The sequence below is a fragment of the Blochmannia endosymbiont of Camponotus sp. genome (assembly GCF_023586365.1).
Taxonomy (GTDB): Bacteria; Pseudomonadota; Gammaproteobacteria; order Enterobacterales; family Enterobacteriaceae; genus Blochmanniella.
The window spans coordinates 288,357-403,699 of record NZ_CP097759.1; the positions used below are offsets into that span (position 1 = coordinate 288,357).

Sequence of the window (115,343 nt, forward strand, 5' to 3'; positions counted from 1 at the left end):
TTGAAAATATAGATCTGAGTAATCTATTTGGAATTTTTCTGTCATATCTAATAAATATAAAAGATCATTACGTTGTAAATTATTAGGTGTGAGTAGTCCTTCAATAACAAAATCTAAGCTCATATAACCTCTATTTAAAATATGATATTGGTATGTACCCCGCCAATTTGGCAAGAATTTTGAAAATATGTACTTTTAATAATTTTATCTGTTTTCATTTAGGTTTTGTTTAATATTGGTTAATGCTATAACATACTCGTTCTATTTTAGTTTGAAGTACTTTAATATTATTAAAAACATACTGATTTTTTCAGTATACTTATTATTAAATTAAATAGTTTAGCAATCTTATTATTTTTTTTATGCACGCACACGCACATGTATGCATATTTTTTAATTAAATAATCTTAGTAAGATAGCGCTTATAATTTGTTAAATCAATTAAAGAGTTATATTTATTTAATTATAGTGATTCTCTTTTTATAGCAAAAATATGATGTTTAATTTCTATTTAATATTTTTATGGCATTACTTAAATAGTGTTGTTGATAGTAATTTTAGTTTTTTATAAGTTTATTTATATTTATTCAACTAAAATAATTATTCGATATTAATTATTACTATTAGTATTTTAAAAATCATCAATTATTGATTAGTTTCGATGCATTTTATGCATTAAAAGAACCAAAAATGGCCATGATCCACCATCTAATAGACAGTTCCAAAATATTTCCGGTGTACATAAAACTTTGGTTATCAAAAATTTTACTAAAAATATAATACTTTGATTAATGAACGACAGAAATATAATAACAAAAGACTGTTGCCAAATAGGCATGTATCTAAAAAAATAAATGTTTCGGTTTACTAAATAAGCAAGTATACTTAACGATAAAGAATGTGTACCTAAAGTAGAATCTACTATAATATCGATTATTAATCCTAAAGTAAATCCAGTACCGATGTTTACCTGATTTGGAAGTATCGTAATCCAACGAATTAACAATATCATTATCCAGGATGGATGCACATTCCATGTTCGAGGACAGAATGGAATAATTTGTAAAAAAATTGCAATTATAAAGGAACTGTATACTACCCACAATTTATAATTGTTGAATTTATTGTGCATTTTTTCAAATTATTTATATTGCAAATATAATTATATTAATAGATAAATATTTGAATATTAATTTTAGAATTATTCCCAAATTAATACTGCATAACATAGGGATTGCAATCCAACTGTTGGATGTGCTTGAATAATAGTAGAATCTTGTTCTGAATCTACTATTATATTAGACACTATTGCTACCGGATATCCTTCCGGGAAACGACCATCTAATCCAGATGTTATCAACATATCCCCAACACATACATCTAGATATCCTGGATATTCTGCGCGCAAATCTGCGCCATATCCGCAGCCCATCAAAATAAAACGCATACTATTTCGCTTTATTTGTACCGGTAAAGCATGTTCAGGATCACAAATTAACATGACACGGCTACTAAGTGTATTAGTAGAAATAACTTGTCCTATTATTCCTGAATCAGTAATAACTGGTTGACCAATGTAGATATTATTATTCTTTCCTTGATTTATTATAACTTTATTACCGTATGAATCTGCGTTAACGAAAAGAATTCTAGTAATTATTTTTCGTTTGTCGTAACACAAAGGAGAATTAAGTAATTCATGTAACTTGCAATTTTCACGTTTATACTGATCTATTAATAATAATTCACTGTTTTTTAAAAATAACTCTTGACGCAATGTATTATTTTCCAATATTAATTTATTATACCCTTCTAATATTTTTGAAGTATAATCGTATATATTATGCGACTTATCGCATAAATAATAAATCGAATAAACAGAATGTTCTATGTAACTTCTTAATTTCAGAAACATATTTAATTTTCCATCGGCAATCATAATAATAACAGACATTATTATTGCTAAAAACAAACGTAATTCTAAATAAGGAAATTTATTACTTACAGCACTATACATAGAAAGATACCTTGAGTTTAATAATATTAATTAATATATATTACAAAAGGAATTCATTTTAATTTATGTGATTTTATCAACTTAAAATTGTACAAAATTATTTTATAGCGCTTTGAAATTATTCTTCACTAAATAAATCTCGACCGTGTACATCAATCATATCCAGCGCTTTACCGCCGCCTCGAGCAACACAAGTCAGCGGGTCCTCTGCGATTACTACAGGAATGCTAGTTTCTTTTATTAATAAACGATCGATATTTTTTAATAATGCTCCTCCCCCAGTTAATACCATTCCATATTCAGAAATATCAGATGCTAATTCTGGTGGACATTGCTCTAGCGCCGCCATAACTGCGCTGACGATACCAGTTAACGGTTCCTGTAATGCTTCTAAAATTTCATTATTGTTTAATACGAAACTCCTTGGTATTCCTTCTGCTAAATTTCGTCCGCGCACTTTTATTTCACGAAGTTCATCATCTAAATATGCAGAACCTATGGTATGTTTTATTCTCTCTGAAGTTACCTCTCCAATCAAGGAACCATAATGACGTCTTACATAACTAATAATAGCTTCGTCAAAACGGTCTCCCCCAATCCTAACGGATGATGAATACACTACTCCATTAAGTGAAATTACTGCGACTTCGGTGGTACCACCTCCAATATCTACTACCATTGAACCAGTAGCTTCTGATACTGGTAAACCCGCTCCAATTGCTGCTGCCATAGGTTCTTCTATTAAAAAAACTTCACGCGCGCCTGCTCCTTGCGCAGATTCACGTATAGCTCTACGTTCAACTTGTGTAGCGCCTACCGGAACACACACTAACACTCTAGGACTTGGTTTCATGAAACTATTACTGTGAACTTGTTTGATAAAATGTTGCAACATTTTTTCAGTAATAAAAAAGTCAGCGATTACTCCGTCTTTCATGGGACGAATAGCTGCAATGTTTCCGGGAGTACGCCCTAGCATCTGTTTTGCTGCATATCCTACAGCAGCCACGCTTTTGGGCATGCCTCCTCGATCCTGTCTAATGGCTACAACAGAAGGTTCATTTAACACAATACCTTGTCCTTTTAAATAAATCAAAGTATTGGCAGTACCGAGATCAATAGACAGATCACTAGAAAATATACCACGGAATTTTTTAAACATAATGATCTAAAATAGTATTATAAATTTTTTTTAAATTATTCATTTTTTATTAATTCCTCTCGAAAAACAATAAAATAAAATGATTACACAATATCACTGATATGTATTTCAAGTCATTGTATTTAAAACATTACATATTATTTAATATTTTGTATTTATTAAATATATAAATTAAGAAATTAACTACATAAAAATATTTATATTATTATAATACATAATATAAACGTATTGCGTGATGAACATAATTACATATGTGTATGCAAATTTGCACTTGTATACTATATAAACAATACCATATAATATTATTTTCGATACTTTCTATAATTATAGTAAGATTACAACTACCTGTTTTATTGAAAAAATTACAGTTCAATATTATAATAATGATCTTAAAAAAGAAATTGTTTATCGCATTAATACTGCTCATAACAGTTATTTTTATTAATAAACAGTTAAAATTTACAATACAGTAATATATTGTTAGTGTCATTAGTCTTTAACTATAAAACAGTAAATATATACATTATGTAATTAATGTGATTGTTTTATGAAATATATTATGAATAAGAAAAAATTCTTATTCATAATATATAGAGAACATTTATTAAATATAATGATATGCATGAGTTACAATTGTATATTGTATATCGAATTGATGAGGATATTTGAATATCATGGTAAATACATTTCGTATTTTATTGATAAATGGACCTAATTTAAATTTATTAGGTAAACGTGAACCACATATATATGGATGTGAAGCTTTATCTAATGTTGTAGCAAATTTGTATAAAACCTCTGAGTCTTTAGGTATGCATATGGATCACTTCCAATCTAATGCAGAACATGAATTGATTGAATGTATACATAAAAGTTACAAAAATGTGGATTTCATCATAATTAACCCTGCAGCTTTTACTCATACTAGCATAGCGTTGCGAGATGCATTTTTATCTGTGAACATTGCTTTTATCGAAATTCATCTTTCTAATATATATATCAGAGAAAAATTTCGATATCGTTCGTATTTGTCTGATATTGCACTTGGTGTTATTTGTGGATTTGGAGTATACGGATATCATTGTGCTTTGCATATGGCGTATAAATATTTATCCAAAAAAATTAATGAGTAATAGATACATATAGGTTTTGTTATGGATATTCGTAAAATAAAAAAATTAATTACATTGATCGAAGAATCAAATGTATCTAAGTTAGAAATTTCTGAAGGAAATAAAACAGTACGTATTACTCGTTCTATGTCTAAAACATCGTCTGAATCAACACGGTTGCCTACTCCCAAAGAGTCGGGAATACCGGTCTGTATTTCATCGAATACAGAAACACGTTATGAAAATGTTAAATTAGTAGATAATGGACATGTTATACGTTCTCCAATGGTAGGCATTTTTTACATTGCTCCTAGTTCAGATTCTAATCCATTTGTATCAATAGGTCAAACAATTGAAGTTGGCGACACTTTATGTATTGTTGAGGCTATGAAAGTGATGAATCAAATTCAATCAGATAAATCAGGTGTAGTCAAAGCAATTTTGGTTGATAATGGTCAACCAGTTGAATTTAACGAGCCATTACTTATCATCGAATAACGAGAACAGAATGTTAGAAAAAATTGTCATTGCAAATAGAGGAGAAATAGCGTTGCGCATTTTGCGTGCGTGTAAAGAGTTAGGGATAAAAACAGTAGCTGTGCATTCAACCATAGATCGTGATTTGAAACACGTGTTGTTAGCAGATGAAACTGTTTGTATAGGACCTCCATCTGCAATACATAGTTATTTAAATATTCCAGCTATTATTTCAGCTGCAGAAATTACTGGATCATCAGGAATTCATCCTGGCTATGGATTTTTATCAGAAAATGCTGATTTTGCAGAACAAGTTGAACGCTCCGGTTTTGTTTTTATTGGGCCACGCTCAGAAACTATTCGTTTAATGGGAAATAAAATATCTGCTATAGCTATTATGAAAGAATCAGGAATAATGACTATTCCAGGTTGGGATTACGAACTGAACAAAAATATAAATAACAAAATTTGTAATTTTTCATATCAAAATTTACACATTAATTATCCAATTATCATAAAATCTGCTCACGGAGGAGGAGGGCGTGGCATGTGTGTAGTTACAAAAGAATCAGATTTACAAGATGCTATACGCATGATACGAGCAGAAGCAAAAAATACGTGCAATAATGATACTATTTATGCAGAACAATACTTGGCGCATCCTAGGCATATAGAAATACAAGTTTTATCTGATGGAAAAGGCAATATAATTTATTTGACAGAACGTGATTGTTCAGTACAAAGGAGACATCAAAAGATAGTAGAGGAGAGTCCTGCGTTAGGTATTAGCTCTGCAATGCGGAAATGTATAGGAGAGAGTTGTGTCAAGGTTTGTTACAAAATTGGATATCGTGGAGTAGGTACATTTGAATTTTTATATGAGAATAATGAATTCTTTTTCATTGAAATGAATACTCGTATTCAAGTGGAACATCCGATTACAGAAATGATTACCGGAATAGATCTCATTAGAGAACAACTAAGAATTGCTTCTGGATATACGTTAGATATTACACAAGATTCAGTTAAATCTGAAGGACATGCTATAGAATGCCGTATTAATGCTGAAGATCCTCATAACTTTATGCCTAGTTCAGGATGTATTACTAGGTTCCACGCACCTGGAGGATTAGGTGTGCGTTGGGAATCTCATATTTATTCTGGCTACTCGGTGCCTCCTTATTATGATGCAATGATAGGAAAATTAATTTGCTTTGGGGAAACACGTGATATAGCTATTGCTCGTATGAAAAATGCGTTATCAGAGTTAATTATTGATGGAATCAATACCAATATTGAGTTACAACTAAAAATTGTAACCGATGAGATCTTTCAAAAAGGCAACGAAATTAATATTCGTTATTTAGAAAATAAACTTAATATCTAAATGATTAAAAACAAAAACTATATATTTTCATATGAAGGTGATTGTTGATTTTTTTGATTAAGAGAGTAATGTATATTCTTAAATCTCAAAATTATAATATGTAATTCATACCATCAATTTAATAAAATAAACATTAAAAATATAAAAAATTAAAAACGTTTATATATTTTTGTATAGCCACGTGTTCTTATCATATTTGGTAAAAATGCTAAACTTTTTATGATCCAATCTGCTGTTTTTTTAGTTTTTTTTGTTATTTTTTTACCGCTACATACTAGCACTTTAGTTCCAATGCCTGCTAATTGACCTGCCAACATATCATTTTCGGTATCTCCTACCATATAAGAAGTAGTCATGTTAATGTTAAAACGTTTTTTTGCATCTAATAGCATTCCCGGGTTCGGCTTGCGACATGAACAAGCTCGTTGAAATTTTTTCACTATTCCTTGTGTATGATGTGGACAAAAATAAATGGCATCTATATACACATGATAGTATACCCTCAAATAAGAAATCATCCATTTTGTTAGCAACAAGAAGTCATCTTGAGTAAACAAACCTCGTGCTATTCCAGATTGATTGGTAACGATGATCAAAAAAAACTTCATTTCTTTCAAAGTTACCATTGCATCTATGACATTATCAATGAAAAGAAAACTATCAATATTATGCACATAGTTTTTATCAATGTTAATAGTGCCATCTCGATCTATAAATATAGCATTATTCACGATTAGCCTTATATTTATTGTTATAGTTGTAAGTATTTATTTTGTTAAATAATGTTAACAACGAAAATCAATATTATATATAATAGCGCATAATCATTAATTTTATTTCAAATTTAAAACAACGTTATTGTAAAATATATTATTGTTATCAAAATATCGATATCTTCTATAAAGTAAGAAAATTTGTTGAATAATATTCTATTTATATATAAGACTATATTAAAGTATATAACTATATTGTTTTATAAAAAAATACTAAATGTGTACTTATAATAATGTGATATTAAATCAACAAAAATTTAATTCTTTAATTATAAATATACTTAAACAGCGATTATTATTACTAATAATCTTTTTCATATCAGGCAAAAATAATGCGTACCAGTCAATATTTATTAGCTACTCTTAAAGAGGCGCCTAAGAATTGCAAAACAATTAGCCATCAACTAATGTTACGAGCCGGGTTAATTCGTCAAGTATCATCTGGTCTTTATACTTGGTTACCCACTGGATTACGTGTATTACGGAAAATAGAAAATATTATTCGAGAAGAAATGAGTAAAATTGGTGCCATTGAAATAGTTATGCCGATAGTTCAACCTGCGAGATTATGGAAAAAAAGTGGGCGTTGGACAGAATATGGCACAGAATTGTTGCGTTTTAAAAATCGTAATCATCAGGAATTTGTATTAGGACCAACTCATGAAGAAATGGTGTCAGAAATTATTTGTAAAGAAACAATGCTTTATAAACAGTTTCCATTAATTGTGTATCAAATTCATACTAAATATCGTGATGAAGCCCGTCCTCGATCTGGAGTGATGCGTGCTAGAGAATTCATTATGAAAGATGGATATTCTTTTCATATCGATCAGAAATCTCTTCAAAGTACATATAATGATATGTATCAAACATATCACACTATTTTTAATCGCATTGGATTAAATTTTTGTGTTGTTCAGGCTGAACCTGGTAGAATTGGGGGAGTGTTGTCTCATGAGTTTCAAGCATATTCTGAAAACGGTGAAGATAATATCGCATCTCCTATGATACCTGATAATAATTTAATTGACTTCCAGTTATCGAATGATGTGATTCCCATTAAAATACAACCAAAAATGGCTGTAGAAACAATGCGATTAATAGCAGCTCCTCATATTAGATCTGTAGAAGAATTAATTAATCAATTCAATTTGTCCATACATCAAGTTGTAAAAACGATAATTGTACGCGCTAAAAATAAACATATCAATAATGCTTATTCCTTGTTAGGATTAGTCATTCGGGCTGATCATCAAATTAGTTTGAAAAAAATTGCGATGATTCCACAAATACATATCCCTTTATCTTGTATCGAACCAGAAGAAATTCAAATGATTACTGGAGCGCAACCCAATTTGTTGGGTCCCATTAATTTATCTATACCATTGATTGTAGATTATAATGTAGCAAAAATGAATGATTTTATCGCCGGGTCTAATATGAGCGGCAAATATTTTTTTGGGGTTAATTGGACTCGCGATATATCATTTTTAAAAATAGCGGATTTACATGAAGTGTTGAATAATAATTCATATACTAATAAGAAAAATATCTTATCCATTCATAACTGTATTGAAATAGGACACATATTTCAATTAGGACAAAAATACTCAAACTTGGATACTAATCACCCACAAAAAAATAATGAGCGTAAACATAATTTTTCAATGGAAATGGGTTGTTATGGCATAGGAATTACTCGTATTATTGCTGTGATTATTGAACAAAATTATGATAAAAATGGCATTTTATGGCCGGATGTAATCGCACCATTTAAATTAGCGATCATACCGATTGATATGTATCGCTCTGTTAATGTAAGAAGTATTGCAGAAAAAATTTACAAACAACTGTTGCCTGTTATAGGAATAGATATATTAATTGATGATCGCAAAGAATATCCAGGTACAATGTTTGCTGATATAGATTTGATTGGAATACCACATATTCTGATTATTAGTGATCGTAGTTTAGCTAATCAAGAGGTAGAATATAAATATCGTAAAAAAAATGAAATAAAAAAAATTAAACTTGAAATATTAATACGATATTTGATTGAAAAAATTGTTTCTTCATGATAAAAGTGGTCACTTTTGACTGATAAAGTGGTGTTGATATTAAGATCAAAAAATTTTAATGATATTTAAAGGAATATATATGCGATAATTATGTTGATTGAAGTTATATCAAATAACTCTTTTTATTAAAAAAATCATTTTTTAAATCTTATAGTTTAAGACTAATTATTTTATTTAATTAGTTAACAGATGTAAAAAATCATTCTAAATGATGACGAACGCTATTTTTAAAAATTTTATAAGATAAAATATCTTGTAACCAAGATATTTGCCATGAAGTGTTCTCTGTATTTGCAATCTTGCCATTGTGAGTAATGAATACTCCTATAGCAGTAATTAGTGTTTTATTATAAAAAAGTAAAGGAATACGGCTTCTTAGCCATGGAGGCACGCCTAATTCCTGCCAAATTTTTTTTAAATGTCGACCATGATTTCTTCCTAGAATATATAATAACCCATTTATATTCCCAAAAATAATTGATATTTTTTCATCAGATTTTGGGGCTCGAACAAAACAATGTGTCAAAACTTTTTTAGATTTTTCAAAAACATCATGAGATATATTAAATGGAAAATTTATGTTTAAATTCAGATTAAATGCATTTTTAGGTACATGTTCGTTGATACTTAATGGTTGGTATATTAATGTACCTAAATTATATGGCAGTATAAATACATTATGTATGATGTTCCATGATAATTTAATTCTGTTTAAAGAACATCTCATATTTTCAGGTAAAATATACAATTTTTCTCGGAAACGACGACATAAACATTTATCTAATTGTAGTATTGGGGTTGCATCTCTCCGGCTTAATACTACTTCTTTCCAAATACGATTTATAAGTTGATAAGAAGGCATCTTCATAGAAAAATGCGATAACCAACGACGCAGCAAAGCTTGTCTTTTTGGTATGCTGCATTGGAATAACGGGATAAACAGAAAAGAACCATCTGATTTATCAATTAATTTTTGAAAAGATTCTGATAACAATTCATTTAATAAATTCTCTTGATCTTTGCATAGTTGCGCGGTACGCGCAACTACTTGATTAAAATAAGGCCAACGTCGATATATTGATGGCAAAATTTTTATACGCAAAAAATTACGATCAAAACGTGTATCTGTATTCGTATCGTCTTCTATCCAGGCGAGTTTTTTTTTATAAGCATACGTTTCTAATTGCTTACGAGAACAATCCAATAAAGGTCTTAATAACCTGTATTTATTAGCATATAATGCATTTTTACTCATTCCAGATAGTCCAGATGGACCACTGCCTCTCTTTAATGCAAGCAATAAACTTTCTACTTGATCATTCATGTGATGCGCAGTCAAAAGTACTTCTTTTGAATCTAAATGATTGTATAATTTTTTATAACGAAGATTTCGTGCTAATGCTTCCATATTACGTCGTTTATTTTCTACGTGGTAGCAATTAATATAAATTACTGAAAAAGGTATACCCCGTATTTTACATTGATTAGAGCAATGACTAGCCCATTTATCTGCATAATTACTGATACCATGATGTACATAAACTGCACGTAAAATAAGTGGAGATGATGTGAGATGATCAGAACTATCTCTATCTCTTAATCTTGTTAAGATATCTAGAAGTACTGTGGAATCCAGTCCTCCACTATAAGACAATAGTAATCTTGTATGCCCAACAAGACAATGTGTTATTTTAAGATATAAATCCCAATTTTTTGACGATGTATTGGTTGTGATCATGTTTTTACTAATGTAGATAATATAAAGTCATGATGATTCATAACATTAATGATAATGATTAGATATAATATTTAATATATTATTAATGAATTTACATTATTTATATATTAAATCAATTATTAAAAAAATATATATTAATTCAAGATTAACAATATCCATAATGCATTAATCTGTGATATCGTCGATTTAACAATTCTTTTTTATCAAAAGAATCTAATTCGGCTAAATCTAATAATAATTGAGTTTTTAATGAAATAGATGTAGTTAATATATCTCTATGCGCTCCACCTAATGGTTCAGAAATCACATTATCAATTAGATTTAGTTCTTTCAATCGATAAGCGGTAATACCCATTGCTTCGGCAGCTATAGGAGCTTTTTTAACGTTTTTCCATAAAATTGATGCACATCCTTCTGGAGAAATTACAGAATATGTGCTATATTCCAACATATTAACTTTATCGCCAATGCTGATAGCTAAAGCCCCTCCGGAACCCCCTTCTCCGATTACAGTACATATAATCGGTATTTTTAATATTGACATTGTACGTAAATTTTTAGCGATGGCTGCAGATTGTCCGCGTTTTTCTGCGCCCACTCCAGGATAAGCGCCTGGAGTATCTATAAAAGTAATCAGTGGTATTTTAAATCGTTCTGCCATTTCCATCAGACGTAATGCTTTTCGGTACCCTTCTGGCGCGGGCATACCAAAATTTCGTTTAATTTTTTCTTTAGTGTCACGACCTTTCTGATGCCCAATGATCATGACTGGTCGGGAATTGAGTCTTGCTATGCCGCCTACAATAGCTTTGTCATCAGCGTATACTCGATCACCAGATAATTCATCGAAATCATTAAATATACGCTCTACATAATCTAAAGTATATGGACGTTTAGGATGTCGTGCTAATTGAGCAATTTGCCAGGCATTTAAATTAGAAAATATTTTTTGGGTAAGCTCAACGCTTTTAGAACGAAGACGATTAATTTCTGCATCAACATTTTTTTTTGATTTTTTATCTAAGTGTACCATCGATGTTAAAGAATTAATTTTTTCTTCTAAATCTAGGATAGGTTTTTCAAAGTCAAGAACATTTAAACCCATAAAATTCCTGTTATTAAATTAATGTAATTCTAATTTGATTTGATCATCCCCAACAAGACTACGTAGATTCGTCAATAACTGATCAGTTAAGGTAATATGCCATTTTTTTCCGCAATATAATTTAATCTGAATGCCATGTTTTTGATAAAAAAAATATACCGGTAAAGTTCCAAGTTTATTTTTTTCTAAAAAAAAATGAATATTGGTTAACAATTGATTGTCAACTTGTTTATTCTTTAATGTGATAGATAAACTACGTGCATGTTTTTTATGAATGTCATTGATATCTTCTAATTTCCGTGCAATCATTTTATAATGACCATGTATCTTATCAATATTGATCACGCCTGTAACAAGTAATAAATTATTTTCTTTTAAACAATATTGATATTTATGAATCAGCGTTTCAAATATTATTATTTCTAATCGACCAGAATAATCTTCTAAAATAAAAAATACAACACGGTTTCCTCTCTTACTTAATTTTGTTCGAATTGATACAATTAAACCAAAAATATGCACTATTTTATTATCTGTTTCTAGTATAACATCTTTTATATTAACGGCATTAGGTGTACAATGTTTTATTGTTTTTATATATTGAACAGTAGGATGACTGGTTAAATATAATCCAAGAACTTCTTTTTCCTTTTCTAATAATAATTGATTAGAGCATGGCGCGTTGTCATTACGATCAGATATCCCAATAGTATTAGGTTCATCTAAACGTATTTCAAATATATCTGTTTGTTTACTATGTTTATTTTTAATATGTTGATTTGCACGGTTTAGTACATCATTAAGTGATGCTATTAATTTTGAACGATGTATTCCAAACGAATCGCAGGATCCGGAAAAAATTAATTTTTCAATCATACGATGATTTATTTTTGTACTATCGACTCGAATACAGAAGTCAAATAATTCTTTAAAATTACCACCTTTATTACGAGATTTTATTATAGATTCTATAGAGGCTTTTCCTATTCCTTTTATAGCTCCAAATCCATAAACAATTTCTTTATTTGCATTAACATAAAAATGATATTGACTAGTGTTAATATTTGGGGGTGAAATTATAAGTTTCATTTTTTGACATTCATTTATTAGGTATGCTACTTTATTTAAATTATCCATATCAGAACTTAATGCTGCCGCCATAAATTCAGAAGGATAATGTGTTTTTAACCATAATGTTTGATAAGATATTAATGCATATGCTGCAGAATGAGATTTATTGAAACCATAACCGGCGAATTTTTCTACAAGATCAAAAATTTTCATTGATAGTGTAGTATCGATACCATTTTTTGCAGAACCTAAATTAAAAAAAGAGCGTTGTTTAGCCATATCTTCTGGTTTTTTTTTACCGATAGCACGTCTTAATATATCGGCTTGTCCAAGTGTATAACCTGCAAGTACTTGTGCTATTTGCATAACTTGTTCTTGATACAAAATAATTCCGTAAGTCGATTCCAATACTGGACGTAAAGATTCATGTTGCCATTTAGCATCAGGATAAGAAATAGTTTCATAACCGTGCTTTCTGTTGATGAAGTTATCTACCATACCTGATTGTAGCGGTCCTGGACGAAATAACGCAATCAATGCTATCAAATCTTCAAAACAATCTGGTTTTAAACGTTTAATTAATTCTTTTATACCACGTGATTCTAATTGAAATATTGCAGTAGTTTTTGAAGATTGAAGTATATGAAAGCTTTTTTGATCATGTAACGATATGGAATGTATATCAATAATAGTAAGACCATGTTGAAGACGCGTATTATTAATCATTTTTAATGCATGATTAATAATAGTCAATGTACGCAAACCAAGAAAATCAAATTTTATTAAACCAATACGTTCAATGTCATCTTTATCAAATTGAGTCATTGGATGAATACTGTCGTTATCGTAATACAAGGGAGAAAAATCAGTAATTTTTATAGGCGCAATTACTACCCCTCCTGCATGTTTGCTTACATTTCTCACAATACCTTCTAGTTGAAAGGCCATATCGATGAGCACTGTAATATCTTCGTCATTTTCATAAAGCAATTTAAGTTGAGGTTCGATAGAGACAGCTTTTTTTAATGTTATTCCCGATTCTGATGGAATTAATTTAGCGATACGATTAATCAATGCATAAGGATGCCCTAGTGCACGACCTACATCTCGAATCACTGCTTTAGCTGCCATAGTCCCAAACGTAATAATTTGAGATACAGCGTCTGATCCGTAAGTTTTAGAGACATGTTCAATTACTAAATCACGATGATCCATGCAAAAATCAATATCTAGATCAGGCATAGATATACGTTCTGGATTAAGAAAACGTTCAAACAGCAAATCGAATTGTAATGGATCAAGTTCTGTAATTTTTAAAACATAAGCTACTAGTGAACTAGCACCGGAACCTCTTCCAGGCCCAACTGGAATATCGTTATTTTTAGCCCATTTGATAAATTCCATAACGATTAAAAAATAACTAGGAAAATTCATATTATTAATTACTTGTAATTCATGTTCCAATCGTAAATCATACGGTTTTCGCTTAATAAGACGTTCTTTAGTCTTTGGAAATAATAAAATTAAACGCTCTTCCAATCCTGTTTTTGCGTGTGTAGTAAGAAAATCTTTAGCAGACCTACACCCAGTAGGAAATTTTGGCAAAAAATACCCGTCTAAATCAATAGTGAGATTACATCTGTAAGCAATTTCTACACTATTTACTAAAGATTCTGGTATATCAGAAAATAATTCACACATTTCTTGTTCACTTTTCATAAATTGTTGTGAACTATATTTGTGTAATTGTTGAACATTATTTAATGTAGTACCAGCATATATCGCTACGCGGACTTCATGCGCTAAAAAATCTTTTTCATTAATGAAGCGTACATCGTTGGTGGCTACCACCGGTAGTCCCTTGACTATTGATAATTCTATTGCTAATTGCAAATAAGATTCTTCATGTTGACGGCCAGTACGTATTAATTCTAGATAATATCTATTTGGAAAATACTTGGAATAAAAATATAAACATTCTTCTATCTTTGATTTTTCATTTCTTAATAAATATCTACCGATATCTCCGTTACGCCCTCCAGAAAGTAGAATTAAACCTTTGTTATATTCTGTGAGCCAATGACGTTGAATCATAAGAACAATATTACTACATTTATTTTTATATGCTTTTGAAATCAACATAATTAAATGATGATAACCCTGTTTATCAGTAACCAAGCATGTTAATTCGCTGGGTTTGCTACCAACGATGAGGTCTTGTACTAAAAAATCTGCTCCAATAATTGGTTTGATTCCTGATTTATAAGCAACATCATAGAACTTAATAAATCCAAATAAATTGTTAAAATCAGTAAGAGCTAGCGCAGGCATTTTAAGATATGCCGCTTTTTTTATTAATTTATTTACTGTAGCTAACCCATCGATCATGGAGTAATCGCTATGTACGTGCAAGTGAATAAAACGTGGTTTTATCATAATTTAAAAAGATCATAAGTAATAATGTATATCTCATTATATTAAATATAGAATTGCCTATTAATATCAAAAATTACCTGTTTTACAGGAGCAAAGCTTTTTCGGTGATGCAATATAGGGCCGTATAGTGCTAGTTGTTGTAAGTGAAAAAAAGTAGGGTATCCTTTGTTTTGAGCAAATCCATATTTTGGATATTGTGCATCTAATATAATCATATCTTGATCACGAGTAACTTTAGCTATAATGGAAGCTGCGCTTATAACCGCTATTCGAGCATCTCCTTTGCTAAAACATTGATAAGGTATTTCCGTAAATCCTGGAGCACGATTTCCATCTATTAAAATCAAATCTGGTTTAACAGATAAATTGTGCACTGCTCGTTTCATTGCTAATAAACGAGCTTCCAAAATATTAAAACGATCAATTTCTGTAACATCAGCATATCCGATACTCCAGGATAATGCGTTTTTAATAATATTTTTATATAAATGAAGTCTTTTATTTTTGTTTAATGTCTTGGAATCAGCTAATCCAAGAATTGGTTGTATTGGATGCAATATCACTGCAGCTGCTATTACTGATCCAACTAATGATCCACATCCTGATTCATCTACTCCTGCAATTAGTTTAAATTTTTTGACAGATAATGTTTTTGATATTTTATTATTTTTTACTTGCGTAGTAGATAACATTGTTGTCATTTGATTAATCTCAAAACTGCATGAGCTGCTTGTTCATCTGCTTTACATCTAATTCTGTAATGTAATTGTCTAAATTTTTTTTTCAATACTGTATGTCGATTATTATTATCATTTAATAAATTAATTAATGTTTGTGCTAAATTTTCAGGACGACAGTTGTTTTGAATAAATTCTTTTACCAATTCATGACCTGCTAATAAATTAGGTAGTGATATCCAGGGAACGTTTATAAAATGCTTGACCAACATGAATGTTAGGGGATGCATGCGATAAGCTACAACCATGGGGCATTTGGCCAACATACATTCTAAAGTTGCTGTTCCAGCGGTTACTAATGAAACATCTGCTGCCATCATTATTTCCCATGCTGATTGGTTGTTTAGAATACGATATTTAACCGATTTTGATGCAACACTAATAAATTTTTTTATAGATGTTTGATTAGTTAATGGCACTAAAATTTCAAGATCAGGAAAATTATTTTTTAATAATTTAGCGCATACTAAAAAATCATGAGCTAACATTTTAATTTCCCTAATTCTGCTGCCTGGTAATACCGCTAAACAGTATACATCATGAGGAATACCTAATTTTTGACGAGCAGAGACTTTATTTGGATTAAGTGGTATTTGATCTGCTAATGAATGCCCAATAAATTGACATGGTATATTGAAGTGATCGTATATTTTTTTTTCAAAAGGCAGAACAAGCAAAATATTATCGGTAGCTTTTTTAAGTGCAAAAATACGTTTTTTCCTCCATGCCCATACTGATGGGCTAACATAATGAATTGTACGAATTCCACGTTTTTTCAAGTGATTTTCTAACGAAATATTAAAATCTGGAGAATCGATACCAATGAAAACATCGGGTTTTAAGTGAATAAATCTACGAGCTAAATTTCTACGAATATATAATAGTCGTGGCAACTTCATAATGATTTCAGCAAAACCCATAACTGATAACTCTTCTATATTATACCAGGATTTCATATCTTCAGATTGCATACAAGGGCCACCAATCCCAAAAAAACATACTTTTTTTAAGTATTTTTTTAATGCACGGATTAATCCTGCGCCTAAAATATCTCCAGAAGCTTCTCCTGCTACTATACCTATAATAATAGTACGATCACACATAGACGGTAGATGACATTGTTAACGAATAATTCCTCTTTGAGAGCGTATTAAAAAATCTACAAATTCATTGATAATTGGATGTTCTGCTGCTAATGCTTTTAAAGCTGATTTAGCTGATTCAACAGTTTTATTGCTACGATATAAAATTTTATAAGCATCTCGAATAGCGTGTACAGAGGAACGACTAAAACCTCGTCGTTTTAAACCTTCAATGTTTAATCCAAAAGGTGTTGCGTGATTTCCTTGGGCTATTATGAATGGTGGAATATCTTGAACTACACCAGAACACCCTCCAATCATAACATGCGTTCCAACAATACAAAATTGATGGATCGCGGTCATCCCTCCAATAATAGTATGATTATCCACTCTTACGTGCCCGCCCAAGGTAACGTTGTTGGCCATGACACAATGATCTCCTATTATGCAATCATGAGCAATATGTACGTTAATCATAAACAAATTGCTATTTCCTATTTTGGTAACTTTTTTACCTTGTATAGTACCGCGATGAATAGTGACGCTTTCTCTAATCTGATTATAATGACCAATCTCTATGCGCGTAGATTCTTTTGCGTATTTTAAATCTTGGTTCACTTCCCCAAGAGAAGCAAATTGATAAATTTGATTATCTTCGCCAATTTGAGTAATGCCATTAATTACAATATGAGATTTCAGCAAAGTTCGCGCCCCTATTTCAACTTGCGCCCCAATAAAACAAAATGGCCCGATATGGACGTTCTTGTGTATTATAGCTCCTTCTTCTATTATAGAACTAGGATGTATAATGGCAGATTGATGAATCATCAGATTAAATTTCCTTTCTACGAGCGCACATCATTGATGCTTCACAAGCCATTTCTTCGTTTACTGTAGCGATTCCTTTAAAGCGTGCAATACCACGTCTTTCTTTAATAAATTCTACATCAAGTATCATTTGATCACCAGGTTGTACTGGACGCTTGAATCGAGCTGCATCAATTGCAGCAAAATAATATAATTCTCCTGGAGCTAATTTACCTGTACTTTTAAAGGCTAAGATGCCTGTCGCTTGAGCCATAGCTTCTAAAATTAGTACCCCAGGAAAGATGGGTTTTCCTGGGAAATGACCTTGAAAAAATGGTTCATTAAAGGAAACATTCTTTACCGCCCTTAAAAATTTTCCTTTTTCAAAATTTAGTACACGATCAACTAACAAAAATGGAAATCGATGTGGCAAAAGCTCTAAAACTTCCTCAATGTGCAAAATACAAGTATCATTAATCAAGGTTTTCTATTCCTGTCTAAGATAATAAATCGTATTAACAATATTTATCCCGTTCATCCTAACAGGATAAAGAATAAACTGTCCTAATTATCGTAAAATTTATAGGAACAGTAGTTTTTTTAATTTTTCTTCTATAGTTTTTATACGTTTATTCATATTACTAATCCGCATAATTAACGCGGCAGTTTTCCACCATACTGTATTTGGTTGTACAGGAATACCTGATGAGTAAATACCAGGTTGTGTTATTGTTTTACTTACCATACCCATTCCGGTTATCGTAACTTTATCACAAATATTTATGTGCCCATTAATCACGCTAGCTCCACCTATCATGCAATATCGTCCGATTGTTAAACTTCCGGCCATAATGACACCGCCTGCTATTGCAGTGTGCGCACCTATTATGACATTATGAGCAATTTGGCACTGATTATCAATAATTACTCCGTTTTCAATTGTAGTATCATCTAATGTTCCTCGATCAATAGTAGTACAAGCACCTATTTCTACATTATTTCCAATTTTTACTGTTCCTAAATGAGGAATTTTAATCCACACACCATGGTCATTAATATACCCAAATCCATCAGAACCAATTATAGCTCCAGATTGTATTAAACAGAATTCACCAATTTCTACTTCATGATATATAGTAACGTTGGCCCATAAACGTGTACCTGTTCCTATTTTTGATTTTTTTCCTATGAAACTTCCAGGACCAATGATTACATCATCCCCTAAAATTACTTCAGATTCTATAACTGCATTAGCACCAATCCCTACTCTTTGGCCTAACATTGCATCTGGAGCTATAATTGCTTCAGATGCAATGTTTTTCGATGGCTTAGGGGTAGTATCCATTAATCGCGCTATTTTAACATACGCAATATAAGGATCTTCTACTACTAATGCAGCAACCTTACAAAAAATTAAGTTATTCTTAGACAATATCACTGCTGAGGCGCGACAGGAGCTTAGTTGACTGAGAAATCGCTGATCTTTTAAAAAAGTAATATGCCCTACTCGTGCGTTATTTATAGACGCAACACCAGTAATAATAATATTTTCATCTCCATGTAATTTAGCATTTAACTGTTGTGCTAGGTCATATAATCGCATCCCGATCATAATTTATCCAACTTGTTTCATTACAGAATTGGTAATATCTGTAATATGAATACTGTGATACACTACAGCATTAGTGTCGATTACTATGTCGTAATTTTCTTTTTTAGCAACATTCGTCACTACATTATGAATCATATTCAGAATTTTATCTCTTTCTTCTGTCTGACGTGAATGATTGTCTTGTTGAAATTCTTTAGCTTTGTTAGAGAAAATTTCACGTTGATTTATTAACGATTTTTCTAATTCACTACGTTCGATTGCTTTCATGGTAGCGCCATCTCGTTGTAATGTTTGTATTTTCATTTGTAGATCGTGCTCCATCTTTTCTAATTCGGTAGCACGATCTCTAAATTCATACTCAAGTTGTTTAATGATTTTCGCGCGTTGTGAAGATTGTTGGAAAATATTAGAAATATTAACTATCGCAATTTTGTCCGTAGCCCCAACAGGGTTAATTTGTGTTATCCAAATCACTATACTTAATATATATGTCCACTTTTTCACTGTAAACCTCTTAATTTAATAAAATATAAAATTTATACTTTGATAAGATATTTGTTATTTCTATACCGCACCTAAATTTTACCATGTTTTTCCGATACTAAATTGAAATGGTTCTTCTATATCTCCAAGATATTTTTTTATTAATTTTGAATAAGAAAAAATCACTGGTCCAACTGGAGATACCCACTTCAAGGCTATACCACTGGATATACGAATATTACTTGGAATGCTATAATCTACAATACCAGCTTTTTGTGTTGCTTCAGTGTTTTTCCAAAAAGTATCCCATACAGTACCTGTGTCTAAGAATAGAGAAATACGTACAATATCAGAATGTTGTATATTAAAATATGTAATAGGAATGATTAGCTCAGTTTTAAAAAGAGTTATTGCATTTCCGCCAACAGTATCTTGAGAGTTTTTTATTGCACATGTAGTATAGTTTTGGCTTGAATCGTTGCAATGATAATAGGCAGCTTTTGGTCCTATACTATTTAGTCTAAATCCGCGTATTGTTCCAATGCCTCCAGCGTAAAAGTTATCATAAAAAGGATTTTCTTTTTTATGTATACTTCCACAATAACCAGCATATATAGAATTCATTATTATCCAATTATAATATTGGTCGAAAGGCATATAGCTATTGCAATTAATTAGTATTTTATAATATTGATTATTAGACCCAGGTAGCGTTAATGTACTTGATACATTAGCGCGTACGCCGTATGTAGGAAAATAAGCATGATTCAAGTTATCAAAAGTCCATCCTGAAACCAATAAAAAATCATTTGTATGAAAATTAATAGTATCATCTAAAAATTTATTGTTAATCGACATTTTTGGATGAATTTTTGTAGATTTTAGATAACGCCATATTGCTACTTGAGGAGCTACTTTACTTAAATAATTAGATATATAATTTAATCCTATATTAAACGTATTGTATTCAATAATCGGATATGAGCAATTAATATTAATGCCACAATTTTTCAAATTATAATCTGATAAACCCGTTTTGTTAGTATTTAAGTCATTAAAAAATATTTTCCCACCTACGCTAATATTATTAACGCCACAGTAAGGTTGTACAGATGATATTTCAGCATAAGTTTGATAATGGTTTTTAGTGCTAGCAACAGCTATAGAATTGCCTGAACCTAATACATTTTCTTGATACATTCCGAATTGTAAATTTATACCACTTTCTGTTCCGAATCCGACGCTCAAATTTAAATTACCAGTATTACGTTCTTCAACTTTGTAAATAATGTCGATTTGGTTTAAAGCATCCGATACATATGCAATACGAGTATTTACAGTTTTAAAGTAACAAAGACGTCTAAGTCGGTCTTGGGCTTGAACAATACGAGTATAATCTAATTGCATTTGTTCTGTTTGATGTATTTCTCTACGAATTACTTCATCTTTAGTAATATTATTACCTTCAAAACGTACTTCACGCACATAAAAATGACGCCCTATATCGACATATACATATAATTTTATTGCTTTATTGTTGTCATTTATGTCAGGTTCTATTGATATGATAGGTTGAATGTAACCATGTTTGCTTAACACGTATCGTATGTTACGTTCTATTTCTTGAATTTTATTTTTACTATACAATTCTCCAGGAAAAATTCTCATGTATTCCTCAATATTAGGAAAATAATCTAATATATTTCCATGTAATTTTACAGAATCAAATGTATATTGCATGCCTTCATTAATATATAAAGAAAGGTAAATGTATTTTTTATTTGGTGTTAAATCGATTTGTGTTTCATCAATATGAAATTTAGCGTAACCATGGTTTAAGTAAAAATTACGTAATTCCTCTAAGTCATGAAATAATTTTTGTTGTTGATATTGTTTATTGGATAATATGGGTCTCCATTTAATTTTTCTATATAATTTAAATTGTGATAATAATTTTTTTGTATGGAATGCATGATTACCAAAAATATTGATTTGTTGTACTTTGGCGGTTTTACCTTCAGTAAATATTATTTTCAAATTAACACGATTTCTTGATAGAGGAATAACTGTTATTTTAGTTGTAGCTGTAAATTTACCAAAGTTATGGTATAAATTATCCAATTCTCGTTTTAATTCAAAAATAGAACATTCATTAAATGGCTCACCTGATTGTATTTTTTTTGCATTTAATGTTTTTTTTATTACATCTTCTGTAATTATTTTATTCCCATGAAAATTAACATTATCAATTACTGGACGTTCTTTCACTTGGATTATAATAATTCCTTTTTCATTATTAGATATTGTGATTTCTTCAAAATATCCTGTAGAAAATAACACTTTAATACTATTAGCAATATCTTCATCATTAATAATAGCTCCAATTTTTAAAGGCAAATTGAACAATACTGTATCTAAAGCAATTCTTTTTAATCCGTTAAAAAGAATTTTGCTTATGGTTGTATCAGCGCTGTGTGCTACATTACTAATTATCAATAAGAATGCTATAAATATTCTTTTCATCTATTGTCATTTATTTTAATTTTTTTAGTTTAAATTTTTATTAATTACCATAATCTAGATATATCATTGAAAATTGATAAGCACATTATTAACGTGAGTATAATAGATCCAATGATATAACCAAAACTCTGTGTTTCTTTCGATATTGATTTCCCTTTTATTTTTTCTATCATAAAGAAAAATAAGTGTCCTCCATCTAATGTTGGAAACGGTAATAAATTAATAATACCTAAATTGATACTAATTAAAGATAAAAACATGAGATAGTAAATTACCCCAGATTGAGCTGATGCACCTGCTCCCTGCGCTATTGCGATTGGGCCGCTGAGATGGCTTATCCCAACATCTCCAGTAATCAATTTAAATAATGTGTTAGTTGTTAGGCATATCAATTTCCATGTTTTTTCGCAAGCTTCTAGTATAGCTAAATATAATCCATATTGACGGATTGTATGATGTTTTGTTGGGATACAAATGATTTTCGGAAAAACTCCTATAACTCCTTCTACTTTATCAGAAGGAATCAGATATTTTTTATTTGGTGTTAAACTGAAGTCTAATATTTTATTTTTCCGTTCTACTATAATTTTAAAAGTTTTTTCTGGATTATTTTTAATAATTGTAATGAATGACTCCCAATTATGTATTAATTGATCGTCAATTGAGATTATTTTATCTCCAATTTTTAAACCAGCTCGTTGTGCGGCAGAATCAGGTTGTATTCTTGACAAGATTGGTAATACATGTGTATTAAAAGGAAGAATGCCCAATGTTATTATAGGATCTTTATTATTAGTAGATTTATTGAACCAGTTATGAGATAAATTAATGATATAGGTTTGAATATGTGTATTATTTATTGGTGTTGCAGAAATAACAATTTTTTCCTTACCTATGCTATTAAGAATTTCCAAACGTACTGCATCCCAATCACGAGTCAAAATATTGTTAATTGATTTAATTTCTACACCAGATGGTACATTCGATTGAGCAACAATGGAGTTAGGTATAACGGAATGGATTATTGGTTTATAAATAGGCACGCCTATCATAAAAACTAACGTGTATAACACAATAGCAAAAAGAAAGTTAAAAATGGGTCCTGAAACTACAATAACACTTTTTTTCCAAATACGTTTACAATCGAATGATTTATTATATTCTTCATTGCAAGATGCTATTTTTTTTTGAGTATTAAATAATTTAACGTATCCACCAAAAAGAACAACGGAAATTACGTATTCGGTATCATGTGAATCTCGCCAACTCCATAAAACAGGACCGAATCCTATAGAAAATCGCTCTACTTTTACTTTTAAAAAACGTGCTGCTACAAAATGTCCATATTCATGAACTGTGATAAGCACACTTAATGCAAGGATAAATGTGGTTAAGTTCCAAAAAAAATGTAATAACATGATGTTAATGAATTCTCTATTTTTTGATAATGATATTAATACAGACTTAATAATATTAGGTAAACAAAAATAGGCACTGCAGCAAATAAGCTGTCTATACGATCTAAAATTCCCCCATGTCCAGGAATGAAACTTCCGCTATCTTTAATGCCAGCTTCTCTCTTAAACATACTTTCAGTTAAATCTCCTATTGTAGAAACTATAATTGCGATGATAGAGTAAATAAATATAAGAGATGGATGTATCACCTTGATTGGCATATATTTACTAAATAACCAGGAAATTCCCGTTGAAATTAATATGCCTCCAATAAATCCTTCCCAAGTTTTTTTAGGAGATACTTTTTCTAATAATTTATGCCGCCCTAATGTTTTACCGATAAAATATGCACTTGAATCATTAATCCAAATTAATATTACAATATGCAGTAAGCACCATGTCCCGACGATGTTATCGTTGATATGATGAAATTGACGCAACGTTAATATCCCCCAAAAAAATGGTAATATTGTTAATATTCCGAAAAAAAAACGTAGTACATTAGAGTTTTTCCAGAAAATAGCAGAATCAGGGTAAGATAATATTAATGAAAACGCTAGTACCCACCATACTATACTAATGCTGCCGAAAATATACCAAAAAATATGCCAATTATTGGAATATGAATAGTTTTTTGATATTATAACTATCATTGTAATACACAATGATCCAAATATAGCGCATATCCATATTCGGTGTATATAATCAGAAAAATGATGCATTTTCCCCCATTCCCACGCACTAATTAAACAAATGATAAATACAGCAATCGAAAATGGTATAATGGGCAATAAAAACACCATCAAAATGGTGATAGGAATCAGGATAAACGTGCTAATTAAACGGGTTTTTAACACTTTTTTTCCTTAATTACATGTGTATTGAAAATTAAATAGATGCACTGTTTCCAAATCGGCGCTCTCGTTTCATAAAAGTATTTAGCGCTCTTTTAAATATGACGTCATTAAAATCAGGCCACAATACATCTGTAAAAAATAATTCAGCATATGCTATTTGCCAAAGCAAAAAATTACTAATACGATGTTCACCTCCTGTTCGAATCACCAAATCTACTGGAGCTAATTCATTCATACAGATACATTTACATAAAGCATCTTCGTCAATTTGATTAGGTGTTAACATTCCTTGCTGCACTTGCGTAGCAAGTTGTTTTACTCCTTGGATAATATCCCATCGTCCTCCATAATTTGCAGCAATATTAAGCGTAAGCCCACTATTGTTAGAAGTTAATTTTTCAGAACGGTGTATATTTTTTTGTAATTCAACGGAAAATCGATTAATATCCCCTATGATTCTTAGCTTGATATTATTCTTATGTAGAACATCTATTTCATTATTTAAAGCATGAGAAAACAATTGCATTAAAGAATCAATCTCTTTGTCAGGACGTTTCCAGTTTTCACTGCTAAATGCATATAAAGTTAATGCGTCGAACCTATAATTAACAGCGAAATGAACAGCACGCCGGACCGCATTAAATCCAGCCTGATGCCCAACAATACGTAATTTTCCTCGTGTTCTTGCCCAACGCCCATTACCATCCATGATGATAGCAACATGGCGCGGTAATAAATTAGATGAAAGAGTGCTAAGATCTTGATCATGTTGAGATAATATCACATTTATTTATTTTCCAAATTAAATACCTTTGTGCTAAGTAAAAAGTGTTTATTTTATAATAATTAACACTATAATTACAGATTAATGAAATTACTCATAATTTATATGATACATATGTGGCAATTGTGATATCTTTTGTTAAAGATAATGTTACTTATTATGTGATACATATAGATATTGCTTTCTCACGAGCTTTTTGATCAATATATAAAACATCATCTATATCATTAGGATCATTTAAATTTATTGCATCAAGTACACGACGAATGACGTCAGGAATTGCAGTGAAAGCAATCATTTTATGTAAAAACGCTTCTACGGCGATTTCATTTGCTGCGTTTAGAACAATAGTAGCCGATTGACTACAATTATCAGCATCTATTGCTAATTGGAAGCAAGGATAACTGTGATTATCTAATTGATCAAAATATAATTTGTTAAGATAATATATGTCTATATTGGATGAGATTTTTAATCCTATTCTATTGGGATAAGCCATTGCGTACGCAATAGGAATTTTCATATCTGGATGCGCTAAATGCGCCAATATATTTCCGTCTGAATAATATACCATAGCATGGACAATAGACTGAGGATGTAATAAAATTTCTATTTCACTCGGTTTAGCATTGAATAAATGACGTGCTTCAATATATTCTAATCCTTTATTCATCATAGTAGCAGAATCTACCGATATCTTACGCCCCATAGCCCAATTAGGATGCGCGCAAGCTTGTTCTGGTGTTATTTCGGTTAATTGTTCTTGTGGCGTTTTGAAGAAAATTCCGCCAGATGCAGTTAGTACAATACGAGATATACCGCATTCAGATAACGATGTATTTCCTAAATTTTTCTGACATATCTCTGGTAGATTTTGAAAAATTGCGTTATGTTCACTATCTATAGGCAGTATACAGGCACGGTATCGCTTGGCTTCTTTCATAAACAGTTGTCCGCAAGTAACTAAAGTTTCTTTATTTGCCAACAATATTTTTTTACCCGAGCGTAACGCGGAAAAAGTAGGCTTTAATCCAGCAATTCCAACTATAGCAGACATCACCATATCCACATCATCAGTTGATGCTAATTCACAGGCATGCATTACTCCAGATAATACTTCAATATTATATTTTCCAGCGGCGATTAAATTTTTTTTCAATATTCGCGCTGCATCTTCAGATATCATACATGCATATTTAGGGCACATCGTTACGCACTGTTCTGTCATGACAGCAACGTTGTTTTTAGCGACTAATGCGTGCACAAAGAACTTATCGGGGTGTTGTTGTATTACAGATAGGGTAGCTTTTCCAATAGATCCAGTACTACCTAGAATTGTTAAAGATTGCATATGTATAAATTAAATTACTCATTTGGTGTAGAGATAAAAATCTATTATTTGTTGTTAGTACGTATATAAATATCTATCAACGTACGATTTAACATTTAAAATTTCATTAATTCTGATTCTTTTTTCATAAGAATAATATCAATTTCTTTAATCCAAATATTAGTTAACTTTTGAATTTCATTTTGAAAAAAATGTTCTTCGTCTTCATTAATTTTTTTGTTTTTAAGTAAAATTTTGGTTTTATCATTAGCAATACGCCGCACACTTCTTACAGCTATTTTACTTTTTTCTGCTTCAGTGCGTACCATTTTTATTAAATTATGACGACGTTCTTCAGTTAATGCAGGTAATGTTACTCGAATAGTATTGCCATAAGAAATAGGAATTAATTCTAAATCAGACATAAAAATAGCTTTTTCAGTTGATTTGATCAACTGATGGTCAAAAACTGTAATAGCTAAAGTACGTGAATCTTCCGCTATGGCATTTGCTACTTGAGATAACGGAGTGGATATTCCATAGTAGTCTACTCGGATGTTATTTAATATATTTGGAGAAATACGTCCTATATGAATATTGTTGATATTTGTTTTAAAGTTTTTAATACATTTTTTCATATGTATTTCTAAATCTTCTTGAATATTATCAATTTTATTAATCACATCATATACCTCTGATTTATATTTCTGAATCAAAAAATCAATTTATATAAATTTAAGTATTTATTTGAGTGTTGCAATCTTGAAATTATTTGGTTATTAAAGTTCCTTCTTTATACCCCATTATTATTCTTTTTAACGCCCCAAGTTTATTTATATTAAATATACGTATGGGTAAATTGTGTTCTCGTGCTAATGTAAATGCTGTCAAATCCATAACTTTTAATTCGCGCTCCAATACATCCTGATAACTCAATTGTTCATATAGCGTAGCATCAGGGTGCTGAATTGGATCAGTAGAAAATACACCATCTACTTTAGTTGCTTTAAGTACTACATCTGCTTTAATTTCAATACCACGTAAACAGGCAGCAGAATCAGTAGTGAATAAAGGATTCCCAGTTCCAGCTGCAAAAATTACCACCCAATTATTAGACAGTAAGTTAATAGCTTTCATCCAATTATAATGATCGCATACCCCATTTAATGGAATAGCTGACATTAAATGGGAATGAACATAAGCATGATTTAACGCGCTTCTCATAGCTAATCCATTCATTATAGTAGCTAACATTCCTATATGGTCTCCTACTATACGATTCATACCAGATTTAACTAATTCAGCGCCACGAAACAAGTTGCCACCTCCCATAACTATACCTATTTGAATACCTATTTTAACTAATTCTTTAACTTCTGTAACCATTCGGTTTAATACAGTAGTATCGATTCCAAAACCTTCGGTGCCTTGTAGAGCTTCTCCGCTCATTTTAAGCACGATACGCCGGTAAATTGGTTTCGTGTGAGTTACCATTAATTATATTCCTCACAAAAAATGGCATAAACAGAAGCAAACACTAACTTATTTAAAGTATAATATGCATGTCAATAATTATTCCGATTTTAACCAATTTAATTAATAGTTTTTATTGTTAAAAGGATTGAATATATTACTTTAAAAACCAATGATGATCTGTGTTAATTAATTAAAATTTTAGCGATAATATAAAATATTAATTTACATATCCTCACCTAATTCAAAGCGAGCAAAATTATTAATTTTTATATGATACTCAATCAATAATTCTTCCACTGTTTTGTTAATATCCATTATGAAGTTTTGTTTTATTAATACAATGTCATTGATAAATTTATTCATACGTCCTTCGGTTATTTTTTCTGAAATTTTGTATGATTTTCCAGATCTCATAGCAATATCCATTTGAATATGATTCTCACGGCTCATTACATTTGTAGGAACATCAGTTACATTAATATATTTAGGACTTCTAGCTGCAATGTGCATGGAAATATGTTTTATTAAATCTGAAGTTGCATTTTCGCTAGCAGCAACTATTACCCCGATTTTGGATCCGTGTACATAACACCCTAAAAAATCACCTGTCAACACAACAAACCTGCGAATGTTTATATTTTCTCCAACTTTTGCAATTAAATTAGCCCGCTGCTCTTCAAATTTAGTTTGTAGTATATTAAGATTATTAATCTTTTCATTTAATGCCGTAATAATAACAGTTTTAGCGAACGCTTGAAAAGTACTATCTTTAGCTACGAAATCAGTTTCACAATTTATTTCTATCATAACACCATATTGCTTATTGGGTGTTATTTCTACTGCAATTAAACCTGATGATGTGGTGTGTCCAGATTTTTTACAAGCAGTTTTTAAACCGGATTTCCTCATGTTATCTATAGCTAATTCAAGATCTCCATTGGCTTTAATCAAAGCTTGCTTACATTCTACGACACCAATGCTAGTACGTTTACGTAATTTTTTAATTAAATCACTATTAATATTAATCATTTTTTCTTTCATAGAAATATCATCGTATTAAGAATATATATAGAAAACATTATGACACATTTAATTATTAATAAATTTATGTGTAGTATTAATTATATTAAGTATTGAACGCATTTATATGTATCATATTAGATATTATATTTAAATATAGGTTAATCGCACGTACAGCATCATCGTTCCCTGGAATGACGAAATCTATTCCATCTGGGTTAGAGTTGGTGTCAACTATCGCAAAGACTGGAATCCCTAAGCTATTTGCTTCTTTTATAGCAATATGTTCGTGTGTTGCGCCAACAGCAAAAATTGCGTCTGGAAGCCCGCCCATATTTTTGATACCTCCTAAACTATTTTCTAGATTAATAAGTTCTCGATTCAAGATCAATGCTTCTTTTTTAGTTAATTTCTTAAAAGTGCCGTCCTGAGATTGAATTTCTAAATCTTTTAAACGTTTTATAGATTGGCGTACTGTTTTCCAATTGGTTAACATTCCACCTAACCAACGATGATTAACAAAAAATTGATTACAAGCCAGTGCTGTTTTTTTTACTGATTCACTAGCTGCACGTTTGGTGCCTACAAATAAAATTTTACCCTTGAGCGCAGCAATTTTATTCAGCTCAATTAAAGCTTGTTTGAACATTACACTAGTTGTTTCTAAGTCGATAATATGTATTTTATTACGAACCCCGAAAATAAAAGGTTTCATTTTGGGGTTCCAATAACGGGTTTGGTGACCAAAATGAACACCGGCTTGAAGCATATCACGTATAGAAATGTTTTCCATTATATACCTCTATTGGTTGTTAAATAGATTACTTACAATGTTGGCAGTTATCGGTATTTAAATATAGATAGATTAAATAATACATGTTATAATAATTTTTTGATAAGTTAAATACGAAGAATAGTGTTTACAATAATCTAACACAAGAAATAAATTAACATTTATTTTTAAATAAAGCATGCCTGTTTGATAACAGGAACGCGGAGGTATAAAATTTACCTTGGTATTATTTGGCTCAATTAAACGCATGATTTATACGTAGGTTATATGATGTAAGGCGAAAATATTATGTATTTGTTAATAAAATTAATAATATATATATTATGAAAATTATTATTAAAACTCTTGCAGATATAGCAAAAATGCGCATCTCTGGGAAGTTAGCCGCAGAAGTGTTAGAAATGATTGAAGCTTACGTACAACCTGGTATTAGTACTGGAGAATTGGATACTATTTGCCATGATTATATTACACAAATACAACATGCTGTTTCTGCTCCTCTTGGTTATCACGGATTTCCTAAGTCTATTTGCACCTCAATTAATGAAGTGGTGTGTCATGGTATTCCAAATAATTCGCATAAATTAAAAGAAGGCGATATTATAAATATTGATATTGCAGTAATTAAAGACGGATTATATGCTGACACTTCTAGAATGTTTATTGCTGGTCGACCTACAAAGTTGGGGTATCGATTATGTAAAATCACTCAGGAAAGTCTTTATTTAGCAATTCGTATGATTAAACCAGGTATACGTTTAAAAAAAGTAGGTCAAACCATTCAAAGATTTGTTGAAAATCAGAATTTTTCAATAGTGAGAGAATATTGTGGGCATGGAATTGGAAAATTTTTTCATGAAGCTCCTCATGTGTTGCATTATGATGCTGATGATAAAGGTGTGATATTAAAATCAGGCATGACATTAACAATAGAACCCATGGTGAATGCAGGTACTCGCCATATTTATACTGAAAATGACGGATGGACAGTAAAAACAAAAGATCATAATTTGTCAGCGCAATATGAGCACACTATTGTTGTTACAGAAAATGGGTGTGAAGTGTTAACATTACGTTCCGATGAGTCATTATCATCAATTATTTAAATCATCATAATTAAAAAAACATATATTTTTATTATCAAAGCATTTTTAGATACGTTTAAAATTATATTAGTAGATGAATTTGAATAAGTGCAAAAGTTATAACTATGTGGTGATATATATATATTTATTGTTTCTATCAAAAATAAATAAATAAATAAATTCTTGTTATTGAACCAGCAGTATTATTAATGTATACGTTATTAAATAGGTATAATCTAAGTGATAATATGTTAAATGACAGTCATTCTTCATTAGAATAGATTTTGTTAAATATGAATAAATTTTATTTAAAGGTATCAACATAATATCTTTAACCGAATATCACGGTATATTTCAAAAATATAGTAATACATCGTTAACATGTTGATGTAAATTTCTAATATTTACTTAAACAAAGATATTATTTTTCAAAGTCCATTACAAATAAAATCCTCAAACGAATTTTATATTACGGGATATGAAACATATGAATCAGTTGCGAAAAATAATAGAAAGTGCTTTTGACACAAAAGAATATATTTCAAAAAATAACATTGATTTTACCGTCAAAAATGCTATTCGAGAAATCATGGATAGCTTAGATAATGGGACGTTGCGTATATCAGAAAAAATCAATGGTACATGGATTACACATCAATGGCTAAAAAAAGCAATTATGCTCGCATTTCATGCTATGGACAATCAGTTAATAACTTGGGGGGATGGTGTTTTTTTTGATAAATTTCCTATGAAATTTTCCGGATGGGATCATGCGCGTTTTGAAAATAAAAAATTGCGTATAATTCCACCAGCTACCGTACGCTACGGGGCTTATATTGCTGATAACACAGTAATCATGCCTTCCTACATCAATCTTGGTGCCTATATTGATGTAGGAACAATGATTGATACCTGGGCTACAGTTGGATCTTGTGCTCAGATTGGAAAATATGTGCATTTATCTGGAGGCGTAGGAATTGGGGGAGTCTTAGAGCCCATTCAAACTAATCCAACTATCATTGAAGATAATTGTTTCATTGGATCTCGTTCTGAAATTGTAGAAGGGGTAATCGTTGAAAAAGGTGCAGTAATCTCTATGGGGGTGTTTATAGGTCAAAGCACTAAAATATATGATCGTGATAGCGGAAATATATACTATGGACGTGTGCCTGCTGGCGCAGTTGTAATTCCCGGCAGTCTGCCTTCTAAAGATGGTCGTGTTAATACTTATTGCGCTGTAATTGTAAAAACAGTCGATTCTAAAACTAGAAATAAAGTTAAAATAAATGATTTATTACGTGATATATAAAATATATTTTTATTATTTAAAATGCTTTATTATAATAGTATTTTAACCCTATTATTTAAATATTACCATAAATTTTGTTTATATTTATTGATGTGAAGTAATTCATTTTTATTTGTTTGATTTATCTGTTTAAATTTGACTAATAACAGTTAATTTTATAAATAATATAGTAAAGATAACTTTCATTATTTTCAGTAAATATAAACAATTACTATGTATAACTTAAATGTTTTAAAATTACCTCTGTATGGTATCAATTTAATTGAAGCTTCGGCAGGAACTGGTAAGACATATATTCTTATAATAATCTATATTAGATTACTGTTATGTTTAGGAAATAAATCAGATTTTTACCGTCCTTTAACAGTAAAGGAGATACTTGTAGTAACTTTTACTAAATCTGCAGTGCAAGAACTACGTCATCGCATAAGAGAAAATATTCATCAATTTAGATTAGATTGTATGCGTGGATATAGTAATAATTTTTTATTTTCTAAATTATTATTACAAATACGTAATGTAGAATTAGCCATAAATCAATTATCTGAAGCAGAAAAAAAAATAAATCAAGCGTCTATTTTTACCATCCATAGTTTTTGTCAAAACATCTTAAATCATAATGCAATTGAATTAAACATGTTATTTAACACAAATATTGTTGATAATGAAACAATATTGTACCAACAAGCATGCACTGATTTTTGGAGACGGAATTTTTATTCACTGCCATTGAATATAGCCAGTTTAATCCAAGAATATTGGAAAGATCCAAATTCTCTTTTAAACGATATTGTTCCTTATATATATAGATCTAGGTCTAGTCTTGATTGGTACAATCACAGCATACATGAAAATGAAAAGAATATCATAACTTATTATGAACAAATTCTGAATCATATCAATCATATTAAAAAAGAATGGTGTAAAAATAAATGTAATATAATTACTATCGTCAATTCTTATGATATTAATCGTAGAATATACAATAAAAATAATTTAATACGTTGGGTAGATAAAATTAACCAATGGGTCACACGCTCAACAATTGACCATACGACACCTAATGATCTACAACGTTTTAGAACAACCGCATTAAAGATAGATAATAATAGCAATAGATCCAATTATATATGTACTTTATTTGATTCAGTAGAAAAATTATATAACCAATTATCATCATTTAAAACATTAATATTTGAAATTGCAATAAGTGAGATATACAACGATTTAAGTAATACTCAACATTGTAGGTCAGAAATTACTTTAAACGATCTTGTTGATGTATTAGCTCATCATTTAGTTACAGATAAAGACAATAAATTAGCACATATAGTGCGTACATATTATCCGGTAATGCTTATTGATGAGTTCCAAGATACAGACTGTCAGCAATTCAAAATTTTTAGAACATTATATAACTCTGATTTAAAAAATGGTCTTATTTTAATAGGAGACCCCAAACAATCAATTTACGCCTTTCGTGGGGCTGATATATTTTCGTATATGAAAATACGTCGAACAATATGCAACAAATACAATCTTAATATTAATTGGCGTTCGTCGTTAAATATAGTTAATGCTATTAACCAATTATTCCAATTGGTTTCTAATCCGTTTATTTTTGAAGATATTTCTTTTATTCCTTCAGTAGCTGCTAAGCAAAATAGTATGCATCGGTTTTTGATAAACAATCAATCGCAAACAGCTATGTGCTTTTGGTTACATCCCGATGAGATAGTTACAATAGATGATTATAAACGATCAATGGCGCAGGAGTGTGGCGCTATTTTATGCAATTTATTACATGAAATACGTAATGGGACAGCTTGGTTAGAAAACGACAAGTATAAAAGAAAATTAGAAATATCGGATATAACTGTATTAGTACGAAATCATGAAGAAGCATCACTTATTTGTTCTGCTTTATCAAAAGTAAATATATCAACAGTATTCTTGTCCAATCATAAAAATATTTTTGAGACAATAGAATCCTATGAATTATCATTATTATTAAAAGCAATCTTATTTCCAGAGAGACATACAATTTGTACTGCTTTAACAACTGTTTTTTTTGGGTTAAATGCCACTGATATTGAAAGTATTAATAACAATGAATCTAAACAAGAACGAATATTTGAGAAATTTTTTGAGTATTATTCCGTTTGGAAAAAAAAGGGTGTGTATTTGATGATACAAAAAGTAATTTTTGACCATAAAGTACCAGGCAAGTTATTGTCTACGCGAGAAGGTGAAAGTAGTCTAATAAATATTTTGCATTTGGGTGAATTATTACAAGATGCTGCGAGACAGTTACAAGATGAGCACGCACTTATAGAATGGTTAATATTAAAAATAACACAACCAAAAAATAAAAGAACATCTGATCAAAATTTACGATTAGGTAGTGATCATCAATTGATAAAAATTAGTACAATACATAAATCCAAAGGATTAGAATTTCCATTAATATTTTTGCCATTTGTAGCAGACTTTAATTATGTAAAAAATCCTTTTTTTCATGATAGAAAATCATACAAAACCCATTTAAATTTCAACGCATCGGAATCAAGTTTAATATTGGCAGAGGAAGAGCGTTTATCAGAAGATTTAAGGCTATTATATGTAGCAGTGACTCGTAGTATTTATCATTGTTCTATAGGTATTGGCCCAATAATACGACGATACAAAAAACAATCTAATACCAATGACTTACATCACAGCGCCTTAGGATATTTAATCCAAAAAAAAATTGCTGGAAACGCAGCAACATTAAGGAATCATTTAAAAAGGCTTAGTGTTTATTCGAATGGTGATATTTCCTTCCGTATTATTTCAAAATCGCAAGAATCATTTTCTCATGTATCATCTGTTGCATCTAATCAATTGCTATGCGGAAAAAAGTGGAAGACATCATCAAATGTCATTCCGTGGAGTATAACAAGTTTTAGCGCTCTACAACATACTGATGTTGATGTTACAACATGTTTAAATTTAGAAAAACAATTAGATATCAGTGAACACATTCAACGTCAAGAAAATGATATTTCACTAACACCACATACTTTTCCTAAAGGAAAAGTATGTGGTAGCTTTTTTCATAGTATCTTTCAAGTTCTGGATTTTAGAAAACTTGTAGATATGAAATGGTTATACGCACATATGGCAAGATATAATATTGACCCAATTTGGGGATTTGTTGTCCGAGAATGGATATATATAGTACTCAACACCCCCCTTAATGAGGATAATTTAACTCTTGCGCAAATCATGCCTAAGAATAAAAAAACTGAGCTTAAATTTTATTTATCTATTAACACATATTTAACATCGGAAGCATTAGATCATTTATGCAAAAAGTATGATCCTTTATCACGTAAATCTTCATCGCTTACTTTTTCAGACATAACAGGAATGTTAAAAGGATTTATTGATTTAATTTTTCGTTGGAATCATCGGTATTATTTGTTAGATTATAAAACCAATTGGTTAGGAAACAAAAATGAGGATTATGTTGATTCTAAAATAACACAAGAAATGATTAAACATCATTATGCATTGCAGTATCAACTTTATACTTTAGCATTACATCGATTTTTACGTAATAGACTCGTCTCTTATAACTATGAGAAAGATTTTGGAGGAATATATTATTTATTTATACGGGGTATGGATGGAACACCGTTGAGTAATGGAATTTATTTTTTTCGTCCATTGTCGACATTTGTTAATAAATTAGATAATTTATTCTCTAAAAAATAATCTAAATATCATTAAATGAATAATGCTTAGATTTTATTTTATAATAGGAACATTATATTTTAAACAAAATAATACAGACGCGATCTAATGTATTAACGATTAAGCGTGCCTATCTATTTTAGTAAGCACATATGCGCAACTTACATATAACTATTAATTCAAATAGATGCTTATATCTAAAAGGATAGGTATGAATTATTAGGTGAACATTTAAAATTATAATTATCCGTTTTTAACTAAAAATATAGTTTTCTTTGTTGTTTAAAATATACAATCTAATATTGTAGACCGTAAAAATAGCCCCATGAAAGATGTTGTTAATAATATTTTAAAATTAGGGTTGTGGCATTCATTAGATGTACAATTTGCCGATGTGTTAGCTCTTCCTATTTATGATGGGAATCGACATAATAATATAAAAGAAGCATTAACTTTAGCTAGCGCAACTCTAAGTTCTAACGTTAGGGCTGGTCATGTTTGTTTACCTTTATGGTTTCTTACTCCTGATAAATTATTTCAAGGAAATTATCCTGAATTAACATACGCGATATATAGAAAATTAGGGAAATTATCGATATCCGATTGGCAAGAATTATTGCTTTCTTGCCCCGCGGTTAGTGATGGGTCGCGGGTCACCCCATTAATATTGGAAAATAAGCGTTTGTATTTACATCACATGTGGCAAGATGAATGCATAGTCGCTCAATTTTTTAATCATAAATATCCATCAAATGTTTTTCAAAAAGAAAAGATTATTTATGTATTAAATCAATTATTTCCTATAACTTACACAGAAATTGATTGGCATAAAATAGCTACTGCTATTGGTATAACACATCACAGAGTGTTAATTTCTGGAGGACCTGGAACTGGAAAAACATCTATTATAGCGAAGATAGTAGCGGCATTATTGTTATGCAGCAACAATAATAATCTAAATATTCAGATAACCGCGCCAACAGGAAAAGCAGCAGCTCTTTTGACTGAATCTTTCAAAACAACAATGCACAATATTCCCCAATTAGAAAATCTTCCCTTATGTAATTTACCAGAAAAAGCTACTACTCTACATAGTTTACTTAGAACACGATTATATAAAGAAAATATTCAATATAGTTGCTCTAATCTCTCACGTTTAGATCTTTTAATTATTGATGAAGCTTCTATGGTTAGTTTGTCTATGTTAGCTCAGATAATTTTGACACTTTCGTCCCAAACGAAAGTTATTTTTTTTGGCGATCAACATCAATTATGTTCAGTAGAACCTGGATCTGTATTTAAAGATGTGTGTCAATTTTCTAATTTTTATTATTCTTGTAAACGTTATCAAGAACTTATAGATCTTACAGGTTACGTATTACCTATTGTATCTTCTTCTGAATCATCTATGCATCATAATTATAATAGTATTATTGATGGCACATGTATGCTCAAAAAAAATTATCGATTTAGTGAAAATTCAGGGATTAATAAATTATCTGGTGCTATAAATTCAGGAGATTATAATCATGTGTTGTCATTATTAAATTCAAGCACATACAAGGATTTGTATTATATTTGTTTTGTAGATAAAAAAAGCTATATAACTATGATTCTTAATTGTGCAATAGCATATTCTAACTATTTAGAACAATTGAAACACACTAAAATCTTGACAAAAAACATTTTAAAGATTTTCGATCATTATCGAATATTGTGTGCATTACGTGATGGCCCGTTCGGAGTAATAAGACTTAATTATTATATTGAACAAATATTAAATGAGAAAGGATTAATTCAATTAAATAATTCTAGGAATTATATAGGTAGACCTATCATTATATTACGTAATAAACCATCATTAGAATTATATAACGGAGACGTTGGAATATTGTTGTTAAATGATCAAAATAAACTGTCTGCATATTTTATGCTACCACAAGGGGGTATAAAAGTTATACAAATATATCAATTACCGGAACATGAAACTTGTTTTGCTATGACTATACATAAAGCACAAGGATCTGAATTTCAACATATCGCAATAGTATTGCCCAATAAATATACACCATTGTTAACACGAGAATTACTCTATACTGCTGTCACTAGAGCTCGTCAATGTCTTTATTTATACGCAACAGATCACGTAATAATACGCAGCATTAATTCGATCACACAACGTTATAGTGGATTATATGAAAAAATAAAAAACCATATAATACCCATGGTTTAGTGAATAAAAAGTTTGTGTTTTATTATTTACATTACTTGGAAAATGTGGTGTATTGTACTGCAATGTACATGAAATTTTTTAATTATAGAGTATTTATTATTTTTTTGATGCAAAAAAGTTTGGAAATCGTTATATTGCTCTGTATTTCATTGGGTTAAAAAAATAATGTTCTGCAGTTTTAATAATTTTTGAGATATTTTCTTCACTTAAATCAAATGAGATAAGTTTACGTAAATATGGATCGCGACTTTCTTTGAAAAGAGAATATTTAGTGCCTTGCCAAACTTGTGTGAGTTTTCGATATGCTTCTTTTTGACGACATGGATTTGAAGATATTATTCGGGTATTCCAATCAAATACATGATTCATCCAAGCTCCTCCAGATTGATATAGTAACAATATAGGTGTGTTTACACCAGCGCAGTAATCTGATATTAGAATGAATAATAACTTTTTTGCATGCAATTTTGATAAATTAGGAAAATGCCATGTATCATTAACACCAAATAAGCGACTATCACCTTTTCCACCTATAGAGCAATATGTTAAATGTTCTAGCCACAACAATAATACGTCTTTCATAGAAAGATATCGAGGTTTCCAACGCGTCAATCCGTTTTCTTGAACCGCAGTTAATTGTCCGGTTAATCTAGTCGTATCAAATTCTAAAGAAATATCTAGGTTATGTTTTTCAATACAATGATATGCTTTTATTTGATTTGCTAATATTGTCATTTTTTTTTGTTGTTTAGTCCAATATAATTTTCCAAATACACCATAAGGTAGAATGCCAGAAGCACGCATGCTACGATACAGTTCATCAGTGTTTTTACTATGAATTAAATAATTAATCAATTGTATATTTAATTCATAACGATTGAGTCCATCTACGGAAAAAGGCTCGTCATTTGATAATTTTAATATTTTTTGATCGAAATACACATTTAAGCGTTTTTGAAACCATATGCGTACTGGATGACGATAAAAATCGTATAAGTCTTGAAACATTATTGTTTTTATAAGGTGAGAATGAGAAATCGGAGTATTAAAATTCGGATAGATTAATAGAGAATGATTTGTATTAATGTTTGTTGTAGGCAGCCATTCTGTAGCAAAACTTTGTTTATTATTGCTAGGATTGAAATTTTCAGGAGAAAAAGGAAACGGAGGATGCCATTGATATAAACGCTGACGTATATGTTTGATGTTAATATCTATGTCTATATTTTCATGTTCTTTTGAATAAAAATTCAAAGCAATATATTCTAAAAGTTCATTGATTAATACGGAAGGATAACTCGTGGTATTATCATAAATTGAGTGCCCGATAAAACTAATATATATCTTTTCTTGAGCTAATAAAAATGCTATTAAAAATGAATAACAATCTTTTTCGTGTATGTTATCGTCATTTTTACGCGGATTTTTAACCATTAAATTAAAATCTGGAGATATTTTATTGCGAGGAAATTTATTATCATTCATACCTAAAAAACACACTACTTTATAAGGGATACAAAAAGTTGGAGTAATATTGCAAAAATTAATTGCATTCGGTATAAATCGGGGAATTATAGTATCTTGTGTTAATATGCGACATAATTTATCGCGTAGTGCTGTTATACTTATAGTTTGAGTGTATTCTGATTGTATGCCTGCTTCTAATACATCTCTGCAGCAATTTTTTAAGAAAAGTAAAATTGTTTTATTTTCTGAATCCATATGATCACAATGAAAAAAATCGTCAATTATTTCTTTGAAATAAGATGTCCATTCTATCAACGTATAAGAATGATCGAATCGGTCCCTCCATTTTTTTAATGTTTTTAAAAATTCTCCTAATTGGCCAATAATATTGATATGATCTCTGATTATTATATCATCATACGGTAAAATTTTTTCCCAGGTATCATGTTGATTTTTTATAGCGTAACCTAATAACATTCTATTTAATCCAAAATTCCAGGTATTTTGATTAATAATAGGTAAACTAAAATTATACATGGTGTAGTCATCAAGTCCCCACCTGATACCAGATTTAATAGTCCATTGGTGTAATAATTTCACTTCTTCTTTGTTCATTTGAAACCGAGATGCGATAGACGGTACTGTCAAAAATGACAAAATTTCTTCAGAAGTAAATCGACTGCATGGTATGTTAAGTATATTAATAAAAGTTGATATAATCGGGTGTGTATTTTTTTTATAGTTATTTATTGCAAAATTAAACGATAAATGTCGATCTTGTATATTATCAAATGTAGCTTGAATCGCTGATTTATAATAGTGTATATCATAAGCCATAACTATAATGTCTCCCGGAGCCAGTGATGGATCATCTGCCATCATTGATAATAAATTATCGTGTAACACTTCCACTTCTCGCTGAATACTATGACAAACATGACAAGTAATTGATTGATCTTCTGATAATAATATATGTCGTGGATTATTTATAGATGTTGTAGTATCAGGTTGTTTTTTTATATTTTTTATGTGATTCTGAAATTCTAAAATATTTTTTTGTACAATGTGCAGCAAAGAATCTTGTTTAGGAATAATAAAAGATTTTAGTTCAATTTTATCTTTTAATTGAGTAAACAAAGATAAAGTATCATAAGCAACATCGCCCCATGAATTTAATAAAGGATGATTGGTATTAGAATAATGATTATGATTGGAAAGATGAACAGCAACAGATGAAGATGAGCGCAATGTATTCTTATTGCAAAATTGATTTTCTTGTTGTGTTACGGCATACGAATCTTGATCAGATATATAAATTAAATTATGACAACAGGGATTTATAAACCATAAATAAATATCAATATGGTAACTTAATAATTTTAATATGTTCCAAAATATAGGTGGTATGGATGTTATTCCAAAAATAAATATTCTACTTGGAAGATAATTGAAAATTATTTTCTGAGTATTTTTTAGAAAATTAATACAACGTTGCAAAGGATATATATTACCCTTCAATTCTTTCTGACTGCATCGTATATTCTCCAAAAATATACGCCATATTTGTGATTGCCAAGTTTGATGTGTGTCATCTAAATAGTTTATTGTTTCATTAGATTCCCAATGGCTCAACCAATCTGGTCGATATATTAAATATTGAATAAATAAATGGGAAAGTTGTTCGGAAAATTGACTTATTTTTTGATGATTAATATCATCATATAAGTATTTGTGTATAACAGAGCACTTTTTTGATACTCTCATTTGAGATAATATTTCCATAAATCTCCAATACATAGTAGACTGAGAAAAGTTATCCGCTATAAAATTATTAGGCTCTATTTTATTAGAAATATATTGCATGAAAGACATTAAAGTCATAAATTTGATATTACATGCGATACCAAAATGATTGGCTATTTCTATCTGTATCCATTGGTCCATAATACCGTGTTCTGTTAATATTATTTCAGATTGCATGGGATCAGATAGCGATTTATCTGACATAATATTAATTAATAGATTTTTAAATGAATTTGATTGATTAGAATGATAAATAGTAAACATTGTGTATTAAAATTATTTAATTTAAATAGGATGTATTTTTATTAATCTGATATCTGCGTATCCTTTATATGCCCAAAGGATAGGTTGTATATGTTGTAATTATAACGAAAATATATTATAAATATACTTTGATGGTTATTATTTCAAACAAAAACAATTTTATTAGTTCATATATATTCAAAAAAAATAGAAGAAAATAAATAAATTGTTTTTCATAAAATTAAAAACTATTTAAAAAATTAATTTTTTCAATCATTACTGATTTGTTATATTTATTGGATTGTATAAATATAGTAGCCAATAGATATACATAAATTTTTAATTTTTTTAAAAAAAGATACGTAGATGATTAATAAAAAAAATCAAACTTGGTTTAAAATATAAGAATTATTTTAACAAATAATGACGTGTCAAAAATTGACTGATATAAAATAGATTTTTAATTATATTGATGACTTTGATAAATCAATTATCTATAAGCAATATAGATTATAATCATTCCTGATATAATCATAGGACATGATAAAATTTGTCCCATGGTGGCTATGTTGTTAATTAATCCTAACTGACTATCAGGTTGACGAAAAATTTCTGCTACAATACGAAACACCCCATAACAAATTAGAAACAAACCAGACACACTACCCACGGGATGTGGTTGACGAATAAACTTACTTATGATAATGAACAATATTATTCCTTCTAAAAACATTTCATATAATTGAGATGGATGACGAGGCAGAACACCATAACTATCAAATAGTGATTCCCATTCAGGATGATCTGATAGTATTAATAAGTCTTGATATACGGAATTAGGAAACAACATAGCCCATGGAAGATCAACGGCTATTCGACCCCATAATTCTCCGTTAATAAAATTTCCTAATCTACCGAGTCCTAATCCAAACGGAACTGCTGGAACGACAAAATCAGATATTTGAAAAAAAGGCCGATGTTTTTTGTAAGAAAACCATGCGATCGATATAATTACGCCTATTAAACCACCATGAAAAGACATACCTCCTTCCCATATTTTAAAAATCCACAGTAAATTTTTAGAAAAAAAGGACCACTGATAAAATAATACATATCCAATGCGACCACCTAATAAAACACCTAAAAAACATAAATATAATAAATGTTCTACATCTGTATGGGTCCATGCACATGAAGTACTATTGGAATGACGCATACGATATGACAATGACCACATAGCGTATATAAAACCTAGTCCATACATTACTCCATACCAATGTAGTGAAATAGGTCCTATTTTAAAAATTACTGGATTACATGCATGATAATAAAAATTCTGCATATTACACTATTCTGCGATGTATATGATTGCTATAATCAGTTTTTCACTACAACATGTAGTTATTTTAAACAAAACACATTTCAATATGTATTGTATATATTGAAATGTGTTTCTTCAATGGCACATTGAAATTATTTTTATTGATTATACTAAATTTGATCTTCTTCTTTATAAGAAGTAATAGTATTGAATCACGATATTATCATATCAACAAATTCTTGCATAACTTTTCTATATACATCTCTTTTAAAGAATACAACTCGGCGTATAGGATACCATAAGCTAACCCACTTCCAGCTATCAAATGTGTAATCTTTATTACTTTTTATATTAATTCGCGTATCTTTAGATAAAAGCTTTAATAAAAACCATTTTTGTTTTTGTCCAAAGCAAATAGGCCTAATTTTCCACCGAATTAATTTTTTAGGTAGCCTGTAATGCATCCAATATTGCGTTGAAGATAGGATACGAACATCTTGATAATTCAAGCCTATTTCTTCAAACAATTCCCTATACATTGCTTGTTCTGGAGTCTCTCCAATGTTAATTCCACCTTGAGGAAATTGCCAGCAGTAATGTTGCTTACATTTTCTAGCCCATAATACTTGTTGATGAGTATTACATAGCACAATTCCTACGTTTAATCGGTAACCGTTATCATCAATCACCAAATTGCCTCAGTTTTATTGAGATATTTCATTAAATTTTAAATATTTACAACAAATATAACTATTCCTATTATATTTTATATAAATGTAGGAACTATGGATTATCTAAAATATATACAAGCCTATATGTTATATAGGCCATTAAAATTATAATATTAACACACTTATTGCATTTTATATTATAATTATACTCAACTCAAGAGTTTTGCTATGGTCTTATATTCTTAGTCAATAACTTTTACAGAAATTTTTAATTAAAAAATTTAATTATAATTTATGTTAAGTGTTACTACTTAAAATCGATGTTGTTAAGTATTTTTATAAAAATAGGAGATATAATGCTTCTTATAGAAATATACTTAATAATAACCATTTATATTTAAATTAAAAGTGAAAGTGTAAGAATACATTTTAATATATATCTCGTGATTTATAATATGTTTGTTTTTGTTAGAAACACCATAGTAAATAATTGTCAAATAAATAAGATCATAAAATAAAATGGAAAAAATTATTAGAACATCTAAGTCATTCAACTTATCTTCTTTAAAGATACTAAATAATAAGTTTTTAATAAGCAATTTTAAATAGTGCTTCAGTGATATTCGATCATTTCAACAACTTTATTTATTAAAAGTTTTCTATTGTTTCCAATATAAATAAATCTTCTAGTTTTTGTTTTCGGCGAATTTGACGAATTTGTCCATTTTCAAACAAAACTTCTGGCAGTAACGGACGCGTATTATAATTAGAAGACATAGAAGCGCCGTACGCACCAGTATCGTGAAATATTAAATAATCTCCCACTTTTGCTGAACAAGGTAATTTACGTGTTAATATTGTGCCATTCATATTTTGTGTAAAAACATCTCCAGATTCACATAGTGGGCCACCAACAACGGTATCACATAATGTTTCTAAAATAACGCTACGGTTATCTCCAGGCACTAATGAAATATGATGATAACTACCATACATTACTGGGCGCATTAAATCATTGTACCCTGCGTCTATTAATACAAAATGACGACTACCCATATTTTTTACCGCTCTAATTTGTGTAATTAATATTCCTGATTCAGCCACAAGAAAGCGACCAGGTTCTATTTCTAATGTTACTGTGTGATTTAAATACTGGCTAATGTATTTTCTCGCGTTATTCCATAATCGAAAATAATGATTTACATCTAAAACTATATCATTATGTTGATATGGTATTGTTAATCCTCCTCCAGCAGAAATAACATGTACATCTATTTTATATTTCAAAATTTGTTGGATCATCGCATTACATACTTTAGATAAATGATCGTACTGTACTCCAGAACCAATATGCATATGCAGGCCGATTAACTGTAGATTATAATGATGGATATAAGATAAAGCTATTGGTATATCTTCATGCCAAATTCCATGCTTGCTATTTTCTCCTCCGGTATTGGTTTTTTGGTTATGTCCGTATCCAAATCCAGGATTAATACGTAACCATATTTTATGTCTAGGAGAACAAGCCCCTAATTGCGCTAACATATCTATCGATCCTGCATTAACAACGATATTTAGTTCTAATATTCTTAATAATGTTTCTTCTTCTAAAATATCAGCAGTGAAAACTATTTCATTACTTTGTTTTCCCGTTTTAAAACCAGCTAATAATGCTCGTTCAATCTCGCCTAAAGAAACGGCATCTACCTTAACTTCATAATTATGCATTAATCTTAAAATATGAATATTAGAGCAAGATTTTTGAGCGTACCGTATAACGTCAAATTGTTTTAATTGTGTAATACGATTAATTATAATCGATGCATCGTATACCCATACTGGCCCTTTATATTTTTGATGTAATTTCTTTAAGATTTCATAGGTAAGAGAATTTGTTTGCGTAAAGATATTATGTGTCACGCCATATTCCTATTATTTTTTTTTGATATATATTTTAAATACCAAAATATTTCGAGATTATATCTTGAATATATAGTTGAAAAATATCAAACATAGGTTTGTATTATTAAAAATTAATCAGATAAAATCATAAATATATAATTACTTTTCAATACACTGAGAAAATGTAAACAAATTTTATTTTGGACGAAGTGTAGGAAATAAAATTACATCACGAATAGTATGACTGTCGGTGAGTAACATAATCAAACGATCAATTCCTATTCCAATACCTGCGGTAGGAGGCAATCCATATTCTAACGCAATTAGATAATCTTCATCATAATTTATATGAACATTATTATTATTATTTTTTTTATCTTTTTTTCCGTATGCTTGTTTTAAAAAACGTTCCTTTTGATCTTCCGGATCGTTTAATTCTGAAAATCCATTTCCTATTTCTCGTCCAGCAATGAACAGTTCAAAACGATCAGCAAACTCTGGATCGTTGTCATTACGGCGTGCTAATGGAGATACTTCTATTGGATAAGAAGTAACACAAGTTGGTTGAATTATTTTTTTTTCTATTGCTTCTTCAAAAATAACCATATGTATTCTGCGTAACGTCCAGCAATTCTTAACTTTAATGCCAAGTGATTTTGCAATAGAAACAGCAGTACATATATCGTCTATATTTTGGGATCTAGTTTCTGGTAGATAATAAAATATCGCTTCTTTTATACTGATTTGCGTAAAAGGATGTTTAAAATCTAATGCATAATCTCCATAATTTATTATATTACTACCTAGTATTTTTTGTGTTACCGATCTTAATAAATTTTGCACTAAGATGATTATATCACGATAATCAGCATAAGCCATATATATTTCCATCATTGTAAACTCAGGATTATGATATGAAGATATACCTTCATTACGAAAATTACGATTTATTTCGAATATTCGTTCAAAACCACCTATCACTAATTTTTTTAGATATAATTCTGGAGCGATTCGTAAATACATATTTATTCCTAATTTATTATGATGTGTAATGAAAGGATGTGCTATAGCTCCTCCTGCAATTGTGTGCATCATTGGTGTCTCTACTTCCATGAAATTATTTTTTTTCATGAATTGACGTATTTCAGAAATAACTAGAGAACGTATTTTAAATGTTTTTCTTGTATTTTCATTAATAATTAAGTCTAAATATCTTTGGCGATATTTTGTTTCTTGATTATTTAAACCATGAAATTTATCTGGTAATGGACGCAATGATTTAGTTAACAATCGAATTTCTTTACAATGTATCGATAATTCCCCGGTACGTGTTCTAAATAATATACCGCGTGCTCCTAAGATATCTCCTAAATCCCATTGTTTTATATTTTCATCATATAAATTTGCTGCTAATGAATTAGAAGTAATATATAATTGCATGCAACCTTCGACATCACGTACAGTTATAAAAGATGCTTTTCCCATGATACGTTGACTTATTATACGACCTGCTATGGTCACTTCAATATTTAATTGTGTCAATTCTGCATTGGATGTATGAGCGTATTTTTTATGTAATTGATTAGAAATAGAATTACGACGAAAATTGTTTGGAAACGCTACGCCTTTTTCACGAAGTTTTGATAGTTTTTTTCGACGAATATTTAATTCATCATCAACATTAAATTTTTGATATGACTGATCCTTTGAATATACGCATTTAGTCATTATAAATCTCGCTTAAAGTGTTTTTTGATGCTAACTTTTATAAAATCATCTAGATCTCCATTTAAAACAGCTTTAATATTACGGTTTTCAAAACCAGTACGTAAATCTTTAACTCTAGAATTATCTAAAATATAAGATCGTATTTGATTGCCCCAAGTAATATTTACTTTATTATTTTCTCTCATTTTTTTTTCATAATTTTTTTTTTGTAATTCAAGCTCATATAATTTAGCTCTTAATTGCTTCATGGCTTGATTTTTATTTTTGTGTTGTGAACGATCACTTTGGCATTGAGTAACAATATTTGTTGGTATATGTGTGATGCGTACTGCAGATTCCGTACGATTAACATGTTGACCTCCTGCTCCAGAAGCTCGATAAACATCACAACGTAGATCTTCCGGGCGAATATGAATATTTATACTATCATCCAATTCTGGATATACAAATACTGAAGCAAATGAAGTATGACGTTTCCCACCAGAATCAAAAGGACTTTTACGCACTAGTCTGTGTACACCAGATTCAGTACGTAACCAACCATATGCATAAGGTCCAATAACTTGAATGGTAGCAGATTTTATCCCCGTGACCTCTCCTGTCGATTCTTCAATAATGTCGGCCATAAAACCTTTGTGATCTATCCAACGTAAATACATACGTAACAACATACTGGCCCAATCCTGTGCTTCTATTCCTCCAGACCCTGATTGAATATCGACATAACAATTGGAATCATCATATTTTCCTATAAACATACGACTAATCTCTAATTGAGATAACGTACGTTCTAAATCAATTGATTGATCATGAATTTCGGAAAGCAGGATATTGTCATATTCTTCTGTTAATTCTAACAAATCATTTAAATCCACTAAATTTTTATAAAGCTGATCAACAATGTTAATAAAAATTTTTAAAGAAGATGATTTTTGTCTAAGAATTTTTGCTGTTTTAGGATTTTTCCAAATATCGGGTGATTTTAATTCGTTGTTAATTATTTTAAAATGTTTTTTTTTGAGATCGTAGTCAAAAATCATCCTTAAACTTCAATATTCTACTTAACATAACTTGAATATGCTGTTTAGTAAAATCAATATCTATCATAAAATTTTATTCCTTAGGATGTATATTTTTAATTTATATTATTTCACGTAATCGTATATATATTAATATACTATAATATAATTCGATAAAAACTCTCTATATAATATATGTATAAGAATATGTATTCTCTTATGATATCAGTTATATAATGTAATTTTAATATTTGATAGTTATTACTTGAATATATGATGAACCGTATGCAAATATAAGCTGTTATATGCAGTTTTATTATTTTATTTCAATTTCATATTGTAAATAATTGTATATGCCAACGAGAATAGCATTCTATTAATTATTGTCATGCGTTTATATTGTCATCTTAATTATACATATACCTTAAGACTGATAATTGTTCAATTATGAAAGTTATGATATTACAGGTTAATGATCGTGGAAGGGTGTGTTGTCTTTTGGTTGTAGATATTTAGTGAGTGGGATTAATTAGTATATATTAATATAATATTTATTTGGAATTATTTTTATTCATAAGGAGAGATACAATGTTTCCTCGTATGGCTTTTTTAGGGCAATATCCTGTACCATCAAAAGATTTGCCGCTAACGTTCGTCTCCTTAGAGGAATGGACGTTAGTGAGATTATACGGACCAGATGTTATACAATGCTTACACAATCAGTTTACTTGTGATATCCAAAATTTGAATAAATATAAATATAGTTTTTCAGCACATTGTAATCCAAAAGGGAAAATGATTAGCAATATGTATGTTTTTCATCTTAAAAATCAAGAAATGGCATTTATTGAACGTCTAAATATATGCAAAAAACAGATAGAAGAAATGAAAAAGTACATGGTATTTTCTAATGTTACTGTTATTCCTGATTATGATGCAATACTTATTGGAATCGCTGGAATAAATGCAAGAAATCATTTAAGCATGTTTTTTCCAGTTTTACCAAATGAGACACACACAATAATTCATGCTCAAGATGTGACCTTACTTTATTTTAGTGCTCCATCAGAACGATTTTTGTTGATTATTAATAAAAAATCAGTATTAGATCATTTGTTAAGTGAATCACAGTCTCAGATACAACTTAATGATAGTCGGCAATGGGTGTCATTAGATATGGAAGCGGGTTATCCAATTATTGAACCAATAACTAGTGAATTATTTGTCCCTCAAGCTGTTAATATGGATATATTACACGGAATTAGTTTTAATAAAGGCTGTTATATTGGACAAGAATCTATTGCGCGTATTAAGTATCGTGGGTGTAACAAACAGACCTTATATCGGTTAACCGGCGTCATTAATTATGAGAAAAATTATAAATTGCCTGCACCTGGTGATCAGGTAGAGTTAAAGTTAAATAATCAACATTGGAAAAATGTTGGAATTGTTTTGCAGTCTTGTCAAATTAAAAAGGATAATATATGGATACAGGTAGTATTAAATAGATCTATTTTAGAACCTTCAGCATTGAGAATCACAAATATGCAAACTCATGATAGTCTCATGTTTTATTATTGATATTTGATGCATTTCAATATTTTTTAAATATTACAATATTTCTTTTAGTCATAATGATCTCGTAGCAACCATTCTGGCATATTATTTAAACCCATAATGCGATGTAAAATATGTATTTTTAAGTTGGGAACCGTGTTTATGAGATAAAAAATAAAATATTGTATGTACTTCAAGAGATAATTTTTATCATGAAGAAGCATGTAAATGTATGGAACATTTATAGAATCTTTAATTATTCTGTATTTCCTATTGCGTTCGTAATATCTTAAATAAGTATAGTGCCCAATGTCTTGATTATTTTCTTTTAGATTCTGCAGATGATGTAATAAAACTGCTGCATCTATCAGTTCTGAGTTAATATTTTGAAAAAATAAAGGACACATGGTGTACGCGGCTTTTCCTAATAACACTAAACGATGATTTGTAAAGTTATGTGCATATTGCATTCTCATCAGTAAAATATTATAATTTTCATTGTCACATACAACACAATGACCGAGTATATTACAAATTTTAATTAACGCATAATTAATAGATTGATTAGAAGCGGATACATTCAGATATTTTTTAGCGGTATACGGAGGTAACAACCAAAAAGCAATGGAAAGATGCGTGTTTTTTAATGGTAATAAAATTACTAACCCATCGTCATGAATGATACAACGAAGAGTATTGTTGTGAGTTCTCTCGGTATGAATAACAGCAGTGAATCTATAATATTTAGTGTCTTTAAATATTAACGAAATATTTGCAGCGTTTCTTACCCAAGAATTAATTCCATCCGCGCCTATTACTAATTTAGCTTTGAATGTATAACTATTGGTTATCGTAATAAATGCTGCATCTTCATGGTAATTTATTGCCTCAGGTGCATATGAATCTATAAATATAATATTTTTTAATTGTCGTGCGCGATCAATTAAAGCTTGATATATATAACATTTATTGATCGCATATCCTAGTTCAAGGTATCCTAAGTAACCGGAATTGAAAACAATTTTACTTATGCTATTCTTTTGAATAATTTCTAATTTATGTAATAAAACAGAAAAATGTGATATTTTGTGATGCCAAATTTTTAAATACTGCAGTATTCTTATACTAGTTATATTGACGAATGATGTTTCTAGATCCCATTGATTTTCTTCACACATATGGAAATGTGTTTTATGTTCTATAATTGCAATGCGGAAACAATCACCTAATCCGCAGGCTAATGCCAGTCCGGCGATTCCTTGATTTATAATTAATAGATCGAAACTGTCCACATTATTATTTATTTAAAATAAAATTAATCTGTTTTCCAATTTAATATTGCATTTACTAAAAGACGCCTTAGAAAGGCATTATAATTAACAAAAAATAAACCCATATTTCGAGCAATAATCAACGGCAAGTAATGATTGCTAAACAGCCGCACTAATCCATCGGTAATTTTAATGGTCCTACATTGATCTAAATATCTGTGTTTTTGGTATCTATTTAACACAGAATAGTCTCCAATATCTAAATTCTGATATAGCGCTTGTGTAATTATTTTTGATAACACCACAATGTCACGCAATCCAAGATTAAATCCCTGTCCAGCAATAGGATGTAAACTTTGTGCCGCATTTCCAACTAATGCCAATCTGTGACTAATATGGCTATTAGCCCGAGTTAACCAAAGATCGTAAAAATATCTATTTCCTATTTTCAAAATTTTTCCTAATTCCCATCCGAACACATTTTGCAATTCTTGAGAAAATTTGTCTTTATTCCATGTAGATACTTCTTTTTTTTGCTTATCAGAAATACACCAAATTAAAAAACTAAAATCATTAGCCATAGGTAATATGGCTAATGGCCCATACTCTGTAAATTTTTCAAAAGCTCTTCCAAAATGAGGTACTTCAGTAGTAATTTTAGAAACTACAGCAATTTGTTGATAATTCCATTTGAACCATTGCATACCGCAATTGGTAGCTAGCGTTGAATCGGCGCCATCTGCTGCTACCATTAATTTTGAAACTATTTGATGATCATTATTCAAAATAATTATGTTATTTTTTTTTTCACGTTTAATTTTTTTTAAAATTGCCGGGCAATATACAGTTACAGTAGATTGATTATATAAAAAATCAAATAATTTTTTTCTAAAGATATTTAATTCGATAACATAACCTAATTCTGATAATTGATAGTCTTGAGCATCAATGAATATTTTATTCAACCGATGATATTCACTGACCTCTACTTGTTTTATCATGGTGGAGCAAGAAGATAAAATTGGAGCCATATTAATTCGTATTAATTCAAAATAAGCGCCTCGCGATAAAGCTATTACATGAGGTGGGTGTGTAATTGAGGATAATTTTGTATCATAACAATAAGGAGAGTGTTGCTCTATCAAGGATATTTCTAAATCTCCTTTTGTTAATTTAGATAACATTAAGGCTAGTATTGCGCCTGCCATTCCTCCACCATTTATAACAATAGACATTGATGATTATCTAACGTATGAATATAAAAATTTCAAAATCGAACAAAAATACAGTATATGAATTAATACAATTAAACCTAATTTTACAAATATTAGTATATATATATATATTATATATATAACTTATTTTATTTTAAAATTTAACATAAGTTGGGTAACTATATAACAATAAAAACGTAATATGCAAACTCCTTTTTTAAGAATTAACACACTGATTAAATAAAGTATATTTTCAGTTAACTTAAATATGAATCTGATACCATATATCGAAATATTTTTTCATTTGCTATTTATTGTGAATAAATACATGAAATCCAATTGCAATAATTCTTATTCATTATAAGATACGAGATATGTTTGTGTCGTTGTACAACGATTATAGCGATATCAACATTTACTGCAATATAATTTCAGTATTGTTAGTATTTATAGCAAATAAATCTATATTTATAATATAAATTAAGTGGTTTTGCAGCATATTGAATATGCATATTCAATATATTATTTTAAAATTCATCTAGTGTTAAAATAATTTAATCATACAGATGATGTTGTAGTATGCTTATGGACTATAAAGATATTTTACAATTTTTTAAAATATCTAATTTTTTAAATTTACTATATGTAAATTACAGATGAATTATATTTTTATGTAAGATTTTTTACATTTAGATATTTTTTATAAATTAAATAATTATTAATTATTGAATGTGTTTAAAATAAAATAATGATTTTTATGGATTTTTAATCAAATATTCATATATAAAACAAAATTTTTGTATATGTGTATAACCATTATGGTAATTATTACTTGTATTGTATAATTATTGAAAAATATAAATAAATTACAACTTCCAGGAAAGAAATATGCCTGAACAACCAATAGATATTCAAATTTTCGGTCGAACACTACGTATCAATTGCCCGCCTCAACAACAAGATGCTTTAAATAAGGCAGTAGAGGATTTAACTCAACGTTTGCAGGATTTAAAAATTAGAACAAGGGTAACTAATGCTGAACAGTTAGTATTTATAGCCGCTTTAAATATATGTCATGAATTAGATCAGGAAAAATTAAAAACGCGTGAATATGCAGCGAACATTGAGAAACATATTCTGTTATTACAACAAACTATCGAAAAAGCCTTAATTGCACATACTCATATTACTGAGCATGCTAATAGATCACTGGAATACTCTGAACACGCATAAATTATTATATTGAGACATAATAAGATCGTCGGAATAATAAATATAAATAGGCTTTATAGTTAACACTATTTTTAGGACAAACAGTGTAAAAATATGCTGTATTCATATTAATGAATTCAATCAGCTATGTATGTTGATGACAAAAAATTATACAGAAAATTTCTTCGTATGTATCTACGAAGTATACGTAGGACTTTAACGTTTCAAGAACAATATACGGCGGCGCAATTAATAACTAACAAAATTATGACTATAACCCATATACATAAATCAACGCGTATAGCAGTGTTTATTGATTTTGACGGAGAAATAAATACTACTTTACTCATTAGATCTTTGTTATTGATGCATAAACAGATATATTTACCAATTCTGCCTGATTCAGGGTCTAAGTGCTTATTGTTTGCACAATATACATTTTCAACGCCCCTTATATGCAATCATTTAAATATATATGAACCGAAATGGAATATTAGTTCTGTTATTCCTATAGAAAAAATAGATGTTATATTTGTTCCATTAGTCGCATTTGATACTAGTGGAAATCGATTAGGCATGGGTGGTGGTTTTTATGATAGAACTTTACAAAACTGGAAACATCAGAGTAATTATATACCTATAGGGTTAGCACATGATTTTCAAAGAATACCTACGCAATTGCTTCCTATAGAAACATGGGATATAACATTGCCAGAAATTATCACTCCATCTTATCATTTGATTATAGATACTCATTAAACAATACTCTATGAAAGGTATTGTTGTGTGTAATGTTTAGTTCTGTGATAATCACATCTTTTGAATACGGATAGGGGTTTGATGCATTTTCAATAATTAATATTAATTAATTTGCATTTGTTATCAAGATTCCCTGATAATGATCATATTAAAAATATATTGATTTATACTGACATATAAATTGTAAATCATTTTTAGTTTTATATTGTTCAAAATTGATTTTCTGTTAGCATAGAAAAAAGATTAATTGATTATTTTTATACCTTCTCTTGTCCCAATTAATACCATATCTGCCCGTCTTTTCGAAAATATACCAACACTCACTACTCCTGGAATATTATTAATTTTTGTTTCTAATAACGACGCATTTACAATCTTCATATTATATACGTCCAAGATATTATTACCATTATCAGTAATTACATTATGTCGATATTCTGGTAAACCACCTAAACGCACTAATTCTCTTGCTACTAATGAACGAGCCATAGGAATGACTTCTATTGGTAATGGCCCGCGTCCTAATATATTTACTTGTTTACTGCTGTCAACGATACAAATAAATTTTTTGGCTGCAGCAGCAATAATTTTTTCTTTGGTCAAGGCTCCACCCCTACCTTTAATCATTTGCATATGTGAATCAATTTCATCTGCGCTGTCAACATACACATCTAATTCGTGTAAGCTATTAAGGTTATATAGAGGAATACCTATTTTTTTCAATTGATCAGATGAGTAATTTGAACTAGAAACCACACCTTCTATTTTTTCCTTTATACTGTTTAGTGCTTCAATAAAATATGTAACGGTAGAACCTGTTCCTACTCCTATAATTCTGCTAGACTGAATATATTTTAAAGCCGCCCAGCCTACTGATTTTTTTAATTTATTTTGTATCATACAACACCCATACAAGACGTATATTATGTAATAATTACACACTAATTTTGATTTAATATCATTGATGTTTGATAATAATTTTTGTTTTATATAAATTAAAAAATGATATTCAATGAGAATTAAAACTATACATTAGATAATTTTGATAATTCATGCAGGTATTACACTCCATAAACAACAAACAGATTTTATGATTTATTTATATTTGAAATTTAATTAAATCTTATTTGTTGTAAGAATAATATTAATGATATTCATCAAATTCAACGTCATATAATTTGAATTTTATTAATACACAAATCTGATCTAATGTATTAAATTTGTTATTAAAAAATTATTTTACAAAATATTAACAGCATTTAAAGTGCAAAATGTTTTTTCTAAATACTTAACCATTGATTTTTGTCCTGCACGAATCCAGATACGTGGGTCATAAAATTTTTTATTTGGTTGATCGCTTCCATATGGATTACCTAATTGAGTTTGAAGAAAATTTTTATTATGTTGGTAATATTTTAAAATACCTTCCCAGGTAGCCCACTGTATATCAGTGTCAATGTTCATTTTTACAACACCGTAACTGATAGCTTCTTTAATTTCTTCTTCTGTAGATCCAGATCCTCCGTGAAATACTAAATTTAAAAAATTGTCAGGTAATCCAAATTTATTAGAAATGCATTTTTGTGATTTCTGAAGAATTTTTGGATCTAATCGTATGTTTCCTGGTTTGTATACACCATGTACATTGCCAAATGACGCGGCTATAATAAATTGAGGACTAATAATATGTAATTTTTCATAAGCATAAGTTATATCTTCTGGAGTTGTATATAAAAGTGAATGATCCAAATGATAGTGATCTATGCCGTCTTCTTCTCCCCCGGTGCAACCCAATTCTATTTCTAAAGTCATATTTAATTTGTGCATGCGGCTTAGATACTTTGAGCTAATTTCTATATTTTCTTTTAAAGATTCTTCAGATAAATCAATCATATGAGATGAAAATAATGGACTACCAGTTTCATAAAAATGCTTTGTACCTAAATCTAATAGAGCATTGATCCAAGGCAAATTTTTTTTAGTACAATGATCAGTATGTAAAATAACAGGAATACCATAATGTTTAGAAATGTGATGCACATGCAGACTGCCAGAAATAGCGCCTAATACTGCTGTATTATGATCATTTTTATCACTATTTAAACCATATCCTGCCATAAAAGAAGATCCTTTTTTAGAAAACTGTAAAATAATAGGAGACTGCATATTAGCTGCAGCTTCTAGCGCGGCATTAATTGAATCTATTCCTATACAGTTTATCGCTGGTAAAGCAAAATTATTTTTTTTTGCAAAATCAAATATTTTCTGTACATTGTTTCCAGTAACTACGCCTGGTTTTATAAAATCGAGGATTTTAGTCATTTATTTTCTTCTGTTGTTAATGAAAGAATACATCGATAAGACTATTTGAATATAGTCATGTATATTTTCATATATAATACTGGTTAATTCATGTTATTTAAAGCATGCTTTTCAAGCATTTTTACTGATGGAAATGTTTTACCTTCAATGAATTCTAAAAAAGCGCCACCTCCAGTAGAAATATAAGAAATTTGATCAGAAATATCAAATAAATCGATAGCCATTAAAGTATCACCGCCTCCAACGACAGAAAAAGCATTACTTTTAGCAATAGCATGAGATATCATTTCCGTGCCTTTTCTAAAATTTGGAAATTCAAATACTCCAATAGGACCGTTCCAAAGAATAGTTTTAGCACAATTTAAAATATCTAATATTCGAGTAATAGATTCATCACCTAAATCAAGAATTTGTTCATCATCTTTAATATCAATTATGGCTTTCATAGTGACTTGAGCAGTTTCAGAAAATTCTGTACTTACTCGTACATCAGTAAGAATAGGTATATCACAATTTTCTAAAAGACGTTTTGCTGTAGGTATAAGTTCTTCTTCATATAAGGATTTACCTACTTTTTTACCTTGAGCTGCTAAAAAGGTATTTGCGATACCTCCGCCTACTATTAGGTAATCTGCGACTTTTGATAAAGAATCTAAAACAATCAATTTAGTAGATACTTTAGACCCCCCAACTATTGCAACCATTGGTCTCATAGGATTACATAAGGCCTTTCCTAAAGCTTCTAATTCTTTTTGCAATAAAAGCCCAGAACAAGCTGAAGAAACAAATTTACCTATACCATGTGTAGACGCCTGTGTACGATGAGCACTACCAAACGCATCCATAATAAATACATCGCATAACATGGCGTATTTCTTTGATAATATCTCATCATCTTTTTTTTCTCCTTTATTAAACCGCACATTTTCTAAAACTAACAGCTCTCCCTCCATAAAATTTACTCCCTCTAAATAATCTTTAACCAACCGCACTTCTTTGACATATCGATTAATCAATTGTTTTTTTAAATATTCAACTACGGGCTGTAAGGAAAATTGAGCATTATATTCTCCTTCTGTTGGTCGACCCAGATGAGAAGTTACCATAACATGTTTACTGTGCTTTAAAGCCAATTTAATAGTAGGTAATGATGCATGAATTTTTCTATTAGACGTAATGACTCCATTTTTAATAGGTACGTTTAAATCAGAACGAATTAAAATACGTTTACCCGTTAGGTCTAAATCATTTATTTTGATCATAGTCATGATAGGTAGCCTTTTAAATGTAAAACAATATAGATAGTCATATATTGATGATGGAAAATATTTTTATTTATCTATATATCGCGATTTTTAGTTTAGTTTATTAGTTAACAACTGAATAAAATAAATAATATACAACTTAAAATAAATTTAATTTTTCAAAATAATTAATTAATGACATGGAAACTTTAAAAAAAATTTACGTATCGTAAACAGCTACTATATACTGAACAGTGTTAATATGCATTAAGAAATATACAGTCTTATGAGAACATGAGACTGATTTATTTAATAACAATCCTGATTTATAAATCATTTATGACACTTAATCTTGTAATCATATAATCATTTAACATGTTATGTAACCAATATTATAAGTATTGTTGATTTGATGTCAGTATTGAGTATTTGAATATAGCGCCAATTTTGTAATGCGATGTTATTTTTTGTGCGATTGATTGCAGTGTTTAATTAATAAATAATATACTAAATTAATTTTTAATTCTTCTTTGATTTCACTTGAGTATAAAGCATTTCCAATCCTAATGTAGTAGCTGCTAAATCAGTAATTTGTGCGCAAATCGTAAGCTGGAGCTATCTCTACTAAATCAATACCTACAATATTTAAATGCTGAAAACCTTGTATTAATTTTAGTACACGGTAACTTGTTAAGCCTCCAATTACTGGAGTCCCAGTACCAGGTGCTATAGCTGAATCTAAACAATCAATATCGACAGTTAAATATATAGGAAAGGATTGAGTAATTGATGTTATTTTATTTATGATAATATCAATGTTAGTATCGTTAATATACTCTACATCTAACACTGTAAATCCGAAACATTTTTTATATTCGGTACGAATACCAACTTGTATTGAATGCACAGAATCTATTAATTTTTTCGTTAAGCGCATGTAATACTACAACACCCATGATCACTTTTACTATCTTTATCATAGTAATCTGCATGTGCGTCAAAATGTATTGTTGCTATTTTTTCCAAAAAATTTTGCATATGTACGTAATATAGGTACTGTGATACAGTAATTACTTCTAAAGGATAATATTTTTTCCCAGACATTATCCAAATTTTCTGCGTGGTTTTATAGAGAACTGGTGAAATCTTGTATGTCTCCAGATTTGTATATTAAATCTCCGCAATCAATTATGTGTAAATTCTCGCGTATACTCACACTCCAAGGCCAATAAAAATGTTCCCAGGCTAAATTATAATGGATGCTTGTCTAATGGCAGTTGGCTTAAATCTGCTTCTTGATCGACCAGAAATAGCTATATTAAAAGGAACCCCAGTAATTACTCAATCACTATTACTATTATAAGGATCGAATTCTAATGGAAATCGTAAAAATCCAAAGGAATTTGAAAATAAAGAATTATCATTTTTATAATTTAGAGTATTCATGAATTTCCTTTATTTAATTAATCTCATAAACAGTCTATTATATATAATATATAGTTTGAGCAAAATTAAATGGAATATTTGTATAAATTAATATGTCTAAAAATTTTTTATATGTATCTGTCGATACAGTTGCAGTCAAACAGGTTTTACGAATTTAAAAAATTTTAAAAATATGTTTAAATGAATCTGTACTCAAATGTATGATTATATCTATATAATCAATCAAATTACAAATAAGGCTTATTTTTATTTATTTTTTAATTAAATTATTTTCTATAGCACAAGACGCAAACGTCTTATTATAAAAATGATTAAATAAAATATTCAGTTTATATGATTATTGAATATCGTCAAAATTTTTAAATTTATGTGCGCAGTGATATTGAGTGAACTAACTTTACTTTTTAATAAGTTAATTAAAAAACATAATTCGATTAATATAAATACCTAAGCGCACAAAAAAATTACATTAAACAATGATACCTGTATAAGTATCAGATGAAAAATATTAGAAACAGAAATGTTTGTGGCAAATTTTGATCACAATCTATTAATAGTTAATATAATTACTTTATCAATACTTGATGTTGTAAATTTAATACTGTGTAATTACTATTAAATACAAAAAGAAAGTATAATATTTTGGTGATTTATATAAAATAAAATTTTTTGAATATGATTGACTCAAATAAATTTACTATACCTATAGTAGGTCATACTAATAAAAGTCGCAAACTCTATACTAAAAGGATATAAAAGATGTCACAATATTCGTTTACATCTGAGTCCGTATCAGAAGGGCATCCAGATAAAATTGCAGATCAGATTTCTGATGCTATATTGGATTCTATCTTAGCGCAGGATCCAAGAGCTCGTGTTGCATGCGAAACTTATGTTAAAACAGGTATAGTAATAATAGGTGGAGAAATTACTACCACTGCTTGGGTAAATATGGAAGAAATCGCTAGAAACACCATTCGCGATATTGGTTATGTTCGTTCAGATATGGGGTTTGACGCAAATTCTTGCGTAATATTGAGTATAATTAATAAACAATCTTCAGATATTCAATGTAGTATTAATCAGGGTAATACAAATGTATTACAACGAGGAGCAGGTGATCAGGGATTAATGTTTGGATATGCTACTAATGAAACTAATGTTTTAATGCCTGCTCCGATAACATATGCACATCGTTTAATTAAAAGAAAGTCTCAAGTGAGAAAAAGTGGAGTGTTACCTTGGTTAGGATTAGATGCTAAAAGCCAAGTAACTGTTGCTTATGAAAATGGCAAGATCATTGGTATCACCGCTGTTGTCTTGTCTATTCAACATGCTTATGATATAAAGTTAACAGATTTGAAAGAAGCTGCCATGGAAGAAATTATTAAACCAGTGTTACCCAATAAATGGTTGTCTAACAGTACCATATTTCTTATTAATCCCGGCGGGCGTTTTGTCATTGGAGGCCCTATTAGTGATTGCGGTTTAACTGGAAGAAAGATTATTGTAGATACCTATGGAGGTATGGCTCGGCATGGTGGCGGATCTTTTTCTGGAAAAGACCCATCAAAAGTAGATCGTTCGGCTGCATACGGAGCGAGATATGTAGCTAAAAACATTGTAGCGGCTGGATTAGCAGATCGCTGTGAGCTTCAAGTGTCCTATGCAATTGGTGTGCCACATCCAATTTCTATGAGCATTGAAACTTTTGGAACAGAAAAAATATCACATAACATTTTAATAAAATTAATAAAAAATTTTTTTGATTTTCGTCCTTATGGATTGATTGCTATGTTAGATTTATTAAAACCAATTTACAAAGAAACAGCCGTTTATGGACATTTTGGTCGTGAATGTTTTCCTTGGGAAAAAGTTGATAAGGCAGAACTTCTTCGTGATGCGGCTGGTTTGAAATGCACATCTTGATAATATCTACACATTTACTTTTAAGTTGATTTATAATGATTTTATTGATATGGAAATATACAGTTCGCTGATCGATTGATATTGGGCTTGCATGTAACATGCATATATTTGTATAAAAATTAAAATTATATAATCAATTTTTAATAAAATTAACAAAAATTTAAAATTTAACTACATATTGTTTATACATAAAATTAATGTTTAATTTTATGTATAAACAATATAACAATGTGTGTTAATATTAGTGATTAAAGTTAATTAACCTTTGTAAAAATTTTATGAAATATGTAATACACAATAAATAAATTTTTTAAATATAAAATAGTGCAATTAAATTTTATATACTTAATTAATTTCAAAATTTTTATTAGTCTTTATAAAATACCTATATTAATATATGCACTATATACTAATATTTTTAAGATATTTTAATATGTAGCAATTTCGATTAATTTTAATGTAAAAAATAAAAGTATAGCATGTGTTATTTGAGAATCCACATGTTGACACGTTGTATAATTAATTGTCGATTTTTTTATGTTTAAAATGTTATTAGTTTAACTTAAATTTTATTTAAATATTCTCATTATAAATATCGTGTTGACAGAGAACACAAAGCCATGTGTTAATAATAATTAAAAAATTTTAATACTTAGATTGAATTGTGGTTTGCACAGAAATTAATCAATAATAATTGATAGTAAAGATGTAAATTATTTGAGAAAAATAATTAATTAAAATTTTTAAACTTTGTATTTTTAATAAAAAATTTATAAGCAATTTATGTTAACATCACATAAGATAACAAATTTACAAAATCATTTTTTAATTGCTATGCCTGCATTACAAGATCCATTATTTAAACAATCAGTGGTATATATTTGTGAACATAATGATACAGGTGCTATGGGCATTGTCATTAACAAACTAGTGACACGATGTACGGTAGAAACTATATTAAACAACCTAAAGATTGTATCCTCTACGCGCGATCCGTCCATCCGATTAGATAATCCAGTATTTTCTGGAGGTCCCTTATTAGACGATCGAGGTTTTATTTTGCATACTCCTATAAAAGGTTTTGGTTCTAGTGTTAACATTTCCTCAAAAGCTATGATTACTACTTCTAAAGATATTCTAGAAACTTTAGGAACCCCTAATCAACCAAAGGATGTGTTGGTGGCACTTGGTTATTCTGGATGGGCTAAAGGTCAATTAGAACGTGAATTAATGGAAAATACTTGGCTTACTGCTCCAGCTAATGAAACAATTTTATTTCATACTCCTATTATTGATCGTTGGCGCGCAGCTGCAAAAATATTGGGAATTGATATTTATAATATTGCTGATCAGACAGGTCATGCGTGATGTCTGTTGATATAGTTATGGGTTTTGATTTTGGTACTAAACATATAGGAGTGGCTATTGGTCAAAAATTGACTTGCACTGTACAACCTCTGATTGTATTGCAGTCGCAATTTGGTGTTCCTAATTGGAAACATATCAAAGATATTTATAATACGTGGAAACCAATGACTTTGGTAGTAGGATTGCCCTTAAAAATAGATGGGAGCGAACAACCTATTACGATTTTAGCAAAGATATTTGCCACGCAACTCAAAGAACAATTTCCTGTTACGGTCGAGATGCATGATGAGCGTTTTAGTACGAGTGAAGCACGTTTAAACTATTTTGAATTTTATCATGATAATTTATGTGTTAAAACAAATATTAAAATCAATGCAATTGCAGCTGGAGTAATTTTAAAAAGTTGGCTAAACAAATTTTAAGCACAAAAAAATAAAATTTTCTATACAAATAGAATAAAAAATAATAATTAAATATTATAAATTAAATTAATTATGATGATAATGTTCAAATTTTAATAATTGTTTTTATTATTTGTTATTATAAAAAATTTTTAAAATAATGTAAAAAAATGATAATATGTCAAATATTTTATATTTATCATATTAATTTATATATAAAAAGTTTCATCTTATATATAATAAGAAATATTATTTTTTTTCAATAGAAAAAATTGACTGATTTTTTTAATATATTGATATTTTTAATGCACGCATTGACTATCGTTATTGGAAATATATTTCCAGGTGGTACTAAAATATAGTTTTAAAAAAATATCAATTTTCCATGAAAATAATAATAATAATAAATTTACTCAATTTTACTAGTTTTATGTAATTCAATTATAATTAAAAGATCATTTTAAATTTTGATAGATAATTTTAATTATAAATGTTTTATAAATTTTAAATTTCAATTGAATAAAGGTATGTAAAAATATTTTGTTCGTTTTTATTTATATTTTTCAATATAGAGTATCAGCATAAACGAAATAAATTAGGAATTATGATAATAGATAAAAATCGTTTATTAATTGAGACAAATCAGCTCACAACGGCCCATTGATAATTTTGTGATATTATTTTTATTTCTAATAAAAATCAGATAATACAAAAATTCTATAATTTTTAATAAAAATGTACACATGTGTTTATTATGAATAAATTCGTGCGTATTGATGTATGGACGGTGTTTCTAATAATAATCAGAAATACGATTGTTAGATCACTTTCTTCAAAAAGTAATTTATTGTACAGTGGGCAGTGCTATGTTTAAAAATAAGTAATTATTTAAGCTATAACACTAATTCTTGAAATTGAATTTCATATTTTTTTAATTGAGTAGTAACATTTATGGTTACTTTAACAATATATTAATTCCAGATATTTTTATTTAAAAAAATTGTTTTAAATTTTTAAAAATACCTTTTAACGAAAGTTTAGTTGCTTACGTAAGCGTACAGATTACATTTGATTTTTATATAGAAAACATATGACTCAAGATATTATTTTTTCAAAAAAAGTATTACTTTGGTATCAAAAATATAGAACACAGGATTTACCATGGCAATTGAATAAAACAATGTATAAAACTTGGTTATCTGAAATCATGCTGCAACAAACACAAGTGAAAACTGTAATTTTTTATTATGAACGATTTATTTCAAAATTTCCAACCATTACACAATTGGCGACAGCAGAATTAGATGAAGTATTATTTTTATGGAGCGGATTGGGGTATTATGTGCGAGCTAGGAATTTACACAAAACAGCTAAAATTATTGTTAATCATTATCATGGTAATTTTCCAAAAGATTTCGACACGCTTGTTTCTTTGCCTGGTATCGGAAAATCGACCGCAGGAGCTATATTATCGTTAACGTTAGATCAACATTATCCTATTCTTGATGGCAACGTAAAACGAATATTAATTAGATATTATGCGCTCGATTATTGTTTATCAAGAAATAGCTCCGAGGTAAATAATAAACTATGGTTGTTAATCAATCAATTACTTCCTAAAATAGAAGTTGCAGCTTTTAATCAAGCTATGATGGATCTCGGGAGATTAATATGCACTAATATGTATCCACTTTGCAATGATTGCCCTCTTCAAAAAAGTTGCCGATCTTTTCTAAATCACTGTGTTGATCAGTATCCCAGAAAGAAACTTAAAAAAAAATTAATTAAGAAGACTATCTGGTTTTTGTTGTTGTTGTCACAACAGTATCAAATGAAAATGATATGGCTCGAAAAGCGATCATATCAAGGGATATGGGGGGGGTTGTTTTGTTTTCCTGAATTTTCCAATCTTAAAATATTAAATACGTGGTTGTTACGCTATAATCTTGATAATAATCAACGTATAAATTTATCCGTTTTAAAACATAAATTAAGCAATATTGATTTAGAAATCAAACCAATATTGCTTAATATACATAAAAAGTTAAATTATAAAAAAGATGGGATTTGGTATGATTTAATGTATCCTCCAATCATTGGATTACCTAAACCAATTTCCATAATACTACAGAAATTGTAGTTGTAACATAATAAAAGATATTAAATGTCCAATTTTCATAAAAATGATTATTGCAATGTGAGACTTCTAATAATGTCCAAAATAATTTATTGTGTTTTTTTAAAAAAATATGCTGAAAGATTAGCCGCTCCATGTTATCCAGGAGCATTAGGAAAGTATATTTATGAACATATTTCTAAGATTGCATGGATGCAATGGCAAAATAAACAAACTATTTTAATCAATGAAAATAAACTTAATATGATGAATATTTCAGATCGTATAATAGTTGAAAAAGAAATGAAAATTTTCTTATTCGGAAAAAATTTTTCAATAAAAAATAATTAATTACTAGAATTTTTCTCTTTCAATTATAATAAATATATTATATGATGGGTAATTTTTTTTCGAACTTTGTGTTTAAAATAGAGCGATTATTGTTATTATCATAATAACAAATTTTTTATTCTCAAATTACAACAAACAGTATCTCATGTAGTTTGTATTCAACAAGAGTTCACTTATGTTTGGTTAGTTTTATGGTTACTGTGGATTAACAATGGTTTTGAGCGCCCAAATACTACTGATTCGTCAATTATTACTTTATCTATGTTGTTTTGGGAAGGTAATTCATACATTATATCTAGCAGTATGTTCTCTAGAATAGCTCTCAGTCCACGAGCACCAATTTTTTTTTTCATAGTATTTTTAGCAATAGCGATCAATGATGTTTCGGAAAATTCTAATTTTACTCCATCAATATGAAATAGTATTTCATATTGTTTTATTAAAGCGTTCTTTGGTTCTTTTAAGATTTTAATTAATTCTTTTTCTTTCAATTCATCTAAAGTAGAAACTATTGGAAGTCGACCAACAAATTCTGGAATCAAACCAAATTTAATTAAATCTTCTGGCTCAATTTGTGTTAATAATGAATGCTCAGTATTTTTTGTGGTATCGTTGTTTTCTAACACTCGAAATCCAATTGTACGTTCGTTAGTAGTGCGTTGCTGAATAATTTGATTCAAACCAAAAAAAGCACCGCCACAAATAAAAAGAATATTAGTAGTATCTACTTGTATAAATTCTTGCTGAGGATGTTTACGGCCTCCTTGTGGTGGTACCGCAGCTGTAGTCCCTTCAATCAACTTTAATAAAGCTTGTTGTACTCCTTCTCCGGAAACATCTCGAGTAATAGAAGGGTTTTCTGATTTTCTAGAAATCTTGTCTATTTCGTCTATATAAATAATTCCTTGTTGTGCCTTATTCACATCATAATTACATCGTTGTAATAATTTTTGTACAACGTTTTCTACATCCTCGCCGACATACCCCGCTTCTGTCAAAGTAGTAGCATCTGATATAGCAAATGGGACATTAAGAAACCGAGCTAATGTTTCTGCTAATAATGTTTTACCACTTCCTGTAGGGCCGATCAATAAAATGTTGCTTTTAAATAATTTTGTGCTATTGCTGTTTATACATATCCTTTCATTACGTAAACGTTTGTAATGATTATATACTGCTACTGCAAGTACTTTTTTAGTGTATTCTTGTCCAATCACGTAATCGTCCAAATGATTCTTAATTTCACAAGGAGTGGGATATTTAATTAATTTTTCGTTAATTATTTTACCTTTATTTTCTTGGCTAATTATATCTTTACATAGACCAACACATGTATCACAAATATGCGCTGATAATCCAGCAATTAATTTTAATACTTGATTTTGGTCTTTTCCACAAAATGAACAACACAATACATTTTTTGAATGATTTTGATGATCATCGCTCACAGTCTGATATCCCTCCGTTTACTTTTAATTTAATTTTAAAACGATCTATAAATTATTTGAGACATAAATAATACATTCAAACATAAATTTTATTACAGATCATGATGATAATAAAAAAACAAATTAAACAGTAATCTACATTTATATGCGTTGAGATAATACACAATCTACCAATCCATACTTCATTGCTTCATCAGCAGATAAAAAACAATCTCGTTCTGTATCTTTATTAATGATATCAATAGATTGTCCGGTATGTTTTGCCATAAGCTCATTGATATTATTTTTAATTTTCAATATTTCTCTGGTATGAATAGCAATATCAGTAGCTTGTCCTTGGAAAGATCCTAATGGTTGGTGAATCATTATTCGAGCGTTCGGTAAACAAAATCGTTTACCTTTGGTGCCAGAAGCTAATAGGAAAGCGCTCATGGATGCAGCTTGTCCCATGCAAAACGTACTAACATCAGGTTTTACAAATTGTATAGTATCGTATATTGACATTCCTGCTGTTATCACTCCGCCTGGAGAGTTAATATACAAATGGATGTCTTTTTCTGAATTTTCTGATTCTAAAAACATCATTTGAGCAACAATCAAATTAGCTACACTATCTTCGATTGTTCCTGTCATAAAAATAATTCTTTCTTTTAGTAATAAAGAAAATATATCGTATACTCGATCTCCACGAATAGTGCGCTCTATTACTGTTGGAACTACTATCATACGATGACAATCAGGTGCTTTAAAGTTATGTGAGCATTGCATAGCATGTATTACATCCTCTTGTATTCTACATCTGTTATATCAAGGTTTATTTAAACCTTGATATAATACAATTTATGAAAAATTTCAAACTAAATTTAATAATCATACTTTCTTAAGAAGTAATTATTGAGCATATAGTTTTCAGTTAATTTATATTAATCAAATGTTTAAGTATTAAAATAGAGAATGTTCATATATATATATATTTGTTCTCATCGTATCTTATATGTACGATTACTATCGTATGTAATAAATATGTCAAAGACATTTCACGTTGATGAAAATTGATTGTTTATAATCTAATCAACCAATTAAAATAAAAGCATTTATTATTTAAGGTGATGTTTCTTATAGTCTAACGTTTCTAATGATCAGATAATTTTAATCATATTTTATTAAATCGTTATATGTAATTTTTGCAATAATTTTGTTTGATTAAGAATAAAATCATTTATTGTTCTTTATAAAAAGAAAGCTCGGAATATATTGTTGCTGTTGTCGTATCGTTGTTCCATGATCACATTTTTTTGAAACATCGAATGTATCTAATATATTATTAATAATGTTGTGAATGAGAAACACAGTTAATATCAATTTTTATAGGTAACATCATCACATGACAATGCAATTTTACGTGACGTTTATATTGATCTTCGAGGTTAAATTTTCATAGCAATAAAGTCTGTAATGGTTGTATTTTTAGTTTTATTGATATGAATATACTTGGTTGTCTTATTGCTGTGAACTATTAGTACATATGCGATTAAACGTAGCAAGAAGCTCAATTTCATTAGATAAATATGTTATTTTAGTATTTATTTTTTTATTTTATTCTAATAACAGAGTTTAAATAATATTAAATATATTCCTGAATTTTTTATATATATTTTTCTTTGTGGTGTCTATTTTTTGAAACGAACTGTTTTATGTCATTCTGATTTTATTTTAAAAAATTTTAAAATTTTCATTTTCAAAAAAATAACAATAAATCCATGGATATTTCCTTAAAGATTATTTTGAAATGATATTCATTTTGAATATTAATTTTTTATATTGAAAACATCTTCTATATTACAATCAAGCATTCTTTCTTATAAATTAGGCAAAATGATTATTCTTTATTAACTATCGTAACAACACCTCTAATGTTGTCGTCTTTGTATTTTATCATAAGAGAGTATGGCGATGTTAAAAATAATCCGACATCAATACTAATTTGATTATTACTACATTTCCATGTACATGTATTTTTGATATTTTTTACAGCTACAATCAATATCCATTTTCTATAATTTCTAATAAAATTGGGTTTTTATTTCAATGTTAATGAATCCTTTTCAGTGTTATATGTGGATATATTTCTACTGTAATAGTATGCACAAAAATTTTACTATTATTAAAAAAGTGTATAAATTATTGCACTTAGGTTCATTAATTACATTGATCTTGTTGTGAGGATAAGATCAATAAAATCTTTATTATATTAATTTTATCATGATTTTATGACGAATAGTAATTTCATAATTTTTATTAAAAAATAAGTACTTTTCCAACACAAAACCTATGAATATATATGTTTTCAGAAAAATGTGTTGATCTTTCATAATACTCTGTATTCACAATATTCATAAAATAAATTAACAGTAATGTACTTTCCATAAACATTTAATATTTTCAATCATTATGCGTATCTAATTTATTCCTTTTGATTTTAAAATTGAAAATAACAATAAAAACATACAATACTATGCAACATTATATAATGTACAAATTATACATGTAACAGACCCCTAATTTACATTTATATCTAATAAATAATTACTATATCTAGCTTATATTTTTACAATTATCAATGCACTAAGTTTTTAATGATGTTATAAGTATTATAATCACCGTGATATTAATACTTGAATAGATATATAAAATATATAATTAAATTAATTTACATTAAGTTATTTAGTAAAAAAATTAGCTCAATTATGCCTAATAATACAAGTGTTGCTGTAAATTATTAATTAAATAATAGAGTATTTAGTGTTATCTTTACTTCATAAAATGCAGTTAATTTTGAATAAAAATATTGACTATGCTTAACATTTTTCAATAAATGGTAATTATAAAAGTTTTTAGATACATATAATCTATTTACATTAATGCAGGTTTGCAGTAGGATGTTTAATTCAAAAACTTAAAATATATATTCGCATTAGAATTGTTGAATGAAATTCAGCGTATGCAAACATAGAAAGATGTGTATTTCATTGTTACTGTATAGTTTGATACCGGTATTAAATGGATGCAGCGGTTTGGTTTTATTACATCCTAAAGGCCAAATTGGAATAGAAGAACGTTCACTGATATTGACCGCACTCGGATTAATGCTCAGTATAGTTGTCCCAGTAATCGTGATGACATTTTTTTTTACTATAAAATATAGAGCATCTAATCTCAGAAATACGCGATATAATCCTAATTGGGTAAATTCTAAAAAAATAGAATTTATAATTTGGGCTGTGCCGATTTTAATTATTATCTTTTTAGGAGCTGTAACTTGGAAAACTACTCATAAATTAGATCCTAAAAACCCTATTGTATCATCTGTTGAGCAACCAATTATTATTGATGTCATATCATTAGATTGGAAATGGCTTTTTATTTATCCAAAACAAAATATAGCAGTTATTAATGAGCTTGTTTTTCCGGCACATATACCGATAAAATTCAATGTTACTTCTAATTCGGTTATGAATTCTTTTTTTATTCCTCAATTAGGAGGACAAATTTATGCGATGGCTGGAATGCGTACGGAATTATATTTAATAGCTAATGCAGCAGGTCGATACAAAGGTATTTCATCAAATTTTAGTGGTCGAGGATTTTCTGGTATGAAATTTACTGTTACTGCTACACAGACTAAACAAGAATTTGAACAATGGATACAAACAGCTCAAAAATCATCTCATCAAATTAATAATATGTCAATTTATGAAGAATTAGCTAAACCCAGTGAATATCATCCGATAATTTATTTCTCCAATGTACAACCCAACTTGTTTTTTAATGTGATCAATAAATTTACACATCAAAGGAAAGAACATTTTTAACTACACCGCGTGTTTCCTTAATATAAAGGATGATTGTTTTTCGGAAGTATTGTAAATATATAAAGGATAATAAAGTAATGTTTGGAAAATTAACAACACATTCTATTCCGTATGAAGATCCAGTTATTATGTCGACAGTTATTATCATTCTTTTCATTGGAGTAATGCTTTCTGGTATCATCACATATTACAATAAATGGCGATATCTTTGGAATGAATGGTTTACTTCTGTAGATCATAAAAAAATTGGGATTATGTACATTATAGTCTCATGTATTATGTTTTTACGTGGTTTTGCTGATGCGATCATGATGAGAGCACAACAAGCTTTATCTTCTTCTGGATCGTATGAATTTCTTTCAGCCCATCATTATAATCAAGTAATTACCGCTCATGGGGTAATCATGATCATATTTATGGCTACTCCGTTCGTAATAGGATTAATGAACTTAGTAGTTCCATTGCAAATTGGAGCACGGGATGTTGCTTTTCCTTTTTTGAATTCTCTGAGTTTTTGGTTATTTATGGTAGGTGTAATTTTAATAAATCTTTCCTTAGGAGTAGGAGAATTTGCTCAAACAGGATGGTCAGGTTACCCACCGTTATCAAGCAAAGAATATAGTCCTGGCGTTGGTGTCGATTATTGGATATGGAGTATACAAATTTCTGGAATAGGAACTACTTTAACTGGTATAAATTTTTTCACTACAATTTTATACATGCGAGCCCCAGGATTGTCAATGATGAAAATGCCAGTTTTTACTTGGACTGCTTTATGTACAAACACATTAATCATTGCGGCTTTTCCCATTTTGACTGCTACTATTGCTTTGCTAACACTAGATCGTTATCTGGGAACCCATTTTTTTACTAACGATTTAGGCGGGAACATGATGATGTATATCAATTTATTTTGGGCTTGGGGACATCCAGAAGTATATATTTTAGTATTGCCCGTATTTGGCGTATTTTCAGAAATTGTTTCCACCTTTTCACAAAAGAAATTGTTTGGATATACTTCATTAGTATGGGCCACTATCGCAATCACTGTGTTATCTTTTTGTGTATGGCTGCACCATTTTTTTACTATGGGTGCAGGTGCTAACGTTAATGCATTTTTTGGTATCATGACCATGATAATTGCCATTCCAACTGGAGTAAAGGTGTTTAACTGGTTATTCACTATGTATCGAGGGAAAATTGTTTTCACCTCCCCAATGATGTGGACTATTGGATTTATCATTACATTTTCCATAGGAGGAATGACCGGGGTATTATTATCTGTGCCTGGGGCTGATTTTGTATTACATAATAGTTTATTTTTAATTGCACATTTTCATAATGTTATTATTGGAGGAGTGTTGTTCGGTTGTTTTGCCGGCGCTACCTACTGGTTTCCTAAAGCTTTTGGTTATGTTTTAAATGAAAAATGGGGGAAACGAGCTTTTTGGTTTTGGATTATTGGATTTTATATAGCATTTATGCCGTTATATATTTTGGGGTTTATGGGTATGACTCGTCGATTAAGTCAACACATCGATCCAATTTTTTCATCGATGTTAATAACAGCATCAATAGGTACTACATTGATTGGATTGGGTATTATGTGTCAATGTATCCAAATAATAGTCAGTATTGTAAATCGTGATAAATATAAAGATATCAATGGAAATCCATGGAATGGATCTACTTTAGAATGGGCTGTTTCTTCTCCTCCTCCATTTTATAATTTTGCAATTGTTCCTATAATAAACAGTGATCGTGATGTTTTTTGGTATGTACAAAATAATAGAAACGTGTATTCTTGTCCTGATCAATTTCAATCCATACATATGCCTAAAAATACCTATTCTGGCATTGTTATATCTTTCTTCGGTTTAACATTTGGATTTGGTATGATTTGGTATATCTGGTGGCTCGTTATTTTCAGTATGTTTGGAATAATAGCAACTTGGATTCTTCATACATTTAATGAAGATACAGAATATTACGTACCAATAGGGAAAATTAAAGAAATTGAATGCGTTAACAATGTTAAAATATAATAATTTAAATATAAAGACAATATTTGGTTTCTGGTTATACATAATGAGTGATTGTATTTTGTTTGCAAGTTTATTTGCAATATACTCTGTATTGTATAATAACACAGTAGATTGTGCTTCAGGTAAAGATATATTTTCATTACCTTTTGTGTTTGTAGAAACTTGTTGTTTATTATTAAGTAGTCTTACTCATAGTAAAGTTATGATATACGTAGAAAAATCATATACGAAACAAGTAAATATTTGGATGGGAATAACTTTTTTATTAGGACTATGTTTTATTAGTATGGAGATTTATGAATTTTATCATTTAATTAAATTAGGAAACAATCCATGTCGCAGTGCGTTTCTTTCTTCTTTTTTTACTTTAGTAGGGACTCATGGTCTACATGTAATAGCGGGTCTTATTTGGATTGTGGTAATGATAATGCATATTGTGTATCAAGGATTAACATACACCAACTATATACGAATGCGATGTTTAAGTTTATTTTGGCATTTTCTTGATATTATATGGATATGTGTATTTACTGAAGTATATTTACTGGGAGTACTATGATTAATGAAGAATGGTTATACACAGAAGTCATATTTAATTGGGTTTGTATTATCTGTTGTCTTGACAATCGTGCCATTTGTTATAGTTGCACATGACGCAATACATAATAAAATAATATTAATAAATATCATTGTATTTTGCGCAATAATGCAGATTTTTGTCCATTTAATTTGCTTTTTACATTTGGGAAATGTATCTAATCAAGCATGGAATTTAATATCTTTAATATTCACAGTATTTATCGTTTTTATCCTTGTGTTGGGAAGTGTATGGATTATGACACATTTGCATCACAATTTGATGATTTGAGTAAGATAGTTTAATTGTTATGCTTAAATATTATTTACACTTAACGAAACCAGGAATTGTTTTAGGTAATTTAATGTCGGCTACGGGGGGATTTTTAATAGCATCGCGACGAGGCTATGTATCTTGTTCTTTATTTATCGCAATGACTATAGGAACAGCCTTAGTGATAGCTGCTAGCTGTGTGTTAAATAACATTATTGATCGAGATATTGATGCAGTTATGGAAAGAACTAAAAATAGAGTTTTAGTGCAACACGGTCAACTTTTTTTAAACCAAAGTATATTGTATGCAGTAATCTTAAGTATATTTGGATTTTTGTTTTTAAGTTTTACTAAGAATTTTTTGACAGTATATTTAGCGGCAATAGGTTTATTTATATATGTCGGTGTATATAGTTTATGGATGAAACGTAGATCTATTTATAGTATAATGGTAGGGAGTATATCAGGAGCTATGCCGCCAGTCATTGGATATTGTACCGCTGCAAATCAATTTGATGTAGGAGCTTTGATATTATTAATAATTTTTAGTTTGTGGCAAATCCCACATTCACATTCCATTGCTATTTTACGATTAAATGATTATAAAGTAGCTTGTATTCCCACTTTCCCTATTAAAAAGGGAGTAGAATCAACTAAGAATCATATGGTTGTTTATATAATTGGATTTATTATAACAACTACATTATTTACTGTTATGGGGTACGCTAGTTATATATTTTTAATAATAATTAGCGTTATGAATTTATGGTGGTTATATATGGGTTTTTATGGTTATAGAATAATTAATCATGATAGTTTGTGGGCAAGGAAAATGTTTTTATTATCTCTTGCTATTATAGTATCACTAAATTTACTTTTATCCTTAGATCATATTTATTTTGCTACATAAAAAATATATTACTGTAAGTACGCCATGTGTGAAATACTGTCAACTTAAATGAATAAATAATATAATATTTCTCAATATTTATAAAATTTTTATTTTAAATGTTTCATATATATCGATATTTTTTTTAAATATATAAATTCAAGATATTTCGGCATTTATCTAATTATTAATACTATAATGACTAAAAAAGAATTGTACATTACATTGGGATTAAGCATGATATTTGCATTGCGCATGGCAGGAGTATTTATGATTTTGCCCGTTTTAACTATTCATGCTCTTTCCTTACAAGGAGCGAATGGAAGTTTATTAGGTATAGCTATTGGAATATATGGCTTAATGCAAATAATCTTTCAATTACCTTTTGGATTAATGTCTGATAAAATTGGGCATAAATCTGTTATTATCGGGGGGTTGATGTTATTTATTTTTGGCAGTGAAATAGCAGCAACTACTAATAATATTTGGGGACTTATCATTGGACGGGCACTACAAGGATCAGGAGCTATTGGTAGTTCACTTATAGCATTATTATTAAACTCAGTACAAGAACAACATCGCATAAAAGCTATGGCGTCAGTTGGAATGAGTGTCGGTATAGCTTTTGCTGCTTCTATGATTTTTGGCCCAATTATTACTGATAAGTTTGGATTGAGCGGATTATTTCATAGTATTACTATATTAATTATATTAGCTATTATTCTAATTTGTATTATAAAACTGCCTATTTCTTCTTATCCCGTAAAAAATGATGAAAATTTATTTATTATACTGAATAACATTAAACAAATATTAACTCATTCGCAATTAATAAAATTAAATGGCAGCATATTTTTTACACATACTATTTTAATGCTAAATTTTATTGTTTTACCTAAAACAATGATAAATTTAGGATTTCCTCTTAGTATACATTGGAAAATTTATAGTATTACTATGATAATATCTGCGATTGTAGTGTTGACATGTATTTTCTATTTTGAAGGTAAAAATTGTACAAAAAAGATATTAATTACTTGTGTGAATGTTTTATTTGTATCTGAACTAATTATGTCAATGAATACGTTATATAGTAAAATATTTTTATTTGGAATGCAGTTATTTTTTATAGCATTTAGTTTAATAGAAACAATATTACCTGCTTTAATAAATAAAGAAGCACAAAAAAAATATAAAGGAACTACCATTAGTATTTATTCTATTGGTCAATTTTTAGGAATAGGATTCGGGGGAATTTTAGGTGGATTTTTATTAGAAATGAAAGGAATCTGGTTAGTGTTCTTTTTTTCATTAATTATATCCTTATTATACGTTATAGTGATTAATACACTACATTAATTGTTTGTAATGTGGGTTAATTTTACAGTTAATAGTGTAATGAGATATATGAAATCATTGCCTTATTAAAGCGCAGAATATTTCAATAAATACTGAATAAAAAAATTAATTATTTTTTTATAAACTGTGAAATCATAATTACTATGGTATGAATACTGAATTACAATAAAAATATATTGTAATTCAGTATTATTTAAAACCAATAATCGTAACATTTCTATAAAACAATTTTAATATACTTAATCCCCAATTAAGTAAGGCTCTCATTATTAACCAAAATTTTTAACTGAAGTATTTATTCGTGACTTGTTACCTAATATGCCATCTAAGTAATAGATGGTCTATATATCTTTACATTGCGAAATCCTTGGCTATACAAATACATTACTTGTAATCGACTCATTATGCCATGATCACAATATAATAAATATACTTTATTTGGATCTAGTTTAGAAAATTGATTAATTAATCTATAAAAAGGTATTTTTTTTATTTCTATATTATTTAAACAAAGAGGATTTTTTTCTTGTTCAATTTCTGTTCGTATATCCAATACTACGTCATTATAATCCAATATTTTTTTAGTTTCTACTTGAAATACATGCTGATTAATAATTTGATCAGGCATATTTTGTACGTCTATTACATAAGATTGAGACACTGCACGATCTAACACGGTGAAATCAAAATTATTTTCTTCAAATTCAATGAGTTGTTTTGTTGTCTTTGCAGTTGATTTTTTTGATATTATTCCACAATATTCTGGAACAGATTTTGAAAGTATTTCTGTGCCTATCTTTCGGGCTAAATTGATAATTTTTTCTTTATCATAAGCAATTAAAGGGCGAAATATTACATGATCAGAAACACTGTCAATGAGTGTTAGATTACTCAAAGTTTGGCTTGATACTTGCCCTAGCACTTCTCCTGTTATTAACGCAGTAATTTTACAACGATTAGCTACCAATGATGCAGAACGTATCATCATACGTTTTAACACTACTCCTATTTGGTTGTCTTTTATTTTAGAAACAATTTCTTTAATGACTTCTGAAAAATCAATAGAAATAAATTTTATTTTATGAGAACTACTAAATTTATTCCATAGAAAATATATTATCCTACATACTTCAACAGTATGCATAGCTCCTCCTAAATTAAAAAAACAATAATTAACTTTACATCCTCGTCGAATTAACATATAGCTAGCAACAGCTGAATCAAATCCTCCTGAAATTAATGACAACATTTCTTGTTGCGTACCTATCGGAAAACCTCCTAATCCTTCGTAACGCTTGATAATTATAAAAAGTTGATTATCTTTAATTTCCAAATATATAGTTTTCTCCGGATTTTTTAAGTTAACTCTAATATTAACTATGTGTTGACACAGTTTATTTCCTAAATAATGTTCAACTTCTTGAGAAGTGAAATTATGTTTGCCACGACGTTTTACTCGAACACAAAAACTTTTGCCTGATAATTTAATATCATGATTCAGGCTGACTATAATTTTTTCAGAAATATCTTGCAAAGAACGAAACATATGTTTTTTAATTAATAACACATGATGAATACCAGGAATATTCACTAAAATAGCGCATATTTTTTGATGCTTATTATTATTACATATTACTTCGAGATAATCCCAATTACGTATAATTGATGCTGATTCACTATTTTTTTTTAAAATAGTTTTAATATTTGTAATAAGAATTTTTATAAAAAAAACTCGTATAGCACGGCTTTTTATTGTAATTTCTGGTGATAATTTAATGATTATTTTCATAAAAATATTTTAAACATTAAAATACATAAGATAAGCATAAGAATAATATATTAAATATAGCAATCTTATACTATATAAATTAATATTATTTATATAATAATGTGTTTTTTTAGGATTATCGAATCAAAAATAATGATAGGCTATTATATTCATCAGCAGTATATGAATACATCAAAAAATAATTGTACTAACATATAGATATTTTTATAATGTAATATTATTATGTGTCGTATATGTCATTTAAATACATATATCTAATAATGTTTATTTTATGGTATTATTAGCGATGCTATGCTTATGATTGATTTTGTTAATGAGCTGCGTGACAGCCATCAACGAGTAGACGACGCTATTAGCCGTTATTTGATTATGTTTCTCAAACAAGATGTATCTCTTCTGATGCAAGCAATACGTTATAGTATTCTGTTAGGAGGAAAGCGGTTGCGTCCTTTTTTGGTTTATCAAACAGGTAAATTATTTGGCATTAGATCATCAAATCTTAATGCTCCAGCAGCAGCCATTGAATGTATACATGCTTATTCTTTAATTCATGATGATTTACCTATTATGGATAATGATAAACTGCGTAGAGGACATCCAACATGTCATGTCAAATTTGGAGAATCTATTGCTATTTTAGCGGGTGATGCTCTACATACACTGGCTTTTACTATTCTTTCAGAAGCACATATGCCAACTGTCACAGATCAAGATCGTTTAAAAATGATTGCTACATTAGCTGCTGCCAGCGGAGCTAATGGAATGTGCTTAGGTCAGTCTTTAGATTTAATTAGTAAAAATAATAAAAATATATCCGCCACGCAGTTAGAAACCATATATCAATACAAAACAGGATCATTAATTCGAGCTGCAGTTCGCATTGGAGCTTTAGCGGCAGGAGATAAAAGCTGCGACGACGTATTGTCATGCCTAGACCACTATGCTACAACTATAGGCTTAGCTTTTCAAATACAAGACGACATTATAGATACTTCATATGCATATGATCAGAAAAAAAAACACAATATGCAAGCAAAACATGATGATGTCAACACTTATCCAAAAATATTAGGATTAAGCACGGCTCGCACTAAAGCTCGAGATTTATATTGTGAGTCATTAACATCTTTAAAATACATTGCGAAATTAGGCTACAACGTTAATATTTTATCTGCATTTTCGCGTTATATCATTAAACGTAACAACTAAAATTACGTAAATAAATAATATTAAATAAATTTAATATGAACTGTAATTCAAATAAATACCCCATATTAGGTTTAATCAATATTCCTAAAGACTTGAGACAATTATCTGAAGATCATTTAACAAAGTTGTGTAATGAGTTGCGTCAATTTCTTTTAACTAGTGTTAGTAGATCTAGCGGACATTTTGCATCTGGATTAGGGACAATAGAACTTACCGTAGCATTACATTATGTATATAATACTCCATTTGATTATTTAATTTGGGATGTAGGGCATCAAGCTTATCCACATAAAATTCTTACGGGGCGGCGCGAACGTATTTTTAGTATTAGAAGGAGAAATGGATTACATCCATTTCCTTGTCGTGATGAAAGCGAATATGATGTTTTATCAGTAGGACATTCCTCTACTTCGATTAGCGCAGGATTGGGTTTAGCAATAGCCGCGGAACGAGAAATGCTAGGACGTCGTACAGTATGCGTGATAGGAGATGGAGCAATAACTGCTGGGATGGCCTTTGAAGCAATGAACCATGCTGGATCTACAAAATCTGATTTATTGATTATTTTAAATGATAATGAAATGTCTATTTCAGAAAATGTAGGAGCATTAAACAATCACCATACTCATGTTTTATCAAAACCAGTATATTCCGATTTAAAAGTAGATGATAATAAATTATTGTCTGACGTTTTTTTAACTAATAAATCAATTAAATGTACTGATAACCAAATCAAGAATTTTAGCGGCACATCAAGTTCATTATTTTCACAACTTGGTTTTAATTATATTGGCCCCATTGATGGGCACGATGTATTAGGATTAGTATATACTTTAAGAAATATACGCGATATGAAAGGTCCGCAATTCTTACATGTTATTACCAAAAAAGGTTTTGGATATGAACCTGCAGAAAAAGATCCCATTAAATGGCACGCGGTACCAAAATTTGATCCTGAAAGCGGATCGTTACCTACTACAGAGCATTCTAAAAATATAACTTATTCTGCAATTTTTGGTGATTGGTTATGCCAAATTGCGGCTCGAGATAATAAGATTATAGGAATTACACCCGCGATGAGAGAGGGTTCTGGAATGAGTATCTTTTCTCAGAAATATCCAAAACAATATTTTGATGTTGCAATTGCTGAACAACATGCTGTGACATTTGCTGCTGGATTAGCTATAGCGGGTTATAAACCTATTGTCGCTATTTATTCAACATTTTTACAACGCGCATATGATCAAGTAATCCATGACGTAGCAATTCCAAATTTACCTGTGTTATTTGCTGTTGATCGAGGAGGTATTGTCGGAGCAGATGGGCAAACTCATCAAGGCGCTTTTGATTTATCGTATTTACGTTGTATTCCGAATATGATAATCATGACTCCAAGCGATGCGTGTGAATGTAAATTGATGTTATACACAGGATACCGCTATCGACATGGACCTAGTGTTGTACGCTATCCTAAAGGATATGCTATGCCTGGTAATTTAGTAAATACAACAAAATTGTATACTTTACCATTAAGTAAAGGTGTAATACGTCGTCAAGGAAATTGCATCGCAATCCTTAATTTCGGAACTTTATTACAATCAGCTTATAATGTTGCATCTGAATTAAATGCGACTTTAGTAGATATGAGATTTGTTAAGCCATTAGATGAAAACTTAATAAAAACTCTTGCTAAAAATCACCAAGTGTTAATAACATTAGAGGAGAATACAATAATGGGTGGAGCCGGAAGCGGAGTGAATGAATGTATTATGCAGAACAAGCTATCAGTTCCAGTTTTAAACATTGGTTTGCCTGATTTTTTTGTTTCTCAAGGTTCACAATCAGAGATACTTTCTGAGTTGGGATTAGATAGTATGGGTATTTATAAAAAAATTATAAAATGGATACATTAACAGGGTCATACTAAATATAATATGACGTTTAAATAACCTAAACGCATATAAAGTTAACCTTCAATATTATTGATATAAGTATATTTTATAAAAACATTTCAATGATATAAATGCATTAGTAGTAAAATAATGCACACTGATATAATACTCGCTAATATGTCATCAATAATAATTCCAAACCCTCCTTTTATTTCACGATCACACCACGAAATTGGCCAAGGTTTTACTATATCGAATATTCTAAATAATAAAAATGCAATGATCGTCCACAACCAACTATGTATTGGTACTATAACTAATGTCATCCACATACCGACAAATTCGTCCCAAACGATCGATTTAGGATCATGAACACCAATTATTTTAGTAGTATGATCGCAAAAATATGTACCCATTCCTGTTCCAATAATCAAGAACAAACAATAAAACTGAAATGGAAATAAATAATTCAAAATCCACCATATTGGTATTGCCAATAATGACGCTACAGTTCCTACTGGTAACCAGGAAATCGTACCTAACCCAAAACCAGTGGCAAATAAACACCATATTTTAGATAATTTCAAATCATTAATCATATTTAAGAACATATTAGTAGTACACATCTATCGGTTCGGGATTAATAAAAATAATTATTGTGCTTTTAAATTTATTGTTCATTATAAAACAACCATATCATTATCATTTAATAATATGATTGTTTTTACTAACACAAAGCTGAGTAGCTATTTTATCTAGTACTCCATTAATAAATTTATGACTTTTTTCAGCTCCAAAATCTTTTACAAGCTCAATTGCTTCATTAATGGCAACTTTATATGGTATATTATTACATTTAGTAAGCTCGAATAATGCAATCCGTAACACTGAATGCTCAATATAACCTAATTTTTCTAAATTACGGGATAGATGGGGTATCATTAATTTATCCAATTCTTCAGCACAACTTATTACTCCGATATATAATTCATGAAAATAAGAGATATTACAATCTTGAATATCTTGCTCTGTTACAACATAACGTTCTATTTCTTTAACATTATTTTTAGATACTTGCCAAGAATATAATGCCTGCAATGTACATTCACGAGCACGCCTTCTACTAATTGTTTTCACCCAATTCCTTTGATATATTTATATGTATTAAGAACTATTTTTAATTATTTTTAGTATATTAATCATTTCTAAAACAGACAAAGCAGCTTCTGATCCTTTGTTATTGGATTTAACACCTGAACGTTCTATAGCTTGACTAATATTATCCGTAGTAAGTAATCCAAATCCAATAGGCAATGTGTTTTCCATAGAAATTCTAGATAATCCAGAACTACATTCTTTTGCAACAAATTCAAAATGTACAGTAAATCCCCGAATTACTGTACCCAAGGCTATTATTCCATCATATTTGTGACTAATGGCCAATGCTTTTGCGATTAACGGTAATTCATAAGAGCCTGGGACCCAAATTATGGTTATATTTTCATCTTTTACGTGTCCAATTCTTTTTAAAACATCTAAAGCTCCTTCAAGTAAATTATTATTAACGAAACGATTAAATCGAACCACCGCAATAGCAATCTTAGCTTGATTTGCCATAGTATCGCTTTCAATAATATTCATAATAATCCTTATTATTCAGGCTACTAAATCATTACTTGTTCTTATTTACAAATAAGAATATTATAGCATAAGTATTTTATATAACTAATAAAAATATAATCATATATCCTTTGGTATCAATCTTAAACGAAGATCTGGTCCTACATTTTTTATATCAAGTAATTTAAAGGATTTGATATCGTTTAGACATTTGATATTTGGTAATAAACATAAAGGTCGCGCGTCAGATCCTAAAAATTTTATAGCTTGATACAGAATAAGTTCGTCTACCAATCCAACATCTAATAACACTCCTGAAAAAGTAGCTCCTGCTTCTACCCAAATATTATTAATTTCACGATATCCAAGGTGTTGCATTAATTCTGTTAGGTTTATTCGATGATGGCCATGACAATTAATTGACGATAATAGTAGCTGTTCTACTGATGAAGGCCAATTTCGATGGTCTTTTTTTAAACGCACGAGTAAAATTTTTCCCTCACATCGTATAACACGATGTGTTGGAAGTACTCTATTTGTGCTATCAATAATGACTCTCAGTGGTTGTCTAATTTGATTATTGGCATAAATACGTTTCATTTCGTCCGAAAAGCATGCCCAACGTACATTTAATTTTGGATCATCTGCTAAAACAGTGCCAGCGGTAGAAAGAATAACGTCACTTTCTGCACGGAAACGTTGTACATCTTGACGCGCCTGAATAGATGTAATCCATTTGCTTTCTCCAGAAGACATAGCGGTCCTGCCATCTAGAGATGCGGCTAATTTCAATTTAACCCATGGAAATCCAGTACGTATACGTTTGAGAAATCCTTGATTTATTGATTCAGCTTCAGGTAACATTAGACTATGTTGTACTTCAATACCTGCTTGTTGTAACAAATGCAAACCGCGTCCTCTTGCGTAAAAATGAGGATCTAACATAGCTACAACAACACGTTTAATTCCTGCATTAATTAATGCGGTAGTGCAAGGAGGAGTACGTCCGTAATGACTACATGGTTCCAAAGTGATGTAAGCAGTTGCTCCTTGTGCTAAATTTCCAGCAATACGTAACGCATGTATCTCAGCATGTGCTTCCCCTGCTCGTATGTGATATCCCTCTCCTATAATTTTATTATTGAGAACGATAACACATCCTACATTAGGATTAGGCATTGTAGTAAAGCGTCCTTTCCATGCTAATTGGAACGCTCGTGTTAAAAATCTTTTGTCATGTGGGATAATATTATCTGTCATAGTATCATGAGATCGTGAAACTAAATATATTTTTATATGATCAATTTTTATTAATAAAAAAATAATTTAAACTCGATATTACGAGAAAGCTGTTGTTTTGGATCTTTCGATCAGGTTATGACATTAATACATTATTCAGTAAATGTTGAAGTTATAATTAAGCATGCGACAATCGTACGATATACGATTGTCGCATGCTAATATTTTATTACATAATAATGTATTAGATCGCATTTGTTTATATGTTAATTGTAATAATGTTTCTTGATGATTAAATATGTATGCGTTAATATGTAACGCATACTGTAATATTTTTATAAATTTAATTTTATTTAAAATATAAGTCGTACATCATTTATACACTGTAAAAAAATACTTATGGCGACAAAGTAATATTTGTCAGCGTTACTATAGTAACAAAATACTATTGTATTTTGATGTTTGTTAAGCAAATATATAAAATCAGCAGTGAAAATTTTATTTTTTTTTATTAATTTTTATAAAATGATCACGCGCAGTACCAAATTTGAATGCTAACGCTGAAGCTATATATATAGATGATACTGTACCGATAATAGTACCAAATAATAAAGTAACTGCAAATCCATGTAATATATCCCCTCCCCAAATTAGTAGTATCAGTAGTACCATAATAGTTGTAACTGAAGTTATAATAGTTCTACTTAATACTTGACTCAATGAGATATTAAATATATCTATAGATTTTGATACAGGTATATAATAGAAATTTTCTCTAATTCTATCAAAAATGACAATTTTATCATTAATAGAGTAACCAATAGCTGACATTAGAGCGGCAATAATGGTGGAATCTATTTTAATAGCAAATAAGGATAGTATACCTAAAATAACTATCACATCATATGTTAAAGATACGACTACTCCAGTTGCTAATCTCCATTCAAAACGAAAAGTTATATATACTAAGATACATATTAATGCGACCAATAACGCTATTATCCCTGTATTTATCAGTTGACTATGAACGCTGGGGCCAATCCAATTTACTTGTTTAATGAAAAAATTTTGAGCAATACTTTTTTGTAAAGTATGTAGTACTATACTTATAGTATGTTGGTTGATCTTATTTTCATTAGGATCCAATGGTAATCGTATCATTATATCTTTCGGAGAACCAAAATACTGCACGATAGGGTTTTTGAATCCTGATTGAACTAAAATATTTTGAATATTAATGAGATTTACATCTTTTTCTGAAGTAATTTCAACTGACATACCTCCAGTAAAATCTAACCCCCAGTTAAAGCCACGCGTTATCATAATACAGCATGAAATGAAGAATAAAAATATTGATAAAAAAAATATTAAACGTTTCCATGCAAGAAAATCATAAATTTTATAATAAGTTTCACTCATTTTAAATAAATTCAATTAAAATGTATAAAATTAGTATATATAATCTAAAAACTTAAAAAATTAAATGGATAGCTTACTAATACGTCTTTTCCCATAGACTAAATTAACAACGGCGCGAGTACCGACAATAGATGTAAGCATTGATGTTCCTACTCCAATAATAGTAGTAATAGCGAATCCTTTAATTGGTCCTGTACCAATTAAATATAGTATAATAGAAGTAATAATAGTTGTGATATTTGCATCTACAATACTAGTAAGCGCTTTACGATATCCTGTGTATATAGCATATTGTACCGGTTTACCTTGTTTTATTTCTTCTTTGATTCTTTCATTAATTAAGACATTTGCATCCACAGCTACGGATAAAGTCAATATTATTCCCACTATACTCGACATAGTTAACACTATTCCTGGGATTATAGACATCGTACTTATCATGAGTGTTAAATTAGCGATTAAGGCAACACTAGCGATTAATCCAAAATAATGATACCATAAAATCATAAAGCATATAGAAGTCAATAATCCTAAGGCACATGCGGTAAATCCCCGTATAATGTTTTGTTTACCGAGTGTAGGACCAATCATTCGTTCTTCTTCAATATAAATAGGCGCCTCTAAAGTGCCCATACGTAATAATAACGAAAGATGACGTGCTTCATTTAAATTGTTGATTCCGGAAATACGAAAATTATCACTTAATTGAGATTGAATAGTAGCAACGTTAATAATTTTTTCATGTTTAATCAAAATAGCATCACCTTTCGAATCTTTTTTTCCGCTATCTTTGTATTCTACGAATAAAGTAGCTATTGCTTTACCAATATTATTTTTGGTAAAATTAGAAATTAAGATGCTACCTGTTTTGTTTAAAGAAATATTCACTTGAGGTCGATTATATTCATCTAAACTAACATTAGAATTAGTAATTTTTTCTCCAGATAACACTATTCGTTTATATAATGGTATTAAATAACCATTATTGCTTAGTTTTATCTCAGAATCTTCTGGAATTAAATTATTACTTATTTCAAATTCACTTATTGCCGAATTAACCAATCGAAACTCCAGGCTTGCCGTGGTACCAAGCATATCCTTGATCTTTTCAATATCTTGAAAACCGGGTAATTCTATAATAATACGATCACTTCCATGACGTTGTACTAATGGCTCAGTAATGCCTAACTGGTGTATACGATGATGTAAAATGGTACAATTTTGATGTATTGTGTGTTCACGAATTGCGTTTTTTTTTCTTTCAGAAAAAATCACATGTAATTTGTTAGTCCCCATCGCATGCAATATTAGATCATTATCTATTTTAGATAAAGGTGAAATTGCTTTATTTCTATAATTAGAATTTTGAAAATTAATTTCAATATCATGATTTTTAATTTTGTATATTTTTAAATAGGGAATGTTTTTTTCAAATAAGATAGTTCTTAAAGAATCAATATATTGTTCTTGGAATTTATCTAGCACGGCTTTTGTATTTGCATGTATTACAAAATATATTCCACCGCATAAATCTAATCCTAATTTTATGGGCTTAGCTTTTATTGCAGATAACCAATACGGTATGTTTGGAGTATTACAAAGTAATATCTGATACTTCTTTGAAAAAATAGTTGATAATTTTTGGTAAGCTTGAAGTTGATCTTGTTCATGAAAAAATTGTATTCGAATTTTATTTTCTTGCAATACAATAGATTTATTAATTATTTTTTCGTGTGTTAGTATTTTTTTAACTTGACACAATAAGATATTATCTAGTTCTTGACAGGTTTTTTTTAAAGTATACTGGGTAATGTATATTGTAGGATGATCCCCATAGAAACTCGGTAATGTGTAGATTATACTAGTAACGAATACTAAGATAACCGCAAGATACTTCCATAATGGATAATTATTTAACACAAAATATTATCTCAATCTATATAAAATTGTAAATTATAATGCTTTCATAGTGCCTTTAGGTAAAATAGCAGTAACGCAATCGCGCTTAATCAATATTGCGTTATCACTAGTATCATTTCTGTCGTTGAGAATAACAAAGATATAACCTGTTTCTGTAACTTTCACTACACGCCCAACTAACCCCCCATTAGTTAGGATTTCGTCTCCTTTAGAGATGGATCTTAATAATTCTTTATGAATTTTATTACGTTTTTGTTGTGGTCTAAAGATCATAAAATAAAAAATCCCAGCAAAGACTGTTAACATAATCACTAAGGAATACGGATTACCCTGAGGATTAGCATTGACACTTGCCCAAGCAGTATTAGTAAATATGTTCATGTATATTTCCTGTTTTATAGAATAGTTTGAATCATTGGGTTTAATTAAAAAATACTGAATGTAAATTCAGCATTAAATACGATTAACACGCTTATAAAAAATATCGATAAAGTTTTGCAATGACTTTGTTTTTATAGCTTGACGTAATGCCTCCATTAAACGTTGGTAATATCTTAAATTATGAATGGTATTCAAACGCACACCAAGAATTTCTTTACAGCAATCTAAGTGATGCAAATACGAACGACTGTAATGTTGACAAGTATAACAATCGCAGTGTCTATCTAATGGAGAAGTGTCTTTTTTGTATTGCGCATTACGAATTTTAATTGTTCCGTCAGAAACAAATAAATATCCATTACGAGCGTTACGCGTTGGTATAACGCAATCAAACATATCAACACCTTTCTGCACAGCCTCCAGCAAATCCTCTGGTTTACCAACACCCATTAAATAGCGTGGTTTATTTGTAGGAATTAATTTGCATATATGAGATAAAATACGATACATTTCCTCTTTTGGCTCACCTACTGATAAACCTCCTATTGCGTATCCATCAAAACCAATATTTATTAATTCTTTTGCTGACATATCCCTCAAATTTTTATACATACCTCCTTGAATGATAGCAAACAACATATTTGAATTATGCAATGTATCAAAACGCAAACGGCTGCGTTCAGCCCAATTTAAAGATATGTTTACTGATTTTTTTACATAATCCCAAGTGTTGGGATAAGATACGCATTCATCAAATATCATAACTATATCGGATTGCAAATCATGCTGAATTTCTATGGATTTTTCTGGAGTTAAAAACACAAAATGACCGTCGAGAGGGCTTTTAAAGCATACTCCTTCTCTTTTAATTGTACACATTTTACTTAGACTAAATACTTGGAATCCTCCAGAATCTGTAATTATAGCACCATTCCAGCTCATGAATTTATGTAAGCTACCGTGTAGTTTTATAATGTCTAAACCAGGACGTAACCATAAATGAAAAGTATTACTTAAAATAATTTGTGTTCCACTATCTTCAATTTCTTTTGAATTTAATGTTTTTATGGATCCATAAGTCCCTACTGGCATAAAGGCAGGCGTATCCACTGTTCCTCGGTTACAAATAAGTCTACCGAGACGTGCGTAGCCATCTGTTTGTAATAGTTGAAATGGCATAAATTCTATCCTAATTAAAGAAATGTTTATCAATCAATATACAAATATAGTAAATACTAATTATAAACTGTATTTAATATATATTATGCACAATAAACATAATATATTTATAACTTACAAAATGATATTTATATACTATAATTTACAATCCTTAATGAATATAATGACAATTTTTTGTATTTTTTTTGACTTAATTAATATTGATTTTAAAAAATGTAAATTAAATAATAATATCGTTTAAGATCTATCAAATAAAATTGACAGAACAAAAGATTTGCCCATGTATAAACTATTCAATAGTTATAACTATATTTGACACATATTAATATGATGGTCAATAGTTTATTGCTGATTACTATAATCAATTATTTGATAGTTATTTTTTTTGAATTTTAATATAGCTTTTTATGATTTTAAAAAATGTAAATGCATATTTGATATGTGTGATGCGATTTTTATTTAGATAAGTTGGATTAATTAAAATTAGTTGATTTTATACGTAAAGTTAATTTACTCATTATTACATTATAGTATTTAATTGTATCAAAAAAGTATTTTTAAGGAAATATTATGCCTACTGTTACAAATATTTATTATACATGGGTATACAATATTAATTACTGATATATTATTTAGATCGATTTTTATTTACGAGTGAAAATATGGTGATAAGTTTTACAATCAATATTATCTAATATTATTTACGTGATTATTTAATCCTTAATCGATTACATTTTTGTATTATCCTACATATTCTTATTATTTACTGCTTATTAAATTAAATATTAATTTTATTGCGACAGAGGTCACGCACAAGTGTTTATTTAATGATTAGAATATGTAGATATTGGCCATGAAAATCTCAATGATATCATTGAATTTATATATTACAAATCACTATTGTTACCTGATAACATCAAGTATCATGAATTTTCTGACTTTAACTTTTTTTAAGAAGATCTTAAATAATCTAATTAAATTTATTCAGTTATTTTTAAATCAAGTGCTCATAATTAATATGAAATTTTCAATTTAGATACAAGGATTTTAGTTTTTAAGAAATATAAATAAAAAATCCACAAGTATTTATAATTTTTTTATAAAATACTGACTTTTAATTAATAAATAACTTACATTACTCTCAATATAGGGTAATTATTGTGGTTCTTTGTATTTATTATTACGAGATATTAAATTCGAATTAATAGTTTAATATTGAAAATAAGGATTTAAGATAAATTACACAGTAATGATCGATTATAATTATTGTTAATAATAAAAAATAAATTTTGTTGCCGAATCATGTTATTGTAGATATAGTATTCACATGAATAACAATGCTAAATAAGTAAATTAGCAACCCATAAAAAGAATGAGACTTTACAAAGAAACGTTTAAACAGATAAGAAGTTTTTTATTTAAAAAATTTTTACATAGTATTGTTTGCATAAAAATAGTTTAATCAGTAAAATAAATACTGATTATCAGTATCGCTATTTACATGTTTAATATCGTTAACGTCTTAAATAGATTACAATAAAAGCTATAAGGAATCAATATGGTATTAGTTAGTCATTGTGCTCCAGATTTTACTTCTTCCGCAGTATTAGGAAGCGGCGAAATTATAGATAATTTTAATTTATCAAATTATATTAATAAAAAAGAAGCAATAGTGTTTTTTTGGCCTATGGATTTCACTTTTGTATGTCCATCGGAGTTAATTGCTTGCGACAAACGTTATGTTGAGTTTCAGAAACGAAATGTGGAAGTTATTGGAGTTTCTATAGATTCAGTTTTCGTTCACAATGCTTGGAGAAAAATTCCTGTAAGTCAGGGAGGGATTGGATTATTGAAATATCCTATGGTTTCTGATATAAAACGTGAAATTATTAAAAAATATGGTATTGAACACTCAAATAAAGGCGTGGCTTTACGCGCTTCTTTCTTAATAGACAAATCGGGAGTTATACGTCATCAAGTAGTTAATGATTTGCCTTTTGGTAGAAATTTTGATGAAATGATTCGAATGGTAGATGCCTTGCAGTTTCATGAGGTTCATGGTTTGCTTTGTCCCGCTCAATGGGATAAAAATAAAAAAGGACTAGAAGCGTCACAGAAAGGGGTAGTCGATTATCTTTCCGACAATTTCTCTCAATTATAGCTATATGTATATATTATATAGCGGTAAAGTAATAGGTTGTGCTGTTTGATGGATATAGGTATAAAATTATAATCAAAAATTATTTAAATTGTAAAAAGTTGACATACAATTATGCCGATAATAGGATTTGAACCTATATCCTTCGCATTACGAATGCGCTGCTCTGCCTATCTGAGCTATATCGGCATTTGTTTGCTAAAACACTCGCGCGGATAATCTAATATCTCTACTTTTCCGTAGGGCACAAAGCGTCCAGTTCACTGAAGCATACACGGACCTAAGTGTATCAAATGTGTACAAAAAAAACAAGTAAATACATTTTTGTTTTTATTTATATGATTTCCATTATGGATGGGTTGCGCGTTAACATCAATTTTCATTATTTCTCACGAAATTCACACCATTTCTTTCTCTATAAGCAGGATAAGTAAATGAATTATTTTAATATGAATTTCTTGAATATGATCAAGATAACTTGCATATGGCGCGCAAATTTCTATATCTATATAATCGGATAATTTGTTTTCTTTTTTTTCTCCGGTCAAAAAAATTATTTTCATACTTTGTTTGTATGCTGCTTCTATAGCATATAGAATATTAGTTGATTCTCCGGAAGTAGAGATAGCAAATAGTACGTCTTTCTCATTTCCAACAGATTCAATATAACGAGAAAAAACATATTTGTATCCAAAATCATTACTGACACACGATAAATATGAGGGATCAGAAATAGCTATCGCTGCATAACCTGCGCGATTGCTTCTATAGCGTCCGGTTAGTTCTTCTGAAAAGTGCATAGCATTACAGTGTGAACCACCATTTCCACAGGACAAAATTTTCCCTCTTTTTTTAAAAGTATTAGCAATAAGTTTTGCAGATGATTCTATTGCTTGAATGTTATGTTTTTCACGAGAAAACATCTGCATTATTTTTATAGTTTCATTAAATTCGTTATAAATTAAATCATGATACATAATTACTCCTTCAAAATAATAAATATATATATTGTTATGATATTATGCATTATGCCGAACTAATAAATTAGAGACATGAATTTTTTTTTATAATTATTCATAAAAAATATATTTATTTTCAATTTAAAACTTATCTGTAATATAGAGTATATTTATACTTACAAGCGTATCTACTGTTTCCATTTTATTATAAGAAACAATCCGAAAATTATTATTTTGTTACATCATTATTATTGTCGCCATATACAGCATTTATTGAGCTGTTGTATATTATCTAAATATTCTTCGTGAGCTAATTTTTCTTGTTCGTTAGCATAAATTATTTTTAATGATGTTTTATTTACACATTTTGTATTGTTTGGGCCCATTATATTACTCATTTTATTATTTGATATGTTTGTATTCGTTATGTCCATAAATTTCATTTTTATTTGGCCTCCACTCATAGACAAAAATACATTAGCTAAAAGTCGTGCATCAAGCAATGCGCTATGTAAATTGCGTCGATTATCATTATTAATAAAATAACGCTCGCATAATGCATCTAAACTGTTACGTTGTCCTGGAAATTTTTTTCTAGCTAATTTTAAGCTATCAATTATAGTGCAGTAAGATTCTATTGTTTTTGAGTTTGCGTTGCAAATTCGTAATTCTTGATTAAGAAACCCTAGATCGAAAGGAGCATTATGAATAATTAATTCACTGCCGCGAATGAATGTTAAAAATTCATTTATTATTTCTGAAAAAGTTGGTTTATTTTTTAAAAATTGATCGCTAATTCCATGTATCTGGATGGCTTCGATATCAATCATACGATTTGGTTTCAAATAAATATGGAATGTATTATCAGTTAGATGACGGTTTATTATCTCTACTGCACCTATTTCAATAATCCTATGTCCTTCATAATGTGGTCCAAACTTGTTCATTCCAGTGGTTTCAGTGTCTAAAACAATTTGTCGTATAATATTAGTGCTCATAGCTTTTCATTTGTGTCACACTAGTTATTTGAATTGAAATGATAATATATCCTATAATATGTATAAAAAAATAGAAATTTTTACGGATGGATCATGCCTTGGTAATCCAGGTCCAGGTGGTTGTGCTGCGATATTACGATATAAACAACATAAGAAAGAATTTAGTGTTGGATACCGCTTAACTACCAATAATCGTATGGAATTAATGGCAGCTATTATCGCATTAGAATCACTTAAAAATCCCTGTCAAATCATTTTAAATACTGACAGCCAATATTTATTACATGGTATTACTCAATGGATTCATATATGGAAAAAACATCACTGGAAAACTTCTGAAGAAAAATTAGTGAAAAATATTGATTTATGGCAACGGTTAGATGTAGCGATACAAATTCATGGTGTTATACATTGGAATTGGCTAAAAAGCCATACTGGGCATCCAGATAATGAACGATGCGATCAATTAGCTCGATTAGCTGCTAAACGCCCTCTACATGAAGATTTTTATTAATGATAATAATATTACCGGAATCAGTATTATTACATAATTCATTATATATAAAGTTCTTATTTATTGAAATTCTTATGAATTAAACTTATGTATCTTTTGATTTAACCCTGACACAACGTTATTTATTTGTAATTTACGAAATTTCTGTTGCGCTTATATTTATATTGAAAACAACTAATCTAAGTACTAAAAATAATATTTTTACCCATTGAATATTTCTGAAAAAATTTTAAAATACTTATTTTTAAATTTGCATCACTATGACTAATGATGAATCTTATGAGAGTCCCTGCATTAAACACTAATTATATTTGGTTTTTATATAATTATAAAAATGAATGCATAATTATTGATCCTGGAGAAGAAACAAGGGTACTAGATGTTTTAAAAAAATTCCAATTTAAATTACGAGCGATTTTATTAACCCATAATCATATTGATCATGTCAATGGAGTAGCCCCGTTAATTCAACATTTTCCAAAAACAATTGTTTATGGTCCCGTGGAAACTAAAAATCATGGCTCTCACTTCTTAGTATCAGAGGGAGATGATTTTGTATTATTACACAAAAAATTTAAAGTTCTTAATTTGCCTGGGCATACATCCGGGCATATTGGGTTTTATAGCGCACCCTGGTTATTTTGTGGAGATACTGTATTTTCTGCGGGTTGCGGTAAAATTTGTGTAGGATTCGCTCAACATATGTATGAATCTTTTTTAAAAATTAAACATCTTCCTCATAATACTTTAATTTTCAGTGGACACGAATATACTTTATCTAATGTTAATTTTGCTATTTCTGTTTTACCTCAAGATCCATTCATTATTAACTATCGCAATAAGATTATTAGATTGCATAACAACAACCAACCCACCGTGCCAACAACGCTAAATTTAGAACTAAAGGTTAATCCTTTCTTTCGTTGTGGTAACCCAGATATAAAAAAATCATTAAATTTACCCTGTAACCTTAAAGAAGAATGGCGAGTTTTTTCTGAATTACGTAAGAAAAAAGATTTGTTTTAATCTTTATTTTAGTGCAAGTTACTGAATTTCAGCGATTGCCTCTTATTATAATTTTTTATTTTAAAAATTAATTACATTTCTAATTAAAACTTTTTTAAATTTTATATCTTATACAAATGTTAGTTCTAACTGTAGTACAATATTATATTGATGTTTAGTATGTTTTTTATTTTCTATAAACAAATAAAAAACTCGTTAATTATTATAATAATTTATCTATTTATATAGATACAAAAAAATCAACCTATCTATATTATTTTTTAACTAATTTATAATCATCGATGATAGAATTATATTCTGTGCCAGTTTAAATACTTGGCGGCCCCCTACTCTCGCATGAGGACACCCCACACTACCATTGGTACTACGACATTTCACTTCTGAGTTCGAAATGGAATCAGGTGGTACTATCGCGCTAATGCCGCCAAGTATGATCTTTTCATAATGAATCAAACATCAATAAATCAATTCAAAATCCCATATTATATAGATTTTTTTTTAAAAATCAAAATAAACTCTACAAATTATAGATTTCATCTACGCAATAACCTTTTAATAATAATAAATCTCTGATAAAAGTATCATACCCTGTATTTATTTTATTATCAAATCAATACAATTTTACATATAAAGTGCAGATCTTAAATGATTTATCACAGGATCAATAGTAGGAAATAAATTATGCCATAAGAAAAATGAATGAGCTGCTTGTCCTACTAACATACCTAATCCGTCTGCACAATAATTTGCCCCATTTTTTTTACACCATGTTATAAACAACGTATCTTTTTTTGTATAAAATAAATCATAACATTTAGTATCCGGAGTAACAAGAAAAGATGGTATTTTTGGAATAGTATTGTGTATATTGCTGGTTGTGGCGTTAATAATTAAACTATATTTATTCGTGTCATAACGTAATTTATATAAGGGTAGACATGATATGTTTTTATATCCTATTTCCTGATAATAAGATGTTATTTCTTGTGCTCTAGAGAACGTTCTGTTTACTATATTTATGTGACATGTTGTTATAGTAGTCAATAACATAGGAATAATTCCTTTTGCAGCGCCCCCAGCGCCAATTAACAGAATTGACGTTACCATAGTGGTGAGTTGATCATGAGAAGCGATATGATTGTTATTATCTAACCAATTAAGACGTTTTAAATCACTAATAAATCCTACACCATCAGTATTATCTCCCAGTAAAGTACCGTTTTTTAGTTTTTTTATCGTATTAACCGAACGAGCTTGTTCAGCTCGTTCGGTTAATTGATTACACAAAAAATATGCATTTTCTTTAAATGGAGAAGTAATATTTGCTCCCAATCCGCCTAACTTAAAAAAATTATGTAATAAATCATTAAAATTATCTTGTACTGCCAATTTAAGGTGATATTCTTTTGATATTCCAATTTCATGTGCAAATAATGCATAAATTTCTGCTGATTTGCTATGTCTAATTGGATTACCAAAAACAGCAAAAGAGCTCATCTATTTATCTCCTTGAATAGTAGAAATTATTCACGAATTATTTTACCAGTCATAACATCTCTAATTGTTGAGGGATTGGGGCTTCCAAATATATCTTCATGCATGATAGATATGTTATGTCCAAGTTGATCGTGTACTTCTGCAATAGTACGTGTGGGAGGCTGCCCAGATAAATTTGCACTAGTAGATACCAAGGGTTTTCCAAAAGCTAAGCAAAGACGTTGAATTGGTTCAAAATGACTGACTCGTACTGCTAAAGAAGAAAATTGACCCGTTAACCAATATGAGCTATTAGATTTTGACGGAAATACCCATGTCACCGGCCCAGGCCAAGTAGCAAAAACTCGTGATAGTTGGCTTGCATTTAAGCAACTATCGTCAATATACTTAAGTAATTGTGTGTAATTAGCGGCAATTAAAATTAAACCTTTCTTCCAAGATCTATTTTTTATTTTTAGTAAAGTGAATATCGCTTTTTTATTATCAGGATCACATCCTAAACCAAATACTGATTCTGTAGGATAAACAATCACTTTACCTTGGCTTAGTTGTATAAGTAAATCTTTCATATTTGATGCAGGAAATGTCCTTATTTTAGATTGTGATTCCAATTAATGATTTCATAAAAGTAGCATATTTTATTATTTTATTTAAAATAAGGTGTTTAAAACAATAAATTGTCAAGTATTAGTTAAGTAACTTTTAAACTTATATGTAATATCTATAATAATTTAAGATTCTTATACATCAATTATTTTTTAATAAAATATAGTTATATATTTTATTAAATATTTTGCGGTACAGCGTACGTTATTTTTGTATGTATTTAATACACGTTAAATATTTATTTAATTATTTAATTCAACAACAAGTTCTGGATATCAAGAACAATTCCAAATGTCATTGATTCCTTAATGAAATTTTTATTTCAATATATTATCATTTACGAATATAAAATATTTATTATCATATCTTGATTATATTCACAAGTCACTAGATAATATATAGAAATTAAAAATTTTACGTAATAATTTTTTATTTTATGTCAATATTAGAAATACTGTATTATCCTGATAAACGCCTTAGAACAATCGCTGATCCTGTTGTTGCAGTATCTGATGATACTAATCAAATTATAAATGATATGTTTGATACTATGTATTTTAAAAAAGGTATTGGATTAGCTGCAACACAAGTCAATATTCACCAACAAATTATTGTTATTGATCTTTATAAAAAACACAAACAACGTTTAGTTTTTATTAATCCTGTTATTATAAAAAAAACAGGTGTTATTAGTATTCCTGAAAGTTGTTTATCTATTCCTCAAATATACGAGATTATTCCGCGTTCAGAAAAAATAACCATTCAATCATTAGATCAATATGGTAATCAATTTGAGATGGAAGCTAATAATTTATTAGCAATTTGCATTCAACATGAAGTAGATCATTTATTTGGAAAACTTTTTATCGATCATTTGTCTCCACTAAAAATCAAAAAAATTCATAAAAAAATAAAAAAACTATCTAAAATATTTAAAAAAAGTCAGTTCTCTCTTTGATATATATTATGGTACATTCAAAATCATTACGTATTGCTTTTTTTGGAACCACAAGTTTTGCGGCGTGGCATTTATATACATTGGCTCACTTATCTACGCATCAGGTAATAGCAGTGTTTACTCAAGAGATGCAAGTACCTAAATGTAAATCCTTTTTATCTTTGTATAAAATAGCAAAAAAATATAATATATCGTTATTTCAATCTCGTATTTTATCTATTTCTGATATTATTTATATTATTAAAAAAATTGACGTGGATTTGATAGTAGTTGTGTCTTATGGATTAATTTTACCTCAAGAAATATTAAATATACCACGACTAGGTTGTATTAATGTACATGGTTCACTATTGCCTCGTTGGCGCGGACCAGCGCCAATTCAGCGTGCATTAGAACATGGTGATTTCATTACAGGAGTAACCATTATTCAAATGGATTCAGGAATAGATACTGGAGATATCTTGCATATTATGCCTTGCAAAATTTTTCCAAAAGACACTAGTTATACTCTTTCTAATAAATTAATGAATATTGGATCTACCATGTTATCTCAAGTACTGGATCGGTTTGTATTAGGTACATCTACTCTGATACCTCAAGATGCAAGTTATGCTACATATGCGCATAAATTAAATAAACAAGAAGCACGTATCAATTGGAATTTATCAGCAATCCAATTGGAACGATGTGTCCGAGCTTTTAATCCATGGCCAATTAGTTATTTTCAAATAAAAAATGATCGCATTAGAGTATGGGATGCCGAAGTAAGCAATCAAAACATCAATAACTACTCTTCGTCATCACCTATATTACCTGGTACCATATTAGCAACTAATTCAAACGGTATTTATGTTGGCACTGGTGCTGGAATATTAATACTTACCGCGCTACAAATTTCAGGAAAAAAAATAACATCTGCGCACGATATTCTTAATGCATACAAAGAATGGTTCAGACCTAACTCTGTGTTAGAATAAAATGATCGAGATATGTTTGTTTTCGTTATTAGACTTAATTATATATATCCCTATGTTATTTCTTTTTTATATTTTTTGTTTTATTTTAGATCGTTCCACTAGTTCTATATATGCCATTGGAGCGTTATCTCCTTTACGTAATCCACATTTTAGTATGCGAGTATATCCTCCAGGTCTATTATAGAAATGCGGACTAATTTGCGTGAACAATTTTGTAACAACATCATTATTTCTAATTTTAGAAAAAACTAGACGACGATTTGCAATCGTATCCACTTTACTACGCGTAATCAACGGCTCAATAATACGGCGCAATGCCTTAGCTTTAGATAAAGTAGTTTTTATTATTTTATGAATTACCAATGAAACAACCATGTTTTTAAACATAGCCTTACGATGAGCACTAGTTCTGTTTAATTTAGAACCGCTTTTTCGATGACGCATAATAAATTACCTTTGTTTTAAACATTAAATTATCCATGATTAATTATCTAAAATATTCGTAGGAGGCCAATTTTCTAAACGTGTTCCCAAAGATAATCCACGAGATGCTAATACATCTTTTATCTCTGTTAATGATTTTTTTCCTAAATTAGGGGTTTTTAATAGTTCTACTTCTGTTCGTTGTACTAGATCTCCAATATAGTGAATAGATTCTGCTTTTAGACAATTAGCAGAACGTACAGTCAGTTCTAAATCATCAACAAGGCGTAATAAGATTGGATCAAATTCTGGTTTTTCTTCTTTATGTTCTGGTTGATGTATGTCCCTCAAATCAATAAATGCTTCAAGTTGTTCAGACAAAATTGTTGCTGCGCGCCTAATTGCTTCTTCCGGTTCTATAGTTCCATCCGTTTCCATATCAATAATTAGTTTATCTAAATCTGTACGTTGCTCAACGCGAGCAGCTTCTACATTATAAGAAATCCTTTCTACCGGGCTATAGCATGCATCTAATAATAACCGACCAATTGGTAAGATATCTGATTCAGAATTAAACCGAGAAGAAGCTGGAACATAACCTCGTCCACGCTGTACTTTAATACGCATACTAATAGATGCATTTCTGTCAGTTATATGACATATAATATGATTAGGGGTAACAAGTTTTACACTATTGCTATCATACAAAATATCATTTGCGATTACAGGCCCAATACCGGATTTTTTCAAAGTTAAAGTAACACTATCTTTTCCTTCAATTCTAATCGCTAATTTCTTTAAGTTGAGTAAAATCTCTAAAACATCTTCTTGTATACCTTCTTTTGCACTATATTCATGTAACACCCCATCAATTTCAACCTCTGTTATAGCATATCCAGGCATTGAAGACAGTAAGATACGACGTAGAGCGTTTCCTAAAGTATGACCAAATCCTCGTTCTAACGGCTCCAAAGTAACTTTAGCGCGTGTTTCAGTAATTTGTTCAATATCTACTAAACGTGGCTTTAAAAATTCTATTACAGAATTCTGCATGTTTCCTCTCTTTTTTTTACTATTTCACAAATTTTACTTATTTTGAATATAATTCGATAATCAAATGTTCATCGATATTTGCAGATAATTCTCTACGCTCTGGATAACGTTTAAATAAACCTTGTAGTTTAATGGGATCTACTTCAATCCATGCTAATTTTTCTCTTTGCTGCTCAGAAAGCTCTAAAGAAGCACGAATCCTAGATTGATTATATGATTTTTTATGTATTTTAATTACAGTATTAGGCGCAACTTGGTATGAAGCTATATTAACGATACGATTTTCAACCATAATGGATTTATGACTGACTAATTGACGGGCTTCAGCACGTGTTGCTCCAAATCCCATACGATACACAGTATTATCCAATCTGCTTTCTAATAATTTTAATAAATTTTCACCAGTATTACCTTTAATACGTGCAGCTTTCTTATAATAATTAGAGAATTGACGCTCTAAGATGCCATATATACGTTTAACTTTTTGTTTTTCTCTTAACTGTATTCCATAATCTGAAAACCGAGATTTACGCATATTATGTTGCCCTGGAGGTTGTTCAAGTTTACATTTAGAATCAATAGCACGAATACCAGATTTTAAAAAAAGATCTGTACCCTCACGACGACATAATTTAAGTTTAGGTCCTAAATATTTAGCCATATTTTTTTTTATTCCTTACAAATAAACTAATGAATCTTCTTTAGACACGGCGTTTTTTAGAAGGACGGCAACCATTATGAGGAATTGGGGTGACATCAGTAATGCTAGTAATATGAAATCCTGCCGCATTTAACGCTCGTACCGCAGATTCACGTCCTGGTCCTGGCCCTTTAACCATAACTTCTAAATTTTTTATTCCATATTCTTGAACTATTTCAGCACAACGCTCTGCTGCTATTTGCGCAGCAAATGGTGTAGATTTTCGAGATCCTCTAAATCCAGAGCCTCCAGCTGTAGCCCATCCTAAAGTGTTACCTTGCTTATCACTAATAGTGATTATAGTATTATTAAAAGATGCATGTATATGGGCTACGCCATCTAAAATTTGTTTTTTGAGCCGCCTGCGCGCTCGAAGATTGGATGATTTAATCATTTTATATGTGTGCTTTTTTATTTATTAATACTTATTTAAATTATTTGTTCATTGACTTACGAGGGCCTTTACGGGTTCTGGCATTTGTTCTAGTTCTTTGCCCCCGTACTGGTAAATTACGACGATGACGTAATCCTCGGTAAGTACCAAGATCAATTAAACGTTTAATATTTAGAGTTACTTCTCGACGTAAATCCCCTTCTACGATATATTCATCAACTGCATCACGTAATTTATCTATATGAATTTCAGACAATTTACAAAGTTGTATATGCTCATCTATACCTGTATTCAAACAAATTGATCGCGCACGGGATTTTCCGATACCATAAATAGACATTAAAGCAACAACGGCATGTTTTCTATCAGGAACATTGACACCTGCTATACGCACCACTATTCTTATACTCCTAAAAGTTAATTATTCTATGTTGAACAACAATTATCCTTGTCGTTGTTTATGCTTTGGATCTACGCGACAAACTACACGAACAACGTTATGTCTCTTCACAATTTCACAATAACGACATATTTTTTTCACTGACGTACGTACTTTCATAATTTTTCCTATAATCATATTAATCATATGTATATGATTTGTTTAATCAATAATTAAAATGTTTCAGATTTGCTTTTTTAAGCACAGAGTCATATTGACTAGACATCATTAAAGTTTGTATTTGGGTCATAAAATCCATAATTACCACAACTACAATAAGTAAAGATGTTCCTCCAAAATAGAAAGGGACTTTCATAGCAATTCTCATAAACTCTGGCACTAAACAAATAAATGTAACGTATATAGCGCCAATGAAGGTCAAACGAATCATAATTTTATTAATATATTTTGCAGTTTGTTCTCCCGGTCTAATCCCGGGAACAAATGCTCCCGATTTTTTTAAATTTTCAGCTGTTTCGCGCGGATTAAAGACTAAAGATGTGTAAAAAAAACAAAAAAACATAATAGCTGCCGCGTAAAGTAAAATATATAGTGGTTGACCTGGTTGTAGATACAAAGAAATAATAGTTAACCATTGCCAACTAGTGGTACTGCCGAACCAAGAAATTACAGTACCCGGGAACAAGATGACACTAGAAGCAAAAATAGCAGGAATGACACCAGCCATATTTACTTTAAGTGGTAAATGTGTACTTTGAGCAGCATAAATACGACGACCTTGTTGGCGTTGAGCATAATGTACTAAAATGCGACGTTGTCCCCGCTCCATAAATACAACAAAAAAAGTAATACTCAATACCAAGCAAATAATTAAAATTAATATAAAAAAATGTAGCTCATCTTGTCTCACTTGTTCTATGGTATGTCCTATAGCCAATGGTAAGCCAGCAATTATCCCCGAAAAAATAATAATTGAGATACCATTGCCTATGCCTCTGTTAGTGATTTGATCGCCTAACCACATTAAAAAAACAGTACCACAAACAAGACTAATAATTGCTATACAATAAAAAGAAAATCCCGGATTAATCACTAACCCCGATACATTAGGCAAACTAGTGACAATGCCTACTGATTGTAATATTCCAAGTATTAAAGTACCATAACGAATATACTGGTTAATTATTCTCCTGCCACTTTCTCCTTCTTTTTTAATTTCTATTAAAACAGGATGTACTGCAGTTAACAGCTGAACAATAATTGAAGCTGAAATATATGGCATAATTCCTAAACTAAAGATAGAAGCGCGACTTAAAGAGCCTCCAGAAAACATATTAAACATCTCGATAATAGTACCGTGTTGTTGTTCAATAATTTGCGCCAAAACAATCAAATCTACCCCTGGAATTGGAATAAATGATCCTACACGAAAAATGATTAAAGCGCCAATCACAAACATAATTCTACGTTTCAAGTCGCTTAATCCGCCTTTGATACTTTGAAAAGTAGATCTAGATCGTTGTTTATTAGTAACTGTCATCATTTTAATTCAATTACTCCTCTATTTGACCGCCTACAGATTGAATTGCAGTTCGCGCTCCTTTACTAACGCGTAATTTACGTATCGTGATAGGACGTTTAATTTCGCCAGACATTATAATTTTAACAAACTTAATTTTGCGCCTAACAATATTATAGGTTTTTAAAACATTTAAATCTATTATTTTATCTAAAATATGAGATAAATCAGATAATCTAATTTCTTGAGTAACCATAGCCTTTCGAGATACAAATCCAAACTTTGGTAATCTACGGTATAAAGGTGTCTGTCCTCCTTCAAATCCAAGACGCACCTTACCTCCAGAACGAGATTTTTGTCCTTTATGTCCACGACCCCCTGTTTTACCTAATCCAGATCCTATGCCTCGACCTACTCGTTTACTTAAATGTTTAGCTCCTCTGGACGGAGAAATAGTATTAAGATACATGATTCACTACTCCACTTTGGACCGTGTAACTAATTTAATCTAATCATACCACGGATGGCAGGTGCATCAATTATTTCAACAGTATTTTTATACAGCACAATCCCTCCTCAACCCACCATATATATTCTTATTTTTAGGATATAAACCTGCGATAACATTCCAATCTGAATAAACTTAATAGTTTCTAACATAATGATAATAACCTAAAATTTCTCTAATAGATTTACCTCGTTTTTCTGCAATCATTTCAGGAGATTTCATGCCTTGCAACGCATTTATAGTTGCACGCACTATATTAATAGGATTTGTAGATCCATAAGCCTTTGCTAATACATTATGTATTCCAACTACTTCTAGTATAGCACGCATTGTAGTACCAGCAATAATTCCAGTTCCTTCAGAAGCAGGTTGCATATAAATACGAGAACCTGTATATACCCCCCTAACTGCGTGTTGTAAAGTACCTTTATATAAGGAAATAACTACCATATTACGACGAGCTTTTTCCATTGATTTTTGAATTGCTGATGGAACTTCACGAGCTTTACCGTAACCAAACCCTACTCGCCCATTTACATCTCCTACCACAGTTAGAGCTGTAAAACTAAATACACGACCTCCTTTAACTGTCTTGGATACTCGATTTACTGTGATTAACTTTTCTTGCAATTCACCAGGTTGTTTATCAGTATATTTCATATTATTTACCTTGCTTTAAAAGCTTAACCCAGTTTGCCTAGCGCAATCAGCCAACGTTTTCACTCTACCATGATATTTAAATCCAGAACGATCGAAAGATACATTTATGATACCTTTTTTTATTGCCCGTTCCGCAATAATTTTGCCTACTATAGCTGCAGCTTTTTTATTACTAGTTACTGTTAATTGACTAGAAATTAATTTTTCCGTAGTAGAAGCTGCAACTAAGACGTTAGAATTATCTTTTGAAATTATTTGTGCATAAATATGCCGACAAGTTCGATGTACCACTAATCTTATCGCATCTAATTTATACAATTTTTTTCGTGTTCTCATAGCTCTTTTGATACGAGCATCTTTTTTATTCATCTTACATGATTCTCTATATAATTGATAATAATTATTTTTTCTTAGTATCTTTGTTATGCACTATTTCATCGATATAACGAATACCTTTGCCCTTAAAAGGTTCAGGAGGGCGAAGTGCTCTCAGGTCTGCAGCAACTTGTCCGATAAGTTGTTTATTCATCCCTGTTAAAATAATTTCGGTTTGACTTGGACACGTTGCTGCGATTTCAGTAGGTAGTATATAGTCAATGGAATGAGATAAACCGATGATTAGGCTAATGATATTATCCTGAATAGATACGCGATAACCTATTCCTACTAGCTGCAGTGTTTTAGTGAAGCCTGTTGTAACGCCAATAATCATGCCATTAATTAATGCACAGGTTGTTCCTATCAAGGCTTTATTTTTGACATTAAAACTGTTGTTGCTACAGACCATCAATTTTGATGTATCATGCAATTGTACATCGACCGATTTGTGTAATATACGAGTTAATGTACCAAGCGTACCTGTAATAGAAATGCTATGGTTTTCTACTATTATATTTATAGCTATTGTTTTAGGAACAAAAATGATCGTTTTACATATATAGCGCGACAATATTTTGGTATTAAGACACATAACATATAATCTCCCCACCAACATTAAGCTGACGAGCTTTATTATCTGTGATTACACCTTTAGAAGTAGAAATTATAACAATACCCATACCAGACATTACCTGAGGTAGTTCCTTTCTCTTTTTATAGATACGTAATCCAGGCCGACTAATACGTTTTATAATATCTATGACGGGTTTTCTTTTTTGATAATATTTTAAAAATACTTCCAGAGTTGGTTTGATGCTATTTTTAATATTATATTTCTGTATAAATCCTTCTTCTACTAATACATGAACAATCGCTACTTTCATTGCAGAAGATGGAGTACAAACTTTTTCTTTTTTGGAAATTTGCCCGTTACGTATAGTAGTTAACATATCCGCGATTGAATCTTGCATACTCATTATAGCTCCAAGCAGTAAAATATTGTTACAATTACCAACTAGATTTCCTTAAACCAGGTATTTCGCCGCGCATGGCAGCTTCGCGCACCTTCATACGGCTCAATCCAAATTTTCTTAAAAAAGCGTGGGGACGTCCAGTATGACGGCAACGATTACGTCGTCTAGATGGACTAGAATCACGTGGTAAAGTCTGTAATTTTAAAACCGCATTCCAACGTTCCTCATTAGGAATGTGTTGATTAATAATAATTTTTTTTAGAGAAATACGTTGTGTATAATATTTATTAACTAATTTTAAACGCTTTATTTCACGTGCCTTTATAGATTCCTTGGTCATGATTAACGCTCCTTCTATTTGAAGTAATACGATTATTTTCTAAATGGAAAGCGAAATGCAGTTAACAAAGCATGCGCTTCATTATCAGAAATGGTATTAGTAGTAATAGTAATATCCATTCCTCGCATATCATCCACAGTATCATAATCAATTTCTGGAAAGATAATTTGCTCTCGGATTCCAATACTATAATTACCATGCCCATCAAAAGATTTAATAGATAACCCGCGAAAATCACGAATACGAGGCATAGCAATAAAAATAAATCTTTCTAGAAATTCCCACATACGCGAACCTCGTAAAGTTACCTTACATCCGATTGGTTGACCTTGACGAATTTTAAAACTAGAGATAGATTTACGTGCTGTGGTGATTACTGGTTTTTGTCCTGAAATTACCATTAAATCTGCTACTGCTTTTTCCAAAATCTTTTTGTTAATAACAGATTTACCTACTCCCATATTAATAGTAATTTTTTTAATTTTAGGCACTTGCATAATAGATCGGTAATTAAATTTATGCATTAAATTTTGTATTATATTGTCTTTATAATAATCATATAATTTAGTCATATATTATTCCAATCATTTAACTATATCCCCAGTAGACTTAAATATACGTATTTTTTTTCCATTTTGTATTGTAAAACCTATACGATCTGCTTTATTTAAAGTAGGGTTAAATATTGCAATATTAGATAAATCAACGGACGCTTCTTGCTCAAGAATACCCCCTGGTTGATTTTTATTGGGGATAGGTTTTTGATGTTTTTTTACTAAATTTATTCCTGTTACTATAACCCTACCTTTATCATAAAAAACACACTTTACTTTTCCCTTTTTTCCTTTATCTTTTCCACTTAATACAATAACTTCATCGTTACGTTTAATTTTAGCTGCTGCCATATATAATACTCTCCATTAAAGCACCTCGGGGGCTAAAGAAATAATCTTCATAAATTTTTCGTTGCGTAATTCGCGAGTTACTGGACCAAAAATACGAGTACCTATAGGTTGGATGTTGGTATCATTTAATAATACACAAGCATTATTATCGAATCTAATAACAGATCCATCCAGACGGCGTACACCTTTTTTCGTACGTACTACAACAGCTTTTAATACATCGCCCTTTTTCACTTTAGCGCGTGGTATTGCTTCCTTAATAGCAACTTTGATAACATCTCCTATATTAGCATAACGACGACCAGATCCTCCTAATACTTTAATGCACATTGCATATCGTGCCCCAGAATTATCGGCAACATTTAAAATAGTGCGTTCTTGAATCACACAATTACTCCATAGTAGTGATTGAATGTAAATTTTTAAAAGATATATTATATATATGTTTATATATTTTTGATGTATTAGTTTCAGTTAAATAGTTTATCATTGATTCATATGACTATTATCTTTTTTAAAAATTAGATTTTTTTATAATAGAAGTTAGTATCCAAGATTTTGTTTTAGAAATAGGACGGCATTCTTGTACTTCAACAAGATCTCCAATATTAGTCTCATTATTAGGGTCATGTGCATGTAATTTAGTAGTACGTTTAATAAATTTTTCATATGTTGAATGTTTAATTAATCGCTCTATAGCAACAACGACAGATTTATTCATTTTTTTGTTGTTACATACGCGACCTAGTAGGATGCGAATCCGACCACTCATGGAATACTCTCCTTTTATACTTTTTTATTATTTGACAAATAATTTTTGATAGACGCTATATTGCGACGTACTTTTTTTAATAAATGCAATTGTTTTAATTGACCTGATTTTAATTGTATACGTAAATTAAAATGCTCACGTAATGCTTTTACTAACTCTGATTGAAGCGATGTAACAGTAACAGTGTCATTTTTTTTTTGATTTAATAATTTGATGATGTTATTCATTATCTTCCTATTAAAGTGGTTTTCACTGGTAATTTTGATGCACCCAATTTAAAAGCATTATAAGCTAGTTCTTTTGGTACTCCATTTATTTCATATAATATTTTTCCTGGTTGTATCAATGCTACCCAATATTCTACATTACCTTTTCCTTTCCCCATGCGCACTTCGAGAGGTTTTTTGGTAATAGGTTTGTCTGGAAACACGCGAATCCATATTTTTCCTTGACGCTTTATAGCACGACTTATAGCGCGTCGTGCTGCTTCAATTTGACAAGATTTTAATCGCCCGCGGCTAATAGCTTTCAAAGCAAATTGCCCAAAACTAATATTGTCGTTTACTTTTGTTCCCCGGTTACGCCCTTTATGCATTTTACGAAATTTTGTGCGCTTTGGTTGCAGAAGCATTATATTATCCTTTATATGCGAGTTTTATGTTTTTTCTTGCTAACATTATTAATCGTTTGATCCGATGAATATCCTGTATTCAGTAACACATCTCCTAAAATTTCCCCTTTAAAAACCCACACCTTAATTCCAATTACACCATACGTAGTACGTGCTTCTGAAAGACTATAATCAATATCAGCACGTAAGGTATGTAATGGAACCCGTCCTTCTCTGTACCATTCAGTACGAGCAATCTCAGCTCCGCTTAGTCTCCCGCTTACTTCTACTTTAATTCCTTTAGCTCCTAAACGCATAGCGTTTTGTACCACACGTTTCATTGCCCTCCTAAACACTACTCTACGTTCTAATTGAGATGCGATATTATCAGCTAACAGCTTGGCATCTAATTCTGGTTTACGAACTTCAGCAATATTGAGTTGAGTTGGAACACCAGAAATTTTTGCTATATTTTTACGTAATTTTTCAATATCTTCTCCCTTTTTTCCAATTATAAGACCAGGTCTAGCTGTATAAACAGTTACTCTTATGCTCTTAGCAGGACGCTCAATAATTATACGGGATACTAAAGCTTTCGAAAGCTTTAGTATCAAAAACTGCCGTACTTTAAAATCATTCCCTAAATTGTCAGAAAAATCTTTGTTATTTGCGTACCAGGTAGAATGCCACGTCTTGGTAATACCTAAACGCACCCCATTTGGATGTACCTTTTGACCCATTTTTAAATGCTCCGTCCGTTTAAATATAATTTTTTTAATTAGATACTACTATAGTAAGATGACTTGTTCGTTTCATAATTTTATCTGATCGCCCTTTTGCGCGCGGCATAATTCTTTTAATAATAGGCCCGTTATCGACAAAAATTTTAATAATTTTTAAATTATTAACATCTGAACTGTCGTTATGTTCCGCATTAGCAATAGCAGATTCTAAAGTCTTTTTTACTAATTCGGCGGATTTTTTGTTGGTATACTTTAAGATATCAAGCGCCTGAGATACTTTTTTTCCTCGTACTGTATTAACTACTAAACGAAGTTTTTGAGCAGAAGAACGAATATAACGGCATCTAGCAATTGTTTCCATACCAAAATTCCCTCTATAACATATCTTATTTTAAGATCATAACCATATCTTTAATAATGTTTTTTTGTTTTTTTATCAACTGAATGACCCCGATACGTACGAGTTGGAGCAAATTCACCTAATTTATGTCCAACCATTTCATCTGATATAAATATGGGTATATGTTGACGTCCGTTATGCACTGATACAGTTAATCCAATCATTCTTGGAAAGATTGTTGATCGCCGTGACCAAGTCCTAATAGGTTTTTTATCACCTGTTTCTATTGCTTTTTCTACTTTTTTTAGAAGATGCAAGTCAATAAACGGCCCTTTCTTAATAGAACGCGACATATACTGTATTCCTAATCCTTCAAATTTTATTTATTACGATGAGATAATATAAACTTATTAGTACGTTTATTGCTACGGGTCTTTTTTCCTTTGGTTTGTATTCCCCAAGGAGATACGGGATGTTTTCCAAAATTCTTACCTTCTCCACCTCCGTGAGGATGATCGATTGGATTCATGGCCGTTCCCCGTACAGTAGGGCGAGTCCCACGCCATCTGTTAGCTCCAGCTTTACCTAACATACGTAACATATGTTCAGCATTACCAACCTCTCCTACAGTTGCTCGGCACTCACAGCGAATTTTTCGTATTTCACCAGATCGCAGACGAAGTATCATATACTCTCCATCACGAGCTACAATTTGTATGTAAGATCCTGCAGATCGGGCTAATTGCCCACCTTTCCCTGGTTTCATTTCTACATTATGAATAGCCGATCCTATCGGGATATTACTCATAGGCAAAGCATTGCCTGGTTTTATTGGAACATTCATTCCAGAACTTACGAAATCTCCTATTTTCACATCTTTTGGAGCTAAAATATAACGATACTCCCCATCTCTATATGAAAGTAATGCTATATTTGCTGAACGATTTGGATCATATTCTAAACGTTTGATTACAGCTTCAATCCCATCCTTATTGCGCTTAAAATCAATTATTCTATAACGTTTTTTATGCCCCCCTCCTATATGTCGTACAGTAATACGGCCGTAATTATTACGCCCTCCTGATCTATTATTAATTTTATTGGATAATAATGAAGAAAAAGGATTCCCTTTATATAAATCAGGGTTCACTAATTTAGTTACATGCCGTCTACCCGGAGAGGTTGGATTGCATTTAATAATAGGCATCTCTTTTAATCTTCCGTATTTATCTATTCTACTGTATTGATAAAATCAATTTTTTGGCCTTTTTCTAAAACAACATATGCTTTTTTCCAGTTGCTACGGCGACCAATTTTATTAGCCGTTCTTTTAGATTTTCCTGAGACTATTATAGTGTTAATAGTATCTACTTTCACAGAAAATAACATATTGATAGCATTCTTAATATCTGTTTTAGTTGCATATTTTGCTACTTTAAAAGAAAAAACATTGTTGCGTTCCAATGTAATGGACGTTTTTTCAGAGACATGTGTCGATCTCAGTATTTTTAATAAACGTTCTTGATAAATCATACTAACTGCTTCTCAATTTTCTTGATTACGCTATCAGCAATTAAAGTAACGTTAAAATTTATTAAACTTACTGGATCTATATGCGTTGCAGTACGCACTTCTACTTTATGAACGTTACGTGATGCTAAAATCAAATTTTTATCCAAAAAATCGGTAAAAATCAATATGCTTTTTTTTGGAGTTATTGTTCTTAATTTTTCTAATAATAATTTAGTTTTTGGTTCTTTTATAAATAAATTTTTTACTAAAAATAAACGATTATCACAAACTAATTTAGATAAAATGCTCCTTATTGCCCCTCTGTACATTTTTTTATTTATTTTTTGAACATATAGCTTAGGTTTAGCCGCGAAGGTTACTCCGCCAGAACGCCAAATAGGACTTTTTACCGATCCAGAACGCGCGCGACCGGTACCTTTTTGACGCCAAGGCTTTTTATTAGAACCCGAAACTTCTGATCGACTCTTTTGAGATCGAGTACCTTGACGAGAATTAGTTAAGTAAGTAGAAATCACTTGATGTATTAGTGCCTTATTAAAAGGACATTTAAAAATTTCATCAGATACAGAAAATTTATCTAAATCTGGAATACTGACTTCCGTTGTAAAATCCCTGATTTCTAATTCCATTTATATTTTCTCTCTAATAGTTGTTTTAACAGACTTTTTAATAGATAAATTACCGCCAATTATTCCTGGAACAGCACCCTTAACTAACAATAAATTAAGTTTTACATCAACATTAACAACATCTAAATTTTGTACCGTAACTTTATAATTTCCTAATTGCCCTGCCATTTTTTTACCTTTAAATACTCTACCAGGAGTTTGATTTTGACCGATAGATCCAGGAGCTCTGTGTGACAGTGAATTACCATGACTTGCATCTTGCATATGAAAATTCCAACGTTTTATTGTACCTGCAAAACCTTTTCCTTTAGAAATTCCTGTAATATCAACTTTTTTAACATTTGTAAAAATCTGTATAGTGATAATATCTCCTAATGATATCTGTGACATTCCTTCTTCTTCACAACGAAACTCCCACACACCACGACCAGCATCAACTCCTGACTTTATCATATGCCCTGCTTCTGGTCTATTAATATGTTTAAAGTTTTTAATGCCAGTAGTTACTTGAACTGCGCAATATCCATCGTTTTCAATATTTTTTATTTGTGTTACACGATGCGGTGTTATTTCAATCATAGTTACAGGGATAGATACTCCATCTTTATTAAACAAACGAGTCATACCTAATTTTTGACCAATTAGACCTTGCATGATTATGGATACAACCCCTCTGTTACTTTTAGTACAAAATTGTTATTAGTATTTTACACATAAAACACAAATAAATGATTATGATGTATCTTCAGTATGCTAACCGAGACTAATTTGTACGTCTACTCCTGCCGCTAAATCTAAGCGCATTAAAGCATCTACCGTTTTATCAGTAGGTTCAACAATATCTATCAAACGTTTGTGAGTTCGTATTTCATACTGATCCCGCGCATCTTTATTTACATGTGGAGAAATTAAAACAGTGAATCGTTCTTTTCTAGTAGGCAAAGGAATAGGACCGCGCACTTGAGCGCCAGTACGCTTAGCAGTCTCTACGATTTCTACGGTCGACTTATCTATCAACCGGTGATCGAATGCTTTCAAACGAATTCGGATCCTTTGATTTTGCATAGCTGAATATAGATCCTAAAAAATTAGTTATTCATAAACAACTTTACACTGACCTGTTTGTGTGTTTCACCCGAACACTTAAAACAAACATCTAAAACCGTCTTTGTATCACATATCCTATATGTAAAACTGTTTTTATTCCTATCGAACATGCCAATTAATTTTGTTATTATTATTTATAATAATACGTCACTTAAACTTAAGTGTACCAGTAAACAAATAAAAAACAAGATTAATCAGAATAAAATTCCAAAATATTATCGGAAAATTTTTAATATTAAAAATATTATAAACAATTTATGTCATTTTGATAAGTATGTAATTATTTTTTCAACTGTGATTGTATGTAATTATGCATACCAATTTTTATCATGAGATTTAGCTCTGTTTCTAAAAAATCGATGTGCTTTTCTTCGTCTTTAAGAATCTGTATCATTATATCCCTGGATATATAATCTTGTATTGAATCAGCGTATTTGATGCCTTTTCGTAAATTTTCAATACTATGAAATTCTAAACTAAGATCAGTACGTAAAATATCTTCAATATTTTTTTTAATGTTTAATGGATCAAATTTCCTCAAGGTAGGCATACCTTCCAAAAATAAAATACGTTTTGCATAAAGATCTGCATGGTCCAATTCATCTACACATTCTTGATATTCTATCTTATTAAGACGTTCTAATCCCCAGTTTTTAAAAATTTTAGAATGTAAAAAATATTGGTTTACAGCGATCAGCTCATCGCTCAACAAATTATTAAGATGAGTAATAATGTGATCATCTCCTTTCATAACACCTCCTTAGATAAGGTATCGACATACATTATATTGTTTAATTTTGAAATATGAATTAAATATTTAAAAACCATCATCAGTATCACTACTGATGATCGCCTATCTCCTTATTCTTAATAATAGAAGATACATGACGCCAGTGCTGATAAGCAGATTCGAACTGCTGACCTCACCCTTACCAAGGGTGTGCTCTCCCAGCTGAGCTATATCAGCATAATTCAGTTACATTATATAAGCGGACAGTGGGAATTGAACCCACATCATCAACTTGGAAGGTTGAGGTAATAACCATTATACGATGCCCACTATTACATAATAAAAAATCTGTATTCTTGATATTATAATAATGTATGTATTTGTTGTTTATATATAATTAAAATGATGGGGGAAGGATTTGAACCTTCGAAGTCTACGACGACAGATTTACAGTCTGCTCCCTTTAGCCACTCGGGAACCCCATCAAAATATTATAGATGCCGGTAAAAGGATTCGAACCTTTGATCTACTGATTACAAATCAGTTGCTCTTCCTATTGAGCTACACCGGCATCACTTTAATGTCATTTAAAACGAAAATGATTCTATTTTTATAAACATACGTTTTGCAACAAACTTCGTTAAACTATTGTATTTGAGATACAAAAATTATTCAAAACATTTGTAAAAAATAAATACATTTTAATAAAATTAAAATTATTAGTTATTTCATGAGCTTCCATTATAATACATAATTATAATTAAATCTTTTATTTTGATCAAGTATTTACATGAAGTTTCATTCTATAAGATAAGCATTTATCTATGATAATAGAAACAATATGTTACATGTTTCGTCTGTTCCATTTTTAACTTTCAATCGCAAGGAATGGTCATCTTTTCGAGAGGAGATACCATTAATATTATCTCCAAGAGAAATCCTCAATTTAAGAAGAATAAATGATAATCTTTCTATGAATGAAGTAATAGAAATTTATTTACCATTATCTAGATTGCTTAATCTATATATTTGTTCACATATAAAACGACAAAATATTTTAGAACAATTTTTAAGTATTCAAAACCAACATATACCATATATTATTGGTATCGTTGGCGGAGTCGCTGTCGGGAAAAGCACTACAGCTAGAGTTTTACAAGCTTTGCTTAGTAGATGGCCTGAACACCGTGTTGTGGAATTAGTAACAACTGATGGATTTTTGCATTCTAATAAAGTATTAAAAAAACGACGTTTAATGAAAAAAAAAGGCTTTCCGCAATCTTATGATATGACTAATTTAGTAAATTTTGTTTCCAAAGTTAAATCTGGAGTTCAATCAATGACAATTCCTGTATATTCTCATGTAATATATGACATTATTCCTAATGTTCAACAGGTAATTTATAAACCAGATATTCTTATTTTGGAAGGATTAAATGTTTTACAAACTAATTACGATTATCATTATAACTTACCTTGTGTTTTTGTATCTGATTTTGTTGACTTTTCTATTTATGTTGATGCTCCAGAATATTTACTACAAGAATGGTATATCGATAGATTTTTGAAATTTTGTTACACTACTTTTTCTTATCCTGATTCTTATTTCTATCGTTATACTCAATTATCTAAAAAAAATGTAATTTCTATTGCTTCGCAAATATGGACTAAAATAAATAAACTGAATTTGCAAGAAAATATTTTACCTACCCGGGAACGCGCAAATTTAATTTTAAGAAAAGACGTAAATCATATAATAAACAACGTTCAATTAAGAAAATAACAACAATTA

109 protein-coding genes, 5 tRNA genes, 1 rRNA gene and 1 pseudogene (1 of these 116 only partly in view) are annotated in these 115,343 nt (G+C 29.7%); 31 read left to right on the forward strand and 85 right to left on the reverse strand.

All coding sequences use genetic code 11. The features are described from left to right. From tldD to M9407_RS01195, 4 genes are all read right to left on the reverse strand, one after another. Window positions 1-123: the 5' end (the start) of a metalloprotease TldD gene (gene tldD, locus M9407_RS01180; RefSeq protein ID WP_250237336.1), read on the reverse strand. The gene continues 1,338 nt to the left of window position 1, outside the view; 123 of the gene's 1,461 nt are visible here — the first part of the coding sequence; the start codon lies at window positions 121-123; its stop codon lies off the left edge, out of view. 529 nt (window positions 124-652) lie between these two features. Further along, a complete protein-coding gene (gene mreD, locus M9407_RS01185; RefSeq protein WP_250237337.1) occupies window positions 653-1,132 on the reverse strand; it encodes a rod shape-determining protein MreD in 480 nt (159 codons plus the stop codon). Between the two features lie 69 nt (window positions 1,133-1,201). Further along, window positions 1,202-2,017, reverse strand: a complete 816-nt coding sequence (gene mreC, locus M9407_RS01190; protein ID WP_250237338.1) for a rod shape-determining protein MreC — start codon at window positions 2,015-2,017, stop codon at window positions 1,202-1,204. A 118-nt stretch (window positions 2,018-2,135) separates the two neighbouring features. Then, window positions 2,136-3,179, reverse strand: a complete 1,044-nt coding sequence (locus M9407_RS01195) for a rod shape-determining protein (RefSeq protein ID WP_250231173.1) — start codon at window positions 3,177-3,179, stop codon at window positions 2,136-2,138. Between the two features lie 674 nt (window positions 3,180-3,853). Here M9407_RS01195 and aroQ point away from each other — a divergent pair. Genes aroQ through accC form a run of 3 tightly spaced genes read left to right on the forward strand, consistent with a single transcriptional unit; the run spans window position 3,854 to window position 6,155 of the window. After that, entirely contained in the window at window positions 3,854-4,312 is a 459-nt protein-coding gene (gene aroQ / locus M9407_RS01200) for a type II 3-dehydroquinate dehydratase (protein WP_250237339.1), read from the forward strand. A 21-nt stretch (window positions 4,313-4,333) separates the two neighbouring features. Then, window positions 4,334-4,789: an acetyl-CoA carboxylase biotin carboxyl carrier protein gene (gene accB, locus M9407_RS01205; RefSeq protein WP_250237340.1), complete on the forward strand. Its 456-nt coding sequence runs from the start codon at window positions 4,334-4,336 to the stop codon at window positions 4,787-4,789. A 10-nt stretch (window positions 4,790-4,799) separates the two neighbouring features. After that, window positions 4,800-6,155 carry an acetyl-CoA carboxylase biotin carboxylase subunit gene (accC, locus tag M9407_RS01210; protein WP_250237341.1) on the forward strand — a complete coding sequence of 452 codons (1,356 nt, stop codon included), beginning with the start codon at window positions 4,800-4,802 and terminating at the stop codon, window positions 6,153-6,155. Window positions 6,156-6,304: 149 nt separating this feature from the next. On the opposite strand, the gene gmhB is transcribed toward accC, so the two are convergent. After that, entirely contained in the window at window positions 6,305-6,886 is a 582-nt protein-coding gene (gene gmhB / locus M9407_RS01215) for a D-glycero-beta-D-manno-heptose 1,7-bisphosphate 7-phosphatase (RefSeq protein WP_250235378.1), read from the reverse strand. Window positions 6,887-7,260: 374 nt separating this feature from the next. On the opposite strand from gmhB, the gene M9407_RS01220 reads away from it, so the two are divergent. After that, window positions 7,261-9,006, forward strand: coding sequence for a proline--tRNA ligase (locus M9407_RS01220; protein ID WP_250237342.1), 1,746 nt, complete (start codon window positions 7,261-7,263; stop codon window positions 9,004-9,006). A 199-nt stretch (window positions 9,007-9,205) separates the two neighbouring features. On the opposite strand, the gene tilS is transcribed toward M9407_RS01220, so the two are convergent. The 18 genes from tilS to rpsB all read right to left on the reverse strand — a co-directional run bounded on the left by tilS (window position 9,206) and on the right by rpsB (window position 30,317). Next, entirely contained in the window at window positions 9,206-10,744 is a 1,539-nt protein-coding gene (tilS, locus tag M9407_RS01225; protein ID WP_250237343.1) for a tRNA lysidine(34) synthetase TilS, read from the reverse strand. 145 nt (window positions 10,745-10,889) lie between these two features. Then, window positions 10,890-11,849, reverse strand: coding sequence for an acetyl-CoA carboxylase carboxyl transferase subunit alpha (gene accA / locus M9407_RS01230; RefSeq protein WP_250231191.1), 960 nt, complete (start codon window positions 11,847-11,849; stop codon window positions 10,890-10,892). Window positions 11,850-11,867: 18 nt separating this feature from the next. After that, window positions 11,868-15,356 (reverse strand): DNA polymerase III subunit alpha, encoded by a 3,489-nt coding sequence (dnaE, locus tag M9407_RS01235; RefSeq protein ID WP_250237344.1) that lies wholly within the window; start codon window positions 15,354-15,356, stop codon window positions 11,868-11,870. 41 nt (window positions 15,357-15,397) lie between these two features. Continuing rightward, entirely contained in the window at window positions 15,398-16,057 is a 660-nt protein-coding gene (gene rnhB, locus M9407_RS01240; RefSeq protein WP_250237345.1) for a ribonuclease HII, read from the reverse strand. After that, window positions 16,054-17,196 carry a lipid-A-disaccharide synthase gene (gene lpxB / locus M9407_RS01245; protein ID WP_250237346.1) on the reverse strand — a complete coding sequence of 381 codons (1,143 nt, stop codon included), beginning with the start codon at window positions 17,194-17,196 and terminating at the stop codon, window positions 16,054-16,056. The genes rnhB and lpxB overlap by 4 nt, the downstream gene beginning before the upstream one ends. A gap of 18 nt (window positions 17,197-17,214) precedes the next feature. After that, window positions 17,215-18,003 (reverse strand): acyl-ACP--UDP-N-acetylglucosamine O-acyltransferase, encoded by a 789-nt coding sequence (lpxA, locus tag M9407_RS01250; protein ID WP_250231205.1) that lies wholly within the window; start codon window positions 18,001-18,003, stop codon window positions 17,215-17,217. 4 nt (window positions 18,004-18,007) lie between these two features. After that, window positions 18,008-18,463, reverse strand: a complete 456-nt coding sequence (gene fabZ, locus M9407_RS01255) for a 3-hydroxyacyl-ACP dehydratase FabZ (RefSeq protein ID WP_420022221.1) — start codon at window positions 18,461-18,463, stop codon at window positions 18,008-18,010. Window positions 18,464-18,562: 99 nt separating this feature from the next. Beyond that, on the reverse strand, window positions 18,563-19,594 hold the full coding sequence (gene lpxD / locus M9407_RS01260) for a UDP-3-O-(3-hydroxymyristoyl)glucosamine N-acyltransferase (protein ID WP_250237347.1): 1,032 nt from the start codon (window positions 19,592-19,594) through the stop codon (window positions 18,563-18,565). A gap of 3 nt (window positions 19,595-19,597) precedes the next feature. Further along, on the reverse strand, window positions 19,598-20,098 hold the full coding sequence (locus M9407_RS01265) for an OmpH family outer membrane protein (protein ID WP_250237348.1): 501 nt from the start codon (window positions 20,096-20,098) through the stop codon (window positions 19,598-19,600). A gap of 78 nt (window positions 20,099-20,176) precedes the next feature. Beyond that, entirely contained in the window at window positions 20,177-22,600 is a 2,424-nt protein-coding gene (gene bamA / locus M9407_RS01270) for an outer membrane protein assembly factor BamA (protein ID WP_250237349.1), read from the reverse strand. A gap of 44 nt (window positions 22,601-22,644) precedes the next feature. Beyond that, a complete protein-coding gene (rseP, locus tag M9407_RS01275) occupies window positions 22,645-24,018 on the reverse strand; it encodes a sigma E protease regulator RseP (RefSeq protein WP_250237350.1) in 1,374 nt (457 codons plus the stop codon). A 35-nt stretch (window positions 24,019-24,053) separates the two neighbouring features. Beyond that, window positions 24,054-24,914 (reverse strand): phosphatidate cytidylyltransferase, encoded by an 861-nt coding sequence (locus tag M9407_RS01280; RefSeq protein ID WP_250237351.1) that lies wholly within the window; start codon window positions 24,912-24,914, stop codon window positions 24,054-24,056. 31 nt (window positions 24,915-24,945) lie between these two features. After that, window positions 24,946-25,698 carry a polyprenyl diphosphate synthase gene (gene uppS / locus M9407_RS01285; protein ID WP_250231220.1) on the reverse strand — a complete coding sequence of 251 codons (753 nt, stop codon included), beginning with the start codon at window positions 25,696-25,698 and terminating at the stop codon, window positions 24,946-24,948. 157 nt (window positions 25,699-25,855) lie between these two features. After that, window positions 25,856-27,049: a 1-deoxy-D-xylulose-5-phosphate reductoisomerase gene (gene ispC, locus M9407_RS01290; protein WP_250237352.1), complete on the reverse strand. Its 1,194-nt coding sequence runs from the start codon at window positions 27,047-27,049 to the stop codon at window positions 25,856-25,858. A gap of 95 nt (window positions 27,050-27,144) precedes the next feature. Further along, window positions 27,145-27,711, reverse strand: a complete 567-nt coding sequence (gene frr / locus M9407_RS01295) for a ribosome recycling factor (RefSeq protein ID WP_250237353.1) — start codon at window positions 27,709-27,711, stop codon at window positions 27,145-27,147. Window positions 27,712-27,796: 85 nt separating this feature from the next. After that, entirely contained in the window at window positions 27,797-28,522 is a 726-nt protein-coding gene (pyrH, locus tag M9407_RS01300; RefSeq protein ID WP_250231229.1) for a UMP kinase, read from the reverse strand. A gap of 204 nt (window positions 28,523-28,726) precedes the next feature. Continuing rightward, window positions 28,727-29,545 (reverse strand): translation elongation factor Ts, encoded by an 819-nt coding sequence (gene tsf / locus M9407_RS01305; RefSeq protein ID WP_250237354.1) that lies wholly within the window; start codon window positions 29,543-29,545, stop codon window positions 28,727-28,729. A gap of 85 nt (window positions 29,546-29,630) precedes the next feature. Further along, window positions 29,631-30,317, reverse strand: coding sequence for a 30S ribosomal protein S2 (gene rpsB / locus M9407_RS01310; RefSeq protein WP_250237355.1), 687 nt, complete (start codon window positions 30,315-30,317; stop codon window positions 29,631-29,633). 323 nt (window positions 30,318-30,640) lie between these two features. On the opposite strand from rpsB, the gene map reads away from it, so the two are divergent. The 4 genes from map (at window position 30,641) to recD (ending at window position 38,682) form a co-directional block, all read left to right on the forward strand. After that, window positions 30,641-31,423, forward strand: a complete 783-nt coding sequence (map, locus tag M9407_RS01315) for a type I methionyl aminopeptidase (RefSeq protein WP_250237356.1) — start codon at window positions 30,641-30,643, stop codon at window positions 31,421-31,423. A gap of 466 nt (window positions 31,424-31,889) precedes the next feature. Then, window positions 31,890-32,711: a 2,3,4,5-tetrahydropyridine-2,6-dicarboxylate N-succinyltransferase gene (dapD, locus tag M9407_RS01320; RefSeq protein ID WP_250237357.1), complete on the forward strand. Its 822-nt coding sequence runs from the start codon at window positions 31,890-31,892 to the stop codon at window positions 32,709-32,711. A 213-nt stretch (window positions 32,712-32,924) separates the two neighbouring features. After that, window positions 32,925-36,470 (forward strand): exodeoxyribonuclease V subunit beta, encoded by a 3,546-nt coding sequence (gene recB / locus M9407_RS01325; RefSeq protein ID WP_250237358.1) that lies wholly within the window; start codon window positions 32,925-32,927, stop codon window positions 36,468-36,470. A 304-nt stretch (window positions 36,471-36,774) separates the two neighbouring features. After that, window positions 36,775-38,682, forward strand: coding sequence for an exodeoxyribonuclease V subunit alpha (gene recD, locus M9407_RS01330; RefSeq protein ID WP_250237359.1), 1,908 nt, complete (start codon window positions 36,775-36,777; stop codon window positions 38,680-38,682). A 129-nt stretch (window positions 38,683-38,811) separates the two neighbouring features. Here the strand turns inward: recD and recC are convergent, their stop codons facing one another. The 6 genes from recC to prfB all read right to left on the reverse strand — a co-directional run bounded on the left by recC (window position 38,812) and on the right by prfB (window position 48,927). After that, the gene (gene recC / locus M9407_RS01335; RefSeq protein WP_284309730.1) at window positions 38,812-42,216 is read right to left on the reverse strand and encodes an exodeoxyribonuclease V subunit gamma; all 3,405 of its coding nucleotides are present in this window, start codon (window positions 42,214-42,216) and stop codon (window positions 38,812-38,814) included. Between the two features lie 469 nt (window positions 42,217-42,685). Continuing rightward, the gene (gene lgt / locus M9407_RS01340) at window positions 42,686-43,537 is read right to left on the reverse strand and encodes a prolipoprotein diacylglyceryl transferase (RefSeq protein WP_250237361.1); all 852 of its coding nucleotides are present in this window, start codon (window positions 43,535-43,537) and stop codon (window positions 42,686-42,688) included. 191 nt (window positions 43,538-43,728) lie between these two features. Then, window positions 43,729-44,205, reverse strand: coding sequence for an RNA pyrophosphohydrolase (gene rppH, locus M9407_RS01345; RefSeq protein ID WP_250231251.1), 477 nt, complete (start codon window positions 44,203-44,205; stop codon window positions 43,729-43,731). 630 nt (window positions 44,206-44,835) lie between these two features. Further along, complete coding sequence (lysA, locus tag M9407_RS01350) at window positions 44,836-46,110, reverse strand: diaminopimelate decarboxylase (protein WP_250237362.1); 1,275 nt, start codon at window positions 46,108-46,110, stop codon at window positions 44,836-44,838. A gap of 177 nt (window positions 46,111-46,287) precedes the next feature. Continuing rightward, window positions 46,288-47,820, reverse strand: a complete 1,533-nt coding sequence (gene lysS / locus M9407_RS01355) for a lysine--tRNA ligase (protein ID WP_250237363.1) — start codon at window positions 47,818-47,820, stop codon at window positions 46,288-46,290. Continuing rightward, window positions 47,820-48,927 (reverse strand): peptide chain release factor 2 gene (gene prfB / locus M9407_RS01360; protein ID WP_420022292.1). Its coding sequence is split into 2 segments (ribosomal slippage): window positions 47,820-48,869 and window positions 48,871-48,927, totalling 1,107 coding nucleotides; the frame shifts between segments, so codons are not numbered across the junction. The genes lysS and prfB overlap by 1 nt, the downstream gene beginning before the upstream one ends. Before the next feature lie 500 nt (window positions 48,928-49,427). On the opposite strand from prfB, the gene ygfZ reads away from it, so the two are divergent. Beyond that, a complete protein-coding gene (gene ygfZ / locus M9407_RS01365; protein ID WP_250237364.1) occupies window positions 49,428-50,420 on the forward strand; it encodes a tRNA-modifying protein YgfZ in 993 nt (330 codons plus the stop codon). Window positions 50,421-50,464: 44 nt separating this feature from the next. Here ygfZ and M9407_RS01370 read toward each other — a convergent pair whose 3' ends face one another. Beyond that, window positions 50,465-51,688, reverse strand: a complete 1,224-nt coding sequence (locus M9407_RS01370) for an FAD-dependent monooxygenase (protein ID WP_250237365.1) — start codon at window positions 51,686-51,688, stop codon at window positions 50,465-50,467. Window positions 51,689-51,711: 23 nt separating this feature from the next. Continuing rightward, window positions 51,712-52,902, reverse strand: a complete 1,191-nt coding sequence (gene ubiH, locus M9407_RS01375; RefSeq protein WP_250237366.1) for a 2-octaprenyl-6-methoxyphenyl hydroxylase — start codon at window positions 52,900-52,902, stop codon at window positions 51,712-51,714. Window positions 52,903-53,769: 867 nt separating this feature from the next. Here ubiH and zapA point away from each other — a divergent pair. Continuing rightward, window positions 53,770-54,114, forward strand: coding sequence for a cell division protein ZapA (gene zapA / locus M9407_RS01380; protein WP_250237367.1), 345 nt, complete (start codon window positions 53,770-53,772; stop codon window positions 54,112-54,114). Window positions 54,115-54,240: 126 nt separating this feature from the next. Further along, window positions 54,241-54,852, forward strand: a complete 612-nt coding sequence (locus tag M9407_RS01385; protein ID WP_250237368.1) for a 5-formyltetrahydrofolate cyclo-ligase — start codon at window positions 54,241-54,243, stop codon at window positions 54,850-54,852. A 243-nt stretch (window positions 54,853-55,095) separates the two neighbouring features. On the opposite strand, the gene rpiA is transcribed toward M9407_RS01385, so the two are convergent. The 4 genes and pseudogenes from rpiA to speB form a co-directional block, all read right to left on the reverse strand. After that, entirely contained in the window at window positions 55,096-55,752 is a 657-nt protein-coding gene (gene rpiA, locus M9407_RS01390) for a ribose-5-phosphate isomerase RpiA (protein ID WP_250237369.1), read from the reverse strand. A 339-nt stretch (window positions 55,753-56,091) separates the two neighbouring features. Continuing rightward, entirely contained in the window at window positions 56,092-57,174 is a 1,083-nt protein-coding gene (fbaA, locus tag M9407_RS01395) for a class II fructose-bisphosphate aldolase (RefSeq protein ID WP_250237370.1), read from the reverse strand. Window positions 57,175-57,257: 83 nt separating this feature from the next. Next, on the reverse strand, window positions 57,258-58,442 hold the full coding sequence (locus M9407_RS01400) for a phosphoglycerate kinase (RefSeq protein WP_250237371.1): 1,185 nt from the start codon (window positions 58,440-58,442) through the stop codon (window positions 57,258-57,260). Between the two features lie 495 nt (window positions 58,443-58,937). Next, window positions 58,938-59,864: pseudogene (gene speB / locus M9407_RS01405) on the reverse strand (agmatinase). A gap of 759 nt (window positions 59,865-60,623) precedes the next feature. Here speB and metK point away from each other — a divergent pair. The 5 genes from metK to M9407_RS01430 all read left to right on the forward strand — a co-directional run bounded on the left by metK (window position 60,624) and on the right by M9407_RS01430 (window position 66,029). Next, the gene (gene metK, locus M9407_RS01410) at window positions 60,624-61,793 is read left to right on the forward strand and encodes a methionine adenosyltransferase (protein ID WP_250237372.1); all 1,170 of its coding nucleotides are present in this window, start codon (window positions 60,624-60,626) and stop codon (window positions 61,791-61,793) included. Between the two features lie 783 nt (window positions 61,794-62,576). After that, a complete protein-coding gene (locus M9407_RS01415) occupies window positions 62,577-63,161 on the forward strand; it encodes a YqgE/AlgH family protein (RefSeq protein ID WP_250231281.1) in 585 nt (194 codons plus the stop codon). Continuing rightward, complete coding sequence (ruvX, locus tag M9407_RS01420) at window positions 63,161-63,583, forward strand: Holliday junction resolvase RuvX (protein WP_250237373.1); 423 nt, start codon at window positions 63,161-63,163, stop codon at window positions 63,581-63,583. Before M9407_RS01415 ends, ruvX begins: the two co-directional genes overlap by 1 nt. A 1,069-nt stretch (window positions 63,584-64,652) precedes the next feature. After that, entirely contained in the window at window positions 64,653-65,702 is a 1,050-nt protein-coding gene (gene mutY / locus M9407_RS01425) for an A/G-specific adenine glycosylase (protein WP_250237374.1), read from the forward strand. Between the two features lie 72 nt (window positions 65,703-65,774). Next, window positions 65,775-66,029 carry an oxidative damage protection protein gene (locus M9407_RS01430; RefSeq protein WP_250237375.1) on the forward strand — a complete coding sequence of 85 codons (255 nt, stop codon included), beginning with the start codon at window positions 65,775-65,777 and terminating at the stop codon, window positions 66,027-66,029. Between the two features lie 173 nt (window positions 66,030-66,202). Here M9407_RS01430 and clpX read toward each other — a convergent pair whose 3' ends face one another. From clpX to M9407_RS01445, 3 genes are all read right to left on the reverse strand, one after another. Continuing rightward, on the reverse strand, window positions 66,203-67,477 hold the full coding sequence (gene clpX, locus M9407_RS01435) for an ATP-dependent Clp protease ATP-binding subunit ClpX (protein ID WP_250237376.1): 1,275 nt from the start codon (window positions 67,475-67,477) through the stop codon (window positions 66,203-66,205). A gap of 141 nt (window positions 67,478-67,618) precedes the next feature. Next, window positions 67,619-68,245: an ATP-dependent Clp endopeptidase proteolytic subunit ClpP gene (gene clpP, locus M9407_RS01440; protein WP_250237377.1), complete on the reverse strand. Its 627-nt coding sequence runs from the start codon at window positions 68,243-68,245 to the stop codon at window positions 67,619-67,621. A gap of 1,111 nt (window positions 68,246-69,356) precedes the next feature. After that, complete coding sequence (locus tag M9407_RS01445) at window positions 69,357-69,521, reverse strand: hypothetical protein (protein WP_250237378.1); 165 nt, start codon at window positions 69,519-69,521, stop codon at window positions 69,357-69,359. A gap of 973 nt (window positions 69,522-70,494) precedes the next feature. On the opposite strand from M9407_RS01445, the gene cyoA reads away from it, so the two are divergent. From cyoA to M9407_RS01475, 6 genes are all read left to right on the forward strand, one after another. Further along, complete coding sequence (cyoA, locus tag M9407_RS01450) at window positions 70,495-71,349, forward strand: ubiquinol oxidase subunit II (RefSeq protein ID WP_420022293.1); 855 nt, start codon at window positions 70,495-70,497, stop codon at window positions 71,347-71,349. Window positions 71,350-71,426: 77 nt separating this feature from the next. Then, a complete protein-coding gene (gene cyoB / locus M9407_RS01455) occupies window positions 71,427-73,394 on the forward strand; it encodes a cytochrome o ubiquinol oxidase subunit I (protein WP_250237380.1) in 1,968 nt (655 codons plus the stop codon). Next, window positions 73,381-73,953, forward strand: coding sequence for a cytochrome o ubiquinol oxidase subunit III (gene cyoC / locus M9407_RS01460; protein ID WP_250231299.1), 573 nt, complete (start codon window positions 73,381-73,383; stop codon window positions 73,951-73,953). The genes cyoB and cyoC overlap by 14 nt, the downstream gene beginning before the upstream one ends. 3 nt (window positions 73,954-73,956) lie before the next feature. Next, window positions 73,957-74,262, forward strand: a complete 306-nt coding sequence (gene cyoD, locus M9407_RS01465) for a cytochrome o ubiquinol oxidase subunit IV (RefSeq protein WP_250237381.1) — start codon at window positions 73,957-73,959, stop codon at window positions 74,260-74,262. Between the two features lie 19 nt (window positions 74,263-74,281). Then, window positions 74,282-75,154, forward strand: a complete 873-nt coding sequence (gene cyoE / locus M9407_RS01470; RefSeq protein ID WP_250237382.1) for a heme o synthase — start codon at window positions 74,282-74,284, stop codon at window positions 75,152-75,154. Window positions 75,155-75,331: 177 nt separating this feature from the next. Beyond that, the gene (locus M9407_RS01475; RefSeq protein ID WP_250237383.1) at window positions 75,332-76,492 is read left to right on the forward strand and encodes an MFS transporter; all 1,161 of its coding nucleotides are present in this window, start codon (window positions 75,332-75,334) and stop codon (window positions 76,490-76,492) included. Window positions 76,493-76,817: 325 nt separating this feature from the next. Here the strand turns inward: M9407_RS01475 and thiI are convergent, their stop codons facing one another. Then, the gene (thiI, locus tag M9407_RS01480) at window positions 76,818-78,281 is read right to left on the reverse strand and encodes a tRNA uracil 4-sulfurtransferase ThiI (protein ID WP_250237384.1); all 1,464 of its coding nucleotides are present in this window, start codon (window positions 78,279-78,281) and stop codon (window positions 76,818-76,820) included. Between the two features lie 279 nt (window positions 78,282-78,560). Between thiI and ispA the strand changes: the two genes are divergently transcribed. Continuing rightward, window positions 78,561-79,490, forward strand: coding sequence for a (2E,6E)-farnesyl diphosphate synthase (gene ispA, locus M9407_RS01485; protein WP_420022295.1), 930 nt, complete (start codon window positions 78,561-78,563; stop codon window positions 79,488-79,490). Between the two features lie 35 nt (window positions 79,491-79,525). Further along, on the forward strand, window positions 79,526-81,403 hold the full coding sequence (gene dxs, locus M9407_RS01490) for a 1-deoxy-D-xylulose-5-phosphate synthase (RefSeq protein ID WP_250237386.1): 1,878 nt from the start codon (window positions 79,526-79,528) through the stop codon (window positions 81,401-81,403). Window positions 81,404-81,501: 98 nt separating this feature from the next. Here the strand turns inward: dxs and M9407_RS01495 are convergent, their stop codons facing one another. The 8 genes from M9407_RS01495 to tgt all read right to left on the reverse strand — a co-directional run bounded on the left by M9407_RS01495 (window position 81,502) and on the right by tgt (window position 89,140). Then, entirely contained in the window at window positions 81,502-81,993 is a 492-nt protein-coding gene (locus M9407_RS01495) for a phosphatidylglycerophosphatase A family protein (RefSeq protein ID WP_250237387.1), read from the reverse strand. A 91-nt stretch (window positions 81,994-82,084) separates the two neighbouring features. Then, the gene (gene nusB, locus M9407_RS01500; protein WP_250237388.1) at window positions 82,085-82,519 is read right to left on the reverse strand and encodes a transcription antitermination factor NusB; all 435 of its coding nucleotides are present in this window, start codon (window positions 82,517-82,519) and stop codon (window positions 82,085-82,087) included. Between the two features lie 27 nt (window positions 82,520-82,546). Continuing rightward, the gene (gene ribH / locus M9407_RS01505; RefSeq protein WP_250237389.1) at window positions 82,547-83,023 is read right to left on the reverse strand and encodes a 6,7-dimethyl-8-ribityllumazine synthase; all 477 of its coding nucleotides are present in this window, start codon (window positions 83,021-83,023) and stop codon (window positions 82,547-82,549) included. A 99-nt stretch (window positions 83,024-83,122) separates the two neighbouring features. After that, window positions 83,123-84,262, reverse strand: coding sequence for a bifunctional diaminohydroxyphosphoribosylaminopyrimidine deaminase/5-amino-6-(5-phosphoribosylamino)uracil reductase RibD (ribD, locus tag M9407_RS01510; RefSeq protein ID WP_250237390.1), 1,140 nt, complete (start codon window positions 84,260-84,262; stop codon window positions 83,123-83,125). Between the two features lie 477 nt (window positions 84,263-84,739). Continuing rightward, a complete protein-coding gene (gene secF / locus M9407_RS01515) occupies window positions 84,740-85,660 on the reverse strand; it encodes a protein translocase subunit SecF (protein WP_250237391.1) in 921 nt (306 codons plus the stop codon). 60 nt (window positions 85,661-85,720) lie between these two features. Continuing rightward, on the reverse strand, window positions 85,721-87,580 hold the full coding sequence (gene secD / locus M9407_RS01520; protein ID WP_250237392.1) for a protein translocase subunit SecD: 1,860 nt from the start codon (window positions 87,578-87,580) through the stop codon (window positions 85,721-85,723). Between the two features lie 33 nt (window positions 87,581-87,613). Further along, complete coding sequence (gene yajC / locus M9407_RS01525) at window positions 87,614-87,961, reverse strand: preprotein translocase subunit YajC (RefSeq protein WP_250231327.1); 348 nt, start codon at window positions 87,959-87,961, stop codon at window positions 87,614-87,616. A 72-nt stretch (window positions 87,962-88,033) separates the two neighbouring features. Beyond that, on the reverse strand, window positions 88,034-89,140 hold the full coding sequence (tgt, locus tag M9407_RS01530) for a tRNA guanosine(34) transglycosylase Tgt (RefSeq protein ID WP_250237393.1): 1,107 nt from the start codon (window positions 89,138-89,140) through the stop codon (window positions 88,034-88,036). A gap of 1,558 nt (window positions 89,141-90,698) precedes the next feature. Here tgt and M9407_RS01535 point away from each other — a divergent pair. Next, complete coding sequence (locus M9407_RS01535) at window positions 90,699-91,301, forward strand: peroxiredoxin C (RefSeq protein WP_250235318.1); 603 nt, start codon at window positions 90,699-90,701, stop codon at window positions 91,299-91,301. A 112-nt stretch (window positions 91,302-91,413) separates the two neighbouring features. Here the strand turns inward: M9407_RS01535 and M9407_RS01540 are convergent. The 3 genes from M9407_RS01540 to dnaQ all read right to left on the reverse strand — a co-directional run bounded on the left by M9407_RS01540 (window position 91,414) and on the right by dnaQ (window position 93,255). After that, window positions 91,414-91,487: transfer RNA gene (locus M9407_RS01540), tRNA-Thr, on the reverse strand. 209 nt (window positions 91,488-91,696) lie between these two features. Further along, entirely contained in the window at window positions 91,697-92,275 is a 579-nt protein-coding gene (lpcA, locus tag M9407_RS01545) for a D-sedoheptulose 7-phosphate isomerase (RefSeq protein ID WP_250237394.1), read from the reverse strand. 230 nt (window positions 92,276-92,505) lie between these two features. Next, window positions 92,506-93,255, reverse strand: a complete 750-nt coding sequence (gene dnaQ, locus M9407_RS01550; protein WP_250237395.1) for a DNA polymerase III subunit epsilon — start codon at window positions 93,253-93,255, stop codon at window positions 92,506-92,508. A gap of 58 nt (window positions 93,256-93,313) precedes the next feature. Between dnaQ and rnhA the strand changes: the two genes are divergently transcribed. The 3 genes from rnhA to M9407_RS03340 all read left to right on the forward strand — a co-directional run bounded on the left by rnhA (window position 93,314) and on the right by M9407_RS03340 (window position 94,946). Next, window positions 93,314-93,769, forward strand: coding sequence for a ribonuclease HI (gene rnhA, locus M9407_RS01555; RefSeq protein WP_250237396.1), 456 nt, complete (start codon window positions 93,314-93,316; stop codon window positions 93,767-93,769). Window positions 93,770-94,039: 270 nt separating this feature from the next. Further along, complete coding sequence (gene gloB / locus M9407_RS01560) at window positions 94,040-94,795, forward strand: hydroxyacylglutathione hydrolase (RefSeq protein ID WP_250237408.1); 756 nt, start codon at window positions 94,040-94,042, stop codon at window positions 94,793-94,795. A 70-nt stretch (window positions 94,796-94,865) separates the two neighbouring features. Next, on the forward strand, window positions 94,866-94,946 hold the full coding sequence (locus M9407_RS03340; RefSeq protein WP_420022296.1) for a hypothetical protein: 81 nt from the start codon (window positions 94,866-94,868) through the stop codon (window positions 94,944-94,946). A 162-nt stretch (window positions 94,947-95,108) separates the two neighbouring features. Here the strand turns inward: M9407_RS03340 and rrf are convergent. The 3 genes from rrf to tsaC all read right to left on the reverse strand — a co-directional run bounded on the left by rrf (window position 95,109) and on the right by tsaC (window position 96,861). After that, window positions 95,109-95,224, reverse strand: a 5S ribosomal RNA gene (gene rrf / locus M9407_RS01565). A 192-nt stretch (window positions 95,225-95,416) separates the two neighbouring features. Further along, window positions 95,417-96,292, reverse strand: coding sequence for a shikimate dehydrogenase (aroE, locus tag M9407_RS01570; RefSeq protein WP_250237397.1), 876 nt, complete (start codon window positions 96,290-96,292; stop codon window positions 95,417-95,419). A 26-nt stretch (window positions 96,293-96,318) separates the two neighbouring features. After that, window positions 96,319-96,861 carry an L-threonylcarbamoyladenylate synthase type 1 TsaC gene (tsaC, locus tag M9407_RS01575; protein WP_250237398.1) on the reverse strand — a complete coding sequence of 181 codons (543 nt, stop codon included), beginning with the start codon at window positions 96,859-96,861 and terminating at the stop codon, window positions 96,319-96,321. 473 nt (window positions 96,862-97,334) lie between these two features. Here tsaC and def point away from each other — a divergent pair, with 473 nt between their 5' ends. Next, window positions 97,335-97,856, forward strand: a complete 522-nt coding sequence (gene def / locus M9407_RS01580) for a peptide deformylase (RefSeq protein WP_250231347.1) — start codon at window positions 97,335-97,337, stop codon at window positions 97,854-97,856. Window positions 97,857-97,864: 8 nt separating this feature from the next. After that, entirely contained in the window at window positions 97,865-98,833 is a 969-nt protein-coding gene (gene fmt, locus M9407_RS01585) for a methionyl-tRNA formyltransferase (RefSeq protein WP_250237399.1), read from the forward strand. A gap of 66 nt (window positions 98,834-98,899) precedes the next feature. On the opposite strand, the gene rplQ is transcribed toward fmt, so the two are convergent. The 32 genes from rplQ to M9407_RS01745 all read right to left on the reverse strand — a co-directional run bounded on the left by rplQ (window position 98,900) and on the right by M9407_RS01745 (window position 114,122). After that, window positions 98,900-99,277 (reverse strand): 50S ribosomal protein L17, encoded by a 378-nt coding sequence (gene rplQ / locus M9407_RS01590; RefSeq protein WP_250231352.1) that lies wholly within the window; start codon window positions 99,275-99,277, stop codon window positions 98,900-98,902. A gap of 39 nt (window positions 99,278-99,316) precedes the next feature. Then, window positions 99,317-100,309: a DNA-directed RNA polymerase subunit alpha gene (locus M9407_RS01595; RefSeq protein ID WP_250237400.1), complete on the reverse strand. Its 993-nt coding sequence runs from the start codon at window positions 100,307-100,309 to the stop codon at window positions 99,317-99,319. Window positions 100,310-100,346: 37 nt separating this feature from the next. After that, window positions 100,347-100,970, reverse strand: a complete 624-nt coding sequence (gene rpsD, locus M9407_RS01600) for a 30S ribosomal protein S4 (protein WP_250231354.1) — start codon at window positions 100,968-100,970, stop codon at window positions 100,347-100,349. 40 nt (window positions 100,971-101,010) lie between these two features. Then, window positions 101,011-101,403, reverse strand: a complete 393-nt coding sequence (gene rpsK, locus M9407_RS01605; protein WP_420022294.1) for a 30S ribosomal protein S11 — start codon at window positions 101,401-101,403, stop codon at window positions 101,011-101,013. A gap of 40 nt (window positions 101,404-101,443) precedes the next feature. Then, window positions 101,444-101,800 (reverse strand): 30S ribosomal protein S13, encoded by a 357-nt coding sequence (gene rpsM, locus M9407_RS01610; protein ID WP_250237401.1) that lies wholly within the window; start codon window positions 101,798-101,800, stop codon window positions 101,444-101,446. 45 nt (window positions 101,801-101,845) lie between these two features. Continuing rightward, window positions 101,846-101,962 (reverse strand): 50S ribosomal protein L36, encoded by a 117-nt coding sequence (rpmJ, locus tag M9407_RS01615; RefSeq protein WP_250231358.1) that lies wholly within the window; start codon window positions 101,960-101,962, stop codon window positions 101,846-101,848. Window positions 101,963-102,008: 46 nt separating this feature from the next. Next, window positions 102,009-103,343 carry a preprotein translocase subunit SecY gene (gene secY / locus M9407_RS01620; protein ID WP_250235388.1) on the reverse strand — a complete coding sequence of 445 codons (1,335 nt, stop codon included), beginning with the start codon at window positions 103,341-103,343 and terminating at the stop codon, window positions 102,009-102,011. A 13-nt stretch (window positions 103,344-103,356) separates the two neighbouring features. Beyond that, the gene (gene rplO, locus M9407_RS01625; RefSeq protein ID WP_250237402.1) at window positions 103,357-103,791 is read right to left on the reverse strand and encodes a 50S ribosomal protein L15; all 435 of its coding nucleotides are present in this window, start codon (window positions 103,789-103,791) and stop codon (window positions 103,357-103,359) included. Window positions 103,792-103,965: 174 nt separating this feature from the next. Next, on the reverse strand, window positions 103,966-104,490 hold the full coding sequence (rpsE, locus tag M9407_RS01630; RefSeq protein ID WP_250231361.1) for a 30S ribosomal protein S5: 525 nt from the start codon (window positions 104,488-104,490) through the stop codon (window positions 103,966-103,968). 15 nt (window positions 104,491-104,505) lie between these two features. Next, window positions 104,506-104,859: a 50S ribosomal protein L18 gene (gene rplR / locus M9407_RS01635; protein ID WP_250237403.1), complete on the reverse strand. Its 354-nt coding sequence runs from the start codon at window positions 104,857-104,859 to the stop codon at window positions 104,506-104,508. A 31-nt stretch (window positions 104,860-104,890) separates the two neighbouring features. After that, the gene (gene rplF, locus M9407_RS01640) at window positions 104,891-105,460 is read right to left on the reverse strand and encodes a 50S ribosomal protein L6 (protein WP_250237404.1); all 570 of its coding nucleotides are present in this window, start codon (window positions 105,458-105,460) and stop codon (window positions 104,891-104,893) included. Further along, window positions 105,450-105,845: a 30S ribosomal protein S8 gene (gene rpsH / locus M9407_RS01645; protein ID WP_250231367.1), complete on the reverse strand. Its 396-nt coding sequence runs from the start codon at window positions 105,843-105,845 to the stop codon at window positions 105,450-105,452. The genes rplF and rpsH overlap by 11 nt, the downstream gene beginning before the upstream one ends. A 31-nt stretch (window positions 105,846-105,876) precedes the next feature. Further along, window positions 105,877-106,182, reverse strand: a complete 306-nt coding sequence (rpsN, locus tag M9407_RS01650) for a 30S ribosomal protein S14 (protein ID WP_250231369.1) — start codon at window positions 106,180-106,182, stop codon at window positions 105,877-105,879. Window positions 106,183-106,214: 32 nt separating this feature from the next. Continuing rightward, window positions 106,215-106,754: a 50S ribosomal protein L5 gene (gene rplE / locus M9407_RS01655; protein WP_250237405.1), complete on the reverse strand. Its 540-nt coding sequence runs from the start codon at window positions 106,752-106,754 to the stop codon at window positions 106,215-106,217. A 12-nt stretch (window positions 106,755-106,766) separates the two neighbouring features. Beyond that, window positions 106,767-107,087 (reverse strand): 50S ribosomal protein L24, encoded by a 321-nt coding sequence (rplX, locus tag M9407_RS01660; protein ID WP_250237406.1) that lies wholly within the window; start codon window positions 107,085-107,087, stop codon window positions 106,767-106,769. Between the two features lie 15 nt (window positions 107,088-107,102). Continuing rightward, entirely contained in the window at window positions 107,103-107,474 is a 372-nt protein-coding gene (rplN, locus tag M9407_RS01665) for a 50S ribosomal protein L14 (RefSeq protein WP_250231375.1), read from the reverse strand. Window positions 107,475-107,601: 127 nt separating this feature from the next. Beyond that, on the reverse strand, window positions 107,602-107,859 hold the full coding sequence (gene rpsQ / locus M9407_RS01670) for a 30S ribosomal protein S17 (protein WP_250236745.1): 258 nt from the start codon (window positions 107,857-107,859) through the stop codon (window positions 107,602-107,604). A 14-nt stretch (window positions 107,860-107,873) separates the two neighbouring features. Next, window positions 107,874-108,086, reverse strand: coding sequence for a 50S ribosomal protein L29 (gene rpmC, locus M9407_RS01675; protein ID WP_250231377.1), 213 nt, complete (start codon window positions 108,084-108,086; stop codon window positions 107,874-107,876). Continuing rightward, window positions 108,086-108,490 (reverse strand): 50S ribosomal protein L16, encoded by a 405-nt coding sequence (gene rplP, locus M9407_RS01680; RefSeq protein ID WP_011282746.1) that lies wholly within the window; start codon window positions 108,488-108,490, stop codon window positions 108,086-108,088. The genes rpmC and rplP overlap by 1 nt, the downstream gene beginning before the upstream one ends. An 11-nt stretch (window positions 108,491-108,501) precedes the next feature. Next, a complete protein-coding gene (gene rpsC / locus M9407_RS01685) occupies window positions 108,502-109,209 on the reverse strand; it encodes a 30S ribosomal protein S3 (RefSeq protein WP_250231379.1) in 708 nt (235 codons plus the stop codon). Window positions 109,210-109,243: 34 nt separating this feature from the next. Further along, the gene (rplV, locus tag M9407_RS01690; protein ID WP_250231380.1) at window positions 109,244-109,573 is read right to left on the reverse strand and encodes a 50S ribosomal protein L22; all 330 of its coding nucleotides are present in this window, start codon (window positions 109,571-109,573) and stop codon (window positions 109,244-109,246) included. A 50-nt stretch (window positions 109,574-109,623) separates the two neighbouring features. Further along, window positions 109,624-109,905 (reverse strand): 30S ribosomal protein S19, encoded by a 282-nt coding sequence (gene rpsS / locus M9407_RS01695; RefSeq protein ID WP_250231381.1) that lies wholly within the window; start codon window positions 109,903-109,905, stop codon window positions 109,624-109,626. A 26-nt stretch (window positions 109,906-109,931) separates the two neighbouring features. After that, window positions 109,932-110,759 (reverse strand): 50S ribosomal protein L2, encoded by an 828-nt coding sequence (gene rplB / locus M9407_RS01700; RefSeq protein ID WP_250236746.1) that lies wholly within the window; start codon window positions 110,757-110,759, stop codon window positions 109,932-109,934. A 23-nt stretch (window positions 110,760-110,782) separates the two neighbouring features. Continuing rightward, the gene (gene rplW, locus M9407_RS01705; RefSeq protein WP_250236747.1) at window positions 110,783-111,085 is read right to left on the reverse strand and encodes a 50S ribosomal protein L23; all 303 of its coding nucleotides are present in this window, start codon (window positions 111,083-111,085) and stop codon (window positions 110,783-110,785) included. Next, window positions 111,082-111,714, reverse strand: coding sequence for a 50S ribosomal protein L4 (rplD, locus tag M9407_RS01710; RefSeq protein WP_250236748.1), 633 nt, complete (start codon window positions 111,712-111,714; stop codon window positions 111,082-111,084). Before rplD ends, rplW begins: the two co-directional genes overlap by 4 nt. Beyond that, window positions 111,715-112,368, reverse strand: coding sequence for a 50S ribosomal protein L3 (rplC, locus tag M9407_RS01715; RefSeq protein WP_250236749.1), 654 nt, complete (start codon window positions 112,366-112,368; stop codon window positions 111,715-111,717). It abuts the gene before it with no gap. Window positions 112,369-112,467: 99 nt separating this feature from the next. Then, a complete protein-coding gene (gene rpsJ, locus M9407_RS01720; protein WP_011282738.1) occupies window positions 112,468-112,779 on the reverse strand; it encodes a 30S ribosomal protein S10 in 312 nt (103 codons plus the stop codon). A gap of 322 nt (window positions 112,780-113,101) precedes the next feature. After that, window positions 113,102-113,572, reverse strand: coding sequence for a bacterioferritin (gene bfr, locus M9407_RS01725; protein WP_250236754.1), 471 nt, complete (start codon window positions 113,570-113,572; stop codon window positions 113,102-113,104). 143 nt (window positions 113,573-113,715) lie between these two features. Next, window positions 113,716-113,788 (reverse strand) — tRNA-Thr (locus M9407_RS01730). Window positions 113,789-113,809: 21 nt separating this feature from the next. Further along, a tRNA-Gly gene (locus M9407_RS01735) sits at window positions 113,810-113,881 on the reverse strand. A 73-nt stretch (window positions 113,882-113,954) separates the two neighbouring features. Next, window positions 113,955-114,036, reverse strand: a tRNA-Tyr gene (locus tag M9407_RS01740). A 13-nt stretch (window positions 114,037-114,049) separates the two neighbouring features. Continuing rightward, window positions 114,050-114,122 (reverse strand) — tRNA-Thr (locus M9407_RS01745). A gap of 270 nt (window positions 114,123-114,392) precedes the next feature. On the opposite strand from M9407_RS01745, the gene coaA reads away from it, so the two are divergent. Next, window positions 114,393-115,334, forward strand: a complete 942-nt coding sequence (gene coaA, locus M9407_RS01750; RefSeq protein WP_250236755.1) for a type I pantothenate kinase — start codon at window positions 114,393-114,395, stop codon at window positions 115,332-115,334. Window positions 115,335-115,343: the final 9 nt, after the last annotated feature.

Excerpts from the sequence above, each read along its gene's own strand:
- mreD (WP_250237337.1), bottom strand. The coding sequence starts at position 1,132 with ATGCACAATAAATTCAACAATTATAAATTGTGGGTAGTATACAGTTCC.
- mreC (WP_250237338.1), bottom strand. The coding sequence starts at position 2,017 with ATGTATAGTGCTGTAAGTAATAAATTTCCTTATTTAGAATTACGTTTG.
- M9407_RS01195 (WP_250231173.1), bottom strand. The coding sequence starts at position 3,179 with ATGTTTAAAAAATTCCGTGGTATATTTTCTAGTGATCTGTCTATTGAT.
- aroQ (WP_250237339.1), top strand. The coding sequence starts at position 3,854 with ATGGTAAATACATTTCGTATTTTATTGATAAATGGACCTAATTTAAAT.
- accB (WP_250237340.1), top strand. The coding sequence starts at position 4,334 with ATGGATATTCGTAAAATAAAAAAATTAATTACATTGATCGAAGAATCA.
- accC (WP_250237341.1), top strand. The coding sequence starts at position 4,800 with ATGTTAGAAAAAATTGTCATTGCAAATAGAGGAGAAATAGCGTTGCGC.
- M9407_RS01220 (WP_250237342.1), top strand. The coding sequence starts at position 7,261 with ATGCGTACCAGTCAATATTTATTAGCTACTCTTAAAGAGGCGCCTAAG.
- tilS (WP_250237343.1), bottom strand. The coding sequence starts at position 10,744 with ATGATCACAACCAATACATCGTCAAAAAATTGGGATTTATATCTTAAA.
- accA (WP_250231191.1), bottom strand. The coding sequence starts at position 11,849 with ATGGGTTTAAATGTTCTTGACTTTGAAAAACCTATCCTAGATTTAGAA.
- dnaE (WP_250237344.1), bottom strand. The coding sequence starts at position 15,356 with ATGATAAAACCACGTTTTATTCACTTGCACGTACATAGCGATTACTCC.
- rnhB (WP_250237345.1), bottom strand. The coding sequence starts at position 16,057 with ATGACAACAATGTTATCTACTACGCAAGTAAAAAATAATAAAATATCA.
- lpxB (WP_250237346.1), bottom strand. The coding sequence starts at position 17,196 with ATGTGTGATCGTACTATTATTATAGGTATAGTAGCAGGAGAAGCTTCT.
- lpxA (WP_250231205.1), bottom strand. The coding sequence starts at position 18,003 with ATGATTCATCAATCTGCCATTATACATCCTAGTTCTATAATAGAAGAA.
- lpxD (WP_250237347.1), bottom strand. The coding sequence starts at position 19,594 with ATGATCGGGATGCGATTATATGACCTAGCACAACAGTTAAATGCTAAA.
- bamA (WP_250237349.1), bottom strand. The coding sequence starts at position 22,600 with ATGAAAAGAATATTTATAGCATTCTTATTGATAATTAGTAATGTAGCA.
- rseP (WP_250237350.1), bottom strand. The coding sequence starts at position 24,018 with ATGTTATTACATTTTTTTTGGAACTTAACCACATTTATCCTTGCATTA.
- ispC (WP_250237352.1), bottom strand. The coding sequence starts at position 27,049 with ATGCAATCTTTAACAATTCTAGGTAGTACTGGATCTATTGGAAAAGCT.
- pyrH (WP_250231229.1), bottom strand. The coding sequence starts at position 28,522 with ATGGTAACTCACACGAAACCAATTTACCGGCGTATCGTGCTTAAAATG.
- tsf (WP_250237354.1), bottom strand. The coding sequence starts at position 29,545 with ATGAAAGAAAAAATGATTAATATTAATAGTGATTTAATTAAAAAATTA.
- rpsB (WP_250237355.1), bottom strand. The coding sequence starts at position 30,317 with ATGGAAAACATTTCTATACGTGATATGCTTCAAGCCGGTGTTCATTTT.
- map (WP_250237356.1), top strand. The coding sequence starts at position 30,641 with ATGAAAATTATTATTAAAACTCTTGCAGATATAGCAAAAATGCGCATC.
- dapD (WP_250237357.1), top strand. The coding sequence starts at position 31,890 with ATGAATCAGTTGCGAAAAATAATAGAAAGTGCTTTTGACACAAAAGAA.
- recB (WP_250237358.1), top strand. The coding sequence starts at position 32,925 with ATGTATAACTTAAATGTTTTAAAATTACCTCTGTATGGTATCAATTTA.
- recD (WP_250237359.1), top strand. The coding sequence starts at position 36,775 with ATGAAAGATGTTGTTAATAATATTTTAAAATTAGGGTTGTGGCATTCA.
- recC (WP_284309730.1), bottom strand. The coding sequence starts at position 42,216 with ATGTTTACTATTTATCATTCTAATCAATCAAATTCATTTAAAAATCTA.
- lgt (WP_250237361.1), bottom strand. The coding sequence starts at position 43,537 with ATGCAGAATTTTTATTATCATGCATGTAATCCAGTAATTTTTAAAATA.
- lysS (WP_250237363.1), bottom strand. The coding sequence starts at position 47,820 with ATGACTAAATGCGTATATTCAAAGGATCAGTCATATCAAAAATTTAAT.
- ygfZ (WP_250237364.1), top strand. The coding sequence starts at position 49,428 with ATGTTTCCTCGTATGGCTTTTTTAGGGCAATATCCTGTACCATCAAAA.
- ubiH (WP_250237366.1), bottom strand. The coding sequence starts at position 52,902 with ATGTCTATTGTTATAAATGGTGGAGGAATGGCAGGCGCAATACTAGCC.
- zapA (WP_250237367.1), top strand. The coding sequence starts at position 53,770 with ATGCCTGAACAACCAATAGATATTCAAATTTTCGGTCGAACACTACGT.
- M9407_RS01385 (WP_250237368.1), top strand. The coding sequence starts at position 54,241 with ATGTATGTTGATGACAAAAAATTATACAGAAAATTTCTTCGTATGTAT.
- rpiA (WP_250237369.1), bottom strand. The coding sequence starts at position 55,752 with ATGATACAAAATAAATTAAAAAAATCAGTAGGCTGGGCGGCTTTAAAA.
- fbaA (WP_250237370.1), bottom strand. The coding sequence starts at position 57,174 with ATGACTAAAATCCTCGATTTTATAAAACCAGGCGTAGTTACTGGAAAC.
- M9407_RS01400 (WP_250237371.1), bottom strand. The coding sequence starts at position 58,442 with ATGACTATGATCAAAATAAATGATTTAGACCTAACGGGTAAACGTATT.
- metK (WP_250237372.1), top strand. The coding sequence starts at position 60,624 with ATGTCACAATATTCGTTTACATCTGAGTCCGTATCAGAAGGGCATCCA.
- M9407_RS01415 (WP_250231281.1), top strand. The coding sequence starts at position 62,577 with ATGTTAACATCACATAAGATAACAAATTTACAAAATCATTTTTTAATT.
- ruvX (WP_250237373.1), top strand. The coding sequence starts at position 63,161 with ATGTCTGTTGATATAGTTATGGGTTTTGATTTTGGTACTAAACATATA.
- mutY (WP_250237374.1), top strand. The coding sequence starts at position 64,653 with ATGACTCAAGATATTATTTTTTCAAAAAAAGTATTACTTTGGTATCAA.
- M9407_RS01430 (WP_250237375.1), top strand. The coding sequence starts at position 65,775 with ATGTCCAAAATAATTTATTGTGTTTTTTTAAAAAAATATGCTGAAAGA.
- clpP (WP_250237377.1), bottom strand. The coding sequence starts at position 68,245 with ATGCAATGCTCACATAACTTTAAAGCACCTGATTGTCATCGTATGATA.
- cyoA (WP_420022293.1), top strand. The coding sequence starts at position 70,495 with ATGTGTATTTCATTGTTACTGTATAGTTTGATACCGGTATTAAATGGA.
- cyoB (WP_250237380.1), top strand. The coding sequence starts at position 71,427 with ATGTTTGGAAAATTAACAACACATTCTATTCCGTATGAAGATCCAGTT.
- cyoC (WP_250231299.1), top strand. The coding sequence starts at position 73,381 with ATGTTAAAATATAATAATTTAAATATAAAGACAATATTTGGTTTCTGG.
- cyoD (WP_250237381.1), top strand. The coding sequence starts at position 73,957 with ATGAAGAATGGTTATACACAGAAGTCATATTTAATTGGGTTTGTATTA.
- cyoE (WP_250237382.1), top strand. The coding sequence starts at position 74,282 with ATGCTTAAATATTATTTACACTTAACGAAACCAGGAATTGTTTTAGGT.
- M9407_RS01475 (WP_250237383.1), top strand. The coding sequence starts at position 75,332 with ATGACTAAAAAAGAATTGTACATTACATTGGGATTAAGCATGATATTT.
- thiI (WP_250237384.1), bottom strand. The coding sequence starts at position 78,281 with ATGAAAATAATCATTAAATTATCACCAGAAATTACAATAAAAAGCCGT.
- dxs (WP_250237386.1), top strand. The coding sequence starts at position 79,526 with ATGAACTGTAATTCAAATAAATACCCCATATTAGGTTTAATCAATATT.
- M9407_RS01495 (WP_250237387.1), bottom strand. The coding sequence starts at position 81,993 with ATGTTCTTAAATATGATTAATGATTTGAAATTATCTAAAATATGGTGT.
- ribH (WP_250237389.1), bottom strand. The coding sequence starts at position 83,023 with ATGAATATTATTGAAAGCGATACTATGGCAAATCAAGCTAAGATTGCT.
- ribD (WP_250237390.1), bottom strand. The coding sequence starts at position 84,262 with ATGACAGATAATATTATCCCACATGACAAAAGATTTTTAACACGAGCG.
- secF (WP_250237391.1), bottom strand. The coding sequence starts at position 85,660 with ATGAGTGAAACTTATTATAAAATTTATGATTTTCTTGCATGGAAACGT.
- yajC (WP_250231327.1), bottom strand. The coding sequence starts at position 87,961 with ATGAACATATTTACTAATACTGCTTGGGCAAGTGTCAATGCTAATCCT.
- tgt (WP_250237393.1), bottom strand. The coding sequence starts at position 89,140 with ATGCCATTTCAACTATTACAAACAGATGGCTACGCACGTCTCGGTAGA.
- M9407_RS01535 (WP_250235318.1), top strand. The coding sequence starts at position 90,699 with ATGGTATTAGTTAGTCATTGTGCTCCAGATTTTACTTCTTCCGCAGTA.
- lpcA (WP_250237394.1), bottom strand. The coding sequence starts at position 92,275 with ATGTATCATGATTTAATTTATAACGAATTTAATGAAACTATAAAAATA.
- dnaQ (WP_250237395.1), bottom strand. The coding sequence starts at position 93,255 with ATGAGCACTAATATTATACGACAAATTGTTTTAGACACTGAAACCACT.
- rnhA (WP_250237396.1), top strand. The coding sequence starts at position 93,314 with ATGTATAAAAAAATAGAAATTTTTACGGATGGATCATGCCTTGGTAAT.
- gloB (WP_250237408.1), top strand. The coding sequence starts at position 94,040 with ATGAATCTTATGAGAGTCCCTGCATTAAACACTAATTATATTTGGTTT.
- aroE (WP_250237397.1), bottom strand. The coding sequence starts at position 96,292 with ATGAGCTCTTTTGCTGTTTTTGGTAATCCAATTAGACATAGCAAATCA.
- tsaC (WP_250237398.1), bottom strand. The coding sequence starts at position 96,861 with ATGAAAGATTTACTTATACAACTAAGCCAAGGTAAAGTGATTGTTTAT.
- def (WP_250231347.1), top strand. The coding sequence starts at position 97,335 with ATGTCAATATTAGAAATACTGTATTATCCTGATAAACGCCTTAGAACA.
- fmt (WP_250237399.1), top strand. The coding sequence starts at position 97,865 with ATGGTACATTCAAAATCATTACGTATTGCTTTTTTTGGAACCACAAGT.
- rplQ (WP_250231352.1), bottom strand. The coding sequence starts at position 99,277 with ATGCGTCATCGAAAAAGCGGTTCTAAATTAAACAGAACTAGTGCTCAT.
- M9407_RS01595 (WP_250237400.1), bottom strand. The coding sequence starts at position 100,309 with ATGCAGAATTCTGTAATAGAATTTTTAAAGCCACGTTTAGTAGATATT.
- rpsD (WP_250231354.1), bottom strand. The coding sequence starts at position 100,970 with ATGGCTAAATATTTAGGACCTAAACTTAAATTATGTCGTCGTGAGGGT.
- rpsK (WP_420022294.1), bottom strand. The coding sequence starts at position 101,403 with ATGATTAAATCATCCAATCTTCGAGCGCGCAGGCGGCTCAAAAAACAA.
- rpmJ (WP_250231358.1), bottom strand. The coding sequence starts at position 101,962 with ATGAAAGTACGTACGTCAGTGAAAAAAATATGTCGTTATTGTGAAATT.
- secY (WP_250235388.1), bottom strand. The coding sequence starts at position 103,343 with ATGACAGTTACTAATAAACAACGATCTAGATCTACTTTTCAAAGTATC.
- rplO (WP_250237402.1), bottom strand. The coding sequence starts at position 103,791 with ATGTATCTTAATACTATTTCTCCGTCCAGAGGAGCTAAACATTTAAGT.
- rpsE (WP_250231361.1), bottom strand. The coding sequence starts at position 104,490 with ATGAAATATACTGATAAACAACCTGGTGAATTGCAAGAAAAGTTAATC.
- rplR (WP_250237403.1), bottom strand. The coding sequence starts at position 104,859 with ATGAATAAAAAAGATGCTCGTATCAAAAGAGCTATGAGAACACGAAAA.
- rplF (WP_250237404.1), bottom strand. The coding sequence starts at position 105,460 with ATGTGTCTTAATACCAAAATATTGTCGCGCTATATATGTAAAACGATC.
- rpsH (WP_250231367.1), bottom strand. The coding sequence starts at position 105,845 with ATGAGTATGCAAGATTCAATCGCGGATATGTTAACTACTATACGTAAC.
- rpsN (WP_250231369.1), bottom strand. The coding sequence starts at position 106,182 with ATGACCAAGGAATCTATAAAGGCACGTGAAATAAAGCGTTTAAAATTA.
- rplE (WP_250237405.1), bottom strand. The coding sequence starts at position 106,754 with ATGACTAAATTATATGATTATTATAAAGACAATATAATACAAAATTTA.
- rplX (WP_250237406.1), bottom strand. The coding sequence starts at position 107,087 with ATGGCAGCAGCTAAAATTAAACGTAACGATGAAGTTATTGTATTAAGT.
- rpsQ (WP_250236745.1), bottom strand. The coding sequence starts at position 107,859 with ATGAGTGGTCGGATTCGCATCCTACTAGGTCGCGTATGTAACAACAAA.
- rpmC (WP_250231377.1), bottom strand. The coding sequence starts at position 108,086 with ATGAATAACATCATCAAATTATTAAATCAAAAAAAAAATGACACTGTT.
- rplP (WP_011282746.1), bottom strand. The coding sequence starts at position 108,490 with ATGCTTCTGCAACCAAAGCGCACAAAATTTCGTAAAATGCATAAAGGG.
- rpsC (WP_250231379.1), bottom strand. The coding sequence starts at position 109,209 with ATGGGTCAAAAGGTACATCCAAATGGGGTGCGTTTAGGTATTACCAAG.
- rplV (WP_250231380.1), bottom strand. The coding sequence starts at position 109,573 with ATGGAAACAATTGCTAGATGCCGTTATATTCGTTCTTCTGCTCAAAAA.
- rpsS (WP_250231381.1), bottom strand. The coding sequence starts at position 109,905 with ATGTCGCGTTCTATTAAGAAAGGGCCGTTTATTGACTTGCATCTTCTA.
- rplB (WP_250236746.1), bottom strand. The coding sequence starts at position 110,759 with ATGCCTATTATTAAATGCAATCCAACCTCTCCGGGTAGACGGCATGTA.
- rplW (WP_250236747.1), bottom strand. The coding sequence starts at position 111,085 with ATGATTTATCAAGAACGTTTATTAAAAATACTGAGATCGACACATGTC.
- rplD (WP_250236748.1), bottom strand. The coding sequence starts at position 111,714 with ATGGAATTAGAAATCAGGGATTTTACAACGGAAGTCAGTATTCCAGAT.
- rplC (WP_250236749.1), bottom strand. The coding sequence starts at position 112,368 with ATGCAAGGTCTAATTGGTCAAAAATTAGGTATGACTCGTTTGTTTAAT.
- rpsJ (WP_011282738.1), bottom strand. The coding sequence starts at position 112,779 with ATGCAAAATCAAAGGATCCGAATTCGTTTGAAAGCATTCGATCACCGG.
- bfr (WP_250236754.1), bottom strand. The coding sequence starts at position 113,572 with ATGAAAGGAGATGATCACATTATTACTCATCTTAATAATTTGTTGAGC.
- coaA (WP_250236755.1), top strand. The coding sequence starts at position 114,393 with ATGTTACATGTTTCGTCTGTTCCATTTTTAACTTTCAATCGCAAGGAA.